The sequence below is a fragment of the Aggregatibacter sp. HMT-949 genome, from assembly GCF_041734645.1.
GTDB lineage: Bacteria > Pseudomonadota > Gammaproteobacteria > Enterobacterales > Pasteurellaceae > Rodentibacter.
The window spans coordinates 1,380,272-1,495,614 of sequence record NZ_CP162010.1 but is presented as its reverse complement, the minus strand read 5'-3'; the positions used below and the strand labels follow the sequence as shown (position 1 = coordinate 1,495,614).

Here is a 115,343-nt window from a genome sequence, read left to right as displayed (position 1 = left end):
GAAGAAAACTGCTGGAAGATTTTTTCAGGCACGTCAATATACTAGACCCGAAATTTTTCGTAATGGAGAATGTCGAGGGTCTGATCGACAAACGCAATTTACCACAACTGAATAACGCACTTTCCATCGTAAATAAAAAGTACACATTAATTGGTCCCCTCATTGTCGATGCTTCTGACTGCGGCGCTCCTACAAAACGCAGGCGGGTGATTATTGTGGGCTACGATAAAGCACACTTTGATTCCTTATCTGAAAGCCATTTCAGATTTACTTTACCTAAAGTCAATGTTGCCGATGCCATTAAAGACCTTCCGGCACCTATTCCCCATTCTGATTCGGGTTATGATTGGGGGTTTTCTGCCTACCCTGAAGCTTCCGAACTGTCTGAATATGCGCGGCAAATGAGAAACCCCGCTCCAAAAGGATTAGGGTTGTCAGATGCAATAAAAAAACATGCGGCAGGAGAGGTATCGGGATTGTTTTCCACCGTCCATTCTCCGATGGTTGCCGAACGCTATAAAAAGATCAATCCCGGGGAAACAGATCCCGTCAGCCGTTCTAAAAAACTATCGTGGGACGGCTTATGCCCGACATTAAGGGCGGGGACCGGATCGGATAAAGGAAGTTTCCAATCCGTCCGGCCACTTCATCCGGAAGAAGGCCGCGTTATTACGGTCAGAGAAGCAGCACGGCTACAAGGATTCCCGGATTGGTTTACATTCCATCCGACAAAATGGCATAGTTTCAGAATGATTGGGAATAGTGTTTCCCCCATTGTGTCGAAACAGATTTTAAGTGTCATCCATCAAAAACTGAATAAGAAATAATCGCCATGAAAAACAGCAATATGATTGAAATCAGTACAGGTCTTGAACCCAATTTCCTGCAGGATATTTTAACCAAAGATATTTCCACATTAGACGCACTCTATGATTTGGTTGACAATTCTATCGATGCGGCAAGAAACAGCATTATCCAAAATGGAAACTATGAAAAAGATGTGATGGGCCTGCCGAAATCATATGAAGGGTATAAAGTGCACATAGATATCTCACCGGAATCTATCTGTATAGAAGATAACTGTTTTGGCATGCAAAAAGAAACATTGGCCAATGATGCTTTCTATATAGCAAGGCAATCCCAACATCAATACGGTATCGGCCAATACGGTATTGGTTTGAAACGGTCACTATTGAAAATGGGAGAACAATACCATTTTTTTATTGACAATGGTCGACAATGTTATGAATTTGATTTTTCCAAACACAGTTTTAACGGTTCGGAAAATAAAATTCCTGCGAAAGAAGAAGCATCCAGAGGCGATATTAAAACCAGATTTACAGTCACTCGGATATATAGTGAAATACAAGGTGAAATCAGCAATAGGAGATGGTTGGAAAACGCTCTTGCCGGCTTTAAAGACAGATATTCTCTTTATTTTTCGAAAGGATTTGAAATAACAATAGATTATAATGGAGAATCCATGGGCTTAATTACTTCGAGTTTGCCCGGAATCAGAAGAAGTGGGCCTGTCTCTCCGACTTATCAGGAAAAGAATATCGATGGCGTTAAAGTCATTATTCAGTCCGGAATACACGAAAAATATTATCTTAAAAATGAAGAGAAGTATTCGCTCTCGGTAAATAAAACCTTAACGAATGATTTTGGTATTTATTTCATCTGCAATGACCGGGTGATTGTGAAAGCGAGCACGTCCCATAATCACGGATGGAAAACGAAGTGGCACTCTGAATATAATGGCTTCATATGTCTTGTGCATTTCATATCTGAAAAGCCCAACAAACTTCCTTGGAATACGGCTAAAAACGGTATGAGGGAAGACAGTATGCTTTTCCTGACCGTGATTGACGAAATACAGCCCATTGCAGACCAATATAGGTCAGATATTAAACATCGCTATTCTCCCAACCCAAAGGCTTCTGCAACCTCCAACCCATCCGGCAGCACCGTACCCAATCCACCCAATGATGCAGGTCATAACGATCCAAGTGCAAATGCTGATACCGATGGCGCAGAAAAGAGTATCTCAACCCCTATCACAGACCATGGAACAGTGCCACCGACAGGCAATAGCAAACCTGTCCCAAATTCAACGAACACAAAACATTTGATTAATTATGCCCTCAATATTCCGAGAAATCTGGGGAAAATACGTAATATCTATTTAGAATTAAAGAATAAACTAAATGTTCAAGAAACACCTTACTCAACGGCCGCCCTACTGCGCTCGCTGATAGAGTTAAGTTGCGACTACTATATTTTACACAATGGCACCATAGTATTTAACGATGGAAGCACTACGGAACCGGTTTCAGAGAGTTCAAAATTGAGGGTAAAAATCTTGGGTGTCGCACAGGATATCCATCATAAGGATCGCGGGCTTATCAATCAAAAACAATTAGCCACATTAAAGCTTGAATGCCCTAAACGGGGAACCGATACGGGCAGTTTGGATATATTGCATAGTACGCTGCATAATTATTCGCATGAGATTAGTCCGCAGCAGATTATTGTTGCACACAATAATTTTGAACCGCTCATCAGCGCCATATGGAGAAAATAAATTTGAAAATAATAAAGCGGATGTATGAATAACACCATATTACATCACATCATAAAGTAAAGTATTTCAGTCAGCCGTAGAGTATTTTACTTACCGATTTTTGTGGAAGCTCGCTTCGTAAGTTCCAGCCTCGCGCTGCGGTGCAAATCCACAGATGGCTAATTTGGGAATAGGCATGCCGAAACGCCGTGCTATTCCCGTTTTTTTTACCATCCGTACCAATATTTTATTGAACAGCATCATTTAGAGCGTTATCAGTTTGGACGGCATAACCATGTTTTGTCTATCCTAAACAAGTTTCTGGACGGGAAAATGTTTGTTTTAATCTTATCAAACGGATTTACACACATAATTTCAAACATCTATCCATTTCCGACCCATTTTTCTGCCATCGCCAGAACTTTCTTTTTTCAAAATAAAATCCAAAAGAAAAAATTCAAAACCGCGAAGGCAGGCGCAGCCTGATAGGTATATGGAACGTATTGTATAGTGGATTAAATTTAAATCAGGACAAGGCGACGAAGCCGCAGACAGTACAGATAGTACGGCAAGGCGAGGCAACACCGTACTGGTTTAAAGTTAATCCACTATATGTTTGTATTCTATGTTTCATTATAGTCAATTAAAATCAAAATAGGACAGTAGTGCATCGTCAAATCGGGCGTAATCAGACAATACGGTTCGCAGATACCGCTTAATATTCGCCCACACCTTCTCAATCGGGTTGAGCTCAGGTGAATAAGGTGCAAGAGGCAATACCTTATGTCCCAATTTTTCCGCCATTTCCCGTAAGACACCCATACGGTGAAATCGTGCATTATCTAAAATAATCACCGATTTTTGAGTCAATGCGGGCAGTAGGCATTGCTGAAACCACGCTTCAAAAAAGACTCCGGTCATCGTATTTTGATAAACCATCGGAGCAATCAGCCGGTTGCCGACTTGTGCGGACACCAGAGATAAGCGTCGGTATCTTTTTCCACTTATCTGCGCTTTCACTATTTGCCCTCTCAGGCTGCGGGCATAGGGACGGAACAGGTAGCGGTCAAATCCTGTTTCATCCAAATAAACACGTTGGTAGTCGGAAAATTCGGCCAGTTGTGTCAAATAATGCGTTACTTTGGCCGGGTCTTGTTCTTTGTAAGTGGTGGTCTTTTTTTTGCGCGTCATCCCCATCTGTTTGAGTGCATAGCAAACGGTAGCTGCCGTACAATCAAAATGTTTGGCGATTTCATGCAGATAGGCATCCGGGTGTTACCCAACATATTGAGCCAGTTTTTGCCTATCCAATTTGACGGCATTTAGACCGGTCACTTGATGTTTTGGGCTGCCTGTTTGTTTTTTAAGGCGAATCCACAGGTAAAGTGTGTTTCTTGACAAGTTAAACGTTGCTGCGGTTTGGCTGATGTTTTTGCATTGTTCGTAATAGTTTAAAGCTTTGTTTCTTAAGTCCGCAGAGTATGCCATGGTTAGACCTTCAAAGTTGAGTGTTGTACTATTTTGTTTTTAATTGACTATAATGAATTCAATAATTTTCAAAACATAGTCTTACGATAAAGCTCTTTTCTTATATTTCGGTTTAGAACATCAATCAGCTTTTTGAACTCGTCTGGACAATCATCAAAATCTTTCAGCATATGGTTATAGCGCAAAACACCATCTTTCCATGCCTGAAAGAGATTGTCCGGATAATTATCGATCAGCCACCAACATAAATCCAAAGTATGGTGGCGTTCGATCAGTTCTCTGCTTTCCCATGCTGTACGCTTGCTTTTGTCAATTTTTTGTGGTTGTGAACCGGTTTTTAGGCATAAATAGGAATATAATTTCGGTGCCAGTCGTTGTGAAGTTAATAGCGTGACAAAGTGGTGCAATATTTTCAAACTGTCTCTATAACTGTTTTGTGAACTTTCTACCGGGTAGTGTTCCAACCAAACTAACAGTCTTCGCCATTGTTCAAGTGTATTACCACTCCAAGCTGTAACGGGTTGTGTTTCTGTACAAGCCAAGTCGGTTTTACACTGCCAGCAGAATTTGAGGGGCCGAAACGCTGTTTCTTGCATATTTCCCATCTCTTGCCGATGGAATGCAACACCCGCACCACAATGTGAACATCTGTCGTGAAGTATCACTTTGTGCTTTGGGCAAAAGGTATAGCAGGCAACACGCCATGACACCCTAAAATAAGGTTCATAGTCTTCTGCCAAGCACAATGGACAGAACAATAAACCGTATCCTACGCGTTTCCGATGGTATATCTGCAAACTGTTTACCCACGTCAGATGTCCTGATGGACGTACTTTATCAAACAAAATGCCCTGAAAACGCCGTAGTGAAGTTCTATCGATTTTCTCCGCACTTATTCCGCTTTTTTCACTTAGCTTTGTAACTATCCACTCTGGAATATATCTGTCAATGTCCCGATTCCATATCTCATAATTGTTCCCAAAGACTAAGTTGCAAAATGTCTGAACTTTTAGTCCGTTCGCATGTACCGTTCGAACCAGCCATGAAGACAGTAATTCATTATGATACGGATGGGGATGTGCTGGCCAAAGATGTAAGTCAGACATATCTAAGCCAGTTTGTCTATTTGCCGCTTCCGCTCAGTAGGTGTTACCCAGCCGATTGAATCAAGCACTTCATGATTTATTTGTTCCGTTTCATTTTGTACAGCAGTTGCGGCAGCTTCTGTCAGTACCCGAGATAGCTCTCCAATATATCCTTCGCTCATATTGTACAATCTGACGGCAAGTTCTCTCGTTTGCAGTTCAGACGGTCTTTTCAGGGGGATCATTCTTTCAAAGCTAACCAACAACCGAAGAAAATTTCTATCTAAGTTCCATCTAGGCAGAACAGCCGGTTCGAATCGGTTGGATAACTGCGGATCAGTTTGCAACGCACGGAAAGCATCCTTAGTGCCTATACCGACAATCGGTATTTGTAAATCGTTTCCTAGATATTTGATGACATTCAGAAAAGCCCTTTGCCGGTTCATGCTACCAGCCAAGATATGATGGATTTCGTCAATAATCAGCATTCTAGTTTGCATACGTTTGAGTAAGTGTATGACTTGAGTCTGCTTCTTATCTATTCTGTCATGCGATTTATATGGTGCAAAGATTGCATCTAAAATGGTATTGTAAAATCTTCCTTCATCCGGAACAGGTGGAGCCTGAACCAGCAGTACAGGAACTAATACACTGTCACCATCCAAATTTTGGTCAGCAGGATGTTTTCTCAAAAAACGGTGAGCCAGCATGGTTTTACCGTTATTGGTATCTCCGACAATCAGAAGATTCGGCATACGGTGGATTTTGGGATAAACCAAAAGATCTTCCAGTTTGTTCAAAATGTGCTCAGCTTGGGGATAACCTATCCAATGCGGCGAACGGATGTGCCAGATGCGTTCCTCTGTGTCAGCATCCAAATATGTGGCGGTTTTTTTGTGCAAATGAGGATATTTCATGACAAATTATCCAAGTCGTCAAACGGCTGTACATTTTCAAAAGATATTTCAGTCTCCAGCAAATCCGTTTGCGGAAAAGCAGTGACGGTATTGTTGATACCATTATTATCTTTGGAAACTGGTTTGCTTATAGCAATACTTTCGTTTTTACGTCGTTGCATCGCTCTGCGTACCGCTTTGGTTTTGCCTTGAGCTTGTTCTTCCATCTCGCGCATCTTGCCATAAGCTGAAAAAATCATTCTTTCGTCAATGTTGGATTTGTGTTCCTGTTTGAGTTGGCGGTTGATTTCCCTTAATTCCCAAATACTCATAACTGGATGGGAACTGTCCCGATAAGGGATAGAAAAATAGCTGTTCAATTCAGGGTCAAAAAACTAGATTACGCTGAGATCACGGGGATCAAATCGAAACACAAACTGACGGGCTCTTTTCGGGTTTCCCGGTTCTGTTGCACCAATCCAAGTGCGAAGTGCATCATGCCAATAATGAATTTTATGGATGGATACGCCATATTGCTGGACAGTTCTCATCTCAAAAGGCATGAAATCCAATCGGAATTTGGTTTCATCTAGGACTTTAGGCGGCATACCTGTTCCCGGAAGAGAGTCAGTACCGAATATGCCTTCTCTATATTTGGCCAGCGGCGACATACCCAATGCTGAATGCATTCTCTGGTGATACACACCAGTAATGAAAATTGTCAGCCATTTTTCAAATTCCGACAGTGTAAATACTGCACTGTCTTCGGAATCATAATTACTACGTTCGACAACATTGGAAAAAGTCGTACCGGGCAAAGTGTGAATTTCCTGTAAAACCGTACCCAGCAGTCGCTCTATATGGCCACCGAAATGTGGCCGTGCCATCGGACGCCATTCAATGTCGATGCCGTATTGTTTACAGGCTTTTTCCAATACTTTACCGTGAAATTCTCTTGCATTGTCCAAATGGATTTTTCGCGGTAATCCCCAACACGGCCACAAGCCTTCCACTTCATGCTGGGCAAGCCATGTTTCTTTTGTCAGTACGGAATGAGCCAGACACAATCCTGCCGATAATGCACTAGGTGGATCAAAGGAAATATAGAATCCGGGAATCATTCGGCTAAACACATCAACTGCCATTGTGATCCACGGACGACCAATTGGTTTACGGTAAACATCATCAACCAAAATAATATCTAGTTTGGTATGGTCTATTTGAACGACTGCTAACGGAAAGTCCGCATTGGGAAAACTGCCCTCAGACGGTTTAAATTGCTCCTCAGCAGCTTTTTTTCCCTGTCTTTTCGCTATCTTAAATTGAGGATCCAGCTTGCTGATACGGGCACGGATAGTATTGTTATGAGGATATGCAAATCCTGCATCCAAGCATTGCCGTTTGATCTCGTTAATTATTTGTTGAACTGGCTTTTTTTGTTTGGTCAGATATTCTTTTTCAATAACTGATTGGACGATCTTTTCGACATTGTCGTCAATACGGTAACGGCCCTTGTCTTTTCGGTGTTGTTTGAATAAACCCGTCAGCAAACCTGTTTCGTGGTATTTTCGAAGCCATCGGTAAATGGTATTGGCATGAACACCAAACTGTACAGCTCTTTCTTCAACGGCTTTCTTCGTCCGTTTTTTATTGTCTAGTAAAGGCTTGATAATCTCAAAACGTTTTGTTGCTATGGACCATTCTTGTGCATCAATGGTATTTAAATCTTGTGCGGAAGAAGGTTCATTCGTTATGGAGGACAACTCCGCCACTTTAACTTGATAAGTTTTACGGCTTTCTACCTCAGTCAGCAAAACCGCGTCCAAATCCACAACGTTTGTAATTACACAGCAGATCCCGTTAAATTCGACCATTGCCCCTGGTCGAATATCTAACACAGCCTTTCCGGTATTCATCGCTTTCTCCATAATGTAGAATTCATCGTCAGCGGTAGGTTCAAATCTGCACCGATTTCTCCTACGGCCACTCGATACCATAACACTGGTAAAATCTTTGCCTGATTCCACTCATCTTGAAAAATAGCTGCAACTAGCTCTCTCGGAGTAGCTGTTTTAAGCTCTTTTAATTTTTGGTCAAGTAGTATCATATATGGCTCGTAATATTCATGCACAACGGCATTCCGCATATAGGGCAGCAGAAATCGTACGTTTTGAAGATAGACTGTATGAATTTCAACTTCAGTGACCAGTTTGAACATCCAGCCCTTTTGTCGGCAAAATGCTCTTGCTGCCTTAAATTTTGGCTGCAATACTGACCAGTTTTTCCTCAAATCGCTTCGGTATTTGACTTCATAGAGAATTATCGTCACAGGTTGCCGACTAGGTTTGTAGTGCACCAAAACATCAGGTGTGTACATATGCTTTTTGCCGGAATCATCAAACCATTCGATAGAAACCGGTTGTACCTCGAAGCGGATTACATCGGGACAAAACTCCAATAAACTAAGGAAATCCCGTTCCAAAGAAGATTCATAAGCTGCGCAGCCTACAGACTTAGAATGGGCGGCCATTCCGGTGATATTGCGGTAATTTTTGGGAATTTTTCTGACAGGCATGATAATTCAGTCTCAAATATCGCTGTAATTTTAGCTTAAAGATAAATTTTTAACTCGTTTAGTATTAAATAGCAATGTAGAAAATAAAGTTTTAGGTCGTTTTAGCACCATTTAATGATAGAATTTACATAAATCCTTGAACGGCTAAAAAAGAATGACCGCCCTTCAAATCTAAGGGCGGTCATTTTTTTACCGCTTTGTCAGGCGAAGGATAACTTCGCTTTTTTCTTATGAATTAAATCGCCCAACCGCCGGCATAAAACGCGACTAACGCGATGCTAATTAAAACGGTGCCGAGGTTCAAACGTTTGATATCGCCGCTCACAATGCGCCCAATCACTAAGGCGGCAAAACCGAGCATAATACCGGTTACGATGTTTGCAGTAAGCACAATAAATACCGCGCAAATCAAGCCGCTCATGGCGCCGACAAAATCATCGAAGTCTAACTTGCTAACATTGCTTAACATTAATAGCCCTACATACATTAACGCCGGAGCGGTCGCGTAGCCCGGCACTAAGAAAGCTAACGGCTGGAAGAATAACATTAATAAGAACAACACGCCGACCACAATCGCCGTAATACCGGTTTTGCCGCCCGATGCGGTGCCCGCAGCGGACTCTATATATACCGCCGCCGGTGCGGTGCCGAATAAGCCGGAGAATAAGCTACTCACGGAATCAGAAGTCAGAGCTTTACCGCCGTTGATGATTTGCCCGTCTTTATCAAGCAAGTTAGCTTGGCCGGCTACCGCGCGAATGGTGCCGGTCACATCAAATACGGCGGTCATCACAAGCGCGAACACCACGGGCAAAATGGCCGGTTGCAATGCGCCTTGTAAATCAAGTTGCAAAAATAAGGAATTTTCGCCGAAAGTCGGCGTTTTAAACACTTCGCCGCTAAATTTTACGTTTGGATCGAAAATGATTCCCACGATTGTAATGGCGATGATGACCCATAAAATTCCGCCTTTCACTTGCATTTTTTCAAGACCGACAATGGATGCCAAGCCGATTAACGACATCATCACCGGAAATGAGGTGAAATCGCCGAGCTTCACCGGTAAACCGGCTTGGTTACTCACGACTAAACTCACGCCGTTGGCCGCAATTAACAATAAAAATAATCCGATACCGATACCCGCGCCTTGCGCGATGCTGGACGGCAAATTACGCAAAATCCAAGCTCGAATGCCTGTAGCCGAAATTAAGGTGAACACAACCCCCATCAAGAACACTGCACCGAGCGCCACCGGAATGGATACGCCCTGTCCGATAACTAAACTAAAAGCGGTGAATGCGGTTAAAGAAATCGCGCAACCGATGGCCATCGGCGCATTCGCCCATAAACCGATTAAAATCGAGCCCAAACCGGCCACCAAACAGGTGGCGATAAACACCGATTCCGCCGGAAAGCCGGCGGTACTCAACATATTCGGTACAACAATGACGGAATACACCATGGCCAAAAAGGTGGTTAACCCTGCGATAATTTCCTGCCGCACCGTTGAACCGCGTTTTTGCAATTCAAAGGTTTTTTCTAAACTAATCATAAATAACGCCTCTAAAAGTAAGTCAATCAAGATCGAAAGACGCGCTATTTTACAGTAACAATATCAGATGTAAACGTTTGCTTAAGCTTATGAAAACGCGCCAAGGGTTTAGGTTTTATCGCCGAAATTTCTTAGCTCGGGTTTATCTTATTTTTGCGCTCGAGTTTTACGATTTCATTCCGACCTGTTTTAAGCTGCGTTAAAAAACTATTCGTTGGCGTGTCAAAATAGCACCGCATTGAACTATCGAAATAGCACCGCATTGAGCTGCCGAAACAGCACCGCATTGAACTACCGAAATAACACCGCATTGAGCTACCGAAACAGCACCGCATTGAACTACCGAAATAGCACCGCATTGAACTACCGAAATAGTACCGCATTGAGCTACCAAAATAGCACCGCATTGAGCTACCGAAACAGCACCGCATTGAGCTATTGAAATAGCACCGCATTGGAGTCCGCCGATAGTTGGTTTGGAAACGCATTAGGCCATTAAACGGGTGAAAAAAGGTTAATACTTAAAAAGTGCGAGGACGTATTCAACTCAACGACTAAGTCCGTGAATTCGTGCCTTAATGCTTTTTGTTTACCCTAAATACGCCTAGGATTTCAGCATCCTATTATGTACGAATGTTTTTTCGGCTTGCTTGAAGGCCTCAAACTGATAGTTTTAGAGCAGGCTGTTTGCCTTGTCTGATCAAGTCCATTTGCGTCATATACCAGTTCATTTCCAACATCGCGCCTGCTTTTTTATCAACAAACGCTACGCCCGTTTGAATGCGGTCGGTTTGCACGGTCTGGTAAGTGCCGTTTTGCATTTTGTTTACCAAATCAGGCACTAAGGCAAACGGACGGGCGACGCCGACCAAATCCAGATGCCCGCTGGCGAGTGTGTCTTCCATGGTGCTTTGTGAACGGAAGCCTCCTGTGATAATCAGCGGGCTTGGCTGACTGCACGGGCTTTTTCGGCGTAATCGATAAAGAAGGCTTCGCGTTTGCGGGTGCTGTCTTTGGCGGCGAGCATTTGCGGGCTTTCGTAGTTTCCACCGGAAACTTCAATAAAATCAATGCCCATTCCCGACAGTTTTTGTACCATTTGCACCGATTTGCTTTCGTCAAAACCGCCTTTGGGAAAACTGCCGAATTGAGTTTTACGCCCACCAAGAAATCTTTACCCACAGCGGCGCGGGTGGCGGTGTAGGTTTCCAAAAGGAAGCGCATACGGTTTTCCAAGCTGCCGCCCCATTGGTCTTGGCGGCGGTTGTGGTGTGGCAAGAGGAATTGGCTGATGAGATAGCCGTGCGCGGCGTGAATTTGTACGCCTGAAAAGCCTGCCTGTTCGGCAATTTTGGCAGTTTGTACGAATTGCTGAATCAGCCCGTTGATTTCATCGGCACTCAATTCACGCGGCGGATTGATAAAGCCATCCATGCCCACCAGCGGCACGGCGCTCGGCGCAAGCGGCGTTTTATTGACCACCGCAGGCGACTGTTTGCCCGCATGATTGATTTGCATGATAAGCAGCGTGTCGTTTTGCGTGCTGGCTTTCGCCCATTTTTTCAGCATTTCTTTGAAAGCGGGCAATTTTGAGCCATCAAATCGGCAAGCTGTTTCAACCTCGCCACCGCATCCGCCATGGCAATACTGTAAAACCGCTCTTTGCCGACCTGCTCCACCGCCACCGCACCGGCTTGCAACATAATTTTCAAATGGTACGACACCGCAGGGCGCGACAGATGCAGATGCTCGGTCAGCTCATTGACATTCATCTTGCCGTGTTCCCACAGCACGCGCAGGATTTGATGGCGGTTCTCATCGTTTAACACGGTAAAGATGGGGGATGTCAAAGGGGATTTTTAGAAGATGGTTTTTTTAGCACTCCATTCGGGGCAACTGGTCGAGCTGTTGCCTGAATAAGCCATCACTTACGATCCGCTTTACCTCTACTACCTCAGCCGCCGCGGGTATTCCAATGTGTTTAAGTTGATTGTGGATGCGCTAAAAGTAAAAGCTGTCTGAAATTTCAGACGGCTTTTTCATAACAAAGTGCGGTCAAATTTTGAGGTGTTTTTGCAACTTACCTTCAATATCTGACAGTTTGTTCCTTAACTCTTCTTAAATTTCCTATTAAAGAAACTCATGGAATGTCTCATTTTGTGTTTGTAAGTAACATAATTGCTAACTTAAAATACATCTCCTAAAGAAGATTAAATGATAAAAAATTGATGGCTACAGTTTTGAGAGGTAGAAATATGCCTTTGCAACTAGAAATTAGTTTACTTTACTATTTATATCGCTCAATTATTTCTATGGTTTGTTTTTCTAATTCAGGAAATAAAGTTTGAGTGCTAATTCCAAAGGATTTAAGTTCTTCCATTATTTTAGCCTTATTTTTTACAATAATTTTCTTACCATCTATTTTTTGCTGCCATTCTTCAGGAACTTTTGCAGGTTGTAATTTGTTTTTATCAAGTCCATATAATAAAAAGCAACCTTGTTGGCGTGATATTCTAGCATTATTAAGTTTAGCTCTCACACAAAGTACTCTCTCCAAATCACTACATTCTATTTTAGGACGAAAACTTGGCTTATCTGCCCTAACGTCATGAAGCAATTTTATTATTTCTTTTTGTTCATTAAATGATTGTTTGAATGCATCTTCTCCTTCTTTTCTTGCTACTGACTTAATTAATCTAGAATATTCATTCACATCTGGTAAATCTATATTATAGCTTTGGTATATTCGAGTTCTATTTTCATCATAATTATGAATATTTTCATATTGTTTAATTATATAATCATTCTCTTTTAATGTTTTTTGATCTTCAGAAACTTTAATACTTTTTGTTATTTCAAAATCCATTGGTTGTACACTAATAGCGGATAAAATAGCAACTGTGTCACTATCAAAATATTTTATTTGATCATTCGGAATGTCTAAAATGATTAATTCTCCATTTGTTTGATGATGTTTCTTCTCATGGCAAGCAAAATATAAAGCAACCAAAGCATTTGTGGTTAAATCCAAAAGCCTTGTTTTACAACCATAATGCTGTAATTTCACCAGCTTCTCAAACAAAGTATCAGTAGGTAAAAAATCATCTGGACAATTAGTTAATACATCTTTAATAATTTTATCCTCATTCTCAATAAGATATGGCTTTCTAAAGATACTTGGATTCATGCCCCACTTTTTGTCTGCTTGCCCTCTAAAAAAACGAGTGGTTCCCTGTTTAGGTTCTCCTAATTTTTGAATAAGATTATTCAACTCATTAATACTACTAATTTCGTATGTTTTCATTTTACTTCCTATAACTATAAACTAATAAAATCTATCCCATACAACGGCACATTCACCATCCAATCCTGCTCCCTATAATCCGCCATTGAAAAGCGAATTGCTTGCTCGGGCTGAAATTGTTCTACATACACTTTCAAACTTTTCGCTTTTAAATTTTCTTCTGCTTTGACTTCAATCGGAATCACAGCTTGCTTACGTTGTACAATAAAATCGATTTCTGCCGTGCCTTTTTCAGTCGCCCAATAAAAAACGGGATTTTCTTGCGTAGCTATCAGTTGTTGCAAGACATATTGTTCGGTTAAAGCACCTTTAAATTCGGTAAAAATACGGCTACCTTCTAGCAGTACGCTGGCATCCAAATTGCTTTGTGCGGCAAGTAGCCCGACATCTAACCCATACAATTTAAAGGCGTTATCTTGATAGGCAGAAAGCGGTAAATGTGGTTTCTTCACACGAGGCACGCTATGCACTAATCCGCTGTCTTTTAGCCATTGCAGAGCAATTTCATAGTCTTTGCTTCTCGCCCCTTTTTGTAGCTGAGCATAGATAAATTTTTTATTTTCTTTGGCAAGCTGTTCAGGAATGGAAGCCCAAATTGACCGCACTTTTTGCACGGTTTGACCATCGTGAATATGTTTGGAAAAGTCCTGTTCATATGCCATCAATAAGTTACGTTGCACTTGACGCACTTCATCGACATTTTGTGTTTCGATAAATACTTTTACCGCTTCAGGCATACCGCCGACAAAATAATATAGACGGAGTAAATCAATATAGGTGGTTTTCATGGCTGAAATTAGCGACCAGTCTTTCAGCTCAAGCAATTTCACCAAATCTTGTTTGCCAAGTGCGGTTAAAAATTCGTGAAAATCCATAGGATAAAGCGGTAGAAAGTCCACTTTGCCGACAGGAAAAGAGACTTGATGATGTAGTGACACCCCAAGCAATGAGCCTGCCGTGACAATATAAAATTGAGGTGCATTTTCGTAAAAATATTTGAGTGATGATAATGCTTGCGGGACTTCTTGTACTTCATCAAAAATAATCAGAGTGTTTTCTGCTTGAATATCGACACCGCTTTCAATTTTCAAACCAAGTATCAAACGCTCAATATCATAGTCGCCAGAAAATAACGTTTTCATTCGAGGATTATTATCAAAGTTGATATACGCTACTTTTTCAAATGATTGCTCGCCAAAGTGTTTCATCCCCCAGGTTTTCCCTACCTGTCTTGCTCCTTGAATAATTAATGGTTTGCGGTTTGTTTTATGTTTCCATTTTTCTAATGATTGCATGATTTTACGCTGCATAACGCCTCTCCAAAACAACGGATATAGGCTAATTATACAGCACTGAATACACTTTTTCTAACAATATAAGTTTATATTTATACACTTTTCCAAACGAAAAAATGGTTAAATTTTTATTTTTTAGGCGAATAATAGGATGGGAGGATTTTTATGCGGAAGAGCGGTCAAAATTTCAGGTGTTTTTTAGAAAATTATTTTTTGTTTAATTTACAGTTTATTATCTTCATATTTGAGGGTAATATGGCCATTAACTTAATACGGTTTTTAAAACCAGTAAGACGATTATTTTCTACCTAATTGGAGATTGAATGATGAAAAAATTGCTCACAGCGGTGCTTTCTGCCGCGGCGATTAGCGCGCCTTTTGTTGCTTCTGCTGATACTGCATCACAAACGACACAAAATATGGCACAACCTGAAAAAGCAAAAGGAGTTTGGATTGATGTGCGTTCTGCAGATGAATTTAACGCAGGTCATTTACAAGATGCGGTGAACATTCCGCACGATCAAATCCTTGCACGCATTCAAGCAGTTAGTCCAGACAAAAACGCACCTGTTAATCTCTATTGCCGCAGTGGTCGCCGTGCAGAAACTGCATTGACCGAGTTAAAAAATGCCGGCTACACCAATGTGACCAATCATGGCGGATATGAAGATTTAGTGAAAAAAGGATTGAAATAAATATCACATCTTTAAAAACAAAAATCCCCTCGCGTAAAGCGTTAGGGGATTTTTTATGACAAAGAAATTATTTCTTCTCCATCGCCATTTGCGACATTTTCAGTACCAAACGACGTGGTAGGAACGGAATGATCCAATCCAGCATAAAACGCAGTTTTCCTTCGTTAAATGCCACCAATTCGCCGCGCATCATCGTCTTGTGGCCATACTGTGCCATGGATTGCACCGATTTTGCGTTATCCCAAGCGGCCACACCTTGCAAATTGCCAGCCGCCACAAATCCCGTTGCTACTGCGCCAGGGCAAAGCGCCGTAACTGTCACACCGCTTTCTGATACTTCCTGCGCCACGGCTTGGCTGAATGAAGTCACGAAAGCTTTGGTGGCGTAGTACACTGCCTGCTTCGGGCCGGGCATAAATAATGCTGTGGACGAAACATTCAAAATTCGGCCTGACTGCTGCGCTAACATTGCCGGCAGATACAGTCTGGTTAACGCCATCAACGCGATAATATTCACTTGCACCATATGCATTTCATCTGCCAAATCCCGCTCGGCAAATTTGCCATGCCCGCCCAAACCCGCATTGTTAATCAGATAATCGACTTGAATACCTAACGCCTGAGTTTGCTCAAAAATGCGTTTGGCAGCATTAGATTCGGCTAAATCGATAGCGATAACGTACGCTTTAATACCGAATTGTGCGGTTAATTCTTCGGCAATTTTATTTAACTTGTCTGTCGTCGGTGTATTCGCCACAAAACGCCCTGCCCGACCTCCCCAAGCAGCGTTGGCAGGCATTTTATGCGTTGCTGGAAACGCATTTTTCCATACAGCACCAACTGGCGTTTTACTCTGACGCGCTTTCATGCCACGAAAAAACACTGAATCAAACCTGCCGGCAATATGCGGGGCTAACGGCAAAACAGTTCATTAATCAAAGGATTTTATTGGAAAGCAAGCGATTGTTGGCTTATACGAAAGCATCCGTCAAAGAAATCGCGTGGCAACTCGGCTTTGAAGAGGCCACGCATTTCGGCAAATTTTTTAAGAAAGAAATGCCGAAAACACCGTTGGCATTTCGCAAGGAATTTTAGTAGTCGTAGCCTAGTTCCAACAAATACCTTAACAAGCTACAGCTGATATTCCAATGTATTTAAGTCGTAAATAATTCAAACATAAAAGGCCGTCTGAAACTTAAATTTCAGACGGCCTTTTTATGCCAAAGAGCGGTCAAATTTTTAGGTATTTTTGCAAATCTTCTTCGAAACTTGCGCCCTTGTTTTATCTAAACTCGGCCTATTCACTTTCCCTCTCCCCATCAGGAAGTTTGATAAGCGTTTGAAATAAAAAAGGTGAGCAAAAATGCCCACCTTCTAAACTCATATTGTGTAATTAGCCAAACACTTTTTCCAAATGTGCTTGGTAATTGGCCAAGTATTGTTCTACTTGTGGATTTTTAATCACATCGTTACATAAGAATGTCGGCAAACGGGTCAAGCCGATGAATTCGTTGAGTTTGTGGAAGTGCATGTATAAAGCATCCACACCTTTACCTTCGAAGAAGTCACCTTCGCGGGTGAAGGCTTCAATCGGCGCATTCCAAGTAAGTGAAAGCATGTGTTTTTTGCCTTGCAACAAGCCACCTGTGCCGTAGCCTTCAGTTGGATTAACACGATGGCGGCCATCACTGTGGTAAAGCTTGCCGTGTCCGGCGGTTAATACTTCGTCTATGTATTTTTTCACTGTCCAAGGTTCGTGCATCCACCAACCTGGCATCTGCCAAATCACGGCATCCATCCACAAGAATTTTTCGATTTCTGCTTCAACATCATAGCCGGCATCAATCACGGTTTCTTTTATATTGTGTCCAAGTGCGGTCAAAATTTCTTTCGCTTTTTTGTGAAGTGTGTGATTTAACTCACCATGTGAATGTCCGAAATTTTTACCACCATCCAATAATAAAATCTTCATCTTTTGCTCCTAAACAAATAATTCTGAAAATGAGGGCTTAAATTATGCCTTCTTACTCTATATTTTAAAAGTGCAGTTGCTTGCCACGCTATTTCCAGATCTAAGGGAAAATTTAAGTTGGAAAAACGCACAGAAAAATGACCGCACTTTTGCGCTAAAAATACACCGACTTTACGCTACAAAAAACAAAGGGTCTGACATAACATCAGACCCTTTATCATTTTTAATTTATATGTAACTCAAAACGGAATATCGTCATCGAATCCATCCATCGGCGCTTCCGGCTGTGGTGCAGTTTGTTGCGCAGTCGGACGGGAAGATTGGAAGTTGTTGTTTGAGCGAGATTGGTAAGACGCTTGCGGTGCGCTTTGCGCCATATCTGATGCTGCGTAACCACCGGCATTTTGGTTGCGGCTGCCGAGCATTTGCATCACATCTCCTTGGATTTCGGTGGTATAGCGATCTTGACCGTTTTGATCCTGCCATTTACGGGTACGTAAACGACCTTCTACATAAATTTGCGAGCCTTTACGTAAATATTCGCCACAAATTTCCGCTTGGCGACGATAGAATACAATGCGGTGCCATTCGGTTACCTCGCGACGTTCGCCGGTGTTACGATCATTCCAGCTTTCACTGGTCGCCACGCTAATGTTTGCCACCGCATCACCGTTTGGCATCGTGCGAATTTCCGGATCATTACCTAAATGACCCACGATGATGACTTTATTTACTCCAGCCATAAAAATCCTCATATTTTCAATAAAAAAGTGCGGCTATTCTGCCTTAAATTTTGCAAAAGATCCATAAAATTTAACTGGATATTTGTGCAGATATTGAAATGTGCGATAATGCGCGCAATTTTGAAAATTATTTCTATCCAAACAAGTTATTTATGGAAAATATCGATATTCGTGGGGCGCGAACCCACAATTTGAAAAACATCAATTTAACCATTCCTCGCGATAAACTCATCGTTATTACAGGCTTATCCGGTTCGGGTAAATCTTCCTTAGCATTCGATACACTTTATGCCGAAGGCCAACGTCGTTATGTGGAATCCTTGTCTGCCTATGCACGTCAATTTTTATCTTTAATGGAAAAACCGGATGTGGATTCTATTGAAGGCTTATCGCCTGCAATTTCCATTGAACAAAAATCTACCTCACATAATCCGCGTTCTACTGTGGGAACGATCACCGAAATTTATGACTATCTGCGTTTGTTGTTTGCACGCGTAGGAGAACCACGTTGTCCGAATCACGATGTTCCGCTGACGGCACAAACCGTTAGCCAAATGGTGGATAAAGTGTTGAGCCAGCCGGAAGAATCCAAAATGATGTTGCTTGCACCGGTGGTGAAAAATCGTAAAGGCGAACATGTAAAGATTCTCGAAAGCATTGCTGCACAAGGTTATATTCGCGCGCGTATTGACGGAGAAATTTGCGACCTTTCCGATCCGCCGAAGCTCGAATTACAGAAAAAACATACCATCGAAGTGGTGGTGGATCGCTTTAAAGTGCGTTCGGATTTGGCAACCCGTTTGGCGGAATCTTTTGAGACCGCATTGGAGCTTTCCGGTGGCACAGCAATTGTGGCAGATATGGATAACCCGAAAGCGGAAGAACTGATGTTCTCCGCTAACTTCGCTTGCCCTCACTGCGGTTATTCGGTACCTGAACTTGAGCCACGTTTATTTTCTTTTAACAATCCGGCGGGTGCTTGCCCGACTTGCGACGGCTTGGGCGTACAGCAATATTTCGATGAAGAACGCGTGGTGCAAAATCCGAGCATTTCTCTTGCCGGAGGGGCGGTGAAAGGTTGGGATCGTCGTAATTTCTATTATTATCAAATGCTAACGTCGCTTGCTAAGCATTATGATTTCGATGTAGAGGCGCCTTATGAAACCCTGCCGAAGAATATTCGGCACATCATTATGCACGGCTCCGGTAAGGAAGAAATCGAGTTCCAATATATGAATGATCGTGGCGATGTGGTGATTCGTAAGCACCCGTTTGAAGGCATTTTGAACAATATGGCGCGTCGTTATAAAGAAACGGAGTCCATGTCAGTGCGCGAAGAATTGGCGAAAAATATCAGTAATCGTCCTTGTGCGGATTGTGGCGGTTCGCGTTTACGTCCTGAAGCACGCAATGTCTATATTGGGCAAACTAATTTGCCGATGATTTCGGAAAAAAGTATCGGCCAAACGCTAGAATTTTTTACCACACTTTCATTACATGGACAGAAAGCGCAAATCGCTGAGAAGATCTTAAAAGAAATCCGCGAGCGTTTACAGTTCTTGGTGAATGTCGGGTTGAGTTATCTCTCCCTCTCCCGTTCGGCGGAAACCCTGTCGGGCGGTGAAGCGCAGCGGATTCGCTTGGCAAGCCAAATCGGTGCGGGCTTGGTAGGCGTGATGTATGTGTTGGACGAACCATCCATCGGCTTGCACCAACGCGATAACGAACGCTTGCTCAATACCTTGATGCATTTGCGCAACCTCGGTAATACCGTAATCGTGGTGGAACACGACGAAGACGCCATTCGTGCGGCTGATCATATTATTGATATCGGTCCGGGGGCCGGTGTGCATGGTGGGCAGGTGATCGCGCAAGGTAACGTGCAAGAAATTATGGCAAACCCGAACTCGATTACCGGAAAATTCTTGTCGGGCAAAGAGAAAATTGCGGTACCGACAACACGCACCGCATTGAATAAGAAAAAATGGCTCAAGCTCAAAGGTGCGTCAGGTAACAACTTAAAAGACGTAAACTTGGATATTCCGGTAGGTTTGTTCACCTGTATCACCGGTGTATCGGGTTCCGGAAAATCAACCTTGATTAACGATACATTATTTCCATTAGCGCAAAACGCCTTAAATCGTGCAGATAAAACTGATTATGCACCATACAAATCTCTTGAAGGATTGGAACATTTCGATAAAGTCATCGATATTAACCAAAGCCCGATCGGACGCACGCCGCGTTCTAATCCGGCGACTTATACCGGTTTGTTTACGCCGATTCGCGAACTATTCGCCGGCGTGCCGGAAGCGCGTGCGCGCGGTTATAATCCTGGGCGTTTCAGTTTCAATGTGCGTGGCGGGCGTTGTGAAGCCTGTCAGGGTGATGGCGTAATCAAAGTGGAAATGCATTTTTTACCGGACGTATATGTGCCGTGCGACCAATGTAAAGGCAAACGCTATAACCGCGAAACCTTGGAAATTCGTTACAAAGGCAAAACTATTCATCAAGTACTGGATATGACGGTGGAAGAAGCGCGCGAGTTTTTCGATGCGATTCCGATGATTGCGCGTAAATTGCAAACCTTAATGGATGTGGGCTTGTCGTATATTCGCTTGGGGCAATCTTCAACCACGCTTTCCGGCGGTGAAGCGCAACGCGTAAAATTAGCGACCGAACTTTCCAAACGCGATACGGGTAAAACGCTGTATATTCTGGATGAACCAACCACCGGTTTACACTTTGCGGATATCAAACAACTTCTTGAAGTGTTGCACCGACTACGCGATCAAGGTAACACTATTGTGGTGATCGAACACAATCTCGACGTGATTAAAACCGCCGACTGGATTGTAGATCTTGGACCGGAAGGCGGCAGTGGCGGCGGACAAATTATTGCAGTCGGTACACCGGAAGAGGTGGCGAATGCAGAAGACTCGCATACGGCGCGGTTCTTGAAACCAATGTTGGTGAGGGACTAAAACAGCACCGCATTGGAGCCGCTATTGGCGCGCTTTCCGCTTTCAATGCGGTGCTGATTCAGACGTCCGACGACAACAGTCGATTGCAATAAAAAACCGCACTTTAATGTGCGGTTTGTTTTTGTATTTTTATTTTTTCGCGGCTTGATAAAGTTTCATTGCTTCCGGTAACAAGCGACGCAAATTTTCTTGGCGCGCTTCATCGGTCGGGTGTGTAGAAGCCAAGGCGTCCAATACGCCTTCCGAACCGCCGGAGGCTTTTTTCATTTTCTCCCATAATCCCGGCGCGGCTTGCGGATTAAAACCGGATTTCGCCATCAGCATTAAGCCCACTTCGTCCGCTTCGGTTTCCGCACTGCGTGAAAATGGTTTATCCAAACCGTAATTTTTGGTCAGTCCAATCGCTAATTCACTGGCATCGGAACCGATCACAGTAGAAAGTGCCACATGCCCTAAAGAAGCAGCGATGCCCGTCGCCATACCGAAATTCGCTTCAGCTTTACCGTGTTCTTTCAGTGCATGCGCCATTTCGTGTCCCATCACGGTAGCAATTTCATCATCGTTTAATTTTAAGGAATCCACTAAGCCCGTATAAAACGCCATTTTGCCGCCCGGCATTGCCCAAGCGTTGAGTTCTTTGGATTTAATGACTGTAATCTGCCAGTTAAACGGTTGACCGGTTTGATTTTCTTTATTGGCGTAAGGCACCATTTTGTTAAAGATGCGGTGTACGCGTTTGGCTGTTTGCGAACTGTTGTCCACGCCGCCCTGGCTGCGGATTTTACCCATTTCTTGCGCGTAATTTGCGGCCGCTTGTTGATTAATTGAGGCCGAATCGGCGCATGCGTTAAGCACAAAAGCGGCTGCAGCGGCAAAAGCGAAGGATTTAAGTTGTTTTTTCATCGTTGATTCCTTTTTTGTACTCCAAATGAGGGGGGCAATTATAAATTTTTATGTCAAAGTTTGTCGAGAATAAAATATTGCCTTTTACCTTTGTACTACTATAATAGTGCAAATTTTACGCTAGGGAATCTTTTATGACACAACAAAAATCTCCTTCTTTGTTAGGCGGCGCGATGATTATTGCCGGCACCGCAATCGGCGCAGGTATGCTCGCCAATCCAACTTCCACCGCCGGCGTGTGGTTCATCGGTTCGATTCTTGCCTTGATTTATACCTGGTTTTGTATGACCACTTCGGGCTTAATGATTTTGGAAGCCAATTTGCATTACCCGACCGGTGCCAGTTTCGACACTATCGTAAAAGACTTGCTCGGTAAAGGTTGGAACCTGTTAAACGGTTTATCCGTCGCTTTCGTATTGTATATTTTAACTTACGCTTATATTACCTCGGGCGGCGGTATTACCCAGAACCTGCTTAACCAAGCCTTCGGTTCCGCCGAAAGCGCGGTGGATATCGGGCGTACTTCCGGTTCGTTGATTTTCTGTTTGGTTTTAGCCGCTTTTGTTTGGCTTTCCACCAAAGCGGTGGATCGTTTTACCACCGCATTGATAGGCGGAATGGTTATTGCCTTTTTTCTTTCAACCGCCGGCCTACTCGGATCGGTGAAATCTGATGTATTATTGAACACCGTTGCGACGGGCGAACAGCAATATTTGCCTTATTTACTGACCGCATTACCGGTGTGTTTGGTGTCTTTCGGTTTCCATGGCAACGTTCCGAGTTTGGTTAAATATTATCATCGCGATGGCGGTCGTGTGATGAAATCCATTTTTATCGGCACCGGTCTGGCGTTAGTGATTTATATTTTGTGGCAGTTGGCCATTCAAGGCAATTTGCCACGCAGCGAGTTTGCACCGGTGATCGAAAAAGGTGGCGATGTGTCCGCCTTGCTTGAAGCTTTGCACAAATATATCGAAACCGATTACATTGCGGTGATTTTAAATTTCTTCGCCTACATGGCGATTGCCAGCTCATTTTTGGGCGTAACCCTCGGTTTATTCGACTATATAGCCGATTTACTCCGCTTCGACGACAGCTTTGCCGGCAGAAGTAAAACCGCATTAGTCACCTTTTTACCGCCGTTATTGTTGAGTCTCCAATTCCCTTACGGTTTTGTCATCGCCATCGGTTACGCCGGTCTTGCCGCTACCATTTGGGCGGCAATCGTGCCGGCTTTACTGGTGCGCGCCAGCCGTCAAAAATTCCCGCAAGCGAGTTATAAAGTGTACGGCGGCAATTTTATGATCGGCTTTATTATCCTCTTCGGCGTCTTAAACATTGCGGCACAAGTTGGGGCAAATTTGGGATGGTTTGCGAGTTTTGCGGGCTAACTCAATATTTCTTTTCCCCCGCCTGATCGCTACAATAAATGCCGAATCAATTAAGACAAAAGATGAGGAGAGCTTATGATTTATAGTATGACGGCCTTTGCGCGCCTTGAAATAAAAAAAGACTGGGGCGATGCCGTGTGGGAGATGCGTTCCGTAAATCAACGTTATTTAGAAAATTATTTCCGCTTGCCGGAACAGTTCCGCGGCTTGGAAAATACCCTTCGTGAAAAACTTCGACAAAATTTAACGCGCGGCAAAATCGAATGTGCATTGCGCATCGAAAGCAAAAAATCCGCCAATGCGGTGCTGAATTTAAACAAGGAACTCGCCGATCAAGTGATTCAATCGTTGCGATGGCTTAAAGCTCAAGCGGGCGAAGGCGAGATTAATCTCACCGAGGTGTTGCGTTATCCCGGCGTGGTGGAAGCTCAAGAAGATTTGGACGTCATTAGCCAAGATTTATTGCTGGCTTTTGACGAACTGTTGCGTGATTTCATTGCAATGCGTGGTCGCGAAGGCGAGAAATTGCAAGGCATTATTCAACAACGTTTAGACGCCATTTCCATCGAAGCGGATAAAGTGCGGGTGCAAATGCCGGCGGTTTTGCAATGGCAACGCGAGCGTTTGTTGCAACGTTTCGAAGAGGCGCAAATTAATCTTGATCCGCAACGCGTCGAGCAAGAAATGATTTTACTGGCGCAACGCGTGGACGTGGCGGAAGAATTGGATCGTCTGCAAATGCACGTGAAAGAAACCGCCAATATTCTGAAAAAAGGCGGTGCAGTGGGACGCAAATTGGATTTTATGATGCAAGAACTCAATCGTGAATCGAACACTTTGGCGTCTAAATCCATTAATGCGGACATTACGGCTTCGGCAGTGGAACTCAAAGTGCTTATCGAACAAATGCGCGAGCAAATTCAGAATTTAGAATAGGAGAACGGCATGTCCCAATTCATTCGACTTGATCAATATCAGCTTATTGAAGCGCACGGTGCGGACGCGGAAAAATATTTACAAGGTCAACTTACCGCCGACCTAATCGCCTTACCAAGTGGCGCGAATACGCTTGCCGCCCATTGTGATCCGAAAGGCAAAATGAACGCGATTTTTCGTTTGTTGAAGGTCGATTCCGAGCAGTTCTTTTTGTTGATAAAAAAAGACTTGTTGCCGAGCGCCTTAGATGCGCTGAAAAAATATGCGGTGTTTTCCAAAATCAGTTTTGATTTGCGCGATTGGCAAATCGTCGGTTTGATCGGCAAAAAATGCGGCAAAATCGAACCGCGTTTTACGCTGGAAATCGATGAACAGCGCGCAATTTTGTTAAACGAAAGTGCTTTGCCGATTAATTTCAATGCGGATGAAAAAATATGGGAAAGCGCGGATATTCAAGCGGGACTACCGAATTTAAGCGCGGCAACGCAAAACCTATTTATTCCACAAGCGTTAAATTTACAGGCCATTGAGCAAGCCATTTCCTTCACTAAAGGTTGCTATATCGGGCAAGAAACGGTGGCACGTGCAAAATATCGTGGCGCCAATAAACGTGCGATGTTTATTTTAAAAGGCAAAACTCAAACGCTACCGGCAATTGGCAGCGAAATCGAAATGCGGCTTGAGTCCAATTGGCGTAAAACCGGCAGTATCATAAATGCGGTGAATTTAGACGGCCTGTTGTGGCTGCTCGTGGTGCTGAATAATGACATCGATCCGACACAAGTTTTTCGTTTAGCGCAAGATGAAACCACACTTGTCGTTCAACCCTTGCCTTACGCGTTAAATTAACATGCACACGGAATATTATCTCGGCATAATGTCCGGCACCAGCCTTGACGGCGTAGATCTGGCACTACTGGATTTTGCTTCGTCGCAACCAATATGCGTTGCAACGGATTTCACACCCATGCCGCAATTGATACGTGAAAACAGCACCGCATTGGTGCGCTCCGGCATAACTACCTTGCAACAATTAGGCGAATTGGATCATCAATTCGCTTTACTATATGCCGATTGCGTAAATCGTTTTTTACAGACCCATCAAATTTCAGCCGGGCAAATCCGTGCTATCGGTTGCCATGGACAAACGGTATGGCATGCACCGCACGGCGAGTTTCCCTTTAGCATGCAAATCGGCGATATGAATTTGCTTGCCGCCCGCACCGGTATCACCGTTGTGGGGGATTTTCGGCGTAAAGATATGGCTTTCGGCGGACAAGGCGCGCCCTTGGTGCCGGCTTTTCATCAAGCGATATTTTTTGATCCGAATTTCGCTACGGCGGTGTTGAATATTGGCGGCATCAGTAATGTTTCGTTGCTGATTCCGCATCACCCGGTGATGGGGTTCGATACCGGCCCGGGCAACACCTTGTTGGATCAATGGATCGAAAAATATCAAGGCGTCTCTTACGACAAGAACGGCGCTTGGGGAGCGATGGGAAAATTGAACGAAGCATTATTGCGCGAACTGTTAGACGAACCTTTTTGCCGGCTGAGCGCGCCAAAAAGTAGCGGGCGCGAGCTTTTCAATTTGTCTTGGTTGGAAGCCAAAATCGAAAAAACGCGTGAACAATCAAGTGCGCTTTCGTTGCCGATTTCAGCGCAAGACGTGCAAGCTACGTTGGTGGAGTTTACCGTTCGCACCATTGCTGACAACTTGAAAAACATTGATACGCCACTGGCCAAACGCCTGCTGGTGTGTGGTGGCGGCGTAAAAAATAGATTGATGATGCAACGTCTTGCCGAGCATTTAACACCATGGCAAATTAGCACGACGAGTGATTTCGGCTTGGATCCGGATTATGTGGAAGCGGCTGCCTTTGCTTGGTTGGCCTACCGTCGAATGCACAATCAATCCGGCAATGTGCCGGAAGTAACGGGCGCGCAAAAAGCGATCAGCTTAGGCGCGATTTTCCCGAAGCCTTGAGGCTTGTTCCGTGCATTTTATCTTTTGGCTTTTATTAAGCTTGTAATCGTTTGCGGTGAGCTGAATGCGCCTTAGTAAAGATTCTTGAGGCGAAAATTGAACCTTCCAATTAGCACCGCATTGAACGCGCCGTCTTTGCAGATTGGCACCGCATTGAAAACAAAACGGCTTACTTTGGGTAAGCCGTTTTTCCTGTTTGAGCATGATTAATCGTGCATGCCTAATTTTTTCTCCAAATAGTGAATATTGGTACCGCCTTTTTGGAAGTTCTCGTCTGCTAAAATTAGATCATGCAATGGGATGTTGGTTTTAATGCCGTCAATGATGGTTTCCGATAATGCGTTTTGCATGCGACGGATTGCCACTTCACGCGTATCGCCATAAGTAATCAGTTTGGCGATCATCGAGTCATAATGCGGTGGAACGGTGTAGCCCGCATAAATGTGAGAATCCCAACGCACGCCCAAGCCGCCCGGGGAGTGTAAATGTGCCACTTTACCGGGGGAAGGGAGGAAGGTTTTTGGATCTTCCGCGTTAATACGGCATTCGATGGCGTGCCCTTTCACTTTAATGTCTTCTTGTTTAAAGGAAATCGGTAAGTCGGAAGCGATGCGCAATTGTTCTTTCACCAAATCCACGCCGGTAATCATTTCGGTCACCGGATGTTCTACTTGGATACGGGTGTTCATTTCAATGAAATAGAATTCGCCGTTTTCATACAAAAACTCAAAGGTACCTGCACCGCGATAACCAATTTCTACGCAGGCTTTTGCACAGCGGGAGCCGATGTCGCGACGCACTTCCTCACTGATGCCCGGCGCAGGCGCTTCTTCCACCACTTTTTGGTGGCGACGCTGCATGGAACAATCACGCTCGGCAAGATACACGGCATTACCATGAGTATCGGCTAACACTTGAATTTCTACATGGCGTGGATTTTCCAAATATTTTTCCATGTAAACCATGTCGTTATTAAATGCGGCTTTGGCTTCTGCTTTGGTCATCGCGATGGATTCTTCCAAGGCATCTTCGCTACGCACCACGCGCATACCGCGACCACCACCACCACCAGAGGCTTTAATAATGATCGGGTAGCCGATACGTTTGGCGATTTCTTTGTTTTTGCTAATATCGGAACTTAACGGACCGTCGGAACCCGGCACACAAGGCACACCGGCTTTTTTCATGGCGTTAATGGCGGATACCTTGTCGCCCATTAAACGGATCACATCGGCGGTTGGGCCGATAAAAATAAAACCGGAACTTTCTACTTGTTCGGCGAAGTTAGCGTTTTCGGAAAGGAAACCGTAGCCCGGATGGATGGCGTCAGCGCCGGTCACTTCGGCTGCGGCAATAATTGCCGGAATATTTAAATAACTTTTGGATGACTGTGCAGGACCGATACATACGGTTTCATCGGCAAGTAGAACGTGTTTCAATTCACGGTCTGCGGTGGAATGTACCGCAACGGTTTTAATGCCTAATTCTTTGCAGGCGCGCAAAATTCGCAGTGCGATTTCACCGCGATTGGCGATAACAACTTTTTCTAACATAAGAAATTCCGCTTGTTAAAAAATGGCGGGAAAGCCGCCATTTTAGATAATTGATAGGATTATTCGATAACGATTAACGGTTCGTCAAATTCAACCGGTTCTCCGTCGTTGATCAGAATGGCTTTCACGACGCCGGCTTTGTCCGCTTCAATGCGGTTCATCATTTTCATCGCTTCGACAATGCAAAGAGCGTCGCCGACTTTTACGCTTTGTCCCACTTCAACGAAGGCTTTGGCTTCAGGGCTTGGGCTACGGTAGAAAGTTCCCACCATCGGAGAACGAACGAGATGACCGGATAATTCATCTGTTGCAGGAGTCGGAGTCGGCGCCGCCGGCATGGCGGGTGCAGGTGTGGCAGTTGGTGCCGGCGCGGCAACCGGTGCGGCGTATTGAACCGCAGCCGGTAGCGTCGTAGGTGCGGCGCGGCTAATACGCACCGTGCCTTCTTCTTCTTGCACTTCTAATTCGGTAATGCCGGATTCTTCAACTAACTCGATGAGTTTTTTAATTTTACGAATGTCCATACGTTTTTCCTAAAAAATAATGAAATTTTTGACCGCATTTTTATTACGATAAAGCATGAAAAAATGCGGTCATTCAGAAACTTTTTTTGCCGGAAGAGATTACCTTAAATTTAGCCAAATTGCGACAAAATTCTATGAATTTGGCGCAAAATACCTAATTTTCTTGTTTTTTCGCAAGATAATCCAATGCAAATAAAAAGCCGAATTCATAGCCCTTGGCGCCTAATCCGCAAATTACGCCCTGCGCCGCATCGCTAAAATAAGAATGGTGACGAAATGGCTCGCGTTTATGAATGTTGGACAAGTGAATTTCCACAAATGGAATTGATACCGCCAACAACGCATCGCGCAATGCTACGCTGGTATGAGTGTAAGCGGCCGGATTGATTAAAATAAAATCAACTTGCTGAAAACTTTGGTGAATTTTATCGATCAATTTTTCTTCGCTATTAGCTTGAAAACATTCAAGTTCCACATTGTTTTGCGCCGCCAACGCTTGCATATTTGATTCAATCGCAGCAAGCGATAAACTGCCATAATAAGCCGGTTCGCGCGCGCCCAACATATTTAAATTCGGGCCATTTAGCAGCAAAATTCGGTTTTTTTGCGACATTTTCTCTTCCTTTTAGGTTTGAGGATTATACTGATTTTTAATCAAACGGTGGTCGAATCAGATAATTTTAGTGATAAATTCGGAATCAAGATCAATTAATGGCAAAGTCGAACCCGGCCATGGGCGAAGCACTTGATACGCCATTAAGTCGAGGGTATCCAAACCCGGCGTCACATTCGGTGTGTATTGTTGCGCCAGGCGTGCCAATTGGGTTAAACCGAGGCTGCTTTCAATACTTGAACTGAGCACCGCATTGAGCCCCAATGCGCGCGCTTGATTAATTAATGCCACGCAACGCTCGATAGAACCGATTAGCGTTGGTTTAATCACAATAGCCACTAAGTACGGACGATTTTCTGCCAGTGTCGCTATATCGAAATTTGGGTCGCGTAAGGTTTCGTCCCACGCCACGGGAATACCGGTTTGCGCGGCGAATTGCAGGCTCAGTGCGGTGCTCTTACAAGGTTCCTCCAAAAATTGAATACGAGCGCGATGTTCGGGCTTCACTTTAGCCGCAAATTGCAGCGCTTTTTCCAATGCCCAACGACGATTGGCGTCTAAACGCAATTGTAAATCGGGAATGGCTTCTAAAAACATATCGGCAATTAAACCGTCACGATTGGCTTCGTACATACCGACTTTCATTTTCGCGACTTTTTCACCTTCAATGGCGGCCAGTTCGGCATAAAGTTCATCAGGATCGCCGTAGCAAAGCGGTGCTGTATTAAAATTTGCCGCTTCTTTTAAATAACCTTTCATTTCATCCATCGCGCAACTGATGCCGAAAGCGACGGATGGATAAGTACCATCCAAGGGAACGCGTGGCGCGTCGCAACTCGCTTGTTGCCAATTTGTCAGCCATTTGATGGCTTGTTCTTGTGCTTGCTCGAGCGTTTCTTCGCTAAAACCGGGTAAGGGCGCGATTTCTCCCCAGCCGTCACGACTGCAACTGACGCGCACTAATAAACCTTCGCGACGCTTAAGAAAACGATCACCGAGAATGAACTGGCTATCGACGGGAATGGAATAGCGATAAAGATTGAAAGATTTGTTTGCCATGGCTTTCTCCCAATATAAAGGTGCAGTCAAAATTTATGAAATTACGTAGCTGTTGCACAAGGCTGAAATGACCTCATAAAATAGCACCGCATTGAAGCGGCTTCCAATGCAGTGCTATTTTGTGACTTGAACTCATACTTCATTCGGAGAGTTTGTGCATTAGCATAGTACCGAAAATTCCTGAAGATTTTTAACCGCGTTTTGAAATATGAATTAAGGATTACGTCTGAATTTGCTGAAATCCGGCGCACGTTTTTCGTTGAACGCGTTGCGGCCTTCTTGTCCTTCCTCGGTCATATAGAACAACATGGTTGCGTTACCGGCCAATTCTTGTAGACCCGCTTGTCCGTCGCAATCCGCGTTCAATGCGGCTTTTAAGCAACGGAGCGCAATCGGACTGTTGCGCAACATTTCGCGACACCAACGCACGGTTTCTTTTTCAAGATCAGCATAAGGCACGACGGTATTGACTAAGCCCATATCTAAGGCTTCTTGCGCATTATATTGACGACATAAAAACCAAATTTCGCGTGCTTTTTTCTGACCGACTAAGCGCGCCATATAGCTTGCGCCCCAACCGCCGTCAAATGAACCCACTTTCGGACCGGTTTGACCGAAAATCGCGTTGTCCGCCGCAATGGTTAAATCGCAAAGCATGTGTAATACGTGGCCGCCGCCGATAGCGTAACCCGCTACCATCGCTACCACCGGTTTCGGGCAGGTGCGAATATCGCGTTGGAAATCCAATACGTTTAAATGATGCACGCCGCTTTCGTCTTTGTAACCGCCGTAATCGCCGCGGACTTTTTGGTCACCGCCGGAACAGAACGCTTTTTCGCCTTCACCGGTTAGCACGATAACACCGATTTTTTCGTCAAAACGGGCATCGGCAAAAGCGGTGATCATTTCTTTCACGGTTTGAGGACGGAACGCGTTACGCACTTCCGGACGATTAATGGTGATTTTCGCGATCCCGTCGGCGGATTTGTGATAACGAATGTCGCTGTAACCTTCGCTGTGATCAACCCACTCGACAGGGGCGTAAAGGACGTCATCTTTTGGATTTTGCATGAGAATACCTTTTAATTTGAGACAAAAAAACGCGGCCATTATAGCGGAAATTCGGTGGATTCGGAAAACTAAATTCATTTCGCGCTTTATCTCTTTTTCGCTTATTGTTAGAATCTCGGCCATTTGAAAAAAACAAGGATTTAAAATGAAATATATCGCGACATTCACAATGAGTTTATTACTTGCTGCTTGTAGTCTTTTTGGCGCGTCACAATCGCCGATTCCCGGCGAATTCGCCGGTGCGGATTATCAACTTTCCGACAAAGACGCCAAACTTTGGGCGATTGCCAGCAAGCAAGCGGAACAGTGTATTTACCCAAATTTAACGCGCATTCAACAACAACATTTTGCCAAAGAAGACAGCTATATCCATTCGCAATATGTGTTTTTCTATCCGTTGGAAAAAATCATCGGCGAAGATTATGTGAAAATCATTCAACAAGATGAAAAATCTATGAATTACGCCACCTACCAATTCAAAAAATTCCGCACTGAAGTGGGCGAAATTGAGCCCTTAGAGGCGAAAACCTGTCAGGTTCTTCGCAGCCAAGCGCGCGACGATTTGGACGTGGTGAAAGGCCAATATAAAGACGGCATGGTGGATGACAGCAAAAACGAAGATGGTACGTCGAAGAAAAGTGGCGACGGCATTGCCACCAACCAGAACAAATTCTTCTTTGATATTATCAAATGGGGCTCGGCACTGTTGCTGTGAGCACCGCATTGGAACCGGTAAAATCAAGGCTTGCAAGAAACGGCATACGAGAAAATCGAATGCCGTTTTTTATGAGCGATGGGCGGTACGAAAAGTGTTATTTAGATCAAAGTTTCACTAAATAGGCGTTTAAATTTTACCGTTTTTCCGCTAGTCTATCCGCAATTCGTAATTGTCTTTTAACTTAGGAAGGTGAACTATGACAACTCTCTTCAATATAGCTCAAAATTGGTTGAATCAAGATCCTGATGCAGAAACCCGCGCGGAGTTAAACACACTTTTAAATGCGGCGAAAGCGGGCGATAAAGCAGCGGAAACGGAATTACAGGCGCGTTTTGATGGACGCTTACAATTCGGTACCGCCGGTTTGCGCGGTCGTTTGCAAGCGGGTTCCATGGGCATGAACCGTGTGTTGGTGGCGCAGGCTGCCGGCGGTTTGGCATTGTTCTTAAAAGAATACGACCAACAACCTTCCATTGTGATTGGCTACGACGGACGTAAAAACTCCGATGTGTTCGCGCGCGATACCGCCGAAATTATGGCAGGTGCCGGTATCAAAGCTTATTTATTACCGCGCAAATTACCGACACCGGTACTGGCTTACGCCATTCAATATTTCGACACTACCGCCGGTGTGATGGTCACCGCCAGCCATAACCCACCGGAAGATAATGGTTACAAAGTGTATTTAGGCAAAGCGAACGGCGGTGGGCAAATCGTTTCACCGGCAGATCAACAAATCGCGGCGTTAATTGATAAGGTCGCCGCCGGTAGCGTGAAAGATTTACCGCGCAGTCAGGAATATGTGGTATTAGACGACGCCGTGGTGGATGCCTATATTGCAAAAACCGCCTCTCTCGCCAAAGAGCCACAAGCAAATATTAACTATGTTTATACCGCCATGCATGGCGTGGGTTACGAAGTGTTGAGCAAAACCTTGGCAAAAGCGGGATTGCCGCAACCGCATATTGTTGCCGAACAAGTATGGCCGGACGGTACGTTCCCGACCGTCAACTTCCCGAATCCGGAAGAAAAAGGCGCGTTGGATTTGGCGATTAAAATAGCAAAAGAAAACAACGCCGAATTTATTATTGCGAATGATCCCGACGCCGATCGACTGGCGGTGGCCGTGCCTGATGCGCAAGGCAACTGGAAACCGCTGCACGGCAATGTGGTTGGTTGTTTCTTAGGCTGGTATTTGGCAAAACAATATCATGTACAAGGCAAAAAAGGCATATTCGCTTGCTCCTTAGTTTCCTCGCCTGCGCTGGCGGAAATTGCCAAACGCTATGGTTTTGAATCACAAGAAACGCTCACCGGGTTTAAATATATCGGTAAAGTGCAAGGCTTGTTATTCGGCTTTGAAGAAGCCCTCGGTTATTTGGTGGACCCGGATAAAGTGCGCGACAAAGATGGCATTTCCGCCGCCATCATGTTCTTGGATTTAGTCCGTAATCTGAAAAAACAAGGCAAAACCCTAGCGGATTACGCGGCGGAATTCACCAAAGAATTCGGCGCTTATGTAAGTGGACAAATTTCTATTCGCGTAAGCGATCTGTCTGAAATTGGCAAATTAATGAGCGCATTTCGCAATAATCCGCCTAGTGTAATCGGCGGTGTGAATGTGGCGCAATTTATCGATCACACCAAAACTGATCGCCAAAGTGACATTCTGGTGTTCGTGCTGGAAAATGGTAGTCGTCTCATCGCCCGTCCGTCCGGTACGGAACCGAAAATCAAGTTCTACCTCGACGCCCGCGGTAGCGATCCGAAACATGCCGAACAAGTGCTTGCTGCATTTGACGAAGCCGTACGCAATATTCTTCGTCAAGCCGAATTTGGTAAACAAGATTGTTAAGAACATATTTGTTTAAGCGGAAGAGGCGCAGACTGCGCCTCTTTTTTATGAGGACTTTTCTTTTATGAGGAATCAATGAACCCTTGGATTTTACTCGCGTTCTCCATTTGTCTGGAAATCGTCGCAACCAATTTACTAAAACTAAGCGACGGTTTTACAAAATCGTTACCAACGGTCGGCTCGTTAGGCCTTTATGCCGTATCTTTTTATTTGGTTTCCATTGTTTTCCGTACGTTACCGGTCGGCTTGGTTTATGCGATTTGGTCAGGTGTGGGCATTGTTTTGACTACGCTTGTCGCCTATTTTGTCTTCGGGCAAAGAATTGATACGGCGGGCCTCATCGGCATCGGCTTAATTATTGCCGGCGTGTTGGTAATTAATTTATTTTCCACTGCGTCTCATTCATAAAAAGTGACCTTTGCTTTTTTCAAAATGTAAGATTAAAGCTCAACTGAATGCTGTAAATATGTAAAAACGGCTTTTGAGTCGGAACGTGGATTGGCATTCCAAAATAGCACCGCATTGGAGCCGCTTCCAATGCGGTGCTATTTTGTGAGTGTAATTTTCCGCTTTGTGCGACCATCACATCATTTCAAAATTATGCTTATCGCTTAAGCTAGAAACACTTTGAAAATTAAAGAAAACAATCGGTCACAAGATTAAGCCTAAAATCGATTTGATTTTGTTGACCGAGAATCACAGGCATACCAAGCCAAACAAAAAGGATCGAGTACTGGATTACAGCGCCCGATCCTCTAATTAAATGCGACGAATTGTGCAGAGGCCGCACAGTTATTTTTCTTTTGTGTTTTGAATTATGAGCGTTTCATAATTTCAAAAAATTCTTCGTTAGTTTTGGCCATGCCAAGTTTGTCAATGAGCCATTCCATCGCTTCCACTTCGCCCATCGGATTAAGGATTTTGCGTAGAATCCACATTTTTTGTAACTCATCAGGAGCGGTGAGCAAGTCCTCTTTACGGGTGCCGGAGCGGTTGAAGTCGATTGCCGGGAACACGCGTTTTTCCGCGATTTTACGGGATAGGTGCAATTCCATGTTACCGGTGCCTTTAAATTCCTCGAAGATTACTTCGTCCATTTTTGAGCCGGTATCCACTAACGCGGTAGCGATAATAGTTAGGCTGCCGCCTTCTTCCACGTTACGCGCCGCGCCGAAGAAACGTTTTGGACGATGTAACGCGTTGGCGTCCACCCCACCGGATAAAATTTTACCGGATGCCGGAGTGACGGTATTGTAAGCACGCGCCAAACGGGTAATGGAGTCAAGCAAAATGACCACGTCTTTTTTGTGTTCGACGGAACGTTTGGCTTTTTCGATCACCATTTCCGCCACTTGAACGTGACGGGTTGCCGGTTCGTCGAAGGTAGAAGCAATCACTTCGCCTTTTACGGAGCGTTGCATTTCCGTTACTTCTTCCGGGCGCTCATCGATCAATAATACGATAAGTTCGACATCAGGGTAATTATGGGTAATGCTTTGCGCGATATTTTGCAGCAACATAGTTTTACCCGCTTTCGGCGGCGCCACGATTAAACCGCGCTGACCTTTCCCAATCGGAGAGGCTAAATCTAAAATGCGGGCGGTTAAATCTTCGGTAGAGCCGTTGCCGCGTTCCATTTTTAAACGGGAATTGGCATGTAATGGGGTTAAGTTTTCGAAAAGGATTTTGCTGCGGGAAACTTCCGGTTTGTCGTCATTGACTTGATCTACTTTGAGGAGGGCAAAATAGCGTTCGCCTTCTTTCGGCGGTCGAATTTTTCCTTCGATTTTGTCTCCGGTTTGCAAATTGAAGCGACGAATTTGGCTTGGGCTGACATAAATATCGTCAGGGCCGGCTAAATAGGAACTGTCTGCCGAACGGAGGAAGCCAAAGCCATCCGGTAAAATTTCCAATACGCCGCCGCCGAAGATGTCTTCACCGCCTTTTGCGTGTTGTTTTAAAATGGCAAAGACAATATCTTGCTTGCGCAAACGCGCTAAATTTTCTAGGCCCATTTGCTCTTCGCCGAGTTTCACGAGATCGGAAACAGGCATATTTTTAAGTTCTGTTAAATGCATAATGAATAATCGTTGGAATGAATGAGAGTTGAGTGAATGAATGGAGGACTGGCGTCCAAAAAGCGGTGCGTAAGGTATCACTAAAACCGCGTGGTGTCTAGTTCTTGTTATAAAAAAATCAGGCATTTTTATGATGTGGTGAGGGAGATTTTGAGGAAGTTTTTTATTTTCTGAAGTAAAACTTGATTTGTGCATATTTATGCATAATAATGTAATAAATAATTACTTTGCTTGGCCGTTTGGGCGGTCGCATATAAGACATAGAGGAAATATTATGGCACTTTGGGGTGGACGTTTTACGCAGGCTGCAGACAAGCGTTTTAAAGATTTTAACGATTCATTACGTTTTGATTTCCGTTTGGCGGAACAAGATATTGCCGGTTCTATCGGTTGGTCAAAAGCCTTGGTAAAAGTGAATGTATTGAAGCAAGAAGAGCAACAACAGTTGGAGCAAGCGTTAAACGAATTATTAATTGAAGTGCGCTCGAATCCGCAAGCGATTTTGCAAGACGATGCGGAAGATATTCACAGCTGGGTGGAAAGTAAACTCATCGATAAAGTAGGCAATTTGGGTAAAAAATTACATACCGGCCGTAGCCGTAACGACCAAGTAGCCCTTGATATCAAATTGTGGTGCAAAGAGCGCGTAATTGAATTGCAAGATTCCATCCGCAATTTGCAACGACATTTGGTGCAAACTGCGGAAAATACGCAAGATGCTGTTATGCCGGGTTACACCCATTTGCAACGTGCGCAACCGATTACTTTTGCACATTGGTGCATGGCATACGTAGAAATGTTTGAACGCGATTACGGCCGTCTGGCCGATGCGTACAAACGTATGAACAGTTGCCCGCTTGGTAGCGGTGCGCTTGCCGGTACCGCGTATGCGGTAGATCGCGAGGCGTTGGCACAAGATTTGGGTTTTGCCTTCGCGACGCGTAACAGCCTGGACAGCGTGTCCGACCGCGATCATATCGTCGAATTACTTTCAACCGCTGCATTAAGTATGGCGCATCTTTCCCGCTTTGCAGAAGATATGATTATTTTCAATAGCGGCGAAGCAAATTTCGTGGAATTATCCGATCGTGTTACGTCCGGTTCTTCTTTAATGCCGCAAAAGAAAAATCCGGATGCATGCGAATTAATCCGCGGCAAAGCAGGCCGCGTAATGGGGGCGTTAACCGGTATGTTAATGACTTTAAAAGGTTTGCCGTTGGCCTATAACAAAGATATGCAGGAAGATAAAGAAGGCATTTTTGACGCTTTAGATACGTGGCAAGATTGCGTTGATATGGCGACCTTTGTGTTAGACGAATTGAAAGTAAATGTGGAACGCACTCGTGAAGCGGCGTTAAAGGGCTATTCTAATGCAACGGAGCTTGCCGATTATTTGGTGGCAAAAGGTGTACCGTTCCGTGACTCGCATCATATCGTGGGCGAAACCGTGGTTTACGCAATTAAAAAAGGCAAAGGCTTGGAAGATTTAACTATTCCGGAATTCCGCCAATTCAGTGAAGTCGTGGGTGATGATGTGTACGAAATTCTTTCACTTCAATCTTGCTTGAATAAACGTTGTGCCAAAGGCGGCGTTTCGCCGTTGCGCGTCGCTGAAGCAATTGCCGAAGCTAAAGTGCGATTTTGCGAAGATTACAATGAAACGGCGGCGATCCGGAAATAAACTTCCGGCGTTTGTATCGCGTAACAGCACCGCATTGGAACTTGCTCCAATGCGGTGCTATTTTTTATGTTCGACAATGCCTTTTCCGATGTGCTTTGCAGATTCGCAAGAAGGCATCAATCAAGCACCAAAATCGGCCACGGACGACGAATTCCTCATTGTCTAACCGTCAAAATATCACTATAATCCCCTGTAAATTTACACAGATAAAATAAACAAAATGGACATTTCCGAATTACTTGACGGTTTGAATGATAAACAACGGGAAGCGGTCGGCGCGCCGTTGGGCAATTATTTGGTGTTGGCGGGCGCAGGGAGCGGTAAAACCCGTGTGTTGACCCATCGAATTGCATGGCTTGTCGCTGTGGAAAATATTTCCGAAGGCAGCATTATGGCGGTAACGTTCACCAACAAAGCTGCAGCTGAAATGCGGCACCGCATTCAAACCACCTTGGGCAAGTATTCTCAAACGAACTTATTCGGTATGTGGATCGGCACTTTTCACAGCATCGCGCACCGCTTGTTACGCGCGCATCATTTAGATGTGGGGTTGCCGCAAGATTTCCAAATTCTGGATTCGGAAGATCAGCTGCGTTTGTTAAAACGTTTGTTAAAACTGCACAACTACGACGAAAAAGCGTTTCCGCCGAAGCAGGCTTGTTGGTACATCAACAATAAAAAAGACGAGGGTTTGCGGCCGCACGAAATTGAAGATTTTAACGATCGCCAAGAACGCGAATGGATTAAGATTTATCAGATTTATCAAGATACTTGTGATCGCGCCGGCCTCGTGGATTTTGCCGAGCTTTTAATTCGCGCTTATGAATTGTTTGATAAAAAACCGTTGATTTTACAGCGTTATCAGCAGCGCTTCCGACATATTTTGGTGGACGAGTTCCAGGATACCAACAAAATCCAATACCAATGGATCAAAATTCTGGCGGGGCAAACCGGCAATGTGATGATTGTGGGTGATGACGATCAATCCATTTACGGTTGGCGCGGTGCGCAGATCGAAAATATCCAAAAATTTTTGAAAGATTTTAAAGCAGAAACCATTCGACTTGAGCAAAATTACCGTTCTACCGCCAATATCCTAAACAGTGCGAACGAATTGATTGCTAACAACGGCGATCGCCTCGGTAAGAATTTATGGACGGACGGTGAAAAAGGCGAGCCTGTGGGCATTTACGCCGCCTTCAATGAATTAGATGAAGCTAAATTTGTGGCTTCGCAAATTCAAGATTGGGTGGATAACGGCGGAAAACTAGACGATTGCGCGGTGCTTTATCGCAGTAACAGCCAGTCGCGTGTGATTGAAGAAGCCTTGATTCGTTGCCAAATTCCTTATCGAATTTACGGCGGAATGCGATTCTTTGAACGCCAAGAAATCAAAGATGCTTTAGCCTATTTACGTTTGATTAATAATCGCCAAGACGATGCGGCATTTGAACGCGTGATTAATACGCCGACACGCGGTATTGGCGAGCGCACGTTAGAAGTGTTGCGTCATCTCACGCGCGAACGCCAAATTACCTTATGGCAAGCGGTACAAGTGGCGACACAAGAAAATAGGCTGACCGGGCGCGCTTCCACCGCATTATTACGATTCCAAGAATTAATTAATTCTTTGCAACTTGACACTGCCGAAATGCCACTTTTTGCCCAAACGGATTTTGTGATTAAACATTCCGGTTTATACGATATGTATCAGCAAGAAAAAGGCGAAAAGGGAGAAGTACGGATTGAAAACTTGGAAGAGTTGGTGAGTGCAACCCGTGAATTTGTAAAACCTGATGAAGCCGAAGAAATGACGGATCTCACTGCCTTTTTAACCCACGCCTCCCTTGAAGCGGGCGAAGAGCAAGCGTCACCGCATCAATCCAGCGTGGAAATGATGACGTTGCACTCGGCAAAAGGTTTAGAGTTTCCTCGCGTGTTTATGGTGGGGGTAGAAGAAGGCCTGTTCCCGAGTTTTCGTTCTTTTGAAGAGCCGGGGCGCTTGGAAGAAGAGCGCCGTTTGGCTTACGTGGGGATTACGCGCGCAAAACAAAAATTGACGATTTCTTATGCCGAAAGTCGTCGTTTGTATGCGAAAGAAGAACGCCATTTGCCGTCGCGTTTTATTGCCGAGTTACCGCAAGAATGCATTCAAGAAATTCGTTTACGCGGCACGGTGACACGTGCGATGAATTTGGCGAAAGTCGGTTCGCTGTCTCATTCAAATCCAAACGAAAACGAATGGAAAATGGGACAAAAAGTGAAACACGAGAAATTCGGCTTTGGCACGGTGATTAATGTGGAAGGTTCGGATAACAACACGCGTCTGCAAATCGCATTCCAAGCGCAGGGAATTAAGTGGTTGATTGCGCATTTGGCGAAATTGGAAAAAGTGCGGTAATTTTACCTTGTATTAAATCATGCTTGTTCCGGCTAACGTGAAATAATTTTAACCCGCTTGTCGGTTTTGGGCGGAAACAGCACCGCATTGGAGGCGCTTTCAATGCGGTGCTATTTTTACCTTTCAACGAATCCTTCGAGCTTTTAGCCGGCTTATATCGCCCGTCAATTCTCTGATTAATCGCTGCGCTAATCGACTTCATATTGATTACGTAATACCGCTTATTCCGGCGTTACGATATGCCGAAAAGGAATGATTGATAACAACAGGTAATTTGGAAAAATACCGACAAGTACGGTAGAATCTGGCGGTTTTTAATGTTTCCCATTGATGTTGAAGAGAAAAGTGCGGTCAATTTTTAACCGCATTTTTTGTTATTTGTTGAGTGATTGAATGTTTAAATTTATTTTCAAACGTATTTTAATGGTGATTCCTACTTTCATTGCGATTACTTTTATCACCTTTGCGCTTGTTCATTTTATTCCCGGCGATCCGGTGGAGATTATGATGGGCGAGCGCGGTTTAACGCCGGAAGTTCATCAGCAAATGATCCATCAACTTGGCCTTGATCTGCCTTTGTATCAGCAATATTTCAATTACATCGGCAATGTGATTCGAGGAGATTTCGGTTCCTCTTTTCGCACTCAGCAACCTGTCATTTCGGAATTCTTTACGCTTTTTCCGGCAACGGCGGAATTGGCGTTTTTTGCGCTGTTTTGGTCGTTACTGGGGGGCATTATTTTCGGCACTTTTGCGGCGATAAAAAAAGAGAGCTGGATTTCACATACGGTGACGGCTGTATCACTGACGGGTTATTCCATGCCGATTTTCTGGTGGGGGTTGATTCTGATTTTATACGTTTCGCCGCTCTTAGGTTTGCCGCAAGGCGGACGCTTAGAAAATGATTTTTGGATCGATACACCGACCGGTTTTATGCTGATTGATACTTGGCTTTCCGGTGTGCCCGGCGCGTTTGAAAATGCGCTGAAATCGTTAATTCTTCCAGCCATTGTGCTTGGTACGATTCCGCTTGCGATTATTACTCGCATGACCCGTTCGGCAATGCTTGAAGTATTGGGCGAAGATTATATTCGCACGGCCAAAGCGAAAGGTTTAAGTTACTCCCGTATCGTGATTGTGCACGCTTTGCGTAATGCGTTGATTCCGGTGGTGACGGTAGTCGGACTGATTGTCGGGCAACTGCTTTCCGGTGCGGTGCTGACGGAAACGATCTTTTCTTGGCCGGGTATTGGTAAATGGATTATTGATGCGATTCACGCGCGCGATTATCCGGTGTTGCAAGGTTCGGTATTGATTATCGCCACCATTATTATTGCGGTGAATTTGACTATTGATTTACTTTACGGCGTGGTGAATCCGCGTATTCGTCATTAATTGGGAGAAATGATGGCAGACACGACTTCAATTTTAACGCCAAGAACGCCTTTGCAGGAATTTTGGTTTTATTTTAAACAAAATCGCGGAGCGTTAATCGGTTTAATTTTTATTCTTTTCATCGCGCTCATCAGTATTTTCGCGCCGTACATCGCGCCTTTTGATCCGGCGGAACAAAATCGCACCGCATTGCTACTGCCGCCCGCTTGGTATGAGGGCGGCAATCCCGCATATTTGCTCGGTACCGACGATATCGGCCGTGATATTTTTTCGCGCATTATTTATGGTACGCGGATTTCCGTTTTTGCCGGTCTTGTGATTGTGCTGCTGTCCTGTATTTTAGGTACCGGCCTTGGCTTATTTGCCGGCTATTACGGCGGTGTGTTGGATACGGTGATTGTGCGTCTGATCGATATTATGCTTGCTATTCCGAATTTGCTGTTGACGATTGTCGTGGTTTCGATTTTAGAGCCTTCATTAGCAAATGCCACCTTGGCCATTGCAGTGGTTTCCATTCCTAGTTATGTGCGCCTAACCCGTGCGGCGGTAATGAATGAAAAAAATCGCGATTATGTGATTTCTTCTAAAGTCGCAGGTGCAGGCGTTTTACGGTTAATGTTTATTGTGATTTTGCCGAACTGTCTGGCGCCGTTAATCGTACAAATGACGATGGGGATTTCCAACGCGATTTTAGAATTGGCGACACTTGGCTTTTTGGGCATCGGGGCGAAACCGCCGACACCGGAACTCGGCACGATGCTATCTGAAGCGCGCAGTTTTATGCAGGCGGCGAACTGGCTGGTAACGATTCCCGGCTTGGTGATTTTATCTCTTGTACTGGCTTTTAACTTAATGGGCGACGGCTTACGTGACGCGCTTGATCCGAAACTTAAACAATAGGAAAACAGAATGGCATTATTAGATGTAAAAGAACTTTCTGTTCATTTCGGCGATAAAAACGCACCTTTTAAAGCGGTGGATTGCATTAGTTATCAGGTGGAACAAGGCGAAGTGCTGGGTATTGTCGGCGAGTCAGGTTCGGGTAAATCGGTAAGTTCCTTGGCAATTATGGGGTTAATTGATTTCCCCGGACGAGTGTTGGCTGAAGAATTAACTTTTGAAAATCAAGATTTGCTTAAGCTTAACGATAAAGCAAAACGTCAACTGATTGGTGCCGACGTAGCAATGATTTTTCAAGACCCGATGACCAGCCTTAATCCCGCGTACACCATCGGTTTTCAAATTATGGAAGCCTTGCAAGCGCATGAGGGGGGAAGCCGAAAAACCAGACGCGAACGCACTTTGGCATTGTTACGTTTAGTCGGCATTCCTGATCCGGAATCCCGTATTGATGCGTATCCGCATCAATTGTCCGGCGGCATGAGCCAGCGCGTGATGATCGCGATGGCGATTGCCTGCAAGCCCAAATTATTGATCGCCGATGAACCGACCACCGCCTTGGATGTGACGATTCAAGCGCAAATTATGGATTTATTGCTCGATTTACAGAAAAAAGAATGTATGTCGTTGATTTTAATTACCCACGATTTAGCGCTCGTGGCTGAAGCCGCGCATCGCATTATTGTGATGTATGCCGGACAAGTGGTGGAGGAAGGTCGTGCGGAAGAGATTTTCCGTGAACCGAAACATCCTTACACGCAAGCGTTGTTGCATTCCTTGCCGGAATTTGCCGAAGGCAAGGCGCGTTTGGCATCGCTTCCCGGCGTGGTACCCGGACGTTATGATCGCCCGACCGGTTGTTTGCTTAACCCGCGTTGTCCGTATGCCACCGAGCATTGTCGTCGCGTAGAGCCGAAACAGCACCGCATTGGAATGCGCAAAGTGAAGTGCCATACGCCGTTGAATGCGCAAGGCAAACCGGTGGAGTATCAAGGAGAATAAACGATGACGATCGAAATTAAAGGAAATGCGCCATTGTCCGAGATGCCACTTTTACGTGCCGTCGGCTTAAAAAAGTATTATCCGGTAAAAAAAGGCTTGTTCGCCAAACCGCAGCAAGTGAAGGCTTTAGATGGCATTTCATTCCGCTTGGAACGAGGTAAAACCCTTGCTATTGTCGGGGAGTCCGGTTGTGGAAAATCGACACTCGGGCGTTTACTCACCATGATTGAAGAGCCAACGGAAGGTGAGCTTTATTACAACGGGCATAATTTTTTAGAAAAAGATAAGGCGACAAAAGCCTTGCGCCGCAAAAAAATTCAAATTGTCTTCCAGAATCCTTATGCGTCGCTTAATCCGCGTAAAAAAATCGGCTCGATTTTAGAAGAACCACTTATTATTAACACTAAACTTTCCGCTAAAGAACGCAGAGAAAAAGTGCTGTTGATGATGGCAAAAGTCGGTTTGCGGCCGGAATTTTATAACCGTTATCCACATATGTTTTCCGGCGGTCAACGCCAAAGAATCGCTATTGCGCGCGGCTTAATGCTTGAGCCGGATATCGTGGTGGCGGACGAACCGGTTTCCGCACTGGATGTGTCCGTGCGTGCGCAAGTGCTAAATTTGATGATGGATTTGCAGTCTGAACTCGGACTTTCTTATGTGTTCATTTCGCACGATCTTTCCGTGGTGGAACATATTGCCGACGAAGTGATGGTGATGTATCTGGGACGTTGTGTGGAACAAGGCTCGAGCGAGCAAATTTTTGCAAATCCGCAGCATCCTTACACGCAGGCTTTGCTTTCCGCCACGCCGCGTTTATCACCGTATTTACGCCGCCAACGTATAAAATTAACCGGTGAATTGCCTAGCCCGATTAATCCACCGCAAGGTTGCGCTTTTAATCCGCGCTGTTGGAAAGCCACGGAAAAATGTCGGGAAGCACAACCGAAATTGGAGCAATATCCGGACGGCAAATTGATAGCTTGTTTTCATGTTGACCGCTAAAAGGTTTCTAATCGGGTCGCTTGATACAGGCGTGGCAGTGGTTATTGCGACTTTTTTATTGTTACTCTTTTATTACTACTCTTCTTTAAAAATGGCGCCGTATTGAAATAGTACCGCATTGGAAGCCGTTCCAATGCGGTGCTATTTTGGAGAGTGAAATTTATATTTGGCGAACGATTCGTTAAAGCCGCGATATGGGCATGTTGCGCATGTGTTTCATGCCGGGGATTTTTAGCCGTTTTGTTCGTGATAACGTACATTAACGAACACAAAGACGGCGAGTCCGACGATGGCCGTGAGTGCACCGGCAAAGCCGATATATTCAAGTCCGATGTGGCGCATCATTTGGCTGCCAAGCAAGGCGCCGCCACCGATCCCTGCATTAAAAATGCCCGAATAAATAGCCGTGGCGACATCTGTCGCATCGGGGGCAAATTGCAGTACGCGCATTTGTAGCGAAAGTCCGATGCAAGCGATGCCGATTCCCCAAATGAAAGCGAGCGTAAACATGGTGAGTTTGTAATCCGCCGAGACAAGCAATAGTGCGAGCGAAACGACTAATAAGCTCATCGCACCGAGAATAAATTGAGTCGGACCGAAGCGATATAGGCGATTAAATAGTAAGCTGGCAATCACGCCGGAAACACCGAAAACGAGCAAGATTATGGTTGCGAGATTCGGATCCAATTGCCCAATTTGAATCATGAACGGTTCGATATAGGTGTAAGCGGTAAAGTGCGCCGCGACAAGGATGAGGGTGGTAATATAAATCCCGATCAATAACGGACGTTTCGCCAATAACGGTAAACTTGCCAAGGAACCGGCATTTTTGCTTGGTAAATTCGGCAAAAGGCGAATAATTAAGAACATCGCAGCTAACGCTAATATGCCAATTACAGCAAAAGTGACACGCCATCCAACGAATTGGCCGATTATGCGGCCCAGCGGTAAGCCCAAAATCGTAGCCAGCGAAGAACCGATGGCAAGCATACCGAGGGCTTGGGTTTTCTTATTTTTCGGTGCGATGCGCATGACCAAAGAAGCCGTAATCGACCAAAATATGGCGTGTGCTAATGCAATGCACATTCGCGCAATGAGCAAAATCCAAAAATTCCACGCGATAATCGAAACGAGATGTCCGATAATAAAAATCACAAAAAGCTTAATTAGCAAGCTTTTACGTTCCATTTTTCCGGTCAACAGCATTCCCGGTAATGACGTGAGCAACACTGTCCAAGCATAAACCGTAATCATCAATCCGACTTCCGAGGTCTGCATCTCAAAACTTTGTGCAATATCGGTTAATAACGCAACCGGTACGAATTCCGTGGTATTAAAAATAAAAGCGGCGCAAGCCATTACCGCTACACGCCAATATTGAATGGATTCGATTTTTTTAAACATTAATTTAATTTCTCTTTAAGTAAATCTTTTAATTGCTTTCTAAAAAATTTATTAAATTCAATTTTATATTGAGGGGAATAACAACTGTCGAAAAAATGAATTGGCAAGGTGAAATCTTTATATTTTTCATCGGCAGATGATAAGTTTAATATTGCATCGCATTGCATGGTATGTAAATTAATTAAACCGTTTCCTCGGCCTAAAAGCTCGGGTGTTATTAGATTAAATTTATTCACGCGCAGCAAATTGTTGTCCAAGGAAAGTTGAGAATCAAGCCGTTCGAATGCGGTGCTCATTCGTCTCTTCGATAAATCGCCGCGGTAGTTTATGGGCCAATATTGCGTGACTAAGTCTAATAAGTTCATACCTAAAATTTCGCCATCACGCGCATTAAAATCAAATGTTCCTTGGATTAATTCCGAATTATTAAATGCCAGTCGAATGTTAAAATCCGTCGTGCCGGTGAGCGCTTTGGGTAAATTAAGTAATGTGAGCAAACGTTCTGTCGGAAAATTTTTACCGGAAAAATTAACCGTACTTTGTTGCGCGATACTGTTGAATTTTAATACCGCAAGGCAATTTGTTGTGCAAATCGGCTTGATATAGCCGATTAATACTTTTTGCGGTTTAGAAAAATCGGCGTGAATTTCGATATAATCGAGCGCCTGTTCGTTTAGTTTTGCTCCGTCAATTTGCAACAGCGATTCACGATCTTGATGAAGGGCGAGATTGGCTTTATTAAAGGTAAAAGTATATTTTGTCGTTTTGCCGTAAATTGGTTTTGCCAGTTCAACCGAAATAAGATTCGCACCACTAAACAGAATTTCTTTTGTGAATAATTTATTTAGAGAAATATTAGCAAAACGCATCATTATTTTGGCGCTGTTTGTTGCGTTTTGAGTTAATTTTGCTTGTGCGATGGTGAACTCTTCAAGTTTTACGTCGCCCGCAAACAAAGGTAAAAGCGCCACTTTCCCTTCGGTTTGTGTTAAGGAAAACGTGTGATAATTTAATTGTTCGATGGAAAAATGAGGCTGTGGAATTAAACCGACTTTAAGGGATTTTACCGAAATATCGTGTTGTGCAAGTTGTTCAAGGAGTAAGCTTTTAGCTTGTTGAAGTTGAACATAAAAAAACGCAAAGATCGCAGCCACCACGATCGATAGACTTAGTGCGATCTTTTTCATTTATTTGTCCTCGCCGATACGGCTGGCGACGGCATTTTGTTGATTTTTGTATTTGGCATCTTTACGGCTGCTGTACGGACGCGCGGCCGCTCCGCTTAATACTTCAAAGCTCAGCGCGCCGATAATCATATTCGGGCGTAAAGCTAGCGGCAGTTTACCGGAATTGTAAAACTCTAATACGATTTTTCCTTCCCAACCCGGGTCAATGCGGTGCGCTGTGACATGTACCATTAAGCCCAGACGCGCTAAAGAAGAACGCCCGTCTAGCCAACCGATAATATTCGCCGGTAGTTTTACCGATTCCAAAGTGGTGGCAAGCGCCAACACGCCGGGGTGTAAGAAAAAGGCTTCATCGTCACCGATAATAATTTCATCGCTCATTACCGATTCCAGCTGCGCCGACACTTCATCTTTTGGACCGCTTAAATCAATGTAAGGTGCGGAATGTTCACGAAACACGCGAAAGGAATTTCCCAAACGTACATCAATCGTAGCACCATTGATTTTGTCGTTATCCGGACGCGGCGTTAAAGAAATAATGCCATCATTCAAGTAGCGTTCAATATCGGTGTCGCAAAGACGCATAATTTCTCCTATTTTTGATCCAGTAGATGTAAGATTTGAGCCTTTAACATATTAATTGCAATGCGGTTCTTGCCACCGCGCGGAATGACAATATCCGCATATTGTTTTGACGGCTCAATAAACTGCAAGAACATCGGGCGAACAGTCGCGCGGTATTGTTCAATGACGGATTGGAGTGAGCGACCGCGCTCTTCCATATCGCGTTGTAAACGACGAATAAAACAAATATCTAACGGGGTATCCACAAATACGGAAATATCCGCTTGTTGGCGTATTCGTTCGTCCGTGAGCAATAGAATACCTTCTAAAATCACGATTTTTTTCGGTGTGAAGTGAGTAGTTTCGTTCATTCGAGTATGTTCGACATAACTATAAACCGGTACATCTACCGCTTTGCCGGCTTTCAAATCTTGCAAATGTTTAATCAGTAAATCGCGATCCATCGAGTTTGGATGGTCATAGTTGGTTTTTATGCGCTCGTTCATTGCTAAATGGCTTTGATCTTTATAGTAGCTATCTTCCGCAATAATACCGATTTCTTCGCAACCTAATTCGTTACACAGTTCCTTGTGTACAGTGGAAGCAATGGAACTTTTTCCGGAAGCGGAAGCGCCGGTAATGGCAATGATGATACAAGATGAATCCGGCATAAATTTAACCTGATAGAAGAAGTAAAAATTCGTTGAATTATAAAGAAAAGCACGGTCTATTTCATCTTTATTTTCGGGATTACTTTTCAAAATTGTGAGAGTTATCACGGTATTGTTTTTTGTTTTCGAGTAGTATCTAGGCGTTTTAATCCAACAGGAGTGTGTATTATGAAGTTCAACAAAATTTCTCTTTCAATTTCAACCGCATTTTTAGCTGCCGGTTTACTGTCTTCCACTGCAGCAAATGCGCAAGGTCGTTTAGTGGTGTATTGTAGTGCCACAAATATTTTATGTGAAACTACCACCAAAGCTTTTGGCGAAAAATATGATGTCAAAACCTCTTTTATTCGTAACGGTTCCGGCAGCACTTTCGCCAAAGTGGAAGCAGAAAAAAATAACCCTCAAGCGGATGTTTGGTTTGGTGGCACGTTTGACCCTCAGGCTCAAGCTGCCGAGCTCGGTTTAATCGAGCCGTACAAATCTAAACATATTGATGAAATCGTAGAACGCTTCCGCGACCCGGCAAAAACCAAAGGTCACTATGTTTCCGCCATTTATATGGGAATTTTAGGTTTCGGTGTGAACACGGAACGTCTTGAAAAATTAGGCATTAAAGAGGTGCCGAAATGCTGGAAAGATTTAACTGATCCGCGCTTAAAAGGCGAAGTGCAAATTGCAGATCCACAAAGCGCCGGTACGGCTTACACCGCCTTAGCGACTTTTGTACAACTGTGGGGTGAAAATCAAGCCTTTGATTACTTAAAAGCCTTACATCCGAATGTTTCCCAATATACTAAATCCGGCGTCACTCCGTCTCGTAATGCGGCACGCGGCGAAACGGCCATCGGTATCGGCTTCTTACATGATTACGCCCTTGAAAAACGTAATGGCGCACCGTTAGAGCTAGTGGTTCCTTGTGAAGGTACCGGGTATGAATTAGGCGGTGTGAGCATCTTAAAAGGCGCACGTAATCTTGATAATGCAAAATTATTCGTGGATTGGGCGTTATCCAAAGAAGGGCAGGAATTGGCATGGAAACAAGGCGAATCCTTACAAATCTTAACCAACACCACTGCAGAACAATCTCCGACCGCGTTTGATCCAAACAAATTGAACCTGATCAATTACGACTTTGAAAAATATGGCGCTACCGAACAACGCAAAGCCTTAATTGAAAAATGGGTACAAGAGGTTAAATTAGCGAAATAACGTTGTAGGGGCAAATTACATTTGCCCCTATCAGTAATCTTCATTAATGACGCAATCATCTAGGCTTGCGTTCATAAAATAAAAAATACAGGAGTGTTCCAATGAAACTCTCGAAAATTGTAGTAGCACTTTCAAGTGCAGTCCTCGGTGGGATGTTATTCAGTGGCAATGCAGTGGCGAAAGGTCGCTTGGTGATTTATTGCAGTGCACAAAATACCATGTGCGAGCAAGAAGCCATGGCATTCGAGAAAAAGTATGATGTAAAAACCAGTTTTATTCGTGGCGGTACAGGTACTATCCTAGCCAAAATTGATGCGGAAAAAGATAACCCACAAGGCGATGTTTGGTATGGTGGCACCATGGATCCGCATTCCCAAGCAGGTGAAATGGGCTTGTTAGAGCCTTATAAATCACCAAATCTGTCACAAATTGTAGAGCAGTTCCGTGATCCGGCTAAAATGAAAGGTAATTATTCCTCCGCCATTTATCTTGGCGTATTAGGTTTTGGCGTAAACCCGGAACGCTTGAAAAAACTCAATTTGCCAATGCCAAAATGTTGGAAAGATTTAGCCGATCCAATGTATCGCAATGAAATTCAAGCAGCGGATCCGCAAAGCTCAGGAACGGGCTATACGCAATTAGCCACCTATATCCAACTTTGGGGTGAAGATGAAGCCTTCAACTACTTGAAAGCGTTAAATAAAAACGTATCACAATATACCAAATCTGGTAACACAGCCACCCGTAACACAGCGCGTGGTGAAACCGCAATTGGTATCGGTTTTTTACACGAATATTCCTTAGAAAAAGCCAAAGGTGCGCCGGTTGAATTAGTCGTGCCTTGCGAAGGTACAGGCTATGAAATCGGTGGAGTCAGTGTAATTAAAGGCGCACGCAATCTTGAAAATGCGAAACTTTTCGTGGATTGGGCGTTATCGAAAGAAGCGCAAGAATTAACATGGCAAAAAGGCGAAGCTTATTCCATTTTAACCAATACCACAGCGCAACAATCCCCTTATGCGTTGGATTTTAAATCGATTAACCTGATTAACTATGATTTTGACAAATACGGCGCCACCGATTTACGCAAACGTTTAATCACGAAATGGGTTGATGATGTTAAACTAGCTAAATAAATTGTTGTTAGATAAAGAAGCAATGCCTATTACATTGCTTCTCTATTTCTACTTATGCGAGGTTGTATGAACGCAAATAAACTACCAATCACATATTCTGCGAATTTTTGGATAATCTTGTCCATTGTTGCATTTCTTGTTCTCCCTTCCCGCGCCTTAGATTACGGCTTGTTTGACAGCACCGCCGATGAATTCTTTGATGCCATGGGATGGTCATCTTTTAACATTACCGCGTTTTGGTTCTTGCCGGTGATTTTGTACGGTTTATTACCTTGGCTGAAATTACCCCCTAATACACAAGCTAAAGCCGAACTTTACTTATTAGCAGTGGCTACGCTATTTACCTTTATCAGCGCCACCGTGCTAAAAATCAGCATGGGCTATTCGGTGATCGTTTTACTCATCGTTTTCACCGCACTTGCTACGCTCTCTTTGGCGAAGTTAAAGATTATGCAAGGCGACAAATTTATTATTGCCTCCTTGCTGTGCATTGTGTTGCTGATTTTCTTCTTTATTGTTTACCCGACATTGGCGATTTTTGTCTCCATGTTCTACGACGGAGAGACCTTTGCACCACAACAAGTGATGCGTATTTTGACGCAAAGCTACATTGTGCGCGTTATCAGTAACTCCTTATTCCTATCCAGTTTCGTGGGTATCGTTTCTACGGTGTTCGGTTTAGCATTTGCCCTTTACACGACCCGTATTGCGCGCCGTACTGCATTTATCGGTAAAATCTTTTCTATTTTGCCGATTGTTACACCACCGTTTGTCGTTGGATTAGGGGTTACCTTAATGTTGGGTCGCTCCGGTTATGTGACCGAATTTTTATCCACTTATTTCGGTTTCACCAACCACAACTGGTTATACGGTTTTAACGGTATCGCCATTGCACAGATTTTGGCATTTGCGCCAATTTCCTTCATGATTTTAGACGGCGCATTAAAATCCGTGCATCCATCTATTGAAGAAGCGTCTTATACCTTACGTGCTAACCGTTACCAAACCTTCTATAACATCATTTTCCCATTACTGCGTCCGGCCTTGGCGAACTCGTTCCTCATCGTGTTCATCCAATCGCTCGCAGACTTTAGTAACCCGTTGGTGTTGGGCGGTAGCTTCGATGTGATTGCAACGCAAATTTACTTCTACATTGCCGGTTCACAATTAGATTACGCTTCCGCCAGTACCCTTGGCTCCATGTTGTTAATCTTCTCCTTGGCGATTTTTATCATTCAATATTTATGGATTGGTAACCGCTCTTATGTAACTGTTTCCGGTAAGTCTTATCGCGGCGATGTACAAGAACTCCCTACCGGCTTGAAATACACGATTATTTTCATGCTCGGCGCTTGGGTGATCTTCAACCTTGCCTTATACGGCAGTATTTTCTACGGAAGCTTCACCGTCAACTGGGGCGTGGACTATACCTTAACCTTGAAGAACTACGCCATGTTGTTCGGACAAGGATTAAGTGACGGTGCGTGGCCTTCCTTAATTAATACCTTAATTTACGCCGGTATCGCGGCACCACTTACCGCCATTTTTGGTTTATTAATTGCCTATATTGTGGTGCGTAAAGATTTCCAAGGGAAAAAATCCCTTGAGTTCTTAACCATGCTTTGTTTTGCCGTACCGGGCACCGTGGCGGGGGTCTCTTACATTCTTGCCTTTAACAATGCGCCGATGTACATCACCGGCACCAGCATTATCGTGGTAATTTCCATGGTGATGCGTGATTTGCCAATTGGTATGCGTGCGGCGATTGCAGGCTTAGGACAACTCGATAAATCCCTAGACGAAGCCTCCCTTTCTCTGAAAGGTAGCTCATGGAAAACCCTGTGGTATATTGTGTTGCCATTATTAAAACCGGCCTTGCTTTCTGCGCTTGTCACCAGTTTCGTGCGTGCCATGACGACAGTGAGTGCCATCATCTTCTTGGTGACTGCGGATACCCGTGTAGCAACCGCATACATCTTAAACCGTGTTGAAGACGGTGAATACGGTATTGCCATTGCGTACGGTTCTATCTTGATCGTGGTGATGATGGCGATTATTTTATTCTTCGACTGGATTGTCGGTGACACCCGCATTTCCCGTTCCAAAGCGAAAAAAATGAATTAAGTTGTAGGTAAAAAATATGAGTAATGATTTCTTAGTATTAAAAAACGTCACTAAAGCTTTTGGTAAATCCGTGGTCATTGACGATTTGGATTTAAACATCAAACGCGGCACTATGGTTACTTTGCTCGGTCCGTCCGGCTGCGGTAAAACTACAGTTTTGCGTTTAGTGGCAGGCTTGGAAAGCCCGACTTCCGGTCAAATTTTCATTGATGGCGAAGATGTCACCAAATCTTCCATTCAAAACCGCGATATTTGTATCGTGTTCCAATCTTACGCACTGTTTCCGCATATGAGTATCGGCGATAATGTAGGCTACGGCTTGCGTATGCAAAACGTGAGCAAGGAAGAGCGTAAACAACGGGTGAAAGAAGCCTTGGAATTGGTAGATTTAGCCGGATTTGAAGATCGTTATGTGGACCAAATTTCCGGCGGTCAGCAACAACGCGTCGCGCTAGCTCGCGCGCTCGTGCTAAAACCGAAAGTGTTACTGTTCGATGAACCATTGAGTAATTTGGATGCCAATTTACGTCGTGCCATGCGGGAAAAAATCCGTGAGCTGCAACAAAGCCTAGGTATCACTTCCCTTTATGTCACCCATGACCAAACCGAGGCCTTTGCGGTATCTGATGAAGTCATCGTGATGAATAAAGGCAAAATTATGCAAAAAGCACCGGCAAAAGAGCTTTATTTACGTCCGAACTCTTTGTTCTTAGCCAATTTTATGGGCGAATCCAGTATTTTTGACGGCGAATTGGCAAATGGTACGGTGAATATTCACGGCTACTGTATTCCGCTTTCCGATTCGGCACAATTTAGTTTACCGGATGGTCCATGCCTTGTAGGTATTCGGCCGGAAGCAATTTTTCTTGCGGCGGAAGGTAGCGAAGCGCAACATTGTGAGATTAAAAGCGCAGTCTATATGGGCAATCACTGGGAAGTGATAGCATCTTGGGCGGGTAAGGATTTATTGGTAAATTGCAAACCGGAAGATTTTAATGCGAATTTAAAACAGGCTTATGTGAATTTATCCGAACACGGTATTTTCTTATTGAAGAAAGAATAATAACCACAAGGCGCATAATTATGCGCCTTCTTTTTTCGGTGATTTTCGATAATTTTGATTTGAGAAACGCCATGTTGTTATAAAATGAATATTTAGCAATTTCTCTTATTATTCTTTCTAAATCAGAGAGGTGTGGTTTCAGCACCGCATTGAAGCCACTAAAATTCATATCATCGTATCAAACAAATTTTATGTAGCTTGTGTGGTGCATTGCCGCATAGCGTCTTCATTCACTTCATGTGAAAAAATAAAAGCATTTCATCAATAAAAATGGGCGAAAGTCCATGTGTTTTCTAAGTTTGAGCAATTTTTAAAATTAATTTTTCGAGCGCTTTAGCAAAAAATTCTGGATTTTCCGCGTGGGCATTGTGACCGGCTTCGGGAATTGTTGTGAGATTGAGCTGCAGACTTTGCGCCAGCTTTTGGAATTTTCGATCATGTTCACCGCAAAAATAAAAAAATGTTTCTGCGTTCGATTGCACTTCCGGACTGAAATCCGCCTGTTTAGCCAGGCTGGTGGCAAGTAGCATGTTGCCGATATTAGCACCGCATTGGGCTTGTCGCCTTTGAATTAAGGCGGTTCTATCAGCTTCGGTTAAATGGGCGAAAACCGGCTGCCGGTACCAATCATCCAATACGCTTTCGGGCGCTTCATTGCCAAATCGTTTGGCCCAGTATTTGTCATGGCATAAACGCGCTTGCCTTTCTTGTTCGGTTTTCAAGCCAAGATTGGCGCCTTCTAAAATCACTGCTCGCAGCTTGCCCTTGTCTGCTTTCGATTGTAACGCATAATGTAATGCCAGTCGTCCACCTAAGGAATAGCCAACGAGAACGTAAGGTTCGTTTAGCACCGCATTGGAAATTTGTTTGGCAAGGTATTGCGTGGCTTCGTCAAAATCCGTTACTTCGATTTGTTGCGCCGCGCCGTGAAAAGGTAAATCTAATGCAATGCAACGAAATTGCGTGAGATTTTTGATGATGTCTTGCCAGTCCGATGCGGTGCCGAGCAGGCCGTGTAGGAAAATAACGTTGAGCATAAAATAAAGGGCGCATCGCGATGAGAATCGTTAATGGCGCCCGTACCCTTATTTTTATTCGCCGATAACGGCGTGACTGATTTGTTCGATTAAATGCTTGTAAGTGTTGCTGCCATCGCTCGGATTAGTTTTGATTTCGATTAACGTGGTTTTACGGCGCGCGTAGGCTTGTTTCAACACGCTAGTTAAATCCGCCCAAGTGTAAGGATGAGCATATTTTATGTCGAACATGGCCGCGATCTGTGAAAAATCGCCGTTGTGCGGTAAGCGATAGAATCGATCTTTCACTTCTTCGTCTACCGGCAACATATCGAAAATTGCGCCGCCATTATTGTTGATTACAAAAATAATCGTTGGTTGAGTGACGTTTTTGAACAATGCCAAGGAGTTGAGATCGTAAAGCGTAGAGGTATCACCAATCATTGCAACGACCGGTTGTTCGGAGCCGACAGCGATGCCGGCAGCAGTCGCCAATAAGCCGTCGATACCGCTGGCGCCGCGATTAGTATAAATCGGGTAGCCTTCCGGCAATTTGGTCAGTGCATCGACCAAGCGCACGAATAAACTGTTACCGAGGAATAAAATGCCGTTATAAGGCAACACGCGTTCAATATGATGCGCAAGGGAGGCTTCGTTTAAATTGCCACCGACTTGCTGTTCAATAAAACCAGCACAGAATTTGGACAGCGCAAGCGGTTCCAATAACCAAGGTTTTTGGCGAAGCGGCGGATGGGCGCGCAACCAGTGATGTGCTTTGGCATTAAAGCGAGTTTGTGCATGATGGTACGGATCGAGCGCATTGTCGCTTTGTTCCACTAGCCAAAATTCCCCGTTGAAAGCTTGCAGGAATTGATTTATTCGTTTACTGATAAAATGCGATCCGAACTGAATCACAATATCCGCCTGCAATAATTTTTCGCGTACGGTTTGGTTCGCCAGCCAAATATCGGCGTAAGGCATCATAGGCTCTACACCGGATTGAATATCGGTGAGCAACACCCAACCCATTGCGGTCGCCCAGGCGTTGATGCCCATGGCTTGTTCGGTTGGCAGCCGTCCGGCCACAATCACGCCGCGTTTGGTGCGCCAATGATCCCAATTTTCGTGTGGAATCACTTCTTGTTGCAATGCTTCGTGTTTCACCCAAGGTTTGTTTTGCGACAGCCAACGGTGTAACGATTGCAACCAAGGGTGGCAATCCACCGCACTTTCGTCAGTATCGTAAAGCGGTTCGGCAAAAGGTATGTTGATATGAATGACGCCGTGTCGTTGTTTTTGTCGGAATGCGGCTTGTTCAATATAAGAAACCAACCATTGGGCGGAATAGTCAGCGTTTGGTTTAGGCAAGTTTACGTTGGCGACGGGATAATCGCCGAACATATTTTGTTGCAAGATGGCCTGATTGGCACCGCATTCCCATAGTTCGGGCGGACGATCTGCGGTGAGTACTACCAGATCGACACCGCTTTGGCGTGCTTCAACAATGGCCGGATAAAGATTGGCGGCGGCGGTACCGGATGTGACAATGACGGCGACCGGCGCTTGTACGGATTTGGCAATGCCGAGCGCAAAAAAGCCTAAGCCGCGTTCGTCAAAATGGCTATAGCAAGTGGCGCGACCGGCATTTTGTAAGCGCACCGCTTCTAAGGTTAATGGGGTGGAACGCGAACCGGGTGCGATGCAGAAGTGAGTAACCCTTTGGCGTACCAAAGTTTCTAAGATCACTTTCGACCAACAACGATTAAACACGCTTACAGACATTTCTTTTTCTCCGTTATTCTTAGTATTCTTCGCTCCTTTCGTTTACGCGGGATGCCGCCGAAGGCCGAGGAAAATTTTCCTCCGCTCTTTGCCCACCGACGGAGGAAGATAAGGAAATAATATATTATTGATTTTTAGCAAACAAAGAGATTAATCCTGCAGCCTTACGTTCGATTTCTTGCCATTCTTCTAACGGTTGCGAACCTTCTACAATACCGGCACCGGCAAACACGCGAATGCGGTGCGATTCAATGAAGGCGGAACGAATCGCCACGCAAAATTCTGCATCAGTTTTGCTCATTACGCCGAAAGTACCGGCGTACCAACCGCGCTCGAAGGTTTCGATTTTCGATAAAATCATTTTGGCTTGTTGCTGTGGCAAACCGGATACCGCTGCGGTGGGATGAATCGCATTGAGTAGAGCGGCATCTTGGTAATGGGCGGCTAAGTCGGCACGAATTTTACGCAGCAAATGTTGTACTTTGCGCAGCGGTTTGAGTTCCAGCTCGCCGACTTCAAAGGTTTCCGTCAAATCGCGCAGATTCTGTGCAATATCTTGTACCACCAACCAATTTTCATTGCGATTTTTTTCATCGCGCAGCAACCAATCTGCTTGGCGTTGATTTTCTTGCGGATCATCGCTAACCGGTGCGGTGCCGGCCAACGCTTCCGTTAAAAATACGTTGTATTCCCGCACAAATAGGCGTTCCGGCGTCGAGCCGACGAACTGAGAATTTGGGTTTTCTGCCCATAAAAAATGATAGCAGCCTTGATTGTATTTTTCGCTTTCCGCTAAAAAATCGTAGGCATTGATTGATTGTTTTAAGTGTAGCCGGGTTTCGTTTGCTAGCACAAGTTTGCTGAGCTTGCCTTGTCTGATTTCAAATAGCGCTTGATTTACCCAATCGCACCAAGTTTGACGGTCGGCGCGTCGTTCCGTGCATAACGGAATTTGTTTGGGTAATGGGCTAAGCGGTGTTGTGTTCGACAGTGTTTTTAGCGCCGCCAATGCGGTGCTCGCCGAGTCTGCGCCTTCAACAAAACAATTCAATGCGGTGCTGTTTTCACTTTGCACCAGTAAAAACTGCGGTAAAACAAATTGTCCGTAACCTTGAAATTGCAAGCCGCCGACTAAAGGATAATCGTATTGTTCAATAAATTCTTGTGCAGCGTCTAAATCGGAAAATGCGCGAACCTTACCCGACGCGGCCAGAATTTTCGTTTTATCGCGAAAATTCAAATAAAATTGCGGATAAGCTGTTTGCGATTTTAACCAGGCTAACAAATCGACATTGTTGATTTTTACTTGAAAACACACAAGAACAGTTTGTTTTTGCTGCAAATAATCTGTAATTTGCTCACTGAGTCGTTTTGCGGCTTGCTTTAAATTGCTCATTGTAAATTATTTTTAATACACAAAAATTAGCCCGTATTCTACCGTACTTTGCGAGTGACAAAAAATTTTTTTACAAAATCTTTTCAAGGTTAAAAATTCAGCGTAAATTAGCGAACATTTCTCACTCAAAATAACAAAAAAAGGACACAACCATGCGATTATTTCCTAAATCCGACAAGCTGGAACACGTCTGTTACGACATTCGCGGGCCGGTACATAAAGAAGCGTTACGCTTGGAAGAGGAAGGCAATAAAATTTTAAAACTTAATATCGGCAATCCTGCACCTTTCGGCTTCGAAGCGCCCGATGAAATTTTGGTGGATGTGATTCGCAATTTGCCGTCGGCGCAAGGTTATTGCGATTCCAAAGGGTTATATTCGGCGCGTAAAGCGATTGTGCAATATTACCAATCTAAAGGCATTCAGGGGGCGACAGTAAACGACGTGTATATCGGCAACGGCGTATCCGAATTGATTACCATGTCCATGCAGGCGTTGCTTAATGAAGGCGATGAAGTGCTGGTACCGATGCCGGATTATCCGTTGTGGACGGCTGCGGTGACGCTTGCCGGCGGGAAAGCGGTACATTATTTGTGCGATGAAGAAGCTGATTGGTTTCCGGCAATTGATGATATTAAAGCTAAAGTCAACCCGAAAACTAAAGCAATTGTGGTGATCAATCCGAATAACCCGACGGGCGCGGTGTATAGTAAAGAATTGTTGGAACAAATCGTGGAAGTAGCGCGAGAAAATAATCTGATTATTTTCGCCGATGAAATTTACGACAAAATTTTATATGACGGTGCCGTGCATCATCATATTGCGGCGTTTGCACCGGATCTTTTAACGGTAACCTTCAACGGGTTATCAAAAGCTTATCGAGTTGCCGGTTTCCGTCAAGGTTGGATGATTTTAAATGGCCCGAAACAGCATGCCAAAGGTTATATTGAGGGCTTGGATATGCTGGCTTCAATGCGGTTGTGTGCGACGGTACCGATGCAACATGCGATTCAAACCGCACTGGGTGGCTATCAAAGCATTAACGAATTTATTTTACCGGGCGGGCGTTTGCTTGAACAGCGTAATCGGGCTTACGAGCTCATTACGCAAATTCCCGGCGTGAGTTGCGTGAAGCCGAAGGGCGCAATGTATATGTTTCCGAAACTTGACATCAAGAAATTCAATATTCACAGCGATGAAAAAATGGTGTTGGATTTGCTACGTCAAGAAAAAGTATTGTTGGTGCACGGTAAAGGCTTTAACTGGCACTCACCGGATCACTTCCGTGTAGTGACGTTACCTTATGTAAATCAATTGGAAGAAGCCATTGGCAAACTAGCCCGCTTCCTCGAAAATTATCGCCAGTAATAACGTTGTCTACGATTGCCGCGGGCGTAAAAAAGAAAAGGAATGCCGAGTAAATCCATAAAGATTAAAAGGTTTTTTGCGCTATCGCGGTTCTTTATAAATCTCTCAATTTACAATTTTTAAACTTGGCCTACGGTTTTCTTGCTAAAAATTTGTGCGGCAAATTTCAGCAAAAACTGCTATACTTCTGCCGCTTTTAACTCAATAAAACAAAGGAAAAACAATGGCTGATTTTAATCAAATTTTAACGCCGGGCGATGTGGATGCCGGTATTATCAATGTGGTGAACGAAATTCCGCAAGGCAGCTGCCTCAAAATTGAATGGAATCGTAAGGTCGCCGCGTTCCAATTAGACCGCGTCGAACCGGCGATTTTCGCTAAACCGACCAATTACGGTTTTATTCCGCAAACTTTAGACGAAGACGGTGATGAGTTAGACGTTTTGTTATTAACTCGCCAACCGCTTGCCACCGGTGTTTTTCTTGAAGCGAAAGTGATCGGCGTGATGAAATTCGTAGATGATGGTGAAGTGGACGATAAAATCGTCTGTGTACCGGCGGATGATCGCGATACCGGCAATGCGTATAACAGTCTTTCCGATGTGCCTGCGCAGTTAATCAAACAAATCGAATTCCACTTCAATAACTACAAAGCTTTGAAAAAGCCCGGTTCGACCAAAGTCACTCATTGGGGCGATGTGGAAGAAGCGAAAAAAGTCATTCGGGAATCAATTAAACGTTGGGACGAACGTTAATTCCATGTATTCCAAAAGAAAGGCATCCGTCGGATGCCTTTTTTGTTTCCTCGGTGAGCCGCGAATAGCGTACAGTAAAAGTAGAGAATTTTTTGGTGGGTAAAATAGTGTTATAATTTGCCCATTAATCGAACAATAAAGGAGCATTAAATGGCTATTTTAGTGACCGGCGGTGCCGGCTATATCGGTTCCCATACCGTTGTGGAATTATTAAACGCGGGAGAGAAAGTAGTGGTATTGGATAACCTTTGCAATTCCTCACCGAAATCCCTTGAGCGCGTCAAACAAATTACTGGTAAAGAGGCAATTTTTTATCAAGGGGATATTTTAGATCGAGCTCTGTTGCAAAAGATCTTCGCAGAGAACCGCATTCGTTCCGTAATTCATTTCGCTGGCTTGAAGGCGGTGGGTGAAAGTGTGCAAAAACCGGCGGAATATTATATGAACAACGTAGCGGGCACCATCGTATTAATCCAAGAAATGAAAAAAGCAGGCGTGTGGAATTTCGTGTTCAGTTCGTCAGCCACGGTTTATGGCGATCCGAAAGTGGTGCCGATTACCGAAGATTGCGAAGTGGGTGGCACCACCAATCCTTACGGCACTTCCAAATACATGGTGGAACAAATTTTACGCGATGTAGCCAAAGCCGAACCGCAATTTAGCATGACGATTTTGCGCTATTTCAATCCGGTCGGTGCGCATGAAAGCGGTTTAATTGGTGAAGATCCGAACGGCATTCCGAATAATTTATTGCCGTATATTAGCCAGGTGGCCATTGGCAAATTGCCACAACTTTCCGTATTTGGTAGCGATTACGATACCCACGACGGTACCGGCGTGCGCGATTATATCCACGTGGTGGATCTTGCCGTTGGTCATTTAAAGGCGTTGCAACGCCACGAAGATGATGCCGGATTACATATTTATAATCTCGGCACCGGGCATGGTTATTCAGTGTTGGATATGGTGAAAGCTTTCGAGCAAGCCAACGGCATCGAAATTCTTTACAAATTGGTCGAACGACGCCCGGGTGATATTGCCACCTGTTATTCCGATCCAAGTTTAGCCGCTAAAGAATTAGGCTGGACGGCACAGCGCGATCTTCAAACAATGATGAAAGATACATGGAACTGGCAGAAAAATAATCCAAAAGGGTACAAAGACTAACTTTTCCACGACTCATTTTTCCATTGAGGCGAAATAACTCTCGCTCCCTCTATTTACGGATTACAGAGGGAGCAGAGTGAGGCGGCGCGAAATTGTAATGCCAAATGAGCACCGCATTGAAATCGCCTCCTGTCCGCCCGTGTCATTAATGAAAACGTCTGAATTACGAAATCGACCGTATTCTATGCCGAATTCCCTCTCCTCCCAAATTTTTACGCGCAAGATGTTAATTTGTGTGTTTACCGGTTTTAGTTCAGGTTTGCCACTGTTTGTCTTATTGCAAATGTTACCGGTGTGGCTAACGGATAAACATCTTTCCATTGAGCTTATCGGAGCAGTCACCGGTGTGATGTTGCCGTATGGCTTGAAATTTCTTTGGGCGCCGTTACTGGATCGCTATTTCCCGAGTTTTTTGGGGCGTCGCCGCAGTTGGCTTTTGATTTCTCAAGCGACACTATTGATTTTGCTATATGCCATCAGCCTATTTGATCCGCTCACCCAACTCAGCGTCGTGGCGAACATTGCCTTGCTCATCGCTTTTTTCTCGGCAACGCAAGATATTGTGCTAGACGCTTATCGCCGTGAAATCTTAAGCGATCGCGAACTCGGTTTGGGAAACACCATCCATATTAATGCTTATCGCGTAGCGGGCTTGATTCCCGGCGGGCTCTCACTTTATTTGGCGACCCTTTATCCTTGGGAAACGGTGTTTTTATGGACCGCACTATGTATGCTGGTGGGCATTTTTATGACGCTGTTTCTTGCCAAAGAGCCTAAAATTGACACACCGAGTTTCAATCAACCGTTCTACCAAGCCTTTTGGATTCCATTGCAAGAATTTTTCCAACGCAAGGGCGTGGCGCAAGCAATCGGTTTTTTGCTATTTTTATTTCTGTATAAATTCGGTGATTCTTTTGCCACCACGCTGCAAACCAAATTTATCTACGATATGGGTTTTGGCAAAGAAGATATCGCGTTGGTCGTGAAAAGCACTTCGCTGTGGGCGAGCATTTTGTCCGGACTTGCCGGCGGCGTGATGATGTTGAAACTTGGCATTAACCGCGCATTATGGTTATTCGGTTTAGTGCAAATGGTGACTATCGGCGGCTTTATTTGGTTAGCCGAGTTCGGACATTTCGATTCGATTGGTTCGGCCGAATTGTGGAAATTAGGCGTGGTGATCGCGGCGGAATATATCGGCGTAGGGTTGGGCACTGCCGCATTCGTAGCTTTTATGGCGCGTGAAACGAATCCGCTTTACACCGCCACTCAACTTGCCCTGTTTACTAGTCTTTCCGCATTGCCGAGTAAAGGCTTGGGGATGCTGTCCGGTTATGTCGTCAGTGCGCTCGGCTATTATCAATATTTTTGGCTTTGTTTCTTTTTCGCGATTCCCGGTATGCTCTGCTTATTTTGGGTCGCACCTTGGACGGATGGAAAGCGCTAATTATGGGCCTTCAATGCGGTGCTAAAATCGATGAGCGTGTTATCTTGATTTGGTGCCGAAAGGCGGTTTGGCGAACCAAACGATAATGAAAAGCACAAGGAAACAAATGGCAGAAAGCCAAAAGATTTCGTTGGCGCTTAAAATAAAACCCTGCGCAGTAATTTGCTGTGCGATGTAGCCGGAGGTTTGCGTATCACTTAAACCGAAGTGATTCATTTGCTGATAAAACTGCTGCGAAATCGGGTTATAGGGATTAATAGATTCGGTAAATTGGCTGTGATGGATCGCTTCCCGTTGATACCACAAGAACGTCGTTAAAGACGTGCCGATCGAGCCGGCGAGGGTGCGTAAAAAATTAAATAAACTGGCGGCCGATGCTATTTTTTGCGGTGGCAAGCCTGACAGCGTAATTGTGGTGAGTGGCATAAAAAAGCACGCCACGGCAAACCCTTGCATGAGCTGCGGCAGAGCGACGTCAGCGAACGTCATATTCGGTTCGAAAGTGATCGCGCGCCAGTAGAAGGTCGCGGCGTACATCACGAAACTAATGGTTACCAATATACGCATATCGATTTTATAGCCGAAACGCCCGATTAGTGGAGACAGTAAAATCGGGAATAAACCCACTGGCGCGGCGGCAAGTCCGGCCCAGGTGGCGGTGTAGCCATAAACCTGTTGTAGCAATAACGGAATTAGCACTACGGAGCCGAGATAAACCAAAAATGCCAAACTGGTACAAAGGCAGCCCACACTGAAATTACGCGAGCGGAATAACGAAATATCCACCACCGGATTCTCGTCGGTCAATTCCCAAATCACCAGCGCGGTTAAACAAATCGCTGCCGTTATAGCAAACAGAATAATTTCGTTGGAATTAAACCAGTCCAGTTCGCGTCCTTGATCGAGCATTAATTGCAAACCACCAACACCAAGCACCAATAAAATCAAGCCGATCGTATCAATTGGTTGATGGGAAACAGCGGTTTCCCGCCCGCTTAATAATTTCCAGCAAATCAGTACGACGAGCAAACCAATCGGTACGTTAATAAAGAAAATCCAACCCCAATGAATATTGTCGCTGATCCAACCGCCGATAATTGGGCCGAAAATGGGCGCAACTACAATGGTCATCGCCCAAAATGCCAATGCCATACCGCGTTTTTCCGGTGGATAGTTATTGAGTAATAGACTTTGTGAAAGCGGAATAATCGGGCCGGCGACAGCGCCTTGAATGATGCGGTAAACAATCAGCATTTCCAAACTGTGCGCAATGCCGCAAAGCCACGAAGCGATCACGAATAAAAAGGTAGAGAGCAAAAACAAGCGCACCTCACCGAAGCGTTTGGCAAGCCACCCTGTGATTGGAATGGAAATGGCGTTCGCTACGCCGAAAGAAGTGATAACCCAAGTGCCTTGACTAAAAGATGCGCCGAGATCACCGGAAATGGTAGGAATCGCTACATTAGCAATGGTGGAATCCAATATTTGCATAAAGGTGGCGAGGGCGAGAGCGAGGGTGAGTAACACCAAAGCGCCGCCTTTGATCGGGGCGTGAGTCGCAGCTTGCATGATCGCCCCTAATGCAGATTTTGTTCGATAATGGATTGAATTAGGCTATCCACCGCACTTTCATCATAATGCAGCGTGTCGGTGGTGTAGTGCGTACGCGGTGCGTCGATTTCGCGCAAGAAGGCGCCGTCTTTATTCGCTACGTTCACTTTGACGGTGGCGGATAAACCGATACGTAGCGGATTTTCGGCGATTTGTTGGGCATCGAGCTGAATCCGAACAGGTATGCGTTGCACCACTTTAATCCAGTTGCCACTGGCATTTTGTGATGGCAGCAAAGAAAATGCACTGCCGGTACCTATATCGATGCCGACTACGGTACCGTGAAAGACTTTATCTTTACCGTACAAATCAAAATGAACTTCGGCCGGCTGACCCAAACGCATGTCGGTGAGTTGGGTTTCTTTAAAGTTGGCATCAAGCCACATTTGTTCGGTGGAAATCACCGCCATTAACGGGCTGCCGACGGAAACTGCTTGTCCCACTTGGGCGCTGCGACGCGCCACGTAGCCGTCAATCGGGCTTTTAATTTGCGTACGTTGCAAATTCAGCCAAGCTTGTTTGACGGCGGCGACGGCGTTTTGAATTTGCGGTTGTTGCATTAACGGACGAGCCAACAACAATGCCTGATTGGCCGCCAGCTGATTTTGTGATGAACTCAAGTTGGCTTTGGCGAGCGCCACTGCTTCTTTGGCGTGTTGGAAGGATTCTTGATCGATCGCACCGGATTTTTCCAATTGCACGCGACGATTAAGATTGCCTTGTGCTTGAGCAAGCGTGATTTCATTGGCATTCACCGCGGCTTGCAATTGTTGCACGGTAAATTCAAGCTGCTTGATTTGGCGCACCGCATTGGCGAGGTTACTTTGCGCTTGTTCGAAACTAAGTTTGGCATTGGTATCATCAAGTTCAATAAGTATGTCGCCCGCTCGCACTTTGTCCATATTATCCACGTTAATTTTCGCCACATTGCCTGCGACTTGGCCGGACACCATAATTTGATTGCCGCCTACATAGGCATCCTCCGTACTTTCTATATCTTTTAGAAAAAAGAGCCAATAAAATGCGGCCAAAATACCGCTGACAATCAGTAATAAGATAAAGATAGATAAGCCTTTTTTACGGTTTTTTGTTTTATTTGAGGGCGCGGCTTCGCTCATGCTGTTCTCCTTTGGACTAAATTTGCCAATCAATTGCTTGTTGTCCTTGTGCTTTTAAATAATCGTTGGTTTGGGAAAAATGGTGGCAGCCGAAGAAACCGCGATGCGCCGATAAGGGCGATGGATGCGGTGCTGTTAGGACAAGGTGACGAGTACGGTCGATCATTTGACCTTTTTTCTGCGCATGACTACCCCAAAGCAAAAACACTAAATTCTCGCGATGTTCATTGAGTGCTGCAATGACGCGATCGGTAAAGGTTTCCCAACCCAGATTGGCGTGAGAATGCGCCAGTCCGCGTTCCACAGTGAGTACGGTGTTAAGCAGCAATACGCCTTGTTCTGCCCATTTCACCAAGTAGCCGTTTGTCGGCATATGAAAACCGGCAATATCTTCGGCGAGTTCTTTATACATATTTAATAAGGACGGGGGGATGGCAACCTCAGGTTTTACCGAAAAAGCCAGTCCGTGGGCTTGGTTTGGACCGTGGTAAGGATCTTGTCCTAAAATGACGACTTTTACATCGTCAAATGCCGTGTATTTAAATGCGTTAAACACATCTTCTTGTGGTGGGTAAATGGTTTTTCCGCTTTGGCGAGCGAGATGAACTTGTTGTAAACAGTGTTGAAAATACGGCTGTTGTTTTTCTTGGCCGATGACATCTGTCCATGTTTTCATAATCCGTTCCTAATTAAATTGACGGCGGTATTATAAACTAAATCGGATCGTGTCGGGAAAGATAAATTATTATCAAAATGTAACTTAAATGTTAATTAAAAGTATGCAGGCGAATGCATTAGCAATAAATAATTTAATCTAGATTAATGTGGTTAAAAAGCGTTCGAAAAACTAACTTGTTCTTTATCAAAAGAATTTGAAGTCTTAGAATTTTTTGATAGAATTTGCGCAGTTTTTATGATTATTTAAACGCCAATTAGGAGGCTTTTATGATTAAAGGTATTCAAATTACTCAAGCAGCGAACGACAACTTACTCAATTCATTTTGGTTGTTAGACAGCGATACCAATGAAGCGCGTTGTTTATGTGCGAAAGGGGAATTTGCCGAAGATCAAGTGGTTGCGGTGAGCGAATTAGGTCAAATCGAATATCGCGAATTGCCGGTAAACGTTGCGCCGACTGTTAAAGTGGAAGGCGGCCAGCATTTAAACGTAAACGTATTGCGTCGCGAAACTTTAGAAGACGCGGTTAACAACCCGGATAAATATCCACAATTAACGATTCGTGTTTCAGGCTACGCCGTACGTTTTAACTCCTTAACGCCGGAACAACAACGCGACGTGATTACCCGTACTTTCACCGAAAGTCTATAATTTTTGATTGAGTTGAGAATAGTGATTAAAAAATAATTTTGAGCTATTCCGGAGAGCAAGAACCGAGTGCCGTATTTTATGGCACTCGGTTTTTTTATTCTTCGAAATTTAGTGTCGATTAATGTAATCTCACTTTTCGACGGATTTTTCGCATAAGCAAAAATACCCACGGCCATAATATGCCGGAAGCGACGGCGCCGAAGATTTCTTGCCAGTTGAAGACGGCGTCGTGTAGAAATAATTCTACAAGGAAAATGGCGATGCGGATGAAGAATACGAAAATAATCACCAACAGACTTTGAAACCACAAAGACAGGTTACGCAGTACTAAATAATTTTTCGCAATGAAATAAAACGCTACGGATAATACTAGGGCGTGGATGCCGAGCGTGGAACCGAGCAGTAAATCCCAAATGACGCCGAGCAAAAAAGCGATACCGATACTGACTTTGTTCGGAATGGCGAGCATCCAGTAAGTCAGTACCAAGATCAACCAAGCAGGCTTAAATGCTTGGAAACCGGTGGGCCACGGGGCGAGCTCCATCACCAGTGCGATGATGAAAAATAAAAGGATAGTCGTCCATTGCAAAATTAAACGAATTTGCATTAGTCCTCCTCCCGGTGTTTTTGTTGTTCCGGCGTAGGCGATTCTTCTTGCGGCGCTTCTGCCGGAATTTCCTCAATGATTTCCTTACCGGCCTCCGGTTGTGTTTCCTCATCGGTGACCTTCTCTTTGAGCACCGCATTGGAGCCTTCATTGGATTGGCTTGCTAAGCGTTTTTGTACTAACTCGCGCACTTCTTGCGGCGATATGGATTTCGCTTTCGACATATCCGAATTACTCGGCCAGAGCAACAGCACATAACGTAATCGTTCTAATGAGGCGAGCGGTTTGGCTTTGATGGTGGCAAAATAATTCGAGCCGTCGCGAGATACGTTTTGCACCACGGCAACCGGATAACCTTCGATAAAACGACCGCCCAAACCGGACGTAACCAATAAATCCCCTTTTTCAATATCCACTGAGCGTGGCACATTATCAAGCGTCAGCTCATCGGTATGGCCGGTACCGCTGGCGATTACGCGCACGTCGTTACGCAACACTTGTACGGGAATAGAATGGGTGACATCGGTGAGCAATAATACGCGGCTGCTGTTTACACCGACGGAAATAATTTGTCCGATGACGCCTTTTTCATCAATTACCGCTTGCCCTACGTAAGCGCCGTCTTTTTCGCCTTGATTGATGACAATTTGTTGACGATACACATCGGTTTCCGCCGTTAGCACCTCACCGATTTTTTTGTATTCATCGGTACGCAGCGGAGAGTTGAGCAACAAACGCAAACGCTGATTTTCCACTTTGAGTTGATCCAACAATAATAAATCGGCGTTTTTTTCTCGTAGTTGCTCGCGCAACACTTTATTTTCGATTTGCAGTTTGCCGGTATCCGCTAAATTATCGGATACGCCGTCTAATATGCTGCGAGGGCTGTTCGCCAAATAATACAAACCGCCCACCGCCGTTTCTAGCAGACTGCGGGCTTGGCTCATAGAATTTTGCCCGTCAGTAAGTATGAGCCCGATGGAGGCCATTACTGTAAGAATTAAGCGAATGCCCAGTGGCGGGGCTTTAGCAAAAATCGGTTTCATTCCAGTTCCTAAATGCTCAAAACAAAAGTGCGGTTTAATTTAACCGCACTTTGATTGATGATAAATTAGATTTCATCGCTAAAAATATCGCCGCCATGCATATCGATCATTCCTAGCGCTTCGCCGCCGCCGCGCGCTACGCAAGTGAGCGGATCTTCTGCGATGATGGTCGGTACACCGGATTCGTGAGCAAGTAACACATCAATATTACGTAATAAAGCGCCACCGCCGGTTAACACCATACCACGCTCAAAAATATCGGCGGCATGTTCCGGTTGGCATTCTTCCAATGCGGTGCGCACCGCGGCGACAATACCGTTTAACGGTTGTTGAATCGCTTCCAATACGTCTCGGGAAGTGAGTTTGAAAGAACGCGGCGCGCCTTCGGCGAGATTATGGCCGTGTACTTCCATTTCTTTAATTTCATCGCCGTCTTGGATGAATGCGGTGCCAATTTCTTGTTTGATGCGTTCTGCCGTCGGTTCGCCGATCACCGAGCCGAATGTGCGGCGCACATAAGAAATGATCGCTTCGTCGAAACGGTCGCCGCCGATACGCACAGAAGAAGAATAGACGACGCCATTTAAGGAAATTACCGCCACTTCCGTGGTACCGCCGCCGATGTCGATTACCATTGAACCTACTGCGGTGGAAACCGGCAGTTTGGCACCGATTGCCGCAGCCATCGGTTCTTCAATTAAATACACTTCGCGTGCACCGGCGCCGATAGCCGATTCTTTGATGGCGCGACGTTCCACTTGGGTGGCGCCCGCCGGTACACAGACTAATACGCGCGGGCTCGGACGCATAAAGTTGCCGCTATGCACTTGTTTGATGAAATATTGCAACATTTTTTCGGTGACGAAAAAGTCGGCGATGACACCGTCTTTCATCGGACGAATTGCGACGATGCTTTTTGGTGTGCGGCCTAACATTTGTTTCGCTTCTTTACCCACCGCCGCAATACTTTTGAGCGCACCTACGCGGTCTTGGCGAATGGCCACCACGGAGGGTTCGTCTAATACGATACCTTGTCCTTTTACATAAATAAGGGTGTTTGCGGTACCTAAGTCGATGGAGAGATCGTTTGAAAATAAACCACGAATTTTTTTGAATAACATAATGATTCCGTTAAATTTAGCTGGTTGAAAAGTTGTTCGTTGTCGAACGCAAAAAAATTGCGCTAAATGTACCAAAAAATCGCTGACGATAACAGCACTTTTACAAGGATTACGGCTTTTTTAGCACGGAAAACGCACGAGCGTTTTTGCAGTTAGCATAGCAAGCGGCAACGGGTTGACGTGACGCTCATCGAATGATTTTTGGAATAAAGAGCGCGCATTTTGGCGTTATTGCTAAAATAGCACCGCATTGGACGCGGCTTCAATGCGGTGCTATTTTTGATCCTTAATTAGGCGGTGTTGATCATGCGGTCATGCCTAAATTTCATTGAGCGCCCAACTGCCGTCGGCAAAAATTTGCAGTTGTTGATGGTGATAGCGTTTTAATGTGGAACGATGTCCTACGCTGATGAGGGTCATATTCGGTAGTTCCGATTTTAATAGGCGATACATGGCGTCTTCCAAACCTTCATCCATACTGGCTGTCGCTTCGTCCAAAAAGGCGACTTTGGGTTTATGCAACAACAGGCGGCCGAACGCCAAGCGTTGTTGTTCACCGAGAGAAAGAATGCGCGTCCAGTCTTGTTCTTGTTCCAAGCGTTCGATTAAATGCCCAAGTTGAACTTTGCGCAAAATCTCTTCCGCCAAGGGGCGGTCGATGTCTGCTGAATTTTTCGGATAGGCCAATGCGGTGCTCAAATCACCCTGCGGCAAATAGTTTTTCTGAGCAAGGAAAAGTTGCGAATCCAGTGGACAATATACGGTTCCCTGCGAATAAGACCAAAGTCCTGCAGCCGTACGTAATAAAGTGGTTTTGCCAACACCGGAATCGCCTTGAATCAGCAAGCTTGCCCCTTGCGGCAAAGTAAGATTGACGTTATTGATTAACGTGCGACCGAACGGATTTTTAATGCTCAAGCCTTTGAAAATCACTTCGTTTTCGCTGTTTCGAATATCCGTTTCCGATTCGCGATTAGCCATGTCGATGGCATAAGTGAAGCCGGTTAAACGATCGAGTGTGGCTTTGTAGCCGGCGAAAGTATCGTAACTATTACGGAAAAAAGACAGATTGGTATGCAGCTTGCCGAATACCTGCAAGGTTTGCATTAAATCGCCCAGTTTGATTTGCTTTTCAAAATAGCGACCGACCTGAATTAATAATGGAAAAACTACCGAAATTTGGCTGACGATTAAGTTGAAACCGGAAAATTTCAGCGTTCTGAACACGATATTCCACATGTTGTTAATGACCGCGCGAAATTGGCGATAAAGTTGGTTTTGTTCCACTTTTTCGCCGGCGTAAAAAGCAATGCTTTCGGCGTATTCTTTAACGCGAATGAGGGAATAACGATAGTTTGCGTTAAGCCGTTCGTTAGCAAAATTCAAATGAATTAACGGGCGACCGAGCCAGAAGGCGATTAACGTGGTAAAAATGACGTAAGCGAAGACTAAGAACACCATCATATGCGGAATTTCTACGCCAAACAGCAGCATCGGTCCCGCCAAGCCCCACAATAAAATAGTGTAGGAAATCATTGATGTGACTGCATCAATTACGCCGGTGCTTAGAGAAAGCGTGGTTTTTACGTAAGATTGAACGTCTTGTTGAATACGTTGATCGGGGTTATCCAGATTGGCGGATAAATATTGCGTTTTGTAATAGGCGCGGTTTGTCATCCATTTATTGGTTAATTCATCATTAAGCCAAGTGATCCAGCTGATGATAAAGCGTTGTTCGATGTAATAACTTGCTAATGAGGTGGATACCGCACAGGCTGCGATGACGCAAAATAACCCCATTTGTTGCCAAAATACCGCTTGGTTAAATTCTTGCAGCGAAGTGTACATATTGTTGTACCATTCCGAATACACCAAGCTAATGCGCACGCTCACCAAGGTCAGCGCTACGATTAGTAAGAAAAACAACAATGGTTTAACGCTTCGTTTCGGTGATAGATAACCGCCGGCGAATTGCCAAAATTGTTTGCCCCAACGGCTAAAACGTACTAATAAAAAAATACCGAAGCTAAAGATCAATGCGGTAATCGCTAAGGTTTGTAGCACCCAAAGGAGAGAAGTTATCGCTTCTTGTCCGTAATCCATAAATTTATCCGTAAAACAAAAAATGCCGCCACAAAAACAACCTATTAAACTTGTTTTGCCATAGCAGCGAAGTCGTTAAGCACCGCGTTAAGCGATGCGGCCTAATTTTAGGCGGTGATTATGATTAAGCAAGAAAAAATGTGATGAAGTTATCATTTTTTCTGTTTCCTTCAGGTTTTAAAAAATCAACTTGTTATAATTTCGCCTAGCTAAATTTAGTTATAAAGAGGTTACTATGAGTGATATTGCAATCACCATTAGTCTTCTTGCCCTCGTTGCCGTGATAGGTTTATGGATTGGACATTGGAAGATTAAAGGAGTGGGTTTAGGCATCGGTGGGGTGTTGTTCGGCGGTATTATTGTTGCCCATTTTACCAACCAATACGGAATTACTCTTGATTCTCACACACTACATTTTATTCAAGAATTCGGTTTAATTTTGTTCGTTTATACCATTGGGATTCAAGTTGGCCCCGGATTTTTTGCCTCTTTGCGAAAATCGGGCTTAAAGCTCAACGGGTTAGCAATCTTAATCGTGGTGTTGGGGTCGGTTTCTGTTGTCGTACTCACCAAAGCCATTGGCGTACCGCTGGACATCGCTTTGGGGATTTATTCCGGTGCGATTACCAATACGCCTTCGCTTGGTGCGGGACAACAAATTTTAACGGAACTCGGTTTAAGCCATGCCACGTCAACCATGGGGATGGCTTACGCGATGGCTTATCCTTTCGGGATTTGCGGAATTTTACTGGTTATGTGGTTGATTCGCTTGTTTTTTAAAATCAAAATTGACGAGGAAGCTAATCGTTTTAATCAAGAAAGCGGTTATGACAAAGAAAGTTTGCATACTATTTCCGTGAAAGTGACCAACCATAATTTAGACGGTTTAGGTTTGCTTGAAATTCCCGGTTTTGAGGAAGAGGATGTCGTATGTTCCCGCTTAAAGCGTGGCGAAAATGTCATCGTGCCGAAAGCGGATACGGAAATTCATCTGGATGACGTGCTTCATTTGGTTGGCGATGATCATGCATTAAGAAAAATGCGACTTGTTATCGGTGAAGAAGTGGATATGCCGGTACTTTCCGCCAGCGGGGAAATTCGAGCTGAACGCGTGGTGGTGACTAACGAAAAGGTACTGGGCAAGAAAATTCGTGCTCTTAACGTACATTCCAAATATGGCGTGGTGATTTCCCGTTTAAATCGGGCCGGCGTAGAACTGGTTCCAAGCGGCGATACCTCTTTGCAGTTCGGTGATGTGTTGCATATGGTCGGCCGCACCGATGTATTGAATCAAGCCATTTCGGTGATTGGCAATGCACAACAAAAACTCCTGCAAGTACAAATGTTACCGGTGTTTATCGGGATTGGATTGGGGGTATTATTCGGCTCTATTCCGTTTTATATTCCCGGTTTTCCTGTCGCCCTCAAACTCGGTTTGGCCGGTGGACCGCTAGTCGTTGCGCTTATTCTTGCCCGAATCGGTAGCATCGGTAAACTTTACTGGTTTATGCCACCAAGTGCGAACTTGGCATTACGTGAAATCGGCATCGTGCTTTTCTTGGCGGTAGTCGGATTAAAATCGGGCGGTAATTTTATCGATACGTTAGTGAACGGTTCCGGTCTTGAATGGATGGGCTACGGTATTTTCATCACCTTTGTTCCGTTAATGATTGTCGGTGTTATTGCCCGTCTTTACGCCAAATTGAACTATTTAAGTATCTGCGGCTTACTTGCCGGTTCTATGACCGATCCTCCCGCGCTCGCTTTCGCCAATGAAATGAAAGAAGACAACGGCGCCGCTTCGCTTTCATATGCGACGGTTTACCCTCTCGTCATGTTCTTGCGAATTATTTCGCCGCAATTATTAGCGGTGCTGCTTTGGGTCGCATAAAAAATGGGGCTGACGTAGGTTAGCCCTAAATTCCACACCAATCCCGCAGAATTTTAAGCTGTTGAGACGGTGTGCCGAAGTTAAACCGAAATTCGCATTCTTTCAAGAACAGCGGGAAGGATTTGCGATCAATTCCGTTGTATTTGCGCAAGACACGTTTTGCCTGATTCCAAAAATTCTCAATGCCGTTAATGTGGTTCTGACGGTCGGCAAATTCCTTGAAATGGTTGATGCGGTAATGGATGAAACCGGTCACGTCCAGCTTGTCATAGCTGCTCAGGCTATCCGTGTAAACAATGCTGTCCGGCATGATTTTCTGTTTGATAACAGGCATCAAAGTATCAGACTTGGCATTATCTACGACAACGGTATAGACCCGTCCGTTGCGTTTCAGAATGCCAAAGATAACCACTTTTCCTGCCGCGCCGCGACCATGTCTGCCTTTACGCTATCCGCCGAAATAGCTTTCGTCCAACTCGACAGGGCCCTCAAAAACCTCATCGGCAACCAAGGCCAGATAATGGCTGATAACCATACTAATTTTGCGGTAGAACAGAATAGCGGAGTTGGGCTGAATGCCCAAAATATCGGCAGCGGAACGGGCGGTAACTTGGAGTACAAAAAATTCAAGTAGTTTCTTTTGAACTCTCTTGCTTAATTTACAATTGGTTATCTGCATTTTCGTAGCCTAGCCTAACTGCTAATCTACGTCAGCCCCTAAAAAATTCCGCATCGCTCATACGATTAAAGTGCGGTCAAATTTTACGGAAAAGGCCATAAAAAATTTGACCGCACTTCGCTTTATCAGTATCTTAGCCGGGTTTTATTTATCCGATTGATTAATGGAGATTTCTATGAAAATTATTCTTTTAGGCGCGCCGGGAGCAGGCAAAGGTACGCAAGCGCAATTTATAATGAACAAATTCGGTATTCCGCAAATTTCAACGGGCGATATGTTCCGCGCGGCAATCAAAGCGGGCACCGCATTGGGCAAACAAGCGAAAGCGTTGATGGATGAAGGTAAGTTGGTTCCCGACGAATTAACCGTTGCGTTGGTAAAAGACCGCATTGCACAACCTGACTGTGCTAATGGTTTTCTGTTAGATGGCTTTCCGCGCACGATTCCTCAAGCGGATGCATTGAAAGATTCCGGTGTGAAAATCGACTATGTTTTAGAATTCGACGTACCGGATGAAGTGATTGTTGAACGCATGAGCGGTCGCCGCGTACACCAAGCATCCGGCCGTTCTTATCATATCGTTTATAACCCACCGAAAGTGGAAGGCAAAGACGATGTAACCGGCGAAGATTTAATTATCCGTGCCGATGATAAACCGGAAACCGTGTTAGATCGTTTAGCGGTTTATCATAAACAAACGCAACCGCTGGTAGATTATTACCAAGCCGAAGCAAAAGCAGGTAACACGCAATATTTCCGTTTGGATGGTACGCAAAAAGTAGAAGCCGTAAGCCAAGAATTAGATAAAATTTTAGGCTAAAAACGTCTCTGATATCGACCGCGCTTTTTCCGGAGAGCGCGGTCAATTTTTCTGTTCGATTTATTATTGCGATTTTATGTTGCTCGGAAGATAGTATGACTAAAAGAAAAAAAATCACTTTAACTCTCACCGCCTTGATTGCGTTTGTCGGCATGGGCGCACAGTTTTATACCAACTATAAAGTAGATCAGCTGTTGCAGAATTTCCCGTATTCTTTAGATAATCAGGCAATATTAAATGTAACGGAAAGTAACAAAAATTTTTTAAGTCGCGAGCTCACGTTCAGTGTGCAAGATAGCGATGGTGCGGCGAGCGATATCATTTCCGCCAAACTTACCGCGCTGCCTTTTTTTATTACAGCCGAATCTAAATTATCGGATCAGTTCGTTCGTCGGCTTAACAAAAGCTTAAATATTGCGTTGGATAAAAATACGATTAACAGTAAATTTTCTCCGGTAGGCGATTATTTACAGTCGGATATTTCAATGGAATTTCGTGATTTTGCCAATAAACCGCAGCAAATGACGATGTCGTTAAATTTTCTTAACGATAATGAAATAGAGCTGAAAACCCGTTTAAGCGGGTTCAATTATGATAAAGAAAGCCGAGTAGAAAAAATTGAAGGCCGGATTCGACTCCTGCCGGTCAGTAGCCGACAATATGACTTGGTCGATGCGGAATTTATGGCAGAAAATGCCGAGCTTGTGTTGTTAAATGGTGAAAATACGCGTCTTCAACTTAAAAATGCCACTTATGTTTTTAGTCGCAAAAATGATGAGAATAATCAGGCTAAACGTAATCTTAATACCAAATTTAGCAGCGATATTTTACGAATTTCCAATAAAAACCGTATTACCGAAGAAAGCCAAACTACGTTCGGCGGATTAAATCTCACTGTTAACCAGTATGGTGTGGCTAGTTCGATCAATTTTTACGATGAATTTAAAAAGCTTGAACTAAAAAATCAAAACCTAAAAGCCGGAATCAACTGGCTTGTGATCTTATTGACGCAAAACGATTCCTTCGATAGCAAACTTTCCGTACTTTCGGTAAACGCACCGAAAAATCAGCAACCATATTTCAATCTGCAAAATGGCGAGGTGATAGTCAAATTGGATAATCGCGATCTCACCAATGCAAATTTAGATTTTTCCCTGAAGGTGGAAAGCGTAAAACAAATGCAAGAAGGCGAAGGTTTGAAATGGAAGGCGAGTGGCGGATATTTTTCGGGGAAATTGAATGCTTATAATTTGAGCAATGAACTTGCTTTGATTCCATTCTTTTTAGATTCTTTATCCGTTGAAACGCCTCCGACGAAAGATAATAAAGAATTATTGAAGTTGAAAGAAAAATGGGCGAGGGAATTTCACGGCAGCGCAGAATTCAGTGCAGCGCTACAAGCATTTAACGATGCCAATGCGGTGCTGGATCTGGAGGACGTTCAATTTCATTTGCAAAGTGAAGCGTTGGAAGATGAACAATATAATGGAAATATTCGTGTAAATGCGAAAAGACTTGCACTGCCTTCCGAGGGCATGCAATTCGAAGAGGCTGCGGTTTCATTGCCGGTGCGACTACAGCATTATAAAAGCTATCTTCAAGGTGCATTTTGCCGGAATCTCTTCAAGTCACTCTGTGAGGTTTATTTAACTCAAGAAACGCGTAATCAATACGATGAAAATCAATTGAAAGCACCAGACTTAAGCGTAGATGGCGCCACGTTAACCGCCTTGCTCAATACTTATCCTGAAACCAAAGCCTATCCGATTGAATTAAACGCTGACGGTGTGCTAAACAAAGCATTGGAGGAAAAACAAAAAACGGATATTCACAACTTCTTGTTCAATCATGTTGAGGGCTCTCTCAACCTTGCCGTTAATAAGGCGTTAATCGACGACGCTGATGAAAAGACTAATACCATTAAAGCGCAAAGCCCATTTTGGCAATTATTCCGAGAAAGTGTGAAACCGCAAGGTGAATTATCGCAAGCCTTTGTGGTGGACAACGATAATTATGTGTTGAAACTTGAAAAAAATGAAAATGGCTATTTCATTAACGGCAAATCTTCCCAAGAGCTTGAAAATGAAGTTGAACAAGATCATGTCGATGATTAACGCAAGCAACCCGATTTGTAGCAATTTATCCGAATGACGTAGCTATCGCAAAGCCGGAATTAAGGTCATAAAACAGCACCGCATTGAAACTTCTTCCAATGCGGTGCTGTTTTTGTTTGTCAGTTTTTTGTGACAAATTATTCCGGGTTTTCCGTTTTTTCCATCGTGCCGCGAATGGTGAGGCTGATTTCGGAAGAAATGAGATGATCAAGAATCGAGGCGAGCGCGTTTAAATGCTCAAGATGGCCGTTGCCTTGTTCATCGAAGTAACCTTCGTCTTTCAAATTCGCGATGAAGGTCGAGAACACCGCTTTATCGAAGAATTCCGGTGCGTTAATGCCATGCAACACGGAAAGACGTTGCGCCACCAATTGGCTTTCTTTTTCCAATAAGGCGCGAGAAATTTGCGGTTCTCTTTGCAAAATGCTTACGGTAATGTAGTAACGTTGCAAAATTTCACGCACACCGGCGGACCAGAGCTGCAAGATGCGAACTTTCGGTCGATTGATTGAAAGCAAGTTTTCGCTGGAATGAATCACTTCTTGGCGGGTAAATTCATCAATAATTTTGCTGATTTGTGCTTTTAGTTCATCTCGATTGAAATGTAAGAACAATTCGCCTTGCAAGAACGGATAAATTTTGCTCACAGCATCCAACAATAAATCTTTTTGAATCGCTTCATAATGCAATACGATGCTTGCCACTAAAGACGGCAATACGAAAGCGTGTTGAATGTTGTTACGGTAATAAGTCATCAACACGGCAGAAGCGCGTTCCAAGCGAACAATTTCGCCGAAATTATCTTTTTCCACCAACACGCCGACTCGATCCAGGCTTAACACATGTTCTAACATGGCTTTTGGTGTATCGGTTGGACTCAGCATATCTTCGGAATAAGGCGCATTTCGCAACATTTGTTGGTAACTGCCGAGTTGCTCAAGCAATTGTTCGCGAGAAAGCGCACGCTGACGGGAAGAAAGTAATGCGGTGCCGACAAGATTCATTGCATTGACGGCGGCGGCTTTGTTGATGTTTATCATTACTTGGTTGGATACCGCATCTACCGCTTGATTAAACCATTGCGGCTTCTCTTCATGATGTTGCTCTTTCCATTCCGGGAAATGCTGATTAAGGTAATTGGATAAGGTAATCGGCTCACCGAAATTAACGAATCCTTGACCTAAATTGCGTAATTTTTTGATCACGCGAATCACTAAACCGGCGTTTTCTTTTTCTTTCGCCGCACCGCGTAATTCTTTCGCGTAGGTATCTACTTCCAATACATGTTCATAGCCTACATACACCGGCACCACGGAAATCGGACGAGTTTGGTTATGTTGCAACGCTTGTAAGGTCATCGACATCATTCCGGTTTTGGGAGCAAGCAAACGACCGGTGCGCGAACGACCGCCTTCGATAAAATATTCCACGGAATAACCACGATGGAAAAGTTCTGCCAAATATTCGCGGAAAATCGCTGAATAAAGACGATTCCCTTTAAACGTACGGCGAATAAAAAACGCGCCCCAGCTACGGAAAAGTCGTCCCACCGGCCAGAAATTTAAGTTGATCCCCGCGGCAATGTGCGGCGGTACCAAGCCTTGATGATAAAGCACGTAGGAAAGTAATAAATAGTCGATGTGGCTGCGATGACAAGGTACATAGACGATTTCATGCCCTTCAAGTGCCAATTTACGCACGCGATCGGCATTTTGTACGTTAATGCCGGAATACAGTTTATTCCATAACCAACGCAAAAAGCGATCTGCCGCGCGCAGGCTGGAATGACTCACGTCTGCGGCAATTTCATCCAAAATTTTATAGGCTTCTTTTTCCGCTTTTTCGCGGCTGATATTTTTGCTTTTCGCTTCGTCATCAATTGCGGCACGAATCGCGGTGGATTGTAACAATTTGTTAAACATTGCCTCGCGATTCGGTAAACGCGGGCCGGTAGCGGAAATACGTTGGCGTGCAAAGTGCATTTTTGCCACCCGCGCTAATTTTTGCGCCATTTTTTCATCGGCACCGTGTTCGTTTGCCATATAACGTAAAGAAACCGCTTGGGAAAAACGCACGAAAGTATCGCGACCGAACCAAATGGCGGCGAAGGTTTTTTGCATGCCGTTTAATAAGCGCAAGTTCGGTAAACCGGCTTTATCTTCTTTGCCCGGTGAACGTCCCCAAAGTACGGAAACTGGCACCATTTGGACGTCTAAGTCGGCAAAAGTGCGGTGTAATTCCAAATATTTATTGAACGCTTGAATGGTTTCGTCTTTTGCACCTTTCGACTTAAAAAAGCGACGTCCTTCATCCAAATAGATATAACGCGGTAAGCGTGTGCCGTGAATATCATTATTTTCGGCTGGATCGGGTAATCCGACGTTCAAACAATTACGACGGAAAATGACAAAATCCGTCTGCGAAGTATAAGGCAGAACATAAACGATGGGTTGGGAAAGGTTGAGTGCAAGTTCTTCTGCGGGATGGGCTGGGATAGGGTTATTTTTGACCAAGAACGACAAAGGAAATTCTAATAATTTGCGATAGGCATTCACGATACTTGACATAATGATGTTCTCTTTTGTTATAAAAAAGTCGCCGGCATTTTAGCACATTAGACCAGTGCGCTTATAAAAATTTTTCTTCATCGATAAATAACGGTTGCAACCATATTTGGTCTGTATATAATAACACTATTTCTGTATAAAACAACAGGAGTGAACATGAAACCCCTAACAAACAGGCAACAAGAAGTGCTGGATTTGCTGAAACGGCATTTGGAAACCACCGGTATGCCACCGACGCGCGCCGAAATTTCGCGCGAATTGGGCTTCAAATCACCGAATGCGGCGGAAGAGCACTTAAAAGCGCTTGCGCGTAAAGGCGCGATTGAAATTATTTCGGGTGCATCGCGCGGTATTCGCATTTTAACTGACGACAGTGCCAATGAAGCGCCCGAAGGTTTGCCTCTTATCGGTCGCGTCGCCGCCGGAGAGCCAATTCTTGCTGAACAACACATCGAAGGAACCTATCGCGTGGATGCGGATATGTTCAAACCGCAAGCGGATTTCTTGCTTAAAGTGTATGGGCAATCCATGAAAAATATCGGTATATTGGACGGCGATTTGCTGGCGGTACACAGCACTAAGGACGTGCGCAATGGACAAATCGTGGTTGCGCGCATCGAAGATGAAGTTACGGTAAAACGTTTGGAACGCAAAGGTTCGGTGATTTATCTGCATGCCGAAAACGAAGAATTTCAACCGATTGTGGTGAATTTGGAAGAGCAACCGCATTTTGAAATCGAAGGCATTGCGGTAGGCATTATTCGTAACAATGCGTGGATGTAATTTTTAGATCGATATAACGACTTACTCAATCAGCACCGCATTGGGAGCAGTTCCAATGCGGTGCTATTTTAAGCGTTCGGCAAAACGGCCGAAATAACTTACACCTCGACCGGTTAAGCGTCGTTTTTTCTTTCAACCACCGACGTCTTGCTCATTTGCCATTCCGCTGCTTGCTCACTATAATGCCGAGCAATCATTTTTTAAGAATTAAGGACAGGAAATGCAGTTTTCCAAGATGCACGGTTTAGGCAATGATTTTGTGGTGGTGGACGCCATTACGCAAAACGTGTATTTCACGCCCGAAATCATCAAACGTCTTTCCGATCGCCACCGCGGCATCGGGTTTGATCAACTTCTGATTGTCGAACCGCCTTATGATCCCGAACTTGATTTTCATTATCGTATTTTTAATGCCGATGGTAGCGAAGTGTCCCAATGCGGTAACGGTGCGCGTTGTTTTGCCCGCTTTGTGAGACTAAAAGGTTTAATCGACAAAAAAGACATTTCGGTGAGCACGCAAAAAGGCAAAATGATTTTAACCGTGAAAGACGACGGGCAAGTTCGCGTTAATATGGGTGAACCCATTTGGGAACCGGCAAAAATTCCTTTTAGCGCCAATAAATTCGAAAAAAATTACATTTTGCGTACCGAAATCCAAACCGTCCTGTGTGGCGCAGTATCCATGGGCAACCCGCATTGTGTGGTGCAAGTGGAAGATATTTGCACGGCAAAGGTAGAGCAACTCGGGCCACTGCTGGAAAACCACGAACGTTTCCCCGAACGGGTAAATGCGGGTTTTATGCAAATTCTCAATCGCGGTCACATCAAACTGCGCGTGTACGAACGCGGTGCCGGCGAAACCCAAGCCTGCGGCAGCGGCGCTTGTGCAGCAGCGGCAGTGGGTATCATGCAAGGCTTATTAGACAGTAAAGTGCAAGTGGATTTACCGGGCGGCAGCCTTATCATTGAATGGCAAGGCGAAGGCCATCCGCTTTATATGACGGGCGATGCTGTTCATATTTACGATGGAAATATTCAACTCTAAACAAAAATGCGGTGAAAATTCACCGCATTTTAATTCTGCTCCCTAAATTATCATTAACTCCGGCTCCAATGCGGTGCTATTTTGGATAACCAATTCATCTTTAGATTAAGGATACGCCTGGCGGGCAAGTGAAATGTTTATGTTAGGCCAGCGTTGCAATCCAAATCTCAATTGCGCTTTTATCATTCTAAGCCATAAGACGCAATCGCGCGCGTAACTCTTCCGCCGTTTGGCTCGTTTTAATTCTCTCAAACACCTGATTTGCTTCATCATATTCTTTATTCAAATAACGCAACCACTGCTTAACTCGGGCGACGTGATAAAAACCGGAATCATGGAAATTTTCCATTTCGGCGTATTTTTGTAGGATCTTTTGAATCTCCGTCCAAGGCATTTTGGCGATATTTTGTTTTAGCACACGGCTTAAATTCGGGATATTGAGCGCGCCGCGGCCGACCATTAAATCGTCGCAACCCGTTTGTTTTAAACAATCCTGCCCGTCTTGCCATCGCCAAATTTCGCCGTTGGCGATAACGGGAATGGATAATCGAGCACGCACTTCGCCGATTTTCGGCCAATTAATGCGATCGGCACGATAACCGTCCGTTTTCGTTCGCCCATGCACGGTGATTTCTGTGGCGCCGCCTTGTTGTACCGCATCGGCGATTTCAAAGGCTTGCGAAATATCGTCCCAACCTAACCGCACTTTGACACTAACGGACTGCGTTTTCGGCACCGCATTGCGCAACGCACGGACGGCGCGATAAATCAATTCGGGTTGTTTCAATAGCGCCGCACCGCCGTTGCTGCCGTTGACGGTTTTTGACGGGCAACCGCAGTTCAAATCAATGCCGTGCGAACCGAGTTCAAGGGCGCGGTTCGCATTCTCGGCAAGATAATCGGGATGTTGGCCGAGTAATTGGACGCGCACCGGCGTGCCGGAAGGGGTGAAGCCCTGATTTTTAAGTTCAGGGCATAAGCGATAAAACACTTTTTCGGGGAGAAGTTGATCGACCACGCGGACAAATTCCGTAATGCATAAATCGTAGTCGTTCACTTCGGTGAGAAGTTGGCGCACAAAAGGATCAAGCACGCCCTGCATCGGCGCAAGCAGCACGCGCACGGCTTATTTCCAGCCTTTCGCTTTACAAATTAAATCGTAAGCCGCTTGAATTTGTTGTGCTTTTTCTTTCGCCATTTCCATCATTTCCGGCGGCAGGCCTTTCGCCACCAATTTGTCCGGATGATGTTCGTTCATTAAGCGACGATACGCGCGTTTCACGGTTTGTTGGTCGTCGGCATCGCTCACGCCTAAAACCTTGTACGCGTCGTTTAAGGTCGGGCCGGAAGATTGTTGATAGCCGCTGCTTTGTTGATATTCATAACCGCCGCGTTGTTGGTATGCGCCTTGCTGAGATTGCCGGTAGAAACCGCCTTGCGTAAACGCCCGCGCGGCCATTTCCATGGCGATCATTTGCTCAAATTGCATACGCGATAAGCCCAATTCTTCGGCAATCACATAAAGTACTTCTTTTTCACCTTCGTGTAACTGTGAATCGGCAAACGCCGCTTGCACTTGCACATGCAAGAACATCCGCAATAAATCTGCCCGTTGCCCGCAACCGATACGAAATTCGCGAATCACCTGACGAATTGGGAAATCCGCTTCTTTGCCGCGACGGAAGGCTTCTTGCGCTAGTTTGCGGCCGGCATCGTCCAGTTTCATTTGCGCCATTAATTGATTGGCCAGTTGAATGTCTTCTTCCGTCACGCGCCCTTTGGATTTGCTCAAATGCCCTAACACCGCGAAAGTGGTTTGCATAAACAAATCCTGACGGGTCGTTTTGCGTTTAAAGAAGCTGGAATTGACGGCACCCAGTTCGTACAGCTTTTTATCTGCAATGGAGCCCAAAATCAGCCCGGCGATGGCGCCGAAAAAGCCGCCTATTTTCCAACCGATAAATACGCCTAAAATTTTTCCGATAAAATTCATTCTTTCCTCAATTTAAAGTGCGGTTAAAAATCCAATCGTTTTTAAAGCCCGCTTGCAATAACAAGATTTGTTTATAATGGCGCCCAAAATCCATTTCTCAAGTTTATACGCCGAATTCAGCGCGATAGGCACGCATTGCCGGAAGATGCGCGGTATATCGTGGATCTTGTTCGATAAACTGCATTAAATCGTCTAAATCAATAATCGACAATACGCGGCATTGATAATCGCGCTCCACTTCCTGAATCGCCGAAAGTTTGCCTTTGCCGCGTTCTTTACGGTTTAACGCAATCAACACGGCAGCCAGTTCGGCATTGTTTGCGTCGATTAATTCCATGGATTCACGAATCGCCGTGCCGGCTGTGATAACATCGTCCACCAATAAAATTTTGCCTTGTAACGGGCTACCGATTAAATTGCCGCCTTCGCCGTGATCTTTGGTTTCTTTGCGGTTAAAGCAAACCGGTTTATCCACGCCGTAGCGGTTAAATAATGCCACGGAAACCGTGGTGCCGATGGGAATGCCTTTGTAAGCCGGCCCAAAGACCACGTCAAACAGCACCGCATTGGAGGCAATGGCGGCGGCATAAAATTCGCCCAAGCGGGCTAAGTCCGCACCAGTATTAAATAAGCCCGCATTGAAAAAATACGGGCTTTTACGACCGGATTTCAAGGTGAATTCGCCGAATTTCAACACGTTTCGGTTCAAGGCGAATTCAATAAAATCGCGTTTATATTGTTCCATTTTTAATCCTTATAAACCCAATGCTTTGCGTTGCGCGGCAAAAATCTGTTTGCAGCCTTGTTTGGCTAAATCCAATAAAGTCAGTAATTCTTCATGGCTGAACGGCTCACCTTCCGCCGTGCCTTGCACTTCAATCATGCGGCCGTCTTCCATCATGACAACGTTCATATCGGTTTCTGCGGCAGAATCTTCCTCATATTCCAAATCACACACCGCTTCGCCATTAACAATGCCGACCGAAACCGCTGAAACCAAACCTTTAATCGGATTGGTTTTAAGCGTACCGTCGGCGATTAAAGCATGAATCGCATCGTACAACGCCACCGCCGCACCGGTAATGGATGCGGTGCGCGTACCACCATCCGCTTGAATCACGTCACAATCTAAGGTAATTGCGCGTTCGCCGAGTGCTTGCAAATCTACCATTGCGCGTAAAGAGCGGGCGATTAAGCGCTGAATTTCCATGGTGCGCCCGCCTTGTTTGCCTTTTGCCGCTTCGCGTTGCATACGGCTATGAGTGGAGCGCGGTAACATGCCATATTCCGCCGTTACCCAGCCTTGTCCTTGACCTTTTAAGAAACGTGGAACCGTATCTTCCACTGTGGCGGTGCAAAGCACTTTAGTATCGCCGAATTCCACTAATACCGAGCCTTCGGCGTGTTTGGTGTAATTACGGGTAATTTTGATCGAACGCGGTTGGTTATTTTCTCGATTATTCGGGCGCATAAACATTCCTATGGTTAATAAAAAAGCGAGCCATTTTAGCACGCTTTTATTTTCGTTACGGATTTGATTGTTCGAAAGCACGAATTTTGTTAAAGGTTTCGTTCAAATCCACGGAAAAATTAATTTTTTGCAATTCCGATGTTGAATTTGATTTCACCAACATGCGTAACGGCTGGAATTGCATATTGCACATATAAAGTTGCTGATGCGGCAACATATGTTGCACAAACCGCGTTAACGCGTGAATGCCGCCTGTATCTAACACGGTCACCGCATCGCATTGCAATACGATATGTTTAATTTCATGGTCCGTATGTACGGTTTTGTCGTGCAAATCAGCGAATAATTTATCTGCTGCGGCGAAGAATAACGGACCGCTAATGCGATAGACCAATACATCACTCAAATCCTCCGGCGCATTATGTTCAATGGCTTTGGTCATTTCGGCAATGGTGCGAATAAATAATAAACTCGCTAATAATACGCCGACGCTAATGGCGATGACCATATCGAATAACACGGTTAAAATTAAGCAAGTGAACAACACCGCCATTTCATTTTTACCGGAACGACGGGCAAGACGAATAATTTCCGGCACATTCGCCATATTCCATGCCACCATTAATAACAACGCGGCCATTGAGGAAAGTGGCAAATAAGAAAGTGCTTGGGCAAATAACATTAATGCAAACAACACGAGAAGTGCATGTACTACGCTGGCAATCGGCGATACTGCACCGGATTTCACATTTGCCGCCGAGCGGGCGATTGCCGCTGTCGCGGTAATCCCGCCAAAGAATGGCGACACGATATTTCCCAAACCTTGTGCGAGTAATTCGTCATTGGAATGGTGTTTGGTGTCCGTCATATTATCTAAAACAACGGCACACAATAACGATTCGATTGCGCCAAGCATCGCCATTGAAAATGCAGCCGGCAATAAGGCTTGCAAGCTAGAAAAATTCCATTGCACCAGTTCGCCTTGCGCATTTGGAATGTTCCACGGCAATGCGAAATCCGGCAGTACGTTCGGAATACCGTTGCCGATTGAACCGTCCGGCAACGTATATTGGAATGCGGTGCCAATTGTTGCTACGTCAAAGCCGAAATATTTCAACGTTAGCGCCAATAACGTACCGATAATTACCGCCGGCAAATGCCCCGGAATTGATAGGCGTAACTTGTGCCATTGGGTTAAAACCAGCAAAGTGACCACGCCTACCGCCGTATCCGCCCAGTTAATCGTCGGAAGCGCGCTCAAAATCGCGTGAATTTTTTCAGGATAATGCGCCGGCATTTGAGGAATGGTTAGACCAAGGAAATCCTTAATCTGCAAGGTGCCGATGGTAATCCCAATCCCACAGGTAAAGCCTAAGGTGACAGGCAGCGGAATATATTCAATCAAGCGTCCGAGGCGAAATAACGCCATCAAAATTAGAATTACGCCCGACAACAAGGTCGCCATCAACAAGCCACTTAAGCCGAATTGTTGAGTGACCGGATAAAGAATGACCACAAAAGCGGCGGTTGGCCCGGAAATATTAAAACGCGAGCCACCGGTCAGGGCGATCACAATCCCGGCAATAATCGCGGTGTAAAGCCCGTGTTGAGGGGGGACGCCACTAGCGATAGCCAGCGCCATGGATAGCGGAATGGCGATTACGCCGACGGTTAATCCTGCTACGATATCCCGCATTAAAGATTTTTTTGTATAACCGGCACGAAATGCATCTTTCAATGCACTGAAAGGTTTCACCGCTAAAAAGACATTTTTTGAAAAAAGAGACTTAAGATGCATAAAAAACCGACAAAATAAATATAAAAGAGCCATCATTTTAGCGAAAATTTAAAAAGATTTTTATGTTCTAGCGCAAAAAACTTGACTAAACCCAAACAAATCTTTATAGTTTGCGCCACCTCAACACGGTGAGATGTCCGAGTGGTTGAAGGAGCACGCCTGGAAAGCGTGTATGTGGGAAACTGCATCGAGGGTTCGAATCCCTCTCTCACCGCCAGAATACAATTCTTTAACGTTCGCCAACGTTTTCTAATGACTTCAAATCCTAATAAATTCAATAAGTTATCGTTTCTAACGTCGTCTAGTGTTTTTTAATGATTGTTTATAACCCTGATTTTTAGATCAGAGATTTAGAAAATATGAGCAGAATTGTTATCCTCCTAAATTGACACCGCATTGAACTTCGGTATGCACCTCAGCGAACTTTCAAAACAGCACCGCATTGAACCTCGATATGCACCTCATTGAACTTTCAAAACGGCACCGCATTGGACTTCGATATGCATCTCAGTGAACTTTCAAAATAGCACCGCATTGGACTGGCTAATGCCCGCAGAAAGGTATTATTGGGACGGGTTTTTAAGTCTGAAATTAAATTTCCTTTGTCGTATCGACATTATTTGCGGTTGGTGAATTGAAGAAATAAAAATGGGATCGTTGTGATCCCATTTTTGTTAGTGTGTGCTGGTACTGGTTGTAGTGCGGTTGGCTCGTTTACGATCGTTTTCCGTCAGCAGTTTTTTGCGGATGCGGATCGATTCCGGTGTGACCTCTACCAGTTCGTCATCATCAATAAATTCGATGGCTTGTTCGAGGCTAAATTTTACCGGTGTGGTGAGGACGATGGCGTCATCTTTACCGGAAGCGCGCATATTGGTGAGCTTTTTGCCTTGTAAGCAGTTGACGGTTAAGTCGTTGGAACGGCTGTGAATGCCGATAATTTGACCTTCATACACTTCTACGTTCGCCTCGATCATTAATTTGCCGCGTTCTTGCAAGCCAAATAATGCATAGCCCAACGCTTTACCGGTGGCGTTAGAAATTAATACGCCGTTTTTGCGTTGGCCGATTTCGCCGCCTTTGATGTCGTCGTAATGGCTGAAACTGGAGTAAAGCAAGCCGGTGCCGGAGGTCATGGTCATAAATTCGCCGCGAAAGCCAATTAAGCCGCGACTTGGAATGACGTATTCCAAACGTACGCGACCTTTGCCGTCCGGTAACATATCGCGCACTTCGCCTTTACGGATGCCTAAGGCTTCCATCACGGAACCTTGGTGTTGTTCTTCAACATCGATAGTAACTTGTTCGTAGGGTTCTTGTTTTTTGCCGTCGATTTCACGATAAATCACACGCGGGCGAGATACGGCGAGTTCGTAGCCTTCACGGCGCATATTTTCGATTAACACAGAAAGGTGCAATTCGCCGCGACCGGAAACGCGGAATTCATCCGGGTTAGGTGTTTCTTCTACACGTAATGCGACGTTGTGAACAAGTTCTTTATTTAAACGTTCGAGAATTTGACGAGAAGTGACATATTTGCCCTCTTGACCGGCAAACGGCGAGGTGTTAACACAGAAGAACATACTGACGGTTGGTTCGTCCACACTTAATGAAGGTAGCGCTTCAACCTCATTGATATCGCAGATGGTATCGGAAATATTGAGCTCACCTAAACCGGTAATCGCGATGATGTCGCCGGCGTAAGCCACGTCTTCTTCATAGCGTTGTAAACCGAGGTGGCCCAGAACTTGACCGATACGGCCTTGGCGGGTTTTGCCTTCGCCGTTGATGATAGTAACCGGTTGGTTGGGTTTAATTGAGCCACGTTTGATACGACCGATACCAATAACGCCTACATAGCTGTTATAGTCTAGTTGGGAAATTTGCATTTGGAACGGTGCATCAAGTTCCACTTTCGGCGGTTCGACATGTTCGACGATGGCTTCAAATAACGGTGTCATATCTGTCGCAAGTGCTTCGTGTTCTAAACCGGCGACGCCGTTCAATGCGGAGGCATAAATAATCGGGAAGTCTAGTTGTTCGTCCGTTGCGCCAAGGTTCACGAATAAGTCGAACACTTGATCCACCACCCAATCGGGACGTGCCCCCGGACGGTCAACTTTATTGATCACGACAATCGGTTTTAGGCCGTGCGCAAAGGCTTTTTGGGTGACAAAACGGGTTTGTGGCATTGGGCCGTCGAAAGCATCTACTACCAATAAAACCGAATCCACCATAGAAAGTACGCGTTCTACTTCGCCACCGAAATCTGCGTGTCCCGGAGTGTCAACAATATTAATGCGGTAACCGTTCCAGTTGATCGCAGTATTTTTCGCCAAAATGGTAATGCCGCGTTCTTTTTCAATATCGTTAGAGTCCATCACGCGTTCGTCTACATCGCCGCGGATGGATTCAAATGTGCCGGATTGTTGGAGTAATTTATCTACAAGGGTGGTTTTACCATGGTCAACGTGCGCAATAATCGCAATGTTGCGCAGTTTGTTAATATCGATTTCGTTTTTCATTGTTTAATCTTAAGTTGTGTAGGTGGGATTTAACCCAGCGAGAATATTTCAAGTAGTTTGAGTTGGTGGGATAAATCCCACCCTACGGCCGAAAGGGCGGGAATTATACACGACTTTTTGAGCGCCCGCTATGTCGGGTAGGAAAATAAATTCAATGAAAAAAATGAGGGAATAGGCTATAATGTAGCCTTATTTTAATAATACTCGTAGCAAAATAGAGGGCTCCTTATGTCAAACGCAATCGCCAAGGTATTTAAGTTAATTGAAGAAAACGATGTTAAATTCGTGCTTCTTCGTTTTACCGATATTAAAGGCAAAGAACATGGTGTATCTATCCCGGTTAGTCTTGTGGATGAAGATATGTTCGAAGATGGTAAAATGTTCGACGGCTCATCCGTAGAAGGTTGGAAAACCATTAATAAAGCCGATATGCTGTTAATGCCGATGGCTGAAACCGCCGTGCTGGATCCTTTTGCGCAGATTCCGACACTTTCGCTTCGTTGTAGTGTATATGAACCAACAACAATGCAAAGCTATGAGCGAGATCCTCGTTCGATCGCTATTCGAGCGGAGAATTATATGCGCTCTACAGGTATTGCCGATCAAGCTTTGTTTGGTCCGGAACCAGAGTTTTTCTTATTTGATGATGTGCGTTTTGACGTATCAATGAACCGTGCGTCTTTCTCCATCGACGACGTGGAAGCTGCTTGGAATACCAACAAGAAATACGAAGGTGGCAACAATGCGTATCGTCCGTTGAAAAAAGGCGGTTATTGTGCTGTTGCACCAATCGACAATGCGCACGATATTCGTTCAGAGATGTGCTTGATTCTAGAAGAAATGGGACTGGTGGTGGAAGCGCATCACCACGAAGTGGCGACCGCCGGTCAAAATGAAATTGCGACGAAATTCAATAGCTTAACCTTAAAAGCGGATGAAACCCAAATTTATAAATATGTGGTACAAAACGTTGCGCTTGAACATGGCAAAACTGCCTGCTTTATGCCGAAACCGATTACCGGTGATAATGGCTCGGGCATGCACTGTAATATGTCCTTAAGTAAAGACGGTAAAAATATCTTCCAAGGCGACAAATATGCCGGTCTTTCGGAAACCGCACTTTACTATATCGGCGGGATCATCAAACATGCAAAAGCTCTAAACGCGTTTACCAATCCAAGTACTAATTCTTATAAACGCTTGGTGCCGGGCTTTGAGGCGCCTGTATTATTGGCTTATTCCGCCAGTAACCGTTCCGCCTCGATTCGTATTCCAGCGGTAACTAACCCGAAAGCCATTCGTGTGGAAGCGCGCTTTCCGGATCCATTGGCAAATCCATATCTAGCCTTCGCCGCGTTATTAATGGCAGGCTTAGACGGCGTAGTGAATAAAATTCATCCGGGCGATGCAATGGACAAAAACCTTTATGATCTTCCTCCGGAAGAACTTAAAGATGTCCCAACCGTGGCAAGTTCTTTAGATGAAGCCTTAAATGCGTTAGAAAAAGACTACGAATTCTTAACTCAAGGCAGTGTATTTAGTAAAGAATTTGTGGAAGCTTTTATTGGTATTAAACGTAAAGAAGTAGAACGTTTGAATATGGCACCGCATCCGGTTGAGTTTGAAATGTATTATGCGTAGTTTACGTAGGGTTTAATATGGAAATGCGGTTAAATTTAGCCGCATTTTCGTTGTAAATTTGCAATATTTACAATAAGTTACATAATTTATTGTTGTTGTTGTTGTTGTTGTTGTTGTTGTTGTTGTTGTTGTTGTTGTTGTCTATAATGGACCGGTTATTTTTAGCAATAAGATTCTCTTAAAGGAATAAATATGAGCGAATTATCTTCTCAAAAACAAGATGAAATTGATTTAGTAGAACTCTTCCGAGAACTTTGGAATAAGAAAATTTGGATTGCGCTTTCTGTGCTTGTGTGTACTTTAATTGCGGGTATTTATGCATTTACAGCGAAAGAGCAGTGGACCTCAAATGCGGAAGTGATTGGGCCGAGAACAGCAGATCTAGGGGATTATTTCCTTGTGAGAAAAGAGTATGCTCGAATTGTCGGTGGTGAGTTTGATGCCGGTGTGACGGCAAGTAATTTATTCGGGCAGTTTAATTTGCTTTCAGAATCTTTAGACGAAAGAAGAAAATTCTTTGAGCAATCTGATTTTTATAAGAAAGAAACTGAAGGAAAATCAGAAACAGAAAAATTGCGCATTCTTTCGGATTTGATGACAAAAAATATTGCTATCAAAAAGCCGGATAGCAAAAAAGAGCCGGATCTCATTGGTAATCAAATTAGTTTTTATGCTGAAACCCCTGCTGAAGCACAAACTGTCTTATCACAGTTTATTTCTGCTATAAACAAGTCTGCGTATCAAATAGAGTTAGATGGTTTTCTTCTTTATTTCAATGAATTAGTATCCGATTTGAACTATGAAAAAACAAAGTTTGAGAGAGATTTGGCGATAAATAAATCTGTCCAGTTAGAAAATCTAGAAAATGCCTTAAGCATTGCGAAAGAAGCAGGGATAAAAGAATATTCAAAGTCTTTCAATTCAGCAACTAATGATAATGCATTACAGGCAATAGCAATGTCTGATACAAAAATACCTCTCTCTGATTCTAAATTAAGTGATGGTGCATATCTTTTTATGCTTGGGGAAAAATATCTCAAAGCACAAATTGAGGTTTTGAAAAAGAATAACATTATTTATCCCCCAAGATATTATCAAGTTTCTTCTTTACTTTCCGAATTAGAACCCTTGTTAATTAAGGCAAAAGAAGTTAAAGCAAATACATTTCGGTATCAGGCTTCACCGGATTATCCAGTGGTGAAGGATAAGCCTAAGAGAATAATTATTCTGAGTATTGGATTTATTTTAGGTATGATTATTTCTTCTGCAATTATTCTAATTAGAAAACAAATAACTAAATAAAATTCTGGTTATATATGAGTATAGCTAAGAAAAGCTTTAAAAATATGAGAGTTGCATTCTCTCTATTTTTAATAAATCTTGTTATTACATTCCTAGCACGGCGATATTTCTTAGATAACCTAGGATCTGAAATTCTTGGCATGAATACTATTGCCATGAATATTATAGGTTTTTTAAGCTTGGCTGAACTTGGAATAATGAACGCTATCTCTTATGCTCTTTATAAGCCAATTTCAAAAAATGATAGAGAAAGTATATCTGAAATTATCAGTGTTCAAGGTTGGATATATAGAAAAGTAGCCTATATCATTATTTTATGCTCTATCATTATATTTTTTTGTTTACCTGTGCTATTTAGTAAAACTATATTACCGATTTGGTATGCATATGTAGCATTTACCTCTTTCTTAATATCATCATTATCAACCTATTTTGTCAGCTATGTTCAGGTGCTTCTGGTTGCGGATTTACAAGAGTATAAAGTAAATTATATTAACCAGTTAATGAAATTTACTAAATATGTATTACAAATTTTTGTAATAATATTGGTAGAAAATATCGAGAATAAATTTTTAGCTTGGTGTTTTATTGAGGTTATACTAAGTATTCTTATCGCTTTGCTTATAAAATATGTTGTAAAGAGAGATTATCCTTGGTTAGTGATTAATCTATCAAATGGAAAAATATTAAGAAATAAACATACAGAAATTATTACAAAAATAAAACAAATATTTTTTCATCAAGTAGGCGGAATTATTATAACACAAGTGACACCTATTATTATTTATTCTTATATTTCTCTTTATACTGTAACAAAGTATGAAAATTATATGATTATTGTTACTGCAATATATTCTTTAGTTGGAGCTACATTTGCAGGCATTCAAGCTGGCATAGGTAATCTAATTGCACAAGGTGATAAGAATAAAGTAATTACTTTTTTTAACCAATTCTTAGTTTTTAGATATTGGATGATTTCTATCATCTGTTTTACTTTCTATTTACAGTCAGAATACTTTATTACATTATGGATTGGTTCTGATTTTATAATTGAGAAACAAGTATTATTCGTTTTAACTTTGTATGCATTTATTCGTCTAGCAAGATCTTTTATTGATAGTTTTTTAGTTGGTTATGGACTATTTGGTGACGTATATGCCCCTATTATTGAAAGCGTTATGACGATTACCTTATCAATTATTTTAGGTAAATACTTTGGTTTATTTGGCATTATTTTAGGCAGTGCCATTAGCTTGTTTATTATGGTGATTGGATGGAAAGCCTATTTTTTATTTTCTAGAGGATTTAGTGTATCTATTGATTTATATATAAAAAAATTAGTTATATTAAGCATAACCTTGCTTATTTCTATTATGTGTTCTATATTTATAATAGATAAACTACAGGCTTTCAACCTTATGATGGATAATGTATCTTTCATAAAATGGGCAATAAACTCAGCAATTGTAGCTGTGATATACATTCTTGTAAGTGTCCTGATGCTTCTTGTATTTAATAAAGACATGAGAGCATTTTCACTTAGAGTTAAAAATATGTTTATTAGTAAATAAATTACAAAATGAAAAATAAAAAAATAAAAGTACTACATTTCACACAAGCAAACGGCGGTGGTATAGATACTTATCTTAGAATGTATCTTAAACATTCTAATGTAGATAAATTTAGTAATGTATTGATTACTACAGGAGAAAATAAATTCTCAAACCTAGATGGCTTTTATCATGTAGATATTGAGCAAACATTTTCTCTAATTAGGCTATTCAAATACGCCTATAATATTCGTAAAATCATTAAAGCTGAAAAGCCAGACGTAATTTATTTACATAGTACATTTGGTGGGCTAATTGGTCGAATGGCTAATATAGGGTTAAAGTCAAAAGTTGCTTATAATCCTCATGGCTGGTCATTCAAGATGAATGCCTCTAAGGTTAAAATTGTTATTTATAAACTAGTAGAGAAAATTCTTTCTTATTTTACTGATAAATTTATTCTTATTTCGAAATCTGAATATGAAGAAGCCCAAAAAATCGGCATTTCTGTAAGGAAATTAGAACTGATTTATAATGGCATTGATGTAGAAACTCTAGATGCCTCAAGCAATATTGAAAATCCATTGCCTAAAGATAGATACATTATTGGTATGGTTGGGCGAATTACAGAACAAAAAAATCCTCTATTTTTCGTTGAATTTGCAAAAGAAGTTATAAAAAAATACCCAGAAACATTATTTGTTATAGTAGGTGATGGAGAACTACGGAAACAGGTAGAGAATAGAATCGCTGAATATAACATAGCTCAGAATTTCTTAATTACTGGTTGGGTATCAGAACCATCTAATTATGTAAGAAGATTTAACCAAGCTGTTTTGTTCTCAAAATGGGAAGGACTTAGTTTGGCTGCCGCTGAATATATGGCAATGAAAAAACCAATACTTGTGTCTAATATAGGTGGACTAGTTGATCTTATTATAAATGAAGAAAGTGGGTTTGTTATTAATAATTTAGACGAAGCTGTATATTTCTCTAACTTGATTAGAGAATATAATACTATATGTCACTCTTTATCAGAAAATGCTTACAATAGAGTTATTAGTGATTTTAATGTAAAAGATAAAACAGCCGAAATTGAACAACTATTTATTAACTTAGTAAAATGAAAAAGAATACTTCTTGTGTCGTAGTAGCATATAATCCAGATATTGATGTAATTAAAAATATTTTAAGTTACATTCATTACTTTGATAAACTCTTTGTAATTGATAATTCTGATTTAGATAATGTAAAACTTTTTGAACCCCTAATTCAGGAATTTGGTTTAGAATACATTCCATTATTAGATAACACTGGGATTGCTAACGCATTAAATATAGGATTTGAAAAAAGTATTGAATATGGCTACAAGTTTGTTGTTTCAATGGATCAAGATAGTCAGTTTAATAATAACATTTTAGATGTTTATAAAGCCTATATTGATGAATTCGGTTTAAAACAGCTTGGAGCTTTATCTCCAAGATATAAAGTTGAACGAGCAATATCGAAAGTTTCCTCTAAGCAGTATGAAGAAAAAACTATCACCATGCAATCTGGAGTATTATTCACAAAAGAAGCATTTCAAAAAGTAGGGCTATTTAATGAAGATCTTTTTATTGATGTGGTCGATTGGGAGTATTTTATTCGGATGAATAAATTAGGTTTTAAACTTATTCAGTGTAATGAAGCCATCTTAGCTCATCAACCTGCTGAAAATCTTCATTTATTTACATTTAAAGGTAAAAAGTTTGGAGTCGGTGTAGCATCTCCATTAAGATATTATTATCAAGTAAGAAACTTATTATGGTGTTTATTGCATCAAAAATCTTTCTTTATGCTAAAAACTATTCTTTATAAGTTATTTAAAGTTTTATTTTTATTTAAGAATAAAAAAAACTATTTAAGGTTTATGTTTAAGGGCATCATAGATGCTTTCAAAAATCAGTTAGGTAGATTTGATAAAATTCATGGTAAATAACAATATGAAAACGAATCCATTAATCTCTGTTATTGTTCCTATCTACAATGTAGAAGCATATTTAGAAAAATGTATAGAGAGTATTCTTGCTCAAGATTACACACCATTAGAAATTATCTTGGTTAATGACGGTGCAACAGATAGCTCTGGAGAGATTTGCGATAGATATGCAAAACAATATAAAAATATTACCGCTCTTCATAAAAAAAATGGCGGATTATCTTCTGCACGAAATGCAGGTATGGAAATTATGCAGGGTGAGTACGTCTCTTTTATTGATAGTGATGATCATATTGCTCCAGATATGATCTCGACTTTATATGCTGATTTAAGTAAAAATAAGGCAGATATAAGTTGCGTTAGTGCATACAATGTTTACCCTAATAAAACTATTGCAAACTCAAATTTAAATAGTTTACTTATTCTTTCTAAACAAGAGGCATTAGACTGTTTCTTATTTAATAACTATTTAACTCCTTGTGCTTGGGGAAAGCTATATAAGAGAGAATTATGGAATAATATAAAATTTCCTGAGGGTAGATTATTTGAAGATCAATTAACTACATATAAAGTTATTGATTTAGCTGAAAAAGCCGTTTTTAACCCTTCACCAAAATATTTTTATTTAAAAAGAGAAGGTTCTATTGGTCATTCTAAATTTAATGAAAAAACATATGATTTATATCAGGCAATCAATGAGGAATATGACTTTATTGTAGGTAAATATCCCGAATTAAAAGCGAATATGAGTGTAGCAAAAGTCACATGGGAAATTGTTTTCATTAATATGATGATTCAAGCAGATAAGCACTGGCACGATAAGAATTTGATTAAAAAATCAAGAAAATTTGCTAAAGACAATATATTATCAGTGCTTAAATGTCCTTATATTAATTTAACTCGAAAAGTTCAGATCAGTCTATTCGCATATGTTTTTGATACCTATCAGAAGTTATATGATATGTATAAGCAAATGAAAGGCATCACCTAATTATTTTATAAAATTTGGATATTCTATGATACCTAAAAAAATACATTATTGTTGGTTTGGTAATAATCCATTACCAGAAAGTGTACAGCGTTGCATTAAATCGTGGGAAAAATACTGCCCCGACTATGAGATTATTGAATGGAATGAAAGCAATTATAATGTAAATAAGATTCCATTTATTGAAAAAGCATATAAAGAAAGAAAATATGCTTTTGTTTCAGATTATGCTAGGTTAGATATTATTTATAATGAAGGTGGAATTTACTTAGATACAGATGTTGAAATTATTAATAATATTGATTCTTTATTAAAACATAATTGTTTTCTTGGATTTGAATTTGCAGGTGAAGTTAATACTGGTATTGGATTTGGTGCAATTCAGAATCATCAATTTATTTATGAGAATATGCAATATTATCATAATGCAGGGTTTGATATGAATAATATCGTTACATGCGTTAATGTAACTAGCTCTCTCTTAGAAAAAAAAGGATTGCAATCTATAGACAAAAATCAAGTGTTAGGTGATATTCATATCTATTCAACGGAATACTTTTGCCCATTAAACTATAAAACGAATGAGTTGAATATTACAGAAAATACTTATTCAATTCACCATTATGATGCTACTTGGCAACCGTTTAAGATGAAAGCGAAGTCTAAAATTAAAAAGTTATTAGGTAATCGAGTAGCATCTTTTATTAAGAAATTGATTAAGATTTAATTAAATATGAACGTTCGAAATATTTATAATTCAATTTTCTTTTTATCTTATGGATTCCTATTTATTACCTCTTTTTTGAGTATTAGTAATGAGGAATCTATATTTTATGAGACTTATCAGATATCGAAGAATGTTATTCTACCCATTTCTTGGATTATTCTTCTTTTTCAGCCTAATCTTTTAGAGAGAAAAGGAATTATCACAAAAGCAATATGTTTTTCTATATTTATTTATTGTTCATATATTTCAAAAGATTCATCATTTCTGATTGCTTATATATTTATACTGATATCTAAATTTATAGACTTTAGGTTACTATTTAAAGTTCTATATATACTATCTCTACTATCTATTTTTATAGTGGTATTATATTTTCTATATAAATATTACATTGCAGGTGGTGCAGAGTATCTTTATGATGAAACAAATGGCAGACCTCGTTATACATTCGAGATGTTTCACCCTAATACATTTCCAATGAGATTCTTTATATTTCTTACTTTATTTTTTATGATAAGGAAAAAGGTTGCCTCCACCTCCTTTATCTTTCTAATTGCTTTTAGCTTTTTTATATATTCATTTTCTTACTCTAGAACGAGCCTTCTTCTCTCATTATTATTAATTATGGTGATGTTTATAGAGCAATATCTCCATGTTATAAGATATAGTATCGTTCAGTTTTTAATGAGAATGTCAATGGTACTATTCCCGTTATTATCTTTATTTTCAATGGTGAAATTTAATGATATTGCAGTTCTTAGTGAGGTAAATAGACTACTATCTGAAAGGATAAGGTTGTCTTATGAAGCATATGAGCTATTTGGTTTTTCATTTTTACCTAGAGATATGAGGGTATTGATTCAAGAAAACAATATTGTTATTGATAATTTATATGTATCTCTAAGTCTTTCAAATTTCAGTTTTCTTATTTTGTTTTCATTGATGAGTTATTATTTTATTAGTTTTTTGCTTAGGGAAAAACTTTATAAAGAATCAATCATTTTCTTTTTTATGATTCTCTATTCAATAACTGAAAGCCATATGATTAACATTGGATATAATTACATCTTATTATTAATTTCACTTATTTTTTATTCAAAAAATATAAATAAATATAAATCTTGGGAGTAATATGAATAAACAAATTCTATCTAAATTGATTCTTGCTAGTATAGATTTTATCGGCATATTCTTACCCTTTTTCTTTACTTTAGCTATTTTAAACAGCTTCACTGGAACTTTAACAGAGTATGTACCTCCTGATCAATTTGACGAACGAGTGGTTATTCATTTTTTGTTAAGTTTTATTGGTGTTGCTTGGTTTTGGATGAGATTACGCCACTATACTTATCGAAAACCATTTTGGTTTGAACTTAAAGAGATATTAAGAACATTAGCCATATTAGCAGTTGTAGAGTTAGCCATCATTGCCTTTTCTAAATTAGACTCATCTCGAAATTTATGGTTAATTACTTGGGTAATCACACTTGTTTTTATGCCAACATTACGAATTGTAACAAAAAAAATATTGATTAAATCTGGTTGGTATAAAAAAGATACGATCATTATTGGTAATGGAAAAAATGCAGTTGATGCGTATCGTGCATTAATGCAAGAACGTTATCTTGGTTTAAATATTCTTGGCTATATTCAAACAAATGTTAAAGATATTCAGCGTTTAGAAATCCCTATTTTGGAATACTCAAAATTATGGAAAATAGCAAATCTAGAAACAACACAATTTATTCTTGCATTGGAAAATGGAGAAAGTGAAGATAGAGATATTTGGCTAAGAGAATTAGCTAAACATAAAGCAAGATACATTACAGTAGTTCCAACATTAAGAGGATTACCTCTATATAGCACGGATATGTCTTTCTTGTTTAGCTATGAAGTGATGTTATTGCGTATTAATAATAATCTTGCAAAACGTTCTTCCCGCTTTTTAAAGCGAACAATGGATATTATTGGCTCAATTCTCATTGTTATTGGGCTTTCACCTGTACTTCTTACTCTTTATTTCGCCATAAAAAAAGATGGTGGAAATGCGATTTACGGACATCCTAGAATTGGTCGAAATGGTAAAATATTCAAATGTTTAAAATTTAGATCAATGGTAGTAAATTCTAAAGAAGTATTAGAAGAGTTATTAAAAAATTCCCCTGAAGCGAGAGCAGAATGGGAAAAAGATTTTAAACTTAAGAATGATCCTCGTATTACGAAAATTGGAGCATTTATTCGTAAAACAAGTTTAGATGAGCTTCCTCAGTTATTTAATGTATTAAAAGGTGAAATGAGCTTAGTCGGTCCTCGTCCTATCGTGAAAGAAGAACTTGAGCGTTATGAAGAAGATGTTGATTATTATTTGATGGCTAAGCCAGGCATGACAGGTCTTTGGCAGGTAAGTGGTCGTAATGATGTAGATTATGATACTCGCGTTTATTTTGATGCGTGGTATGTTAAAAACTGGTCGTTATGGAATGATATTGCGATTTTATTTAAAACAATAAATGTTGTTTTGAATCGTCATGGGGCTTATTAATTTTTTAAACTATAAGAGAAAATTTTTGTTCCAGGCAGCATAGGCTTTATTGACTCTACTATGGTTATCTATATATATCGAAAATATGGAAATAGGTATATTAATATTTATGACACAAGAATAATATCACGGGTGTGATGATGTAGATAATAATACTATAGTCTTGTTTAAGTCTATAAATCTTATTTTGAAAAAAGACGGAGTTTATAAATATGACAGTTATTGAGTATGTAAAAAGCGATCTTTATAGGATTACGGGAAAAGTTAATGCTACTCTTTTTATAAGGAATTATATTTTTAATAGATCTTTTAACTTTCTATTTTGGTTTAGGCTGGCAAGTAGAGGGGGGCCGGTTATATCATTTTTTTCCTATCCTATATATAGATATAAAAAGATAAAGTATGGGATTGATATAAGTCACCATACGGATGTTGGATATGGTTTATATATAGGGCATGCAGGTCCGATAATTATTAATCCTTCTGCAAAAATTGGAAACAATGTTAATGTATCACAGTATACAACTATCGGTGCAAATGATGGTGTGGCTGCAAAAATCTCAGATAATGTATATATTGGACCAAATTGCTGTATTATTGAGAATGTCTGTATTGGCGAATGTGCAACAATTGGTGCTGGAAGTGTTGTAACCAAAGATATACCTGCTAATGCTACAGCTGTAGGTAATTATGCGAAAGTAGTAAATTATAATAATCCGGGTCGATATATAAAAAATAGATGGGTATTAAATAAATAAATTTAAGGAAAATTTTCTAATGGCAAAATTTCTTATCACAGGCGGTGCGGGCTTTATTGGTTCTGCAGTGGTTCGCCATATTATTGAAAATACGCAAGATAGCGCAGTAAACGTTGATAAATTGACCTATGCAGGTAATTTAGAATCCCTTGAATCGGTTGAAAACAATCCACGCTATGCGTTCGAACAAGTCGATATTTGCGATGCGAAAGCACTCGCTCGCGTGTTTGAACAACATAAACCTGATGCGGTAATGCACTTAGCGGCTGAAAGCCATGTTGACCGTTCTATTGATGATCCTGCGGCATTTATTGAAACCAATATCGTTGGCACTTACACCTTATTAGAGGCTGCGCGTGCTTATTGGAACACCTTAAGTGATGAGAAAAAAGCGGCATTCCGTTTCCACCATATTTCAACCGATGAAGTGTATGGTGATTTAGAAGGGACAGATGATCTCTTTACTGAAACCACCCCTTACGCACCAAGCAGCCCTTATTCAGCTTCAAAAGCCTCAAGCGATCATTTAGTTCGTGCGTGGTTGCGTACTTATGGCTTACCAACCATTATCACGAACTGCTCAAACAACTATGGTCCGTTCCACTTCCCTGAAAAACTCATTCCATTAATGATTTTAAATGCGTTAGAGGGTAAGCCATTGCCTGTGTATGGCAATGGTCAGCAGATCCGTGACTGGTTATTCGTAGAAGATCATGCTCGCGCCTTATATAAAGTGGTAACAGAAGGTGAAGTCGGCGAAACCTATAACATCGGCGGTCATAATGAAAAAACCAACATTGACGTAGTTCACACTATCTGTGGTTTATTAGAAGAGCTTGTACCAAATAAACCTGAAGGCGTAGCGAAATATGAAGATTTAATCACTTATGTCAAAGACCGCCCGGGCCATGATATGCGTTATGCGATTAACGCGGCGAAAATTGGCCGTGAACTTGGATGGAAACCACAAGAGACCTTTGAATCAGGTATCCGCAAAACGGTGGAATGGTACTTAAAAAATAAAAAATGGTGGAGCCGTGTATTAGATGGCGCGTATAACCGTAAGCGTTTAGGTAACAATAGATAGTCGGCAACAAGCGGTGAGATTTTTCACACAATTTGCAAAAATTTACGGTGTTATGTAGCAAATGCACAAAATCATCAAGTGAAGAGTAAGTCGCAAACAGCACCGCATCGGAAGGCGCTTCAATGCGGTTCTATTTTGTGAGGTCATTTCAGCTTTGTGCAACAGCTACATAATTTCGAAAATTTAATAAAATTTGGCCGCTCTTTTAAAGGTATTCTTATGAAAGGCATCATTCTCGCAGGCGGTTCTGGCACTCGCCTCTATCCTATTACTCGTGGTGTATCTAAACAGCTTTTGCCTGTTTATGACAAACCGATGATCTATTATCCGCTCTCGGTACTTATGCTGGCGGGTATTCGTGATATTCTTATTATTACCACCCCTGAAGACAATGAAAGTTTCAAACGCTTATTAGGCGATGGCTCGGACTTTGGGGTTAATCTGCAATATGCAATCCAACCAAGCCCAGATGGTTTAGCTCAAGCCTTTCTTATTGGCGAAAAATTTATCAATGGCGACAGTTGCTGCTTAGTGTTAGGCGACAATATTTTCTATGGTCAGCACTTTAGTCAAATGCTGCAAGAAGCGGTAGCACGACCTTATGGTGCAACGGTATTTGGCTATTTAGTGAAAGATCCTGAACGTTTTGGCGTGGTGGAATTCGATGAAAACTTCAAAGCGGTTTCCATTGAAGAAAAACCCACTAATCCAAAATCCAATTATGCGGTAACAGGTTTATATTTCTACGATGATCGCGTGGTGGAATTTGCGAAACAAGTGAAACCTTCTGCGCGTGGTGAATTAGAAATTACCACTCTGAACGAAATGTATCTCAACGATGGTTCACTTAACGTGCAATTACTTGGTCGTGGTTTTGCCTGGTTAGACACCGGCACACACGAAAGTCTGCATGAAGCTGCCTCTTTCGTTCGAACCATTGAAAATGTACAAGGCTTGCAGGTGGCGTGTTTAGAAGAAATTGCGTGGCGTAATGGCTGGCTGACCGCTGAACAGGTTAAAAACCTGGCTAAATCTATGGCGAAAAATGAATATGGCCAATACTTACTGCGTTTAATTAAGGAGAGCAAATAATGGCAAAATTCCTGATTACTGGAGCGCACGGACAAGTGGGCTATTGCTTAGCCCAACAACTACACGGTAAACATGATATTCTTGCCGTTGATCGTGATGAACTTGATATTACCGATGAAAATGCGGTTAAAAAAGCGGTCGAAAATTTTCGTCCCGATGTGATTATAAACGCTGCCGCACATACAGCGGTCGATCGTGCAGAAACCGAAGTGGAACTTTCCGAAGCCATTAATGTGAAAGGTCCACAATATTTGGCTGAAGCGGCTAAATCTGTTGGTGCAGCCATTCTTCATATTTCAACCGACTATGTATTTGATGGTCAGCGTGCTGGCAAATATAAAGAAAGCGATGCTACCGATCCTCAAGGGGTTTATGGCAGAACCAAACTTGAAGGCGAGCAAGCAGTTGCGGCTGCTAACGACAAATTTATCGTGCTTCGAACCGCTTGGGTGTTTGGTGAACATGGCAATAACTTCGTCAAAACTATGCTTCGCTTAGCGAAAACTCGAGATACTTTAGGCGTAGTTGCCGACCAAGTTGGCGGACCAACCTATGCTGGCGATATCGCAAAAGCATTAATTCAAATTGCAGAAAAAATCATTGCAGGTGAAAAGGTTGAATATGGTGTTTATCACCTCACGGGTGAACCTTATGCCAGTTGGTATGAGTTTGCTAAAGCAATTTTTGCGGAAGCTGTTTCGCAAAATGTGTTAGAAAAATCACCGCTTATGAATGCCATTACCACGGCTGATTACCCAACCCCAGCGAAACGTCCTGCAAACTCTTGCTTAGATTTAACTAAAATCCAGCAAGTATTTGGCATTCAACCAAGCGATTGGCAAAAGGCATTGAAAAATATTAAGGCTTATGCGGAGTGAAAAATGAAGGTTATTGACACTAAAATCCCTGATGTAAAATTACTAGAACCCCAAGTGTTCGGTGATGAGCGCGGTTTCTTTATGGAAACCTTCCGCGATGAATGGTTTAAACAAAATGTGGCAGACCGCACTTTTGTACAAGAAAATCACTCAAAATCGGTAAAAGGCGTATTACGTGGTTTACATTATCAAACCGAGAACACACAAGGTAAATTAGTACGCGTAGTATCTGGTGCGGTGTTTGATGTGGCTGTGGATATGCGTGAGAACTCACCAACATTCGGACAATGGGTAGGTGAAATCTTATCTGCCGAGAACAAACGCCAATTATGGGTGCCAGAAGGCTTTGCCCACGGCTTTTATGTATTAACGGATGAAGCTGAATTTACTTATAAATGCACAGATTATTACAATCCAAAAGCTGAACATTCTCTGATTTGGAACGATGAAACAGTTGGTATTAAATGGCCTTTAGAAGGTAAACCGAGTTTATCTGCAAAGGATTTGGCGGGTAAGGTATTAGAGAATGCAGTGAGGTTTTAATAAAGTAGCAGACAATATGGTCTGTTTTTATTTATCTCTTTTTAACTAGAGCATAGATTAATACCAAAACAAAAAAATAAAATATCGAACCGGAGTTATGAGCTAAGAAAGATTGGCTCGTAAAATAAAATAGATGTGATAAAATATGAGTAATGCCTAAGATTGCAATGCATTTTATATCTAAACTTGGTTCTTTTAGATTGCGAATAAAATAGAATAATGGCATTAATGTCACTAACATTAACCCAATAAATCCAACAAAACCACGTTTTACCCAAGATTCTAAATATTGATTGTGTAAACTATTAAATTGCAATGTGTTTTTTTCCATTTGCTTAGATTCAATTTGCTGCTCTTTAAATGACTCATACCCTTTGCTACCATGGCCAAATAAAGGAGCTTGTTTAATCGCAATCAATGCATTTTCCCACATATCAAATCGTGCGCCTAAGGACGTATTCTTATTATTTTCTTCAAGGTAAAGAATAATATCTGACTTAGCTTCGGAATAACGTTTTTCGATTCCAAATTTAGGGTTGGAAATTAGCGTTGTAATGCTTGCTACTATAACGGTGATTAATGAAAGGATTAATTTCTTGCTAATGTATTGACGATAAAGGAAAAAAATGCTTATTAGAACAATCGGTAGACCAATCCAGCCACCACGAGCACCGGATAATGCACTGCTAATCGTTGCAAATGTTATTCCTAATGTCCCCAATAATGCTGAACGATATTCTTTTTTTATAAAAAAATAGATAGTTAAAACAAGACTAAATGTTGCTAATGAAATAGCAATATTGCCGGCTTGAATATGCATAACTTCAGGGAATGGTTTTATATAACCTAAATAAAACTTCTGAAATAATGCAATAACGCCAGTTGCAATCGCTCCTGACAGAATAGAGTATAGAATAGTTTTAATTTCTATTTCACATGTTGAAAATAAAAATAAAACCGGTATGAATAACAGGACCCGGCTTGGATTATCAATAACTCTTAATCCATCATTATTCACTATAATTGATAGAAAGAAAGTAAAAAAATAGAAGATAAAAGAAAATATAAGCCACTTGTCATCTTTGTCTAATTTCCATTTTTGTTTTAACTTAAATGTATAAATAAAAAAATAAATAATGCTTATTCCACTTAAAATTAACGGAGCATAACTGTATCCTTTTTTTAGAATCAATACGGTTATAAAAAAGAATGCCGTTAGAAGGTTTATCACTAATGTGAAAAATGTGTGTGGTGTTGTGTTAAGATTTGAACGAATAAGCATGAGAATATCCTTTAGATAAAGCGCGCATATCTTAGCTAAAATATTTTGACAAATACAGTGATTTTTAAAGAGGTATTTTTGTCGGTAGATTTTCTTAAAAGGTATGAAATACAAGACAAGAGCTGGTATAGTTCCCCAACCGGTTTTTCTTTTATATGGAGAACAGAAGAAAATGGAAATTATGTTATTAACAAATCCTGCATCCGAAGTTTGGGGAAAAAATGCAATTTTAAGTTTTAATGATGATAAGGCCATTATTCACTTAAAAAATAATCCCAAAAACGATTGCACTTTAGTGCAGCGCGCTGGGCGTAAATTGCGCGCGCAGGGCATTAAAGAGGCAAAATTGGTTGGTGAAGAGTGGAATTTAGCGTTCTGTTGGGCGTTTTATCAAGGCTTTTATACGGCGAAACAAGATTATGCCCTCGAGTTCCCGTCTTTGGATGACGCCTCGCAACATGAGCTACTGGCGCGGGTTCAATGCGGTGCTCTGGTGAAAGGTCTGATTAACGAGCCGGCGGAAAGTTTAACGCCGTTAAAATTAGCCGAGCGCGCAGCTGAATTTATTGTGGCGCAAGCACAAAAATATGCCGAAAAAAGTACAGTAGATTTTCGCATAATTTCCGGCGAAGCTCTGGTGGCGCAAGGTTATTATGGCATTTGGACCGTCGGTAAAGGCTCGGTGAATCCACCGGCCATGTTGCAATTGGATTTTAATCCGACGCAAGATCCGAACGCGCCGGTATTGGCTTGTCTGGTGGGCAAAGGCATTACCTTTGATAGCGGCGGCTACAGCATTAAATCAAGTGACGGCATGGCAACTATGCGTACCGATATGGGTGGCGCGGCATTGCTCACCGGTGCATTAGGCTTGGCCATCGCGCGTGGTTTAACGCAACGTGTGAAATTGTATTTGTGCTGCGCGGAGAATTTAATTAGCGCGAATGCTTTTAAATTGGGCGATATTGTTACTTATAAAAATGGCGTGACAGCGGAAATTCTAAATACCGATGCCGAAGGTCGCTTAGTATTGGCGGACGGTTTAATTGAAGCGGATTGCCAACAGCCTGAATTTATTGTTGATTGCGCAACGCTGACCGGTGCGGCGAAAGTGGCAGTGGGCAACGATTATCACTCAGTGCTTTCGATGGATGAAGCCTTGGTTTCCGAACTTTTCCAAGCAGCGAGGGCAGAAAATGAACCCTTCTGGCGTTTGCCTTTTGAGGAATTTCATCGTGCGCAAATCAGCTCTTCCTTTGCCGACATCGCAAATACGGGGACTGTGCCGGTCGGCGCGGGCGCGAGCACCGCAACGGCGTTTCTTTCCTATTTTGTGAAAAATTATCAAACGGGCTGGTTACATATCGACTGTTCCGCCACTTATCGTAAATCCGCCAATGATTTATGGGCGGCCGGCGCAACGGGCATCGGCGTACAAACCTTGGCGAATTTATTGCGCTTAAAATCAGAAAAATAAGGACGAACAATGACGGAAAGAACACTTTCTATTATCAAGCCGGATGCGGTTAAACGGGATTTAATCGGTGCGATTTTGGCGCGTTTTGAACAAAATGGTTTCAAAATTGCAGCGATAAAAATGGTGCGCTTAACGCGCGAACAAGCGGAAGGTTTTTATGCCGAGCATCAAGGCAAAGTATTTTTTGAACAGCTGGTGGATTATATGATGTCCGCACCAATTGTAGTTTCCGTATTGGAAAAAGAAAATGCGGTGCAAGATTATCGCGCTTTAATCGGCAGCACTAATCCGGAAAACGCGGCGGAAGGTACGATTCGTAAAGATTTTGCCTTAAATCAACGGGAAAATTCGGTGCACGGTTCCGATAGTACGGAAAGCGCTGCGCGGGAAATCGCTTATTTCTTTGTCGATTCGGAAATTTGTCCGCATTAATTTTAAGCGATAAAACAAAACGGCAATCTGAAATCGATTGCCGTTTTTGTTGCACATTCGTTTATCCTCCTTTCACACTTTATCACACTTCAATATTATCCACGGATTATGAAATATATCTCTTGACTTAAGTTCAGCGCTAAAACAGTCTGCTGAAGATGAAAATGAGCACCGCATCGAGCACCGCATCGAGCACCGCATCGAGCACCGCATCGAGCACCGCATCGAGCACCGCATCGAGCACCGCATCGAGCACCGCATCGAGCACCGCATCGAGCACCGCATCGAGCACCGCATCGAGCACCGCATCGAGCACCGCATCGAGCACCGCATCGAGCACCGCATCGACACCGCATCGAGCACCGCGTTAAAGCCGGCTTTTTTCGTTAAAATTACGGTTATGAACGCGCTGATTTAGTCATCGGAACGGGCGAGCGGAAAACTAACGGTATATTGGGCTGGCAACCACGGCGACAAATCTGTACAATAGCCGACCGTTTTTATTGGATTGATTAACGATTGTAAAAAATGACGCAAAAATTACACATTAAAACCTGGGGCTGCCAGATGAACGAATACGATTCGTCCAAAATGGCGGATTTATTATTCAGCACCCACGGCCTTGAGCTGACAGATATTCCTGAAGAAGCGGACGTATTATTGCTAAATACCTGTTCTATTCGCGAAAAAGCGCAAGAGAAAGTTTTCCATCAATTAGGTCGCTGGAAAGAATTAAAGAAAACTAACCCAAATCTGGTGATTGGCGTGGGCGGTTGCGTGGCATCGCAGGAAGGCGAGCAGATTCGTCATCGCGCGCCTTATGTGGATATTGTTTTCGGGCCGCAGACTTTGCACCGTTTGCCGGAAATGATTAATCAAATTCGCGGAGGGAAAAGTTCCGTAGTGGACGTGAGTTTCCCGGAAATTGAAAAATTTGATCGCTTACCGGAACCGCGTGCCGAAGGCCCAACCGCCTTTGTTTCCATTATGGAAGGTTGCAACAAATATTGTACTTTCTGCGTGGTGCCTTATACACGTGGCGAAGAAGTCAGCCGTCCGGTGGACGATGTGTTGTTTGAAATCGCCCAGCTTGCGGAACAAGGCGTGCGCGAAGTGAATTTGCTCGGGCAAAACGTAAACGCCTATCGCGGGCCTACTCATGACGGGCAAATTTGCAGCTTTGCGGAATTGCTCCGCTTAGTGGCGTCCATTGATGGCATCGATCGTTTACGTTTTACGACCAGTCATCCGATTGAATTTACCGACGATATTATTGATGTGTACCGCGATACGCCGGAACTGGTGAGTTTCTTGCATTTGCCGGTGCAAGCCGGTTCCGACCGAATTCTTACCATGATGAAGCGCGGCCACACCGCTTTGGAATATAAATCCATTATTCGTAAATTGCGCGCGGTGCGTCCGGAGATTCAAATCAGTTCCGACTTTATTGTCGGCTTTCCGGGCGAGACAGCGGAGGATTTTGAGCAAACCATGAATTTGATCGCGCAAGTGAATTTCGATATGAGTTTCAGCTTCGTGTATTCCGCCCGTCCGGGAACGCCGGCCTCCGATATGCCGGACGATGTCACGGAAGACGAGAAAAAACAACGTCTATACGTGCTTCAAGAACGTATTAATCAACAAGCGGCGCAATTTAGTCGCCGCATGCTCGGTACTGAACAACGCGTATTGGTGGAAGGCCCATCGAAAAAAAATATTATGGAATTGACCGGTCGCACGGAAACCAACCGTATCGTGAATTTCCAAGGCACACCGGATATGATTGGTAAATTCGTGGATGTGAAAATCACGGATGTTTACACCAATTCCCTGCGCGGTGAAGTGGTGCGCACGGAAGACGAAATGGGCTTACGTATCGCGCAATCGCCGCAAGATGTGATGAATCGTACCCGCAAAGAAGATGAATTGGGCGTAGGGCGTTATCACGGATAGTTTTGAGGCATAAGGCGGGTTTAAAACCCGCCTTATTTTTTTGCCGGAAGTCAAAATGGCACCGCATTGAAGGTTCGGTGTCGCATTGAAATTTGAGTGGGAACGGATGTTATCGGACTACCCAAATAGCACCGCATTGAAGGCGCTTCCAATGCGGTGCCGGATTCCTATTTCTTTTCCCGCCAGTAGGTGGCAAAGCGTGGTTTGCCGGAATTGGTGAGGCCGCGATATTTATAAGTGATAACGGAACCGATCGGTGGCGGGTTTTCTCGTTCGCTAAAATTAAAGCCCGAGCCGATTTTGAATTCGCCGCGTTCATTTTTACAGCTGAGCGAGCCCATCACGTTTTCAAATTGTCCTTTGCCTTTGTGGTGCGCAATCACGGTACATTCTTCATCGTAAGCGGTTTTCAGTTTTAAAATCTGATTGCTGCGTTTGCGTTCGTAAGGCGCCTTCGGGTTACGCACCACTACGCCTTCGCCTTGGCGGTTTTCGACTTCCGCTAGAAATTCATAAAGGTGGGCTTTGTTTCGCACCGGAATTTGTTCAATGATTTCGATATAAGGTGTTGGATGTTCGTTCAAATAAGTTTTTAGGACGTTTAAGCGTTCGAATAAATCGCCCGGCGCATCCGGTACATCGAAGACGAGTAATTTGAGTTTGTCCCAACGTTCTCCCTTGTAAGATTTGGTGATAGAGGCAATTTCTTCGAAATGATTGCGTTCGCTGAATAATTCGCCGTCGATTGCAAAGGGCGGAAAGTCTTTAATGAAATAAGCCGGTGCGGAAAGCCGTTGACCTTGGCGGCTGATTAATTGTTTGCCGTCCCAATATCCGCGCACGCCATCGAATTTTTCCGACATCACCCAGCCCCGAATGTCTTGGTTGTCGTAATTTTGTAAGAGCATTAAATCCGCATTGGCAAAAGCGCTGAGACTAATGCAATAAAAGAGGAGGACGCGTAGTAATTTCATGCTTGTTCCTTATTGAGAATAAAATGCCAAGAGGCTAAAAGAGTGTGCGCTGCTTTGAAAATAATTTTTACAGAAAGTCGTGATCGACATCACAAAAAATAAGCCGGCGAGGTAAAAAATAAAGAATTTCGAATTGTATCTGGCTAAAGGAAATCTTCTCCTATACAATGCGACGAAATTTTTATTTTCCGTTTCATTTTTCAGAAGGAGCAAAAAATGTATTTAGAGCAAATCAAAGCGGAACTTGTCGAAGCGCAAGATGTATTAAATAAATTTATTGCGGACGAGAATAACATTAAATTGATTCAACAAGCAGCGCTTTTAATTTCCAATAGTTTCAAACAGGGGGGCAAGGTGCTTTCTTGCGGCAACGGAGGTTCCCATTGTGACGCAATGCATTTTGCTGAAGAATTGACCGGCCGTTATCGCGAAAATCGTCCGGGTTATCCGGCCATCGCGATTTCTGACGTCAGTCATTTAAGCTGTGTGAGTAATGATTTCGGCTATGATTATGTGTTTTCCCGTTATGTGGAAGCGGTCGGGCAAAAAGGCGACGTGTTATTCGGCTTGTCTACTTCCGGCAATTCTAAAAATGTGTTAAATGCGATTGAAGCGGCGAAAGCGAAAGGCATGAAAGTGATTGCGATGACGGGAAAAGACGGCGGTAAAATGGCCGGTTTGGCAGACGTGGAAATTCGCGTACCGCATTTCCGTTATGCGGATCGTATTCAAGAGATTCACATTAAAGTGATTCATATTTTGATGATGTTGATTGAGTTCGAAATGGCGAAAGACGCTTAGTCAATGCGGTGCTATTTTGATTGCACATGAAATCCCAAAAAAAATTTTGGGATTTTTTATGTTTTGCGCTTGCATAAATATGCATTAAAACGTAATATTTGTTCATCTTACAACGCAAGAGAATTAAAATGGCTATTCGTGTTAAAAATTTAAATTTTTTCTATGGCGCCAGCCAAGCTCTATTTGACATTAATTTAGAGGCGGAGGAAGGCGATACGGTGGTGTTGCTTGGGCCGAGCGGTGCGGGTAAAAGTACTTTGATTCGTACGCTAAATTTATTGGAAGTGCCGACTTCCGGCGAATTAAGCATCGCTAATAATGAATTTGATTTATCCAAGGCGACGGCCAATCCGAAAGCGATTCGTCAGTTGCGGCAAGATGTTGGTATGGTGTTTCAACAATACAATCTTTGGCCGCATTTAACGGTGATTGAAAATTTAATTGAAGCGCCAATGAAGGTGTTAGGTAAAAATGAAGCGACGGCAAAAGCCGAAGCGATGGAATTACTAAAGCGCTTACGTTTGCAAAAATATGCCGACCGTTTTCCGTTGCATTTATCCGGCGGTCAGCAACAACGTGTGGCAATTGCGCGCGCATTAATGATGAAACCGCAAGTATTATTGTTTGACGAGCCGACTGCTGCGTTGGATCCTGAAATTACCGCGCAAGTGGTGGATATTATTAAAGAGTTACAAGAAACCGGTATTACTCAAGTAATTGTTACTCACGAAGTGAACGTGGCTCAAAAAGTGGCGACGAAAGTCGTTTACATGGAACAAGGCAAGATTGTGGAAATGGGTTCTGCAGACTGCTTTGAACATCCTCAAACCGAACAATTTAAACAATATCTTTCTCACTAGAAATAAGGACATGTTATGAAAAAATTAATATTAAGTGCCGTTTTATTAGGTTCAGCTGCAGTTGTAAATGCTCAAGACATTACGTTTGCTATGGAGCCGAGTTATCCGCCGTTTGAGTTTACTAATGAAAAAGGCGATATCGTTGGGTTTGACGTGGACGTGGCAAATGCGATTTGTAAAGAGATTCAAGCAACCTGTAAGTTTAAAGGTGAATCTTTCGATGCGTTAATTCCAAACTTAAAAGCAAAACGTTTTGACGCGGCGATTTCCGCTATGGATATTACCGAAACGCGCGCAAAACAGGTATTGTTCTCTGATGCGTATTACGATAGCACCGCAAGCTATGTGGCGTTAAAAGGTAAAGCGACATTGGATACGGCGAAGAATATCGGCGTGCAAAACGGGACGACATTCCAACAATATACCATAGCGGAAACTAAACAATATGCACCGAAAGCTTACGCCAGCTTGCAAGATGCAATTTTAGATTTAAAAAATGGTCGTATCGACATTATTTTCGGCGATACAGCGGTGCTTGCGGATATGATCGACAAAGAGCCTGAAATCCAGTTTGTTGGCGATAAGGTGACCAATAAAAAATATTTTGGTAACGGTTTAGGCATTGCGATGAATAAATCTAGCAAAGAGTTGGCGGAAAATTTAAATAAAGGGTTACGTGCAATTAAAGCCAACGGGGAATACCAAAAAATCTATGATAAATGGATGACAAAATAATCTATGTTTTTTGATTTTCTTTCTTTAATGTCTGCCGCCGCCCTGATGACTTTGGGGCTGGCGGTTTGTTCCTTAATCGTCGGTTTGCTGTTTAGTTTGGTTTTTGTTTTATTGGAAGCCAGTCGTTTGGTAGGCAAACCGGTATCGGTGTTAATTGCGTTACTGCGCGGTTTGCCGGAAATCTTAGTCGTACTTTTGGTTTACTTCGGTTCGACCGAAGTGGTGGAAATGCTGACCGGTGAATATATTGAATTCGGTGCTTTCGAATGCGGTGTTTTTGCATTGTCATTAATTTTTGCCGCTTACGCGTCACAAACTTTACGCGGTGCGATTCAAGCCGTTCCGAAAGGGCAGTGGGAATCTGGCGCCGCATTGGGGTTAAGCAAAGGTTATACGTTTGTTCATGTGATTATGCCGCAAGTTTGGCGCCACGCTTTACCGGGTTTGAGCAACCAATGGTTGGTCTTGCTTAAGGACACCGCATTGATTTCTTTGATTGGTGTAGACGATTTGATGCGCCAAGCGCAATTAATCAACACGAATACTCATCAGCCTTTTACTTGGTATGGCATTGCGGCGTTGATTTATTTGGGCGTGACGATTATTAGCCAAGCCGGTATTCGCCGTTTAGAACTGCGTTTTACTCGCTTTGAAAGAGGGGGAAAATAATGTTTCAGGATTATTTTAGCGTCATTGCGCAAGGTATTCCGACCAGTTTATTGTTGACGCTGGTCTCTTTATTGATTGCCTTTTTCTTGGCGTTATTTTTAACTTTTTTACTTTCTATGGAAAATAAGTGGGTTAAAAGCGTCGTTAATTTATACCTGACTTTATTTACCGGTACGCCGTTGCTTGTACAATTTTTCCTGATTTATGCGGGGCCGGGGCAGTTTGAGTGGGTTGTAAATAGCCCGTTTTGGCATATTTTATCCAATGCGTGGTTTTGCGCCGTATTAGCTTTGGCGTTAAACAGCGCGGCCTATTCTACCCAATTATTCCATGGCGCGATGAAGGCGATTCCGAAAGGACAATGGGAAGGTTGTGCAGCCTTGGGGCTAAGTCGTTCACAAACCTTAAAAATTTTGATTCCTTACGCATTAAAACGTGCTTTGCCTTCTTATTCTAATGAAATTATTTTGGTGTTTAAGGGCACCGCATTGGCCTCTACTATTACCATTATGGATATTATGGGTTACGCGCGTCAGCTTTACGGCACGGAATATGATGCATTAACGATTTACGGCATTGCCGGTGGCATTTATTTGGTGATTACCGGTATTGCAACATTATTGTTGCGCAAACTGGAAAATAAAGTGCTTGCGTTTGAACGTTTAGAAATAAAAAACGCCTAAAATGCGATTGGTTTTCAAAAAAGTTTTAATGGGTTGCAAAAGCAACCCATTTTTATGCATTAAAGATTAGACCGGCGATTGTGATTACGGCTGCGAATATACAAAACCAAATTAAATGCAGTTTGCTACTTTTTCGATTGATTTCTTCATTATATAAACGTCGTTCTTCCAATTTTTGCTTATAAATATCAAGATCTTCCCGTTTAAAAGAAAAACCGCAATAAGGGCAATATTCAGTATGTTCGCTAATTTTTTTGCGACATTCGGGACAACGAGAGAGTGCCATTTTTCATCCTTAATCCATAAAGTTTTGAGCTTGCTCTATTCTAGTCAAAAATACATTGATCGGTAAACGTGATATTCATCACAAAATTGTAAAAATTCCGTAAATTAAATTTTGGTTTTGATGAATTTAGCATAGAATAAGCGCCGCTTTTTTAGCGCGTTTTTTAAACAACACAATTCTTATTTCCTTGAGGTGCTTTTATGTTGTGGTTTTTCTTTTGTATAGCCATTTTGATTCTGGGCTATTTGGTTTACGGAAAAATTATCGAGAAGATCTTTGTCATTAATCCGAATCGTCAAACCCCGGCCTATCAAATCAATGACGGCGTAGATTATATGCCAATGTCCAAAACCAAAATTTGGTTAATTCAAGTATTAAATATTGCAGGTACCGGTCCGATTTTTGGTCCGATTCTTGGTGCGTTGTACGGACCGGTTGCGATGCTTTGGATTGTTCTGGGTTGTATTTTTGCCGGTGCGGTACATGACTATTTATGCGGTATGTTAAGCATTCGTCATGGTGGGGCGACCATGCCTTATTTAGCTGGTAAATTCTTAGGTCGTCCGGTTAAAGTCTTTATTAATGTTTTAGCTCTTGTGCTTTTGTTATTGGTCGGTGTGGTATTCGTAGCAAGCCCGGCGCAATTAATGGGAACCATTACCATGGATGTGATGGGGGCATCTCAAGGTGCATTACAATTAGGTGATGCAGAGGCAATTCATCATGCTGTGGAAGCCGGCGGAATAAAGGTTTGGGGAATGGATAAGGCAACAGTTGTTTCTGTTTGGACCTTAATCATTTTTGCCTACTATATTCTCGCGACATTATTGCCAATTGACAAAATTATCGGCCGCATCTATCCATTATTCGGCGCGTTATTGTTATTCATGTCAGTAGGGATGGTGTACGGTTTAGTTTCTGCGCACTTTAGTGCGGTGGATCCAATTGAATTTTTCCGTACGGTTGATGCCGA

At 43.0% G+C, this 115,343-nt stretch carries 99 protein-coding genes, 1 tRNA gene and 3 pseudogenes (2 of these 103 running past the window's edge); 56 read left to right on the top strand and 47 right to left on the bottom strand.

Annotation, left to right across the window (positions count from 1 at the left end; translation table 11 throughout):
• Both AB3F25_RS06920 and AB3F25_RS06915 read left to right on the top strand, forming a co-directional pair.
• Positions 1-827, top strand: the 3' portion of a protein-coding gene (locus AB3F25_RS06920) for a DNA cytosine methyltransferase (RefSeq protein ID WP_295697454.1). It extends 301 nt beyond the left edge of the window; the window shows 827 of its 1,128 coding nt (coding positions 302-1,128); its start codon lies off the left edge, out of view; its stop codon occupies positions 825-827.
• A 5-nt stretch (positions 828-832) separates the two neighbouring features.
• Positions 833-2,584 (top strand): ATP-binding protein, encoded by a 1,752-nt coding sequence (locus AB3F25_RS06915; RefSeq protein ID WP_373603128.1) that lies wholly within the window; start codon positions 833-835, stop codon positions 2,582-2,584.
• A 602-nt stretch (positions 2,585-3,186) separates the two neighbouring features.
• On the opposite strand, the pseudogene AB3F25_RS06910 reads toward AB3F25_RS06915, so the two are convergent.
• The 7 genes and pseudogenes from AB3F25_RS06910 to AB3F25_RS06880 form a co-directional block, all read right to left on the bottom strand.
• Positions 3,187-4,051: pseudogene (locus AB3F25_RS06910) on the bottom strand (IS630 family transposase).
• A gap of 68 nt (positions 4,052-4,119) precedes the next feature.
• On the bottom strand, positions 4,120-5,157 hold the full coding sequence (locus tag AB3F25_RS06905) for a TniQ family protein (protein WP_373603127.1): 1,038 nt from the start codon (positions 5,155-5,157) through the stop codon (positions 4,120-4,122).
• A 2-nt stretch (positions 5,158-5,159) separates the two neighbouring features.
• Positions 5,160-6,053 (bottom strand): TniB family NTP-binding protein, encoded by an 894-nt coding sequence (locus AB3F25_RS06900; RefSeq protein WP_016687574.1) that lies wholly within the window; start codon positions 6,051-6,053, stop codon positions 5,160-5,162.
• Positions 6,050-6,364 (bottom strand): hypothetical protein, encoded by a 315-nt coding sequence (locus AB3F25_RS06895; RefSeq protein WP_373603126.1) that lies wholly within the window; start codon positions 6,362-6,364, stop codon positions 6,050-6,052. Before AB3F25_RS06895 ends, AB3F25_RS06900 begins: the two co-directional genes overlap by 4 nt.
• Before the next feature lie 63 nt (positions 6,365-6,427).
• Positions 6,428-7,960, bottom strand: coding sequence for a Mu transposase C-terminal domain-containing protein (locus AB3F25_RS06890; protein ID WP_373603125.1), 1,533 nt, complete (start codon positions 7,958-7,960; stop codon positions 6,428-6,430).
• The gene (locus tag AB3F25_RS06885; protein WP_373603124.1) at positions 7,945-8,607 is read right to left on the bottom strand and encodes a TnsA endonuclease N-terminal domain-containing protein; all 663 of its coding nucleotides are present in this window, start codon (positions 8,605-8,607) and stop codon (positions 7,945-7,947) included. Before AB3F25_RS06885 ends, AB3F25_RS06890 begins: the two co-directional genes overlap by 16 nt.
• Positions 8,608-8,842: 235 nt before the next feature.
• Positions 8,843-10,159, bottom strand: coding sequence for an NCS2 family permease (locus AB3F25_RS06880; RefSeq protein ID WP_373603123.1), 1,317 nt, complete (start codon positions 10,157-10,159; stop codon positions 8,843-8,845).
• Between the two features lie 214 nt (positions 10,160-10,373).
• Between AB3F25_RS06880 and AB3F25_RS06875 the strand changes: the two genes are divergently transcribed.
• A complete protein-coding gene (locus tag AB3F25_RS06875; RefSeq protein WP_373603122.1) occupies positions 10,374-10,601 on the top strand; it encodes a hypothetical protein in 228 nt (75 codons plus the stop codon).
• 217 nt (positions 10,602-10,818) lie between these two features.
• Here the strand turns inward: AB3F25_RS06875 and AB3F25_RS06870 are convergent.
• The 4 genes and pseudogenes from AB3F25_RS06870 to AB3F25_RS06855 all read right to left on the bottom strand — a co-directional run.
• A pseudogene (locus AB3F25_RS06870) lies at positions 10,819-11,731 on the bottom strand (NADH oxidase); the annotation flags it as partial.
• The gene (locus AB3F25_RS06865; RefSeq protein WP_373603121.1) at positions 11,722-12,009 is read right to left on the bottom strand and encodes an ArsR/SmtB family transcription factor; all 288 of its coding nucleotides are present in this window, start codon (positions 12,007-12,009) and stop codon (positions 11,722-11,724) included. The pseudogene AB3F25_RS06870 and the gene AB3F25_RS06865, both read right to left, overlap by 10 nt.
• A 437-nt stretch (positions 12,010-12,446) precedes the next feature.
• Positions 12,447-13,463, bottom strand: a complete 1,017-nt coding sequence (locus tag AB3F25_RS06860) for an FRG domain-containing protein (RefSeq protein WP_373603120.1) — start codon at positions 13,461-13,463, stop codon at positions 12,447-12,449.
• Positions 13,464-13,477: 14 nt separating this feature from the next.
• Complete coding sequence (locus AB3F25_RS06855; protein WP_373603119.1) at positions 13,478-14,773, bottom strand: ATP-binding protein; 1,296 nt, start codon at positions 14,771-14,773, stop codon at positions 13,478-13,480.
• A 311-nt stretch (positions 14,774-15,084) separates the two neighbouring features.
• Between AB3F25_RS06855 and AB3F25_RS06850 the strand changes: the two genes are divergently transcribed.
• The gene (locus AB3F25_RS06850; RefSeq protein WP_373604345.1) at positions 15,085-15,453 is read left to right on the top strand and encodes a rhodanese-like domain-containing protein; all 369 of its coding nucleotides are present in this window, start codon (positions 15,085-15,087) and stop codon (positions 15,451-15,453) included.
• Between the two features lie 67 nt (positions 15,454-15,520).
• On the opposite strand, the gene AB3F25_RS06845 is transcribed toward AB3F25_RS06850, so the two are convergent.
• Entirely contained in the window at positions 15,521-16,336 is an 816-nt protein-coding gene (locus AB3F25_RS06845; RefSeq protein WP_373603118.1) for an SDR family NAD(P)-dependent oxidoreductase, read from the bottom strand.
• Between AB3F25_RS06845 and AB3F25_RS06840 the strand changes: the two genes are divergently transcribed.
• Positions 16,261-16,548 (top strand): helix-turn-helix domain-containing protein, encoded by a 288-nt coding sequence (locus tag AB3F25_RS06840; RefSeq protein WP_373603117.1) that lies wholly within the window; start codon positions 16,261-16,263, stop codon positions 16,546-16,548. The genes AB3F25_RS06845 and AB3F25_RS06840 overlap by 76 nt on opposite strands.
• A 298-nt stretch (positions 16,549-16,846) precedes the next feature.
• Here AB3F25_RS06840 and AB3F25_RS06835 read toward each other — a convergent pair whose 3' ends face one another.
• Both AB3F25_RS06835 and AB3F25_RS06830 read right to left on the bottom strand, forming a co-directional pair.
• A complete protein-coding gene (locus AB3F25_RS06835) occupies positions 16,847-17,425 on the bottom strand; it encodes an NAD(P)H-dependent oxidoreductase (RefSeq protein WP_373603116.1) in 579 nt (192 codons plus the stop codon).
• A 239-nt stretch (positions 17,426-17,664) separates the two neighbouring features.
• Positions 17,665-18,168 (bottom strand): single-stranded DNA-binding protein, encoded by a 504-nt coding sequence (locus tag AB3F25_RS06830; RefSeq protein ID WP_373603115.1) that lies wholly within the window; start codon positions 18,166-18,168, stop codon positions 17,665-17,667.
• A 152-nt stretch (positions 18,169-18,320) separates the two neighbouring features.
• Between AB3F25_RS06830 and uvrA the strand changes: the two genes are divergently transcribed.
• Positions 18,321-21,152 carry an excinuclease ABC subunit UvrA gene (gene uvrA / locus AB3F25_RS06825; protein WP_373603114.1) on the top strand — a complete coding sequence of 944 codons (2,832 nt, stop codon included), beginning with the start codon at positions 18,321-18,323 and terminating at the stop codon, positions 21,150-21,152.
• A gap of 129 nt (positions 21,153-21,281) precedes the next feature.
• Here uvrA and AB3F25_RS06820 read toward each other — a convergent pair whose 3' ends face one another.
• Positions 21,282-22,055: a M48 family metallopeptidase gene (locus AB3F25_RS06820; RefSeq protein ID WP_373603113.1), complete on the bottom strand. Its 774-nt coding sequence runs from the start codon at positions 22,053-22,055 to the stop codon at positions 21,282-21,284.
• A gap of 134 nt (positions 22,056-22,189) precedes the next feature.
• On the opposite strand from AB3F25_RS06820, the gene mtr reads away from it, so the two are divergent.
• The 4 genes from mtr (at position 22,190) to AB3F25_RS06800 (ending at position 26,369) form a co-directional block, all read left to right on the top strand.
• Positions 22,190-23,446, top strand: coding sequence for a tryptophan permease (gene mtr, locus AB3F25_RS06815; protein WP_373603112.1), 1,257 nt, complete (start codon positions 22,190-22,192; stop codon positions 23,444-23,446).
• A 75-nt stretch (positions 23,447-23,521) separates the two neighbouring features.
• Positions 23,522-24,382 carry a YicC/YloC family endoribonuclease gene (locus AB3F25_RS06810; protein WP_373603111.1) on the top strand — a complete coding sequence of 287 codons (861 nt, stop codon included), beginning with the start codon at positions 23,522-23,524 and terminating at the stop codon, positions 24,380-24,382.
• 9 nt (positions 24,383-24,391) lie between these two features.
• Positions 24,392-25,231, top strand: a complete 840-nt coding sequence (locus AB3F25_RS06805) for a folate-binding protein (protein WP_373603110.1) — start codon at positions 24,392-24,394, stop codon at positions 25,229-25,231.
• Between the two features lies 1 nt (position 25,232).
• Positions 25,233-26,369, top strand: coding sequence for an anhydro-N-acetylmuramic acid kinase (locus AB3F25_RS06800; protein WP_373603109.1), 1,137 nt, complete (start codon positions 25,233-25,235; stop codon positions 26,367-26,369).
• A gap of 206 nt (positions 26,370-26,575) precedes the next feature.
• Here the strand turns inward: AB3F25_RS06800 and accC are convergent, their stop codons facing one another.
• The 5 genes from accC to menB form a co-directional block, all read right to left on the bottom strand.
• Complete coding sequence (accC, locus tag AB3F25_RS06795; RefSeq protein WP_373603108.1) at positions 26,576-27,922, bottom strand: acetyl-CoA carboxylase biotin carboxylase subunit; 1,347 nt, start codon at positions 27,920-27,922, stop codon at positions 26,576-26,578.
• Between the two features lie 59 nt (positions 27,923-27,981).
• The gene (gene accB / locus AB3F25_RS06790) at positions 27,982-28,446 is read right to left on the bottom strand and encodes an acetyl-CoA carboxylase biotin carboxyl carrier protein (protein ID WP_373603107.1); all 465 of its coding nucleotides are present in this window, start codon (positions 28,444-28,446) and stop codon (positions 27,982-27,984) included.
• A 154-nt stretch (positions 28,447-28,600) separates the two neighbouring features.
• Positions 28,601-29,059 carry a type II 3-dehydroquinate dehydratase gene (gene aroQ / locus AB3F25_RS06785; protein ID WP_373603106.1) on the bottom strand — a complete coding sequence of 153 codons (459 nt, stop codon included), beginning with the start codon at positions 29,057-29,059 and terminating at the stop codon, positions 28,601-28,603.
• 57 nt (positions 29,060-29,116) lie between these two features.
• Positions 29,117-30,118, bottom strand: a complete 1,002-nt coding sequence (gene menC / locus AB3F25_RS06780) for an o-succinylbenzoate synthase (RefSeq protein WP_373603105.1) — start codon at positions 30,116-30,118, stop codon at positions 29,117-29,119.
• Between the two features lie 213 nt (positions 30,119-30,331).
• Positions 30,332-31,189 carry a 1,4-dihydroxy-2-naphthoyl-CoA synthase gene (gene menB, locus AB3F25_RS06775; RefSeq protein ID WP_373603104.1) on the bottom strand — a complete coding sequence of 286 codons (858 nt, stop codon included), beginning with the start codon at positions 31,187-31,189 and terminating at the stop codon, positions 30,332-30,334.
• A 145-nt stretch (positions 31,190-31,334) separates the two neighbouring features.
• Here menB and AB3F25_RS06770 point away from each other — a divergent pair, with 145 nt between their 5' ends.
• The 3 genes from AB3F25_RS06770 (at position 31,335) to AB3F25_RS06760 (ending at position 34,170) form a co-directional block, all read left to right on the top strand.
• On the top strand, positions 31,335-31,904 hold the full coding sequence (locus tag AB3F25_RS06770; RefSeq protein ID WP_373603103.1) for a DUF5358 domain-containing protein: 570 nt from the start codon (positions 31,335-31,337) through the stop codon (positions 31,902-31,904).
• 199 nt (positions 31,905-32,103) lie between these two features.
• On the top strand, positions 32,104-33,762 hold the full coding sequence (locus AB3F25_RS06765) for a phospho-sugar mutase (RefSeq protein WP_373603102.1): 1,659 nt from the start codon (positions 32,104-32,106) through the stop codon (positions 33,760-33,762).
• Between the two features lie 75 nt (positions 33,763-33,837).
• Positions 33,838-34,170, top strand: coding sequence for a multidrug efflux SMR transporter (locus AB3F25_RS06760; protein ID WP_373603101.1), 333 nt, complete (start codon positions 33,838-33,840; stop codon positions 34,168-34,170).
• 407 nt (positions 34,171-34,577) lie between these two features.
• Here the strand turns inward: AB3F25_RS06760 and rho are convergent, their stop codons facing one another.
• On the bottom strand, positions 34,578-35,840 hold the full coding sequence (gene rho / locus AB3F25_RS06755; RefSeq protein ID WP_373603100.1) for a transcription termination factor Rho: 1,263 nt from the start codon (positions 35,838-35,840) through the stop codon (positions 34,578-34,580).
• Between the two features lie 274 nt (positions 35,841-36,114).
• On the opposite strand from rho, the gene argH reads away from it, so the two are divergent.
• The 6 genes from argH (at position 36,115) to AB3F25_RS06725 (ending at position 44,224) form a co-directional block, all read left to right on the top strand.
• A complete protein-coding gene (gene argH, locus AB3F25_RS06750; RefSeq protein ID WP_373603099.1) occupies positions 36,115-37,521 on the top strand; it encodes an argininosuccinate lyase in 1,407 nt (468 codons plus the stop codon).
• A gap of 220 nt (positions 37,522-37,741) precedes the next feature.
• Positions 37,742-39,922, top strand: a complete 2,181-nt coding sequence (gene uvrD, locus AB3F25_RS06745; RefSeq protein ID WP_373603098.1) for a DNA helicase II — start codon at positions 37,742-37,744, stop codon at positions 39,920-39,922.
• Positions 39,923-40,315: 393 nt separating this feature from the next.
• Positions 40,316-41,317, top strand: coding sequence for an ABC transporter permease subunit (locus tag AB3F25_RS06740; protein ID WP_373603097.1), 1,002 nt, complete (start codon positions 40,316-40,318; stop codon positions 41,315-41,317).
• Positions 41,318-41,329: 12 nt separating this feature from the next.
• Positions 41,330-42,217, top strand: coding sequence for an ABC transporter permease subunit (locus tag AB3F25_RS06735; RefSeq protein ID WP_373603096.1), 888 nt, complete (start codon positions 41,330-41,332; stop codon positions 42,215-42,217).
• A 9-nt stretch (positions 42,218-42,226) separates the two neighbouring features.
• Entirely contained in the window at positions 42,227-43,219 is a 993-nt protein-coding gene (gene dppD, locus AB3F25_RS06730) for a dipeptide ABC transporter ATP-binding protein (protein ID WP_373603095.1), read from the top strand.
• 3 nt (positions 43,220-43,222) lie between these two features.
• Entirely contained in the window at positions 43,223-44,224 is a 1,002-nt protein-coding gene (locus tag AB3F25_RS06725; RefSeq protein WP_373603094.1) for a peptide ABC transporter ATP-binding protein, read from the top strand.
• A 231-nt stretch (positions 44,225-44,455) separates the two neighbouring features.
• Here the strand turns inward: AB3F25_RS06725 and AB3F25_RS06720 are convergent, their stop codons facing one another.
• Genes AB3F25_RS06720 through udk form a run of 4 tightly spaced genes read right to left on the bottom strand, consistent with a single transcriptional unit; the run spans position 44,456 to position 48,050 of the window.
• The gene (locus AB3F25_RS06720; RefSeq protein ID WP_373603093.1) at positions 44,456-45,628 is read right to left on the bottom strand and encodes a sugar transporter; all 1,173 of its coding nucleotides are present in this window, start codon (positions 45,626-45,628) and stop codon (positions 44,456-44,458) included.
• Positions 45,628-46,815 carry an AsmA-like C-terminal region-containing protein gene (locus AB3F25_RS06715; RefSeq protein ID WP_373603092.1) on the bottom strand — a complete coding sequence of 396 codons (1,188 nt, stop codon included), beginning with the start codon at positions 46,813-46,815 and terminating at the stop codon, positions 45,628-45,630. Before AB3F25_RS06715 ends, AB3F25_RS06720 begins: the two co-directional genes overlap by 1 nt.
• A complete protein-coding gene (gene dcd, locus AB3F25_RS06710; RefSeq protein WP_373603091.1) occupies positions 46,816-47,400 on the bottom strand; it encodes a dCTP deaminase in 585 nt (194 codons plus the stop codon). It lies immediately after the preceding gene.
• An 8-nt stretch (positions 47,401-47,408) separates the two neighbouring features.
• A complete protein-coding gene (gene udk / locus AB3F25_RS06705; protein ID WP_373603090.1) occupies positions 47,409-48,050 on the bottom strand; it encodes a uridine kinase in 642 nt (213 codons plus the stop codon).
• Between the two features lie 168 nt (positions 48,051-48,218).
• Between udk and AB3F25_RS06700 the strand changes: the two genes are divergently transcribed.
• The 4 genes from AB3F25_RS06700 (at position 48,219) to fbpC (ending at position 53,582) form a co-directional block, all read left to right on the top strand.
• Entirely contained in the window at positions 48,219-49,259 is a 1,041-nt protein-coding gene (locus AB3F25_RS06700) for an ABC transporter substrate-binding protein (protein ID WP_373603089.1), read from the top strand.
• Between the two features lie 101 nt (positions 49,260-49,360).
• The gene (locus AB3F25_RS06695; protein WP_373603088.1) at positions 49,361-50,395 is read left to right on the top strand and encodes an ABC transporter substrate-binding protein; all 1,035 of its coding nucleotides are present in this window, start codon (positions 49,361-49,363) and stop codon (positions 50,393-50,395) included.
• Between the two features lie 66 nt (positions 50,396-50,461).
• Entirely contained in the window at positions 50,462-52,519 is a 2,058-nt protein-coding gene (locus AB3F25_RS06690; RefSeq protein WP_373603087.1) for an ABC transporter permease, read from the top strand.
• Positions 52,520-52,535: 16 nt separating this feature from the next.
• Entirely contained in the window at positions 52,536-53,582 is a 1,047-nt protein-coding gene (gene fbpC, locus AB3F25_RS06685; protein WP_373603086.1) for a ferric ABC transporter ATP-binding protein, read from the top strand.
• Between the two features lie 293 nt (positions 53,583-53,875).
• Here fbpC and menH read toward each other — a convergent pair whose 3' ends face one another.
• The 3 genes from menH to AB3F25_RS06670 form a co-directional block, all read right to left on the bottom strand.
• On the bottom strand, positions 53,876-54,619 hold the full coding sequence (gene menH / locus AB3F25_RS06680) for a 2-succinyl-6-hydroxy-2,4-cyclohexadiene-1-carboxylate synthase (RefSeq protein WP_373603085.1): 744 nt from the start codon (positions 54,617-54,619) through the stop codon (positions 53,876-53,878).
• Between the two features lie 54 nt (positions 54,620-54,673).
• Complete coding sequence (gene menD / locus AB3F25_RS06675; RefSeq protein WP_373603084.1) at positions 54,674-56,380, bottom strand: 2-succinyl-5-enolpyruvyl-6-hydroxy-3-cyclohexene-1-carboxylic-acid synthase; 1,707 nt, start codon at positions 56,378-56,380, stop codon at positions 54,674-54,676.
• A 124-nt stretch (positions 56,381-56,504) separates the two neighbouring features.
• Complete coding sequence (locus AB3F25_RS06670; protein ID WP_373603083.1) at positions 56,505-57,776, bottom strand: isochorismate synthase; 1,272 nt, start codon at positions 57,774-57,776, stop codon at positions 56,505-56,507.
• A 152-nt stretch (positions 57,777-57,928) separates the two neighbouring features.
• On the opposite strand from AB3F25_RS06670, the gene AB3F25_RS06665 reads away from it, so the two are divergent.
• From AB3F25_RS06665 to AB3F25_RS06650, 4 genes are all read left to right on the top strand, one after another.
• Positions 57,929-59,143: a pyridoxal phosphate-dependent aminotransferase gene (locus AB3F25_RS06665; RefSeq protein ID WP_373603082.1), complete on the top strand. Its 1,215-nt coding sequence runs from the start codon at positions 57,929-57,931 to the stop codon at positions 59,141-59,143.
• Between the two features lie 223 nt (positions 59,144-59,366).
• Positions 59,367-59,897: an inorganic diphosphatase gene (locus AB3F25_RS06660; protein ID WP_373603081.1), complete on the top strand. Its 531-nt coding sequence runs from the start codon at positions 59,367-59,369 to the stop codon at positions 59,895-59,897.
• Positions 59,898-60,047: 150 nt separating this feature from the next.
• Positions 60,048-61,064, top strand: coding sequence for a UDP-glucose 4-epimerase GalE (gene galE / locus AB3F25_RS06655; protein ID WP_373603080.1), 1,017 nt, complete (start codon positions 60,048-60,050; stop codon positions 61,062-61,064).
• A 223-nt stretch (positions 61,065-61,287) separates the two neighbouring features.
• Positions 61,288-62,511, top strand: a complete 1,224-nt coding sequence (locus AB3F25_RS06650; RefSeq protein WP_373603079.1) for an MFS transporter — start codon at positions 61,288-61,290, stop codon at positions 62,509-62,511.
• A gap of 39 nt (positions 62,512-62,550) precedes the next feature.
• Here AB3F25_RS06650 and AB3F25_RS06645 read toward each other — a convergent pair whose 3' ends face one another.
• Genes AB3F25_RS06645 through ung form a run of 3 tightly spaced genes read right to left on the bottom strand, consistent with a single transcriptional unit; the run spans position 62,551 to position 65,916 of the window.
• A complete protein-coding gene (locus tag AB3F25_RS06645) occupies positions 62,551-64,080 on the bottom strand; it encodes a DHA2 family efflux MFS transporter permease subunit (protein ID WP_373603078.1) in 1,530 nt (509 codons plus the stop codon).
• An 8-nt stretch (positions 64,081-64,088) separates the two neighbouring features.
• A complete protein-coding gene (locus AB3F25_RS06640; RefSeq protein ID WP_373603077.1) occupies positions 64,089-65,240 on the bottom strand; it encodes an EmrA/EmrK family multidrug efflux transporter periplasmic adaptor subunit in 1,152 nt (383 codons plus the stop codon).
• Between the two features lie 16 nt (positions 65,241-65,256).
• Entirely contained in the window at positions 65,257-65,916 is a 660-nt protein-coding gene (gene ung / locus AB3F25_RS06635) for a uracil-DNA glycosylase (protein WP_373603076.1), read from the bottom strand.
• 269 nt (positions 65,917-66,185) lie between these two features.
• On the opposite strand from ung, the gene grcA reads away from it, so the two are divergent.
• Positions 66,186-66,569: an autonomous glycyl radical cofactor GrcA gene (grcA, locus tag AB3F25_RS06630; RefSeq protein WP_077422719.1), complete on the top strand. Its 384-nt coding sequence runs from the start codon at positions 66,186-66,188 to the stop codon at positions 66,567-66,569.
• Positions 66,570-66,687: 118 nt separating this feature from the next.
• Here the strand turns inward: grcA and mreD are convergent, their stop codons facing one another.
• From mreD to AB3F25_RS06610, 4 genes are all read right to left on the bottom strand, one after another.
• Complete coding sequence (mreD, locus tag AB3F25_RS06625) at positions 66,688-67,176, bottom strand: rod shape-determining protein MreD (protein WP_373603075.1); 489 nt, start codon at positions 67,174-67,176, stop codon at positions 66,688-66,690.
• A complete protein-coding gene (gene mreC, locus AB3F25_RS06620; RefSeq protein ID WP_373603074.1) occupies positions 67,176-68,222 on the bottom strand; it encodes a rod shape-determining protein MreC in 1,047 nt (348 codons plus the stop codon). Before mreC ends, mreD begins: the two co-directional genes overlap by 1 nt.
• Before the next feature lie 65 nt (positions 68,223-68,287).
• Positions 68,288-69,343 (bottom strand): rod shape-determining protein, encoded by a 1,056-nt coding sequence (locus AB3F25_RS06615; RefSeq protein WP_373603073.1) that lies wholly within the window; start codon positions 69,341-69,343, stop codon positions 68,288-68,290.
• Positions 69,344-69,661: 318 nt separating this feature from the next.
• Positions 69,662-71,446, bottom strand: a complete 1,785-nt coding sequence (locus tag AB3F25_RS06610) for an ABC transporter ATP-binding protein/permease (RefSeq protein ID WP_373603072.1) — start codon at positions 71,444-71,446, stop codon at positions 69,662-69,664.
• Between the two features lie 235 nt (positions 71,447-71,681).
• On the opposite strand from AB3F25_RS06610, the gene AB3F25_RS06605 reads away from it, so the two are divergent.
• Entirely contained in the window at positions 71,682-73,337 is a 1,656-nt protein-coding gene (locus tag AB3F25_RS06605; RefSeq protein ID WP_373603071.1) for a putative transporter, read from the top strand.
• A gap of 25 nt (positions 73,338-73,362) precedes the next feature.
• Here the strand turns inward: AB3F25_RS06605 and AB3F25_RS06600 are convergent.
• A pseudogene (locus AB3F25_RS06600) lies at positions 73,363-74,016 on the bottom strand (IS1595 family transposase).
• A 175-nt stretch (positions 74,017-74,191) separates the two neighbouring features.
• On the opposite strand from AB3F25_RS06600, the gene adk reads away from it, so the two are divergent.
• Both adk and AB3F25_RS06590 read left to right on the top strand, forming a co-directional pair.
• On the top strand, positions 74,192-74,836 hold the full coding sequence (gene adk, locus AB3F25_RS06595; RefSeq protein ID WP_373603070.1) for an adenylate kinase: 645 nt from the start codon (positions 74,192-74,194) through the stop codon (positions 74,834-74,836).
• A gap of 95 nt (positions 74,837-74,931) precedes the next feature.
• A complete protein-coding gene (locus AB3F25_RS06590) occupies positions 74,932-76,950 on the top strand; it encodes a hypothetical protein (protein WP_373603069.1) in 2,019 nt (672 codons plus the stop codon).
• Between the two features lie 137 nt (positions 76,951-77,087).
• Here AB3F25_RS06590 and plsB read toward each other — a convergent pair whose 3' ends face one another.
• Entirely contained in the window at positions 77,088-79,517 is a 2,430-nt protein-coding gene (gene plsB / locus AB3F25_RS06585; protein ID WP_373603068.1) for a glycerol-3-phosphate 1-O-acyltransferase PlsB, read from the bottom strand.
• A gap of 156 nt (positions 79,518-79,673) precedes the next feature.
• Between plsB and lexA the strand changes: the two genes are divergently transcribed.
• Both lexA and dapF read left to right on the top strand, forming a co-directional pair.
• On the top strand, positions 79,674-80,300 hold the full coding sequence (gene lexA / locus AB3F25_RS06580) for a transcriptional repressor LexA (RefSeq protein ID WP_373603067.1): 627 nt from the start codon (positions 79,674-79,676) through the stop codon (positions 80,298-80,300).
• A 220-nt stretch (positions 80,301-80,520) separates the two neighbouring features.
• Positions 80,521-81,345 (top strand): diaminopimelate epimerase, encoded by an 825-nt coding sequence (gene dapF, locus AB3F25_RS06575; RefSeq protein WP_373603066.1) that lies wholly within the window; start codon positions 80,521-80,523, stop codon positions 81,343-81,345.
• A 187-nt stretch (positions 81,346-81,532) separates the two neighbouring features.
• On the opposite strand, the gene dusC is transcribed toward dapF, so the two are convergent.
• The 5 genes from dusC to dauA all read right to left on the bottom strand — a co-directional run bounded on the left by dusC (position 81,533) and on the right by dauA (position 86,607).
• On the bottom strand, positions 81,533-82,468 hold the full coding sequence (gene dusC / locus AB3F25_RS06570) for a tRNA dihydrouridine(16) synthase DusC (RefSeq protein WP_373603065.1): 936 nt from the start codon (positions 82,466-82,468) through the stop codon (positions 81,533-81,535).
• 3 nt (positions 82,469-82,471) lie between these two features.
• Positions 82,472-83,338 (bottom strand): co-chaperone DjlA, encoded by an 867-nt coding sequence (gene djlA / locus AB3F25_RS06565; RefSeq protein ID WP_373603064.1) that lies wholly within the window; start codon positions 83,336-83,338, stop codon positions 82,472-82,474.
• Positions 83,339-83,441: 103 nt separating this feature from the next.
• The gene (pyrE, locus tag AB3F25_RS06560; protein ID WP_373603063.1) at positions 83,442-84,083 is read right to left on the bottom strand and encodes an orotate phosphoribosyltransferase; all 642 of its coding nucleotides are present in this window, start codon (positions 84,081-84,083) and stop codon (positions 83,442-83,444) included.
• Positions 84,084-84,092: 9 nt separating this feature from the next.
• Complete coding sequence (gene rph, locus AB3F25_RS06555; protein ID WP_373603062.1) at positions 84,093-84,809, bottom strand: ribonuclease PH; 717 nt, start codon at positions 84,807-84,809, stop codon at positions 84,093-84,095.
• A 55-nt stretch (positions 84,810-84,864) separates the two neighbouring features.
• Positions 84,865-86,607 carry a C4-dicarboxylic acid transporter DauA gene (gene dauA, locus AB3F25_RS06550; protein WP_373603061.1) on the bottom strand — a complete coding sequence of 581 codons (1,743 nt, stop codon included), beginning with the start codon at positions 86,605-86,607 and terminating at the stop codon, positions 84,865-84,867.
• Positions 86,608-86,734: 127 nt separating this feature from the next.
• Here dauA and AB3F25_RS06545 point away from each other — a divergent pair.
• Positions 86,735-86,824: transfer RNA gene (locus tag AB3F25_RS06545), tRNA-Ser, on the top strand.
• A 457-nt stretch (positions 86,825-87,281) separates the two neighbouring features.
• Here the strand turns inward: AB3F25_RS06545 and typA are convergent.
• Positions 87,282-89,132, bottom strand: a complete 1,851-nt coding sequence (gene typA / locus AB3F25_RS06540) for a translational GTPase TypA (protein ID WP_373603060.1) — start codon at positions 89,130-89,132, stop codon at positions 87,282-87,284.
• Positions 89,133-89,360: 228 nt separating this feature from the next.
• On the opposite strand from typA, the gene glnA reads away from it, so the two are divergent.
• From glnA to rfbC, 13 genes are all read left to right on the top strand, one after another.
• Positions 89,361-90,773: a type I glutamate--ammonia ligase gene (gene glnA / locus AB3F25_RS06535; RefSeq protein WP_373603059.1), complete on the top strand. Its 1,413-nt coding sequence runs from the start codon at positions 89,361-89,363 to the stop codon at positions 90,771-90,773.
• A 192-nt stretch (positions 90,774-90,965) separates the two neighbouring features.
• Positions 90,966-92,075 (top strand): LPS O-antigen chain length determinant protein WzzB, encoded by a 1,110-nt coding sequence (locus AB3F25_RS06530; protein WP_373603058.1) that lies wholly within the window; start codon positions 90,966-90,968, stop codon positions 92,073-92,075.
• Between the two features lie 140 nt (positions 92,076-92,215).
• A complete protein-coding gene (locus tag AB3F25_RS06525) occupies positions 92,216-93,646 on the top strand; it encodes a lipopolysaccharide biosynthesis protein (protein WP_373603057.1) in 1,431 nt (476 codons plus the stop codon).
• Positions 93,647-93,654: 8 nt separating this feature from the next.
• A complete protein-coding gene (locus tag AB3F25_RS06520) occupies positions 93,655-94,752 on the top strand; it encodes a glycosyltransferase (protein WP_373603056.1) in 1,098 nt (365 codons plus the stop codon).
• On the top strand, positions 94,749-95,603 hold the full coding sequence (locus AB3F25_RS06515; RefSeq protein ID WP_373603055.1) for a hypothetical protein: 855 nt from the start codon (positions 94,749-94,751) through the stop codon (positions 95,601-95,603). The genes AB3F25_RS06520 and AB3F25_RS06515 overlap by 4 nt, the downstream gene beginning before the upstream one ends.
• A 4-nt stretch (positions 95,604-95,607) precedes the next feature.
• The gene (locus AB3F25_RS06510; RefSeq protein WP_373603054.1) at positions 95,608-96,594 is read left to right on the top strand and encodes a glycosyltransferase; all 987 of its coding nucleotides are present in this window, start codon (positions 95,608-95,610) and stop codon (positions 96,592-96,594) included.
• Between the two features lie 25 nt (positions 96,595-96,619).
• Positions 96,620-97,318 (top strand): glycosyltransferase family 32 protein, encoded by a 699-nt coding sequence (locus tag AB3F25_RS06505; protein ID WP_373603053.1) that lies wholly within the window; start codon positions 96,620-96,622, stop codon positions 97,316-97,318.
• Positions 97,319-98,450: 1,132 nt separating this feature from the next.
• Positions 98,451-99,860, top strand: coding sequence for an undecaprenyl-phosphate galactose phosphotransferase WbaP (gene wbaP, locus AB3F25_RS06500; protein ID WP_373603052.1), 1,410 nt, complete (start codon positions 98,451-98,453; stop codon positions 99,858-99,860).
• 212 nt (positions 99,861-100,072) lie between these two features.
• On the top strand, positions 100,073-100,618 hold the full coding sequence (locus AB3F25_RS06495) for a serine O-acetyltransferase (RefSeq protein WP_373603051.1): 546 nt from the start codon (positions 100,073-100,075) through the stop codon (positions 100,616-100,618).
• A 19-nt stretch (positions 100,619-100,637) separates the two neighbouring features.
• Positions 100,638-101,705, top strand: coding sequence for a dTDP-glucose 4,6-dehydratase (gene rffG, locus AB3F25_RS06490; protein ID WP_373603050.1), 1,068 nt, complete (start codon positions 100,638-100,640; stop codon positions 101,703-101,705).
• Positions 101,706-101,924: 219 nt separating this feature from the next.
• Complete coding sequence (gene rfbA / locus AB3F25_RS06485; protein ID WP_373603049.1) at positions 101,925-102,797, top strand: glucose-1-phosphate thymidylyltransferase RfbA; 873 nt, start codon at positions 101,925-101,927, stop codon at positions 102,795-102,797.
• Positions 102,797-103,675: a dTDP-4-dehydrorhamnose reductase gene (gene rfbD / locus AB3F25_RS06480; protein WP_373603048.1), complete on the top strand. Its 879-nt coding sequence runs from the start codon at positions 102,797-102,799 to the stop codon at positions 103,673-103,675. Before rfbA ends, rfbD begins: the two co-directional genes overlap by 1 nt.
• Before the next feature lie 3 nt (positions 103,676-103,678).
• Entirely contained in the window at positions 103,679-104,218 is a 540-nt protein-coding gene (rfbC, locus tag AB3F25_RS06475) for a dTDP-4-dehydrorhamnose 3,5-epimerase (RefSeq protein ID WP_373603047.1), read from the top strand.
• Between the two features lie 31 nt (positions 104,219-104,249).
• Here the strand turns inward: rfbC and AB3F25_RS06470 are convergent, their stop codons facing one another.
• Positions 104,250-105,500 carry an O-antigen ligase family protein gene (locus AB3F25_RS06470; protein ID WP_373603046.1) on the bottom strand — a complete coding sequence of 417 codons (1,251 nt, stop codon included), beginning with the start codon at positions 105,498-105,500 and terminating at the stop codon, positions 104,250-104,252.
• A gap of 172 nt (positions 105,501-105,672) precedes the next feature.
• On the opposite strand from AB3F25_RS06470, the gene pepB reads away from it, so the two are divergent.
• Both pepB and ndk read left to right on the top strand, forming a co-directional pair.
• Complete coding sequence (gene pepB / locus AB3F25_RS06465) at positions 105,673-106,977, top strand: aminopeptidase PepB (RefSeq protein WP_373603045.1); 1,305 nt, start codon at positions 105,673-105,675, stop codon at positions 106,975-106,977.
• A 9-nt stretch (positions 106,978-106,986) separates the two neighbouring features.
• Positions 106,987-107,409 (top strand): nucleoside-diphosphate kinase, encoded by a 423-nt coding sequence (ndk, locus tag AB3F25_RS06460; protein ID WP_373603044.1) that lies wholly within the window; start codon positions 106,987-106,989, stop codon positions 107,407-107,409.
• Positions 107,410-107,548: 139 nt separating this feature from the next.
• Here the strand turns inward: ndk and AB3F25_RS06455 are convergent, their stop codons facing one another.
• On the bottom strand, positions 107,549-107,749 hold the full coding sequence (locus AB3F25_RS06455) for a hypothetical protein (RefSeq protein WP_373603043.1): 201 nt from the start codon (positions 107,747-107,749) through the stop codon (positions 107,549-107,551).
• Positions 107,750-107,937: 188 nt separating this feature from the next.
• On the opposite strand from AB3F25_RS06455, the gene miaB reads away from it, so the two are divergent.
• Complete coding sequence (gene miaB, locus AB3F25_RS06450; protein WP_373603042.1) at positions 107,938-109,362, top strand: tRNA (N6-isopentenyl adenosine(37)-C2)-methylthiotransferase MiaB; 1,425 nt, start codon at positions 107,938-107,940, stop codon at positions 109,360-109,362.
• Between the two features lie 167 nt (positions 109,363-109,529).
• Here miaB and AB3F25_RS06445 read toward each other — a convergent pair whose 3' ends face one another.
• Entirely contained in the window at positions 109,530-110,336 is an 807-nt protein-coding gene (locus AB3F25_RS06445; RefSeq protein WP_373603041.1) for a DNA ligase, read from the bottom strand.
• Positions 110,337-110,552: 216 nt separating this feature from the next.
• Here AB3F25_RS06445 and lpcA point away from each other — a divergent pair, with 216 nt between their 5' ends.
• The 5 genes from lpcA to artM all read left to right on the top strand — a co-directional run bounded on the left by lpcA (position 110,553) and on the right by artM (position 114,084).
• Positions 110,553-111,137: a D-sedoheptulose 7-phosphate isomerase gene (gene lpcA / locus AB3F25_RS06440; protein WP_373603040.1), complete on the top strand. Its 585-nt coding sequence runs from the start codon at positions 110,553-110,555 to the stop codon at positions 111,135-111,137.
• Between the two features lie 128 nt (positions 111,138-111,265).
• On the top strand, positions 111,266-111,997 hold the full coding sequence (artP, locus tag AB3F25_RS06435) for an arginine ABC transporter ATP-binding protein ArtP (protein ID WP_373603039.1): 732 nt from the start codon (positions 111,266-111,268) through the stop codon (positions 111,995-111,997).
• 15 nt (positions 111,998-112,012) lie between these two features.
• Positions 112,013-112,732 carry a lysine/arginine/ornithine ABC transporter substrate-binding protein gene (locus tag AB3F25_RS06430; protein WP_373603038.1) on the top strand — a complete coding sequence of 240 codons (720 nt, stop codon included), beginning with the start codon at positions 112,013-112,015 and terminating at the stop codon, positions 112,730-112,732.
• Positions 112,733-112,735: 3 nt separating this feature from the next.
• Positions 112,736-113,401, top strand: a complete 666-nt coding sequence (gene artQ, locus AB3F25_RS06425) for an arginine ABC transporter permease ArtQ (protein ID WP_373603037.1) — start codon at positions 112,736-112,738, stop codon at positions 113,399-113,401.
• Entirely contained in the window at positions 113,401-114,084 is a 684-nt protein-coding gene (gene artM, locus AB3F25_RS06420) for an arginine ABC transporter permease ArtM (protein ID WP_373603036.1), read from the top strand. The genes artQ and artM overlap by 1 nt, the downstream gene beginning before the upstream one ends.
• Positions 114,085-114,136: 52 nt before the next feature.
• Here artM and AB3F25_RS06415 read toward each other — a convergent pair whose 3' ends face one another.
• On the bottom strand, positions 114,137-114,370 hold the full coding sequence (locus AB3F25_RS06415) for a zinc ribbon domain-containing protein (protein WP_373603035.1): 234 nt from the start codon (positions 114,368-114,370) through the stop codon (positions 114,137-114,139).
• Between the two features lie 200 nt (positions 114,371-114,570).
• On the opposite strand from AB3F25_RS06415, the gene AB3F25_RS06410 reads away from it, so the two are divergent.
• Positions 114,571-115,343: the 5' end (the start) of a carbon starvation protein A gene (locus tag AB3F25_RS06410; protein WP_373603034.1), read on the top strand. It continues 823 nt past the right edge of the window; 773 of the gene's 1,596 nt are visible here — the first part of the coding sequence; it begins with the start codon at positions 114,571-114,573; its stop codon lies beyond the right edge, outside the window.

Bases quoted from the DNA above. Each gene is read 5' to 3' on its own strand.
- AB3F25_RS06760 (WP_373603101.1), top strand. From the start codon at position 33,838: ATGAACCCTTGGATTTTACTCGCGTTCTCCATTTGTCTGGAAATCGTC.
- AB3F25_RS06765 (WP_373603102.1), top strand. From the start codon at position 32,104: ATGACAACTCTCTTCAATATAGCTCAAAATTGGTTGAATCAAGATCCT.
- dcd (WP_373603091.1), bottom strand. From the start codon at position 47,400: ATGCGTCTTTGCGACACCGATATTGAACGCTACTTGAATGATGGCATT.
- uvrD (WP_373603098.1), top strand. From the start codon at position 37,742: ATGGACATTTCCGAATTACTTGACGGTTTGAATGATAAACAACGGGAA.
- pyrE (WP_373603063.1), bottom strand. From the start codon at position 84,083: ATGGAACAATATAAACGCGATTTTATTGAATTCGCCTTGAACCGAAAC.
- AB3F25_RS06530 (WP_373603058.1), top strand. From the start codon at position 90,966: ATGAGCGAATTATCTTCTCAAAAACAAGATGAAATTGATTTAGTAGAA.
- AB3F25_RS06615 (WP_373603073.1), bottom strand. From the start codon at position 69,343: ATGTTATTCAAAAAAATTCGTGGTTTATTTTCAAACGATCTCTCCATC.
- aroQ (WP_373603106.1), bottom strand. From the start codon at position 29,059: ATGTCGCAAAAAAACCGAATTTTGCTGCTAAATGGCCCGAATTTAAAT.
- argH (WP_373603099.1), top strand. From the start codon at position 36,115: ATGGCACTTTGGGGTGGACGTTTTACGCAGGCTGCAGACAAGCGTTTT.
- AB3F25_RS06915 (WP_373603128.1), top strand. From the start codon at position 833: ATGAAAAACAGCAATATGATTGAAATCAGTACAGGTCTTGAACCCAAT.
- mreD (WP_373603075.1), bottom strand. From the start codon at position 67,176: ATGCAAATTCGTTTAATTTTGCAATGGACGACTATCCTTTTATTTTTC.
- pepB (WP_373603045.1), top strand. From the start codon at position 105,673: ATGGAAATTATGTTATTAACAAATCCTGCATCCGAAGTTTGGGGAAAA.
- AB3F25_RS06700 (WP_373603089.1), top strand. From the start codon at position 48,219: ATGAAGTTCAACAAAATTTCTCTTTCAATTTCAACCGCATTTTTAGCT.
- dapF (WP_373603066.1), top strand. From the start codon at position 80,521: ATGCAGTTTTCCAAGATGCACGGTTTAGGCAATGATTTTGTGGTGGTG.
- AB3F25_RS06430 (WP_373603038.1), top strand. From the start codon at position 112,013: ATGAAAAAATTAATATTAAGTGCCGTTTTATTAGGTTCAGCTGCAGTT.
- lexA (WP_373603067.1), top strand. From the start codon at position 79,674: ATGAAACCCCTAACAAACAGGCAACAAGAAGTGCTGGATTTGCTGAAA.
- AB3F25_RS06860 (WP_373603120.1), bottom strand. From the start codon at position 13,463: ATGAAAACATACGAAATTAGTAGTATTAATGAGTTGAATAATCTTATT.
- AB3F25_RS06520 (WP_373603056.1), top strand. From the start codon at position 93,655: ATGAAAAATAAAAAAATAAAAGTACTACATTTCACACAAGCAAACGGC.
- grcA (WP_077422719.1), top strand. From the start codon at position 66,186: ATGATTAAAGGTATTCAAATTACTCAAGCAGCGAACGACAACTTACTC.
- accB (WP_373603107.1), bottom strand. From the start codon at position 28,446: ATGGACATTCGTAAAATTAAAAAACTCATCGAGTTAGTTGAAGAATCC.
- rho (WP_373603100.1), bottom strand. From the start codon at position 35,840: ATGCATTTAACAGAACTTAAAAATATGCCTGTTTCCGATCTCGTGAAA.
- AB3F25_RS06660 (WP_373603081.1), top strand. From the start codon at position 59,367: ATGGCTGATTTTAATCAAATTTTAACGCCGGGCGATGTGGATGCCGGT.
- AB3F25_RS06495 (WP_373603051.1), top strand. From the start codon at position 100,073: ATGACAGTTATTGAGTATGTAAAAAGCGATCTTTATAGGATTACGGGA.
- lpcA (WP_373603040.1), top strand. From the start codon at position 110,553: ATGTATTTAGAGCAAATCAAAGCGGAACTTGTCGAAGCGCAAGATGTA.
- AB3F25_RS06880 (WP_373603123.1), bottom strand. From the start codon at position 10,159: ATGATTAGTTTAGAAAAAACCTTTGAATTGCAAAAACGCGGTTCAACG.
- AB3F25_RS06855 (WP_373603119.1), bottom strand. From the start codon at position 14,773: ATGCAGCGTAAAATCATGCAATCATTAGAAAAATGGAAACATAAAACA.
- AB3F25_RS06820 (WP_373603113.1), bottom strand. From the start codon at position 22,055: ATGAAAAAACAACTTAAATCCTTCGCTTTTGCCGCTGCAGCCGCTTTT.
- AB3F25_RS06525 (WP_373603057.1), top strand. From the start codon at position 92,216: ATGAATACTATTGCCATGAATATTATAGGTTTTTTAAGCTTGGCTGAA.
- AB3F25_RS06445 (WP_373603041.1), bottom strand. From the start codon at position 110,336: ATGAAATTACTACGCGTCCTCCTCTTTTATTGCATTAGTCTCAGCGCT.
- AB3F25_RS06720 (WP_373603093.1), bottom strand. From the start codon at position 45,628: ATGTTTAAAAAAATCGAATCCATTCAATATTGGCGTGTAGCGGTAATG.
- uvrA (WP_373603114.1), top strand. From the start codon at position 18,321: ATGGAAAATATCGATATTCGTGGGGCGCGAACCCACAATTTGAAAAAC.
- djlA (WP_373603064.1), bottom strand. From the start codon at position 83,338: ATGAATTTTATCGGAAAAATTTTAGGCGTATTTATCGGTTGGAAAATA.
- adk (WP_373603070.1), top strand. From the start codon at position 74,192: ATGAAAATTATTCTTTTAGGCGCGCCGGGAGCAGGCAAAGGTACGCAA.
- udk (WP_373603090.1), bottom strand. From the start codon at position 48,050: ATGCCGGATTCATCTTGTATCATCATTGCCATTACCGGCGCTTCCGCT.
- artQ (WP_373603037.1), top strand. From the start codon at position 112,736: ATGTTTTTTGATTTTCTTTCTTTAATGTCTGCCGCCGCCCTGATGACT.
- AB3F25_RS06735 (WP_373603096.1), top strand. From the start codon at position 41,330: ATGGCAGACACGACTTCAATTTTAACGCCAAGAACGCCTTTGCAGGAA.
- AB3F25_RS06725 (WP_373603094.1), top strand. From the start codon at position 43,223: ATGACGATCGAAATTAAAGGAAATGCGCCATTGTCCGAGATGCCACTT.
- artM (WP_373603036.1), top strand. From the start codon at position 113,401: ATGTTTCAGGATTATTTTAGCGTCATTGCGCAAGGTATTCCGACCAGT.
- ndk (WP_373603044.1), top strand. From the start codon at position 106,987: ATGACGGAAAGAACACTTTCTATTATCAAGCCGGATGCGGTTAAACGG.
- mtr (WP_373603112.1), top strand. From the start codon at position 22,190: ATGACACAACAAAAATCTCCTTCTTTGTTAGGCGGCGCGATGATTATT.
- wbaP (WP_373603052.1), top strand. From the start codon at position 98,451: ATGAATAAACAAATTCTATCTAAATTGATTCTTGCTAGTATAGATTTT.
- AB3F25_RS06900 (WP_016687574.1), bottom strand. From the start codon at position 6,053: ATGAAATATCCTCATTTGCACAAAAAAACCGCCACATATTTGGATGCT.
- artP (WP_373603039.1), top strand. From the start codon at position 111,266: ATGGCTATTCGTGTTAAAAATTTAAATTTTTTCTATGGCGCCAGCCAA.
- rffG (WP_373603050.1), top strand. From the start codon at position 100,638: ATGGCAAAATTTCTTATCACAGGCGGTGCGGGCTTTATTGGTTCTGCA.
- AB3F25_RS06770 (WP_373603103.1), top strand. From the start codon at position 31,335: ATGAAATATATCGCGACATTCACAATGAGTTTATTACTTGCTGCTTGT.
- menC (WP_373603105.1), bottom strand. From the start codon at position 30,118: ATGGCAAACAAATCTTTCAATCTTTATCGCTATTCCATTCCCGTCGAT.
- ung (WP_373603076.1), bottom strand. From the start codon at position 65,916: ATGAAAACATGGACAGATGTCATCGGCCAAGAAAAACAACAGCCGTAT.
- AB3F25_RS06670 (WP_373603083.1), bottom strand. From the start codon at position 57,776: ATGAGCAATTTAAAGCAAGCCGCAAAACGACTCAGTGAGCAAATTACA.
- rph (WP_373603062.1), bottom strand. From the start codon at position 84,809: ATGCGCCCGAATAATCGAGAAAATAACCAACCGCGTTCGATCAAAATT.
- dppD (WP_373603095.1), top strand. From the start codon at position 42,227: ATGGCATTATTAGATGTAAAAGAACTTTCTGTTCATTTCGGCGATAAA.
- AB3F25_RS06830 (WP_373603115.1), bottom strand. From the start codon at position 18,168: ATGGCTGGAGTAAATAAAGTCATCATCGTGGGTCATTTAGGTAATGAT.
- AB3F25_RS06510 (WP_373603054.1), top strand. From the start codon at position 95,608: ATGAAAACGAATCCATTAATCTCTGTTATTGTTCCTATCTACAATGTA.
- menH (WP_373603085.1), bottom strand. From the start codon at position 54,619: ATGCTCAACGTTATTTTCCTACACGGCCTGCTCGGCACCGCATCGGAC.
- AB3F25_RS06800 (WP_373603109.1), top strand. From the start codon at position 25,233: ATGCACACGGAATATTATCTCGGCATAATGTCCGGCACCAGCCTTGAC.
- AB3F25_RS06835 (WP_373603116.1), bottom strand. From the start codon at position 17,425: ATGAAGATTTTATTATTGGATGGTGGTAAAAATTTCGGACATTCACAT.
- AB3F25_RS06810 (WP_373603111.1), top strand. From the start codon at position 23,522: ATGATTTATAGTATGACGGCCTTTGCGCGCCTTGAAATAAAAAAAGAC.
- AB3F25_RS06610 (WP_373603072.1), bottom strand. From the start codon at position 71,446: ATGGATTACGGACAAGAAGCGATAACTTCTCTCCTTTGGGTGCTACAA.
- accC (WP_373603108.1), bottom strand. From the start codon at position 27,922: ATGTTAGAAAAAGTTGTTATCGCCAATCGCGGTGAAATCGCACTGCGA.
- AB3F25_RS06695 (WP_373603088.1), top strand. From the start codon at position 49,361: ATGAAACTCTCGAAAATTGTAGTAGCACTTTCAAGTGCAGTCCTCGGT.
- AB3F25_RS06805 (WP_373603110.1), top strand. From the start codon at position 24,392: ATGTCCCAATTCATTCGACTTGATCAATATCAGCTTATTGAAGCGCAC.
- miaB (WP_373603042.1), top strand. From the start codon at position 107,938: ATGACGCAAAAATTACACATTAAAACCTGGGGCTGCCAGATGAACGAA.
- glnA (WP_373603059.1), top strand. From the start codon at position 89,361: ATGTCAAACGCAATCGCCAAGGTATTTAAGTTAATTGAAGAAAACGAT.
- AB3F25_RS06740 (WP_373603097.1), top strand. From the start codon at position 40,316: ATGTTTAAATTTATTTTCAAACGTATTTTAATGGTGATTCCTACTTTC.
- AB3F25_RS06515 (WP_373603055.1), top strand. From the start codon at position 94,749: ATGAAAAAGAATACTTCTTGTGTCGTAGTAGCATATAATCCAGATATT.
- menB (WP_373603104.1), bottom strand. From the start codon at position 31,189: ATGCAAAATCCAAAAGATGACGTCCTTTACGCCCCTGTCGAGTGGGTT.
- plsB (WP_373603068.1), bottom strand. From the start codon at position 79,517: ATGTCAAGTATCGTGAATGCCTATCGCAAATTATTAGAATTTCCTTTG.
- mreC (WP_373603074.1), bottom strand. From the start codon at position 68,222: ATGAAACCGATTTTTGCTAAAGCCCCGCCACTGGGCATTCGCTTAATT.
- AB3F25_RS06470 (WP_373603046.1), bottom strand. From the start codon at position 105,500: ATGCTTATTCGTTCAAATCTTAACACAACACCACACACATTTTTCACA.
- AB3F25_RS06895 (WP_373603126.1), bottom strand. From the start codon at position 6,364: ATGAGTATTTGGGAATTAAGGGAAATCAACCGCCAACTCAAACAGGAA.
- AB3F25_RS06505 (WP_373603053.1), top strand. From the start codon at position 96,620: ATGATACCTAAAAAAATACATTATTGTTGGTTTGGTAATAATCCATTA.
- AB3F25_RS06645 (WP_373603078.1), bottom strand. From the start codon at position 64,080: ATGCAAGCTGCGACTCACGCCCCGATCAAAGGCGGCGCTTTGGTGTTA.
- rfbA (WP_373603049.1), top strand. From the start codon at position 101,925: ATGAAAGGCATCATTCTCGCAGGCGGTTCTGGCACTCGCCTCTATCCT.
- AB3F25_RS06605 (WP_373603071.1), top strand. From the start codon at position 71,682: ATGAGTGATATTGCAATCACCATTAGTCTTCTTGCCCTCGTTGCCGTG.
- dauA (WP_373603061.1), bottom strand. From the start codon at position 86,607: ATGCATCTTAAGTCTCTTTTTTCAAAAAATGTCTTTTTAGCGGTGAAA.
- AB3F25_RS06850 (WP_373604345.1), top strand. From the start codon at position 15,085: ATGAAAAAATTGCTCACAGCGGTGCTTTCTGCCGCGGCGATTAGCGCG.
- AB3F25_RS06690 (WP_373603087.1), top strand. From the start codon at position 50,462: ATGAACGCAAATAAACTACCAATCACATATTCTGCGAATTTTTGGATA.
- menD (WP_373603084.1), bottom strand. From the start codon at position 56,380: ATGTCTGTAAGCGTGTTTAATCGTTGTTGGTCGAAAGTGATCTTAGAA.
- typA (WP_373603060.1), bottom strand. From the start codon at position 89,132: ATGAAAAACGAAATCGATATTAACAAACTGCGCAACATTGCGATTATT.
- AB3F25_RS06905 (WP_373603127.1), bottom strand. From the start codon at position 5,157: ATGTCTGACTTACATCTTTGGCCAGCACATCCCCATCCGTATCATAAT.
- AB3F25_RS06415 (WP_373603035.1), bottom strand. From the start codon at position 114,370: ATGGCACTCTCTCGTTGTCCCGAATGTCGCAAAAAAATTAGCGAACAT.
- rfbC (WP_373603047.1), top strand. From the start codon at position 103,679: ATGAAGGTTATTGACACTAAAATCCCTGATGTAAAATTACTAGAACCC.
- AB3F25_RS06885 (WP_373603124.1), bottom strand. From the start codon at position 8,607: ATGCCTGTCAGAAAAATTCCCAAAAATTACCGCAATATCACCGGAATG.
- galE (WP_373603080.1), top strand. From the start codon at position 60,048: ATGGCTATTTTAGTGACCGGCGGTGCCGGCTATATCGGTTCCCATACC.
- AB3F25_RS06590 (WP_373603069.1), top strand. From the start codon at position 74,932: ATGACTAAAAGAAAAAAAATCACTTTAACTCTCACCGCCTTGATTGCG.
- AB3F25_RS06665 (WP_373603082.1), top strand. From the start codon at position 57,929: ATGCGATTATTTCCTAAATCCGACAAGCTGGAACACGTCTGTTACGAC.
- AB3F25_RS06715 (WP_373603092.1), bottom strand. From the start codon at position 46,815: ATGAAAAAGATCGCACTAAGTCTATCGATCGTGGTGGCTGCGATCTTT.
- AB3F25_RS06650 (WP_373603079.1), top strand. From the start codon at position 61,288: ATGTTAATTTGTGTGTTTACCGGTTTTAGTTCAGGTTTGCCACTGTTT.
- AB3F25_RS06640 (WP_373603077.1), bottom strand. From the start codon at position 65,240: ATGAGCGAAGCCGCGCCCTCAAATAAAACAAAAAACCGTAAAAAAGGC.
- AB3F25_RS06890 (WP_373603125.1), bottom strand. From the start codon at position 7,960: ATGGAGAAAGCGATGAATACCGGAAAGGCTGTGTTAGATATTCGACCA.
- rfbD (WP_373603048.1), top strand. From the start codon at position 102,797: ATGGCAAAATTCCTGATTACTGGAGCGCACGGACAAGTGGGCTATTGC.
- fbpC (WP_373603086.1), top strand. From the start codon at position 52,536: ATGAGTAATGATTTCTTAGTATTAAAAAACGTCACTAAAGCTTTTGGT.